The sequence below is a fragment of the Paenibacillus xylanexedens genome (genome assembly GCF_007676705.1).
Classification (GTDB): domain Bacteria; phylum Bacillota; class Bacilli; order Paenibacillales; family Paenibacillaceae; genus Paenibacillus; species Paenibacillus xylanexedens_C.
Map to the genome: position 1 here is coordinate 229,570 of NZ_VEBF01000004.1, position 115,343 is coordinate 344,912.

102 protein-coding genes, 2 tRNA genes and 1 other annotated feature (2 of these 105 only partly in view) are annotated in these 115,343 nt (G+C 48.0%); of the genes, 92 read left to right on the top strand and 12 right to left on the bottom strand.

Features of this window, described 5'->3' with window-relative positions; genetic code table 11:
- From modB to FS628_RS22440, 19 genes are all read left to right on the top strand, one after another.
- Positions 1 to 520 carry the 3' portion of a molybdate ABC transporter permease subunit gene (modB, locus tag FS628_RS22350; RefSeq protein WP_186327921.1) on the top strand. Its footprint begins 167 nt before the window's first position, so only the last 520 of its 687 coding nucleotides appear in the window; the start codon falls outside the window, past its left edge; the stop codon is at positions 518 to 520.
- Between the two features lie 273 nt (positions 521 to 793).
- On the top strand, positions 794 to 1,126 hold the full coding sequence (locus FS628_RS22355; RefSeq protein WP_145325187.1) for a hypothetical protein: 333 nt from the start codon (positions 794 to 796) through the stop codon (positions 1,124 to 1,126).
- A gap of 300 nt (positions 1,127 to 1,426) precedes the next feature.
- On the top strand, positions 1,427 to 2,266 hold the full coding sequence (locus tag FS628_RS22360; RefSeq protein WP_145325188.1) for a transporter substrate-binding domain-containing protein: 840 nt from the start codon (positions 1,427 to 1,429) through the stop codon (positions 2,264 to 2,266).
- A 23-nt stretch (positions 2,267 to 2,289) separates the two neighbouring features.
- Positions 2,290 to 3,033 carry an amino acid ABC transporter permease gene (locus FS628_RS22365; RefSeq protein WP_145325189.1) on the top strand — a complete coding sequence of 248 codons (744 nt, stop codon included), beginning with the start codon at positions 2,290 to 2,292 and terminating at the stop codon, positions 3,031 to 3,033.
- A gap of 4 nt (positions 3,034 to 3,037) precedes the next feature.
- The gene (locus FS628_RS22370) at positions 3,038 to 3,748 is read left to right on the top strand and encodes an amino acid ABC transporter permease (protein WP_145325190.1); all 711 of its coding nucleotides are present in this window, start codon (positions 3,038 to 3,040) and stop codon (positions 3,746 to 3,748) included.
- Positions 3,745 to 4,497, top strand: a complete 753-nt coding sequence (locus tag FS628_RS22375) for an amino acid ABC transporter ATP-binding protein (RefSeq protein ID WP_145325191.1) — start codon at positions 3,745 to 3,747, stop codon at positions 4,495 to 4,497. The genes FS628_RS22370 and FS628_RS22375 overlap by 4 nt, the downstream gene beginning before the upstream one ends.
- Before the next feature lie 121 nt (positions 4,498 to 4,618).
- Positions 4,619 to 4,906 carry a hypothetical protein gene (locus tag FS628_RS22380; RefSeq protein WP_017692509.1) on the top strand — a complete coding sequence of 96 codons (288 nt, stop codon included), beginning with the start codon at positions 4,619 to 4,621 and terminating at the stop codon, positions 4,904 to 4,906.
- A gap of 23 nt (positions 4,907 to 4,929) precedes the next feature.
- Positions 4,930 to 5,271 carry a restriction endonuclease subunit S gene (locus FS628_RS22385; protein WP_145325192.1) on the top strand — a complete coding sequence of 114 codons (342 nt, stop codon included), beginning with the start codon at positions 4,930 to 4,932 and terminating at the stop codon, positions 5,269 to 5,271.
- On the top strand, positions 5,268 to 5,567 hold the full coding sequence (locus tag FS628_RS22390) for a hypothetical protein (protein WP_145325193.1): 300 nt from the start codon (positions 5,268 to 5,270) through the stop codon (positions 5,565 to 5,567). The genes FS628_RS22385 and FS628_RS22390 overlap by 4 nt, the downstream gene beginning before the upstream one ends.
- Position 5,568: 1 nt before the next feature.
- On the top strand, positions 5,569 to 5,910 hold the full coding sequence (locus FS628_RS22395) for a hypothetical protein (protein WP_145325194.1): 342 nt from the start codon (positions 5,569 to 5,571) through the stop codon (positions 5,908 to 5,910).
- Positions 5,911 to 6,167: 257 nt separating this feature from the next.
- Entirely contained in the window at positions 6,168 to 7,262 is a 1,095-nt protein-coding gene (locus tag FS628_RS22400) for a CgeB family protein (protein ID WP_145325195.1), read from the top strand.
- A 59-nt stretch (positions 7,263 to 7,321) separates the two neighbouring features.
- Positions 7,322 to 8,461, top strand: a complete 1,140-nt coding sequence (locus FS628_RS22405) for a CgeB family protein (protein WP_260871143.1) — start codon at positions 7,322 to 7,324, stop codon at positions 8,459 to 8,461.
- A 67-nt stretch (positions 8,462 to 8,528) separates the two neighbouring features.
- Positions 8,529 to 10,154, top strand: a complete 1,626-nt coding sequence (locus FS628_RS22410) for a glycosyltransferase family 4 protein (RefSeq protein ID WP_145325196.1) — start codon at positions 8,529 to 8,531, stop codon at positions 10,152 to 10,154.
- A 14-nt stretch (positions 10,155 to 10,168) separates the two neighbouring features.
- On the top strand, positions 10,169 to 11,260 hold the full coding sequence (gene wecB, locus FS628_RS22415; protein WP_145325197.1) for a non-hydrolyzing UDP-N-acetylglucosamine 2-epimerase: 1,092 nt from the start codon (positions 10,169 to 10,171) through the stop codon (positions 11,258 to 11,260).
- The gene (locus FS628_RS22420) at positions 11,253 to 12,239 is read left to right on the top strand and encodes a polysaccharide biosynthesis protein (protein ID WP_145325198.1); all 987 of its coding nucleotides are present in this window, start codon (positions 11,253 to 11,255) and stop codon (positions 12,237 to 12,239) included. Before wecB ends, FS628_RS22420 begins: the two co-directional genes overlap by 8 nt.
- Entirely contained in the window at positions 12,236 to 13,063 is an 828-nt protein-coding gene (locus tag FS628_RS22425) for a dTDP-4-dehydrorhamnose reductase family protein (RefSeq protein ID WP_145325199.1), read from the top strand. Before FS628_RS22420 ends, FS628_RS22425 begins: the two co-directional genes overlap by 4 nt.
- On the top strand, positions 13,045 to 13,986 hold the full coding sequence (locus FS628_RS22430; protein WP_145325200.1) for an NAD-dependent epimerase/dehydratase family protein: 942 nt from the start codon (positions 13,045 to 13,047) through the stop codon (positions 13,984 to 13,986). The genes FS628_RS22425 and FS628_RS22430 overlap by 19 nt, the downstream gene beginning before the upstream one ends.
- Positions 13,983 to 14,699 carry a glycosyltransferase gene (locus FS628_RS22435; RefSeq protein ID WP_145325201.1) on the top strand — a complete coding sequence of 239 codons (717 nt, stop codon included), beginning with the start codon at positions 13,983 to 13,985 and terminating at the stop codon, positions 14,697 to 14,699. Before FS628_RS22430 ends, FS628_RS22435 begins: the two co-directional genes overlap by 4 nt.
- Before the next feature lie 269 nt (positions 14,700 to 14,968).
- Complete coding sequence (locus FS628_RS22440; RefSeq protein ID WP_145325202.1) at positions 14,969 to 15,685, top strand: glycosyltransferase; 717 nt, start codon at positions 14,969 to 14,971, stop codon at positions 15,683 to 15,685.
- Between the two features lie 199 nt (positions 15,686 to 15,884).
- Here the strand turns inward: FS628_RS22440 and FS628_RS22445 are convergent, their stop codons facing one another.
- Entirely contained in the window at positions 15,885 to 16,772 is an 888-nt protein-coding gene (locus FS628_RS22445) for a putative RNA methyltransferase (RefSeq protein ID WP_145325203.1), read from the bottom strand.
- 317 nt (positions 16,773 to 17,089) lie between these two features.
- On the opposite strand from FS628_RS22445, the gene FS628_RS22450 reads away from it, so the two are divergent.
- On the top strand, positions 17,090 to 17,620 hold the full coding sequence (locus FS628_RS22450) for a GNAT family N-acetyltransferase (RefSeq protein ID WP_145325204.1): 531 nt from the start codon (positions 17,090 to 17,092) through the stop codon (positions 17,618 to 17,620).
- 335 nt (positions 17,621 to 17,955) lie between these two features.
- Here FS628_RS22450 and FS628_RS31470 read toward each other — a convergent pair whose 3' ends face one another.
- The gene (locus FS628_RS31470; protein ID WP_186327923.1) at positions 17,956 to 18,126 is read right to left on the bottom strand and encodes a hypothetical protein; all 171 of its coding nucleotides are present in this window, start codon (positions 18,124 to 18,126) and stop codon (positions 17,956 to 17,958) included.
- Complete coding sequence (locus FS628_RS22455) at positions 18,123 to 19,361, bottom strand: glycosyltransferase family 4 protein (RefSeq protein ID WP_145325205.1); 1,239 nt, start codon at positions 19,359 to 19,361, stop codon at positions 18,123 to 18,125. Before FS628_RS22455 ends, FS628_RS31470 begins: the two co-directional genes overlap by 4 nt.
- 184 nt (positions 19,362 to 19,545) lie before the next feature.
- Between FS628_RS22455 and FS628_RS22460 the strand changes: the two genes are divergently transcribed.
- Positions 19,546 to 19,905 carry a hypothetical protein gene (locus tag FS628_RS22460; RefSeq protein ID WP_145325206.1) on the top strand — a complete coding sequence of 120 codons (360 nt, stop codon included), beginning with the start codon at positions 19,546 to 19,548 and terminating at the stop codon, positions 19,903 to 19,905.
- 262 nt (positions 19,906 to 20,167) lie between these two features.
- On the top strand, positions 20,168 to 21,652 hold the full coding sequence (locus FS628_RS22465; RefSeq protein WP_145325207.1) for a DHA2 family efflux MFS transporter permease subunit: 1,485 nt from the start codon (positions 20,168 to 20,170) through the stop codon (positions 21,650 to 21,652).
- 53 nt (positions 21,653 to 21,705) lie between these two features.
- Here FS628_RS22465 and FS628_RS22470 read toward each other — a convergent pair whose 3' ends face one another.
- The gene (locus FS628_RS22470) at positions 21,706 to 22,779 is read right to left on the bottom strand and encodes a glycosyltransferase family 4 protein (protein WP_260871144.1); all 1,074 of its coding nucleotides are present in this window, start codon (positions 22,777 to 22,779) and stop codon (positions 21,706 to 21,708) included.
- Positions 22,780 to 23,023: 244 nt separating this feature from the next.
- Here FS628_RS22470 and FS628_RS22475 point away from each other — a divergent pair, with 244 nt between their 5' ends.
- The 7 genes from FS628_RS22475 (at position 23,024) to FS628_RS22505 (ending at position 29,882) form a co-directional block, all read left to right on the top strand.
- A complete protein-coding gene (locus FS628_RS22475) occupies positions 23,024 to 24,151 on the top strand; it encodes an ABC transporter ATP-binding protein (protein ID WP_145325209.1) in 1,128 nt (375 codons plus the stop codon).
- Positions 24,148 to 24,864, top strand: a complete 717-nt coding sequence (locus tag FS628_RS22480) for an ABC transporter permease subunit (RefSeq protein ID WP_145325210.1) — start codon at positions 24,148 to 24,150, stop codon at positions 24,862 to 24,864. Before FS628_RS22475 ends, FS628_RS22480 begins: the two co-directional genes overlap by 4 nt.
- Positions 24,865 to 24,868: 4 nt before the next feature.
- Positions 24,869 to 26,263 (top strand): GldG family protein, encoded by a 1,395-nt coding sequence (locus tag FS628_RS22485; RefSeq protein WP_145325211.1) that lies wholly within the window; start codon positions 24,869 to 24,871, stop codon positions 26,261 to 26,263.
- A complete protein-coding gene (locus tag FS628_RS22490; RefSeq protein WP_186327924.1) occupies positions 26,260 to 27,216 on the top strand; it encodes a DUF4340 domain-containing protein in 957 nt (318 codons plus the stop codon). Before FS628_RS22485 ends, FS628_RS22490 begins: the two co-directional genes overlap by 4 nt.
- Before the next feature lie 188 nt (positions 27,217 to 27,404).
- A complete protein-coding gene (locus tag FS628_RS22495) occupies positions 27,405 to 28,394 on the top strand; it encodes a YhcN/YlaJ family sporulation lipoprotein (RefSeq protein WP_145325213.1) in 990 nt (329 codons plus the stop codon).
- Between the two features lie 247 nt (positions 28,395 to 28,641).
- Entirely contained in the window at positions 28,642 to 28,866 is a 225-nt protein-coding gene (locus FS628_RS22500) for a helix-turn-helix domain-containing protein (protein WP_017692532.1), read from the top strand.
- Positions 28,867 to 29,330: 464 nt separating this feature from the next.
- Entirely contained in the window at positions 29,331 to 29,882 is a 552-nt protein-coding gene (locus FS628_RS22505; protein WP_145325214.1) for a DUF4303 domain-containing protein, read from the top strand.
- Positions 29,883 to 30,023: 141 nt separating this feature from the next.
- On the opposite strand, the gene FS628_RS22510 is transcribed toward FS628_RS22505, so the two are convergent.
- Complete coding sequence (locus tag FS628_RS22510; RefSeq protein ID WP_145325215.1) at positions 30,024 to 30,374, bottom strand: hypothetical protein; 351 nt, start codon at positions 30,372 to 30,374, stop codon at positions 30,024 to 30,026.
- 211 nt (positions 30,375 to 30,585) lie between these two features.
- Here FS628_RS22510 and FS628_RS22515 point away from each other — a divergent pair, with 211 nt between their 5' ends.
- The 4 genes from FS628_RS22515 to FS628_RS22530 all read left to right on the top strand — a co-directional run bounded on the left by FS628_RS22515 (position 30,586) and on the right by FS628_RS22530 (position 33,893).
- Positions 30,586 to 31,449: a MurR/RpiR family transcriptional regulator gene (locus FS628_RS22515; RefSeq protein ID WP_145325216.1), complete on the top strand. Its 864-nt coding sequence runs from the start codon at positions 30,586 to 30,588 to the stop codon at positions 31,447 to 31,449.
- 9 nt (positions 31,450 to 31,458) lie between these two features.
- A complete protein-coding gene (gene nagB, locus FS628_RS22520; RefSeq protein ID WP_145325302.1) occupies positions 31,459 to 32,187 on the top strand; it encodes a glucosamine-6-phosphate deaminase in 729 nt (242 codons plus the stop codon).
- Entirely contained in the window at positions 32,184 to 33,398 is a 1,215-nt protein-coding gene (nagA, locus tag FS628_RS22525; protein WP_145325217.1) for an N-acetylglucosamine-6-phosphate deacetylase, read from the top strand. Before nagB ends, nagA begins: the two co-directional genes overlap by 4 nt.
- 123 nt (positions 33,399 to 33,521) lie before the next feature.
- The gene (locus tag FS628_RS22530; RefSeq protein WP_145325218.1) at positions 33,522 to 33,893 is read left to right on the top strand and encodes a hypothetical protein; all 372 of its coding nucleotides are present in this window, start codon (positions 33,522 to 33,524) and stop codon (positions 33,891 to 33,893) included.
- A gap of 560 nt (positions 33,894 to 34,453) precedes the next feature.
- On the opposite strand, the gene FS628_RS22535 is transcribed toward FS628_RS22530, so the two are convergent.
- Positions 34,454 to 35,809, bottom strand: a complete 1,356-nt coding sequence (locus FS628_RS22535; protein ID WP_145325219.1) for a dipeptidase — start codon at positions 35,807 to 35,809, stop codon at positions 34,454 to 34,456.
- 215 nt (positions 35,810 to 36,024) lie between these two features.
- Between FS628_RS22535 and FS628_RS22540 the strand changes: the two genes are divergently transcribed.
- From FS628_RS22540 to FS628_RS22575, 8 genes are all read left to right on the top strand, one after another.
- On the top strand, positions 36,025 to 38,430 hold the full coding sequence (locus tag FS628_RS22540) for an AraC family transcriptional regulator (RefSeq protein ID WP_145325220.1): 2,406 nt from the start codon (positions 36,025 to 36,027) through the stop codon (positions 38,428 to 38,430).
- Between the two features lie 332 nt (positions 38,431 to 38,762).
- Entirely contained in the window at positions 38,763 to 39,692 is a 930-nt protein-coding gene (locus tag FS628_RS22545) for an ABC transporter permease (RefSeq protein WP_167483788.1), read from the top strand.
- A gap of 12 nt (positions 39,693 to 39,704) precedes the next feature.
- Positions 39,705 to 40,592 (top strand): carbohydrate ABC transporter permease, encoded by an 888-nt coding sequence (locus FS628_RS22550; RefSeq protein ID WP_017692544.1) that lies wholly within the window; start codon positions 39,705 to 39,707, stop codon positions 40,590 to 40,592.
- 18 nt (positions 40,593 to 40,610) lie between these two features.
- Positions 40,611 to 42,116: an extracellular solute-binding protein gene (locus FS628_RS22555; RefSeq protein WP_145325222.1), complete on the top strand. Its 1,506-nt coding sequence runs from the start codon at positions 40,611 to 40,613 to the stop codon at positions 42,114 to 42,116.
- Positions 42,117 to 42,353: 237 nt separating this feature from the next.
- Positions 42,354 to 45,707, top strand: a complete 3,354-nt coding sequence (locus FS628_RS22560) for a glycosyl hydrolase (protein ID WP_145325223.1) — start codon at positions 42,354 to 42,356, stop codon at positions 45,705 to 45,707.
- Positions 45,708 to 45,719: 12 nt separating this feature from the next.
- A complete protein-coding gene (locus tag FS628_RS22565; RefSeq protein ID WP_145325224.1) occupies positions 45,720 to 47,336 on the top strand; it encodes a glycoside hydrolase family 43 protein in 1,617 nt (538 codons plus the stop codon).
- Between the two features lie 32 nt (positions 47,337 to 47,368).
- Positions 47,369 to 48,190 carry a polysaccharide deacetylase family protein gene (locus FS628_RS22570; RefSeq protein ID WP_145325225.1) on the top strand — a complete coding sequence of 274 codons (822 nt, stop codon included), beginning with the start codon at positions 47,369 to 47,371 and terminating at the stop codon, positions 48,188 to 48,190.
- A 57-nt stretch (positions 48,191 to 48,247) separates the two neighbouring features.
- Complete coding sequence (locus tag FS628_RS22575; protein ID WP_260871145.1) at positions 48,248 to 50,425, top strand: glycoside hydrolase family 88/105 protein; 2,178 nt, start codon at positions 48,248 to 48,250, stop codon at positions 50,423 to 50,425.
- A 185-nt stretch (positions 50,426 to 50,610) separates the two neighbouring features.
- On the opposite strand, the gene FS628_RS22580 is transcribed toward FS628_RS22575, so the two are convergent.
- Positions 50,611 to 51,486 (bottom strand): DUF72 domain-containing protein, encoded by an 876-nt coding sequence (locus FS628_RS22580; RefSeq protein WP_145325227.1) that lies wholly within the window; start codon positions 51,484 to 51,486, stop codon positions 50,611 to 50,613.
- A 447-nt stretch (positions 51,487 to 51,933) separates the two neighbouring features.
- On the opposite strand from FS628_RS22580, the gene FS628_RS22585 reads away from it, so the two are divergent.
- The 5 genes from FS628_RS22585 (at position 51,934) to FS628_RS22605 (ending at position 56,224) form a co-directional block, all read left to right on the top strand.
- Positions 51,934 to 52,677: a class I SAM-dependent methyltransferase gene (locus tag FS628_RS22585; protein ID WP_145325228.1), complete on the top strand. Its 744-nt coding sequence runs from the start codon at positions 51,934 to 51,936 to the stop codon at positions 52,675 to 52,677.
- Between the two features lie 25 nt (positions 52,678 to 52,702).
- Entirely contained in the window at positions 52,703 to 53,686 is a 984-nt protein-coding gene (locus FS628_RS22590; RefSeq protein ID WP_145325229.1) for an MBL fold metallo-hydrolase, read from the top strand.
- Positions 53,687 to 53,916: 230 nt separating this feature from the next.
- On the top strand, positions 53,917 to 54,333 hold the full coding sequence (locus tag FS628_RS22595; protein WP_145325230.1) for a hypothetical protein: 417 nt from the start codon (positions 53,917 to 53,919) through the stop codon (positions 54,331 to 54,333).
- Positions 54,330 to 55,373, top strand: coding sequence for an FAD:protein FMN transferase (locus tag FS628_RS22600; RefSeq protein WP_145325231.1), 1,044 nt, complete (start codon positions 54,330 to 54,332; stop codon positions 55,371 to 55,373). Before FS628_RS22595 ends, FS628_RS22600 begins: the two co-directional genes overlap by 4 nt.
- 197 nt (positions 55,374 to 55,570) lie before the next feature.
- The gene (locus FS628_RS22605) at positions 55,571 to 56,224 is read left to right on the top strand and encodes a ferric reductase-like transmembrane domain-containing protein (protein WP_186327925.1); all 654 of its coding nucleotides are present in this window, start codon (positions 55,571 to 55,573) and stop codon (positions 56,222 to 56,224) included.
- A gap of 164 nt (positions 56,225 to 56,388) precedes the next feature.
- On the opposite strand, the gene FS628_RS22610 is transcribed toward FS628_RS22605, so the two are convergent.
- Positions 56,389 to 56,955 (bottom strand): phosphatidylglycerophosphatase A family protein, encoded by a 567-nt coding sequence (locus FS628_RS22610; RefSeq protein ID WP_145325233.1) that lies wholly within the window; start codon positions 56,953 to 56,955, stop codon positions 56,389 to 56,391.
- 240 nt (positions 56,956 to 57,195) lie between these two features.
- Between FS628_RS22610 and FS628_RS22615 the strand changes: the two genes are divergently transcribed.
- The 8 genes from FS628_RS22615 to FS628_RS22650 all read left to right on the top strand — a co-directional run bounded on the left by FS628_RS22615 (position 57,196) and on the right by FS628_RS22650 (position 65,210).
- Positions 57,196 to 58,251 (top strand): GerMN domain-containing protein, encoded by a 1,056-nt coding sequence (locus FS628_RS22615; protein WP_145325234.1) that lies wholly within the window; start codon positions 57,196 to 57,198, stop codon positions 58,249 to 58,251.
- A gap of 118 nt (positions 58,252 to 58,369) precedes the next feature.
- The gene (gene rph / locus FS628_RS22620; protein WP_145325235.1) at positions 58,370 to 59,125 is read left to right on the top strand and encodes a ribonuclease PH; all 756 of its coding nucleotides are present in this window, start codon (positions 58,370 to 58,372) and stop codon (positions 59,123 to 59,125) included.
- 1 nt (position 59,126) lies between these two features.
- Positions 59,127 to 59,750 (top strand): XTP/dITP diphosphatase, encoded by a 624-nt coding sequence (locus tag FS628_RS22625; protein WP_145325236.1) that lies wholly within the window; start codon positions 59,127 to 59,129, stop codon positions 59,748 to 59,750.
- Positions 59,751 to 60,101: 351 nt separating this feature from the next.
- On the top strand, positions 60,102 to 60,944 hold the full coding sequence (locus FS628_RS22630; protein WP_145325237.1) for an STM4015 family protein: 843 nt from the start codon (positions 60,102 to 60,104) through the stop codon (positions 60,942 to 60,944).
- Positions 60,945 to 60,949: 5 nt separating this feature from the next.
- Complete coding sequence (locus FS628_RS22635; RefSeq protein WP_260871146.1) at positions 60,950 to 62,167, top strand: STM4014 family protein; 1,218 nt, start codon at positions 60,950 to 60,952, stop codon at positions 62,165 to 62,167.
- Positions 62,160 to 62,945 (top strand): STM4013/SEN3800 family hydrolase, encoded by a 786-nt coding sequence (locus FS628_RS22640; RefSeq protein ID WP_145325239.1) that lies wholly within the window; start codon positions 62,160 to 62,162, stop codon positions 62,943 to 62,945. The genes FS628_RS22635 and FS628_RS22640 overlap by 8 nt, the downstream gene beginning before the upstream one ends.
- 16 nt (positions 62,946 to 62,961) lie before the next feature.
- The gene (locus FS628_RS22645) at positions 62,962 to 64,350 is read left to right on the top strand and encodes an STM4012 family radical SAM protein (protein WP_145325240.1); all 1,389 of its coding nucleotides are present in this window, start codon (positions 62,962 to 62,964) and stop codon (positions 64,348 to 64,350) included.
- Complete coding sequence (locus tag FS628_RS22650; RefSeq protein WP_145325241.1) at positions 64,347 to 65,210, top strand: STM4011 family radical SAM protein; 864 nt, start codon at positions 64,347 to 64,349, stop codon at positions 65,208 to 65,210. The genes FS628_RS22645 and FS628_RS22650 overlap by 4 nt, the downstream gene beginning before the upstream one ends.
- Before the next feature lie 91 nt (positions 65,211 to 65,301).
- On the opposite strand, the gene asnB is transcribed toward FS628_RS22650, so the two are convergent.
- The gene (asnB, locus tag FS628_RS22655; protein WP_145325242.1) at positions 65,302 to 67,146 is read right to left on the bottom strand and encodes an asparagine synthase (glutamine-hydrolyzing); all 1,845 of its coding nucleotides are present in this window, start codon (positions 67,144 to 67,146) and stop codon (positions 65,302 to 65,304) included.
- Positions 67,147 to 67,339: 193 nt separating this feature from the next.
- Here asnB and FS628_RS22660 point away from each other — a divergent pair, with 193 nt between their 5' ends.
- Positions 67,340 to 67,639, top strand: a complete 300-nt coding sequence (locus FS628_RS22660) for a hypothetical protein (RefSeq protein WP_145325243.1) — start codon at positions 67,340 to 67,342, stop codon at positions 67,637 to 67,639.
- 30 nt (positions 67,640 to 67,669) lie between these two features.
- Positions 67,670 to 68,026, top strand: a complete 357-nt coding sequence (locus FS628_RS22665; protein WP_145325244.1) for a hypothetical protein — start codon at positions 67,670 to 67,672, stop codon at positions 68,024 to 68,026.
- A gap of 169 nt (positions 68,027 to 68,195) precedes the next feature.
- Here FS628_RS22665 and FS628_RS22670 read toward each other — a convergent pair whose 3' ends face one another.
- Entirely contained in the window at positions 68,196 to 68,489 is a 294-nt protein-coding gene (locus FS628_RS22670) for a DUF4870 domain-containing protein (RefSeq protein ID WP_145325245.1), read from the bottom strand.
- Between the two features lie 280 nt (positions 68,490 to 68,769).
- On the opposite strand from FS628_RS22670, the gene FS628_RS22675 reads away from it, so the two are divergent.
- From FS628_RS22675 to FS628_RS32755, 3 genes are all read left to right on the top strand, one after another.
- Positions 68,770 to 68,843 (top strand) — tRNA-Arg (locus FS628_RS22675).
- Between the two features lie 283 nt (positions 68,844 to 69,126).
- Positions 69,127 to 69,900: a class I SAM-dependent methyltransferase gene (locus tag FS628_RS22680; RefSeq protein ID WP_145325246.1), complete on the top strand. Its 774-nt coding sequence runs from the start codon at positions 69,127 to 69,129 to the stop codon at positions 69,898 to 69,900.
- Positions 69,901 to 70,278: 378 nt separating this feature from the next.
- A complete protein-coding gene (locus tag FS628_RS32755; RefSeq protein ID WP_145325247.1) occupies positions 70,279 to 74,292 on the top strand; it encodes a S8 family serine peptidase in 4,014 nt (1,337 codons plus the stop codon).
- Between the two features lie 137 nt (positions 74,293 to 74,429).
- Here the strand turns inward: FS628_RS32755 and FS628_RS22690 are convergent, their stop codons facing one another.
- Positions 74,430 to 75,659: a CynX/NimT family MFS transporter gene (locus FS628_RS22690; protein WP_145325248.1), complete on the bottom strand. Its 1,230-nt coding sequence runs from the start codon at positions 75,657 to 75,659 to the stop codon at positions 74,430 to 74,432.
- A gap of 594 nt (positions 75,660 to 76,253) precedes the next feature.
- Positions 76,254 to 76,327, bottom strand: a tRNA-Arg gene (locus FS628_RS22695).
- Between the two features lie 189 nt (positions 76,328 to 76,516).
- Here FS628_RS22695 and FS628_RS22700 point away from each other — a divergent pair.
- From FS628_RS22700 to FS628_RS22860, 33 genes are all read left to right on the top strand, one after another.
- Positions 76,517 to 77,494: a hypothetical protein gene (locus FS628_RS22700; protein ID WP_440131303.1), complete on the top strand. Its 978-nt coding sequence runs from the start codon at positions 76,517 to 76,519 to the stop codon at positions 77,492 to 77,494.
- Between the two features lie 138 nt (positions 77,495 to 77,632).
- On the top strand, positions 77,633 to 78,973 hold the full coding sequence (gene tig / locus FS628_RS22705; RefSeq protein ID WP_145325249.1) for a trigger factor: 1,341 nt from the start codon (positions 77,633 to 77,635) through the stop codon (positions 78,971 to 78,973).
- Positions 78,974 to 79,351: 378 nt separating this feature from the next.
- Positions 79,352 to 79,942 (top strand): ATP-dependent Clp endopeptidase proteolytic subunit ClpP, encoded by a 591-nt coding sequence (gene clpP / locus FS628_RS22710; protein WP_145325250.1) that lies wholly within the window; start codon positions 79,352 to 79,354, stop codon positions 79,940 to 79,942.
- A 12-nt stretch (positions 79,943 to 79,954) separates the two neighbouring features.
- Positions 79,955 to 81,208, top strand: a complete 1,254-nt coding sequence (gene clpX / locus FS628_RS22715; protein ID WP_145325251.1) for an ATP-dependent protease ATP-binding subunit ClpX — start codon at positions 79,955 to 79,957, stop codon at positions 81,206 to 81,208.
- Positions 81,209 to 81,328: 120 nt separating this feature from the next.
- Positions 81,329 to 82,426 (top strand): flavodoxin-dependent (E)-4-hydroxy-3-methylbut-2-enyl-diphosphate synthase, encoded by a 1,098-nt coding sequence (gene ispG, locus FS628_RS22720; RefSeq protein WP_145325252.1) that lies wholly within the window; start codon positions 81,329 to 81,331, stop codon positions 82,424 to 82,426.
- Positions 82,427 to 82,591: 165 nt separating this feature from the next.
- On the top strand, positions 82,592 to 84,346 hold the full coding sequence (lonB, locus tag FS628_RS22725) for an ATP-dependent protease LonB (protein ID WP_145325253.1): 1,755 nt from the start codon (positions 82,592 to 82,594) through the stop codon (positions 84,344 to 84,346).
- A gap of 86 nt (positions 84,347 to 84,432) precedes the next feature.
- Complete coding sequence (gene lon / locus FS628_RS22730) at positions 84,433 to 86,772, top strand: endopeptidase La (RefSeq protein ID WP_145325254.1); 2,340 nt, start codon at positions 84,433 to 84,435, stop codon at positions 86,770 to 86,772.
- Between the two features lie 156 nt (positions 86,773 to 86,928).
- Positions 86,929 to 87,582, top strand: coding sequence for a ribosome biogenesis GTP-binding protein YihA/YsxC (yihA, locus tag FS628_RS22735; RefSeq protein ID WP_145325255.1), 654 nt, complete (start codon positions 86,929 to 86,931; stop codon positions 87,580 to 87,582).
- A gap of 274 nt (positions 87,583 to 87,856) precedes the next feature.
- Positions 87,857 to 88,444 carry a non-ribosomal peptide synthetase module gene (locus tag FS628_RS22740; RefSeq protein WP_145325256.1) on the top strand — a complete coding sequence of 196 codons (588 nt, stop codon included), beginning with the start codon at positions 87,857 to 87,859 and terminating at the stop codon, positions 88,442 to 88,444.
- Positions 88,445 to 88,778: 334 nt separating this feature from the next.
- Positions 88,779 to 89,180 carry an adenosylmethionine decarboxylase gene (gene speD, locus FS628_RS22745; RefSeq protein ID WP_145325257.1) on the top strand — a complete coding sequence of 134 codons (402 nt, stop codon included), beginning with the start codon at positions 88,779 to 88,781 and terminating at the stop codon, positions 89,178 to 89,180.
- Between the two features lie 342 nt (positions 89,181 to 89,522).
- Positions 89,523 to 90,908 carry a glutamyl-tRNA reductase gene (hemA, locus tag FS628_RS22750; protein WP_145325258.1) on the top strand — a complete coding sequence of 462 codons (1,386 nt, stop codon included), beginning with the start codon at positions 89,523 to 89,525 and terminating at the stop codon, positions 90,906 to 90,908.
- A gap of 14 nt (positions 90,909 to 90,922) precedes the next feature.
- The gene (gene ccsA, locus FS628_RS22755; protein WP_440131304.1) at positions 90,923 to 91,750 is read left to right on the top strand and encodes a cytochrome c biogenesis protein CcsA; all 828 of its coding nucleotides are present in this window, start codon (positions 90,923 to 90,925) and stop codon (positions 91,748 to 91,750) included.
- Positions 91,751 to 91,755: 5 nt separating this feature from the next.
- Positions 91,756 to 92,406: a precorrin-2 dehydrogenase/sirohydrochlorin ferrochelatase family protein gene (locus FS628_RS22760; protein ID WP_145325259.1), complete on the top strand. Its 651-nt coding sequence runs from the start codon at positions 91,756 to 91,758 to the stop codon at positions 92,404 to 92,406.
- A gap of 2 nt (positions 92,407 to 92,408) precedes the next feature.
- Positions 92,409 to 93,365, top strand: a complete 957-nt coding sequence (hemC, locus tag FS628_RS22765) for a hydroxymethylbilane synthase (protein ID WP_076216941.1) — start codon at positions 92,409 to 92,411, stop codon at positions 93,363 to 93,365.
- A 4-nt stretch (positions 93,366 to 93,369) separates the two neighbouring features.
- Positions 93,370 to 94,932, top strand: a complete 1,563-nt coding sequence (cobA, locus tag FS628_RS22770; RefSeq protein WP_145325260.1) for a uroporphyrinogen-III C-methyltransferase — start codon at positions 93,370 to 93,372, stop codon at positions 94,930 to 94,932.
- A 101-nt stretch (positions 94,933 to 95,033) separates the two neighbouring features.
- A complete protein-coding gene (gene hemB, locus FS628_RS22775; protein ID WP_145325261.1) occupies positions 95,034 to 96,035 on the top strand; it encodes a porphobilinogen synthase in 1,002 nt (333 codons plus the stop codon).
- Between the two features lie 26 nt (positions 96,036 to 96,061).
- Positions 96,062 to 97,366, top strand: a complete 1,305-nt coding sequence (gene hemL, locus FS628_RS22780; RefSeq protein ID WP_145325262.1) for a glutamate-1-semialdehyde 2,1-aminomutase — start codon at positions 96,062 to 96,064, stop codon at positions 97,364 to 97,366.
- Positions 97,363 to 98,268 (top strand): RluA family pseudouridine synthase, encoded by a 906-nt coding sequence (locus FS628_RS22785; RefSeq protein WP_145325263.1) that lies wholly within the window; start codon positions 97,363 to 97,365, stop codon positions 98,266 to 98,268. Before hemL ends, FS628_RS22785 begins: the two co-directional genes overlap by 4 nt.
- 369 nt (positions 98,269 to 98,637) lie before the next feature.
- Positions 98,638 to 100,221, top strand: coding sequence for a LysM peptidoglycan-binding domain-containing protein (locus FS628_RS22790; protein ID WP_145325264.1), 1,584 nt, complete (start codon positions 98,638 to 98,640; stop codon positions 100,219 to 100,221).
- A 156-nt stretch (positions 100,222 to 100,377) separates the two neighbouring features.
- Positions 100,378 to 100,659, top strand: a binding site (T-box leader).
- A 60-nt stretch (positions 100,660 to 100,719) separates the two neighbouring features.
- Positions 100,720 to 103,386, top strand: a complete 2,667-nt coding sequence (locus tag FS628_RS22795) for a valine--tRNA ligase (RefSeq protein WP_145325265.1) — start codon at positions 100,720 to 100,722, stop codon at positions 103,384 to 103,386.
- 78 nt (positions 103,387 to 103,464) lie between these two features.
- Positions 103,465 to 104,841 carry a bifunctional folylpolyglutamate synthase/dihydrofolate synthase gene (locus tag FS628_RS22800; protein ID WP_145325305.1) on the top strand — a complete coding sequence of 459 codons (1,377 nt, stop codon included), beginning with the start codon at positions 103,465 to 103,467 and terminating at the stop codon, positions 104,839 to 104,841.
- A gap of 56 nt (positions 104,842 to 104,897) precedes the next feature.
- The gene (gene murC, locus FS628_RS22805; RefSeq protein ID WP_260871151.1) at positions 104,898 to 106,217 is read left to right on the top strand and encodes a UDP-N-acetylmuramate--L-alanine ligase; all 1,320 of its coding nucleotides are present in this window, start codon (positions 104,898 to 104,900) and stop codon (positions 106,215 to 106,217) included.
- A gap of 115 nt (positions 106,218 to 106,332) precedes the next feature.
- The gene (locus FS628_RS33480) at positions 106,333 to 107,556 is read left to right on the top strand and encodes an SPOR domain-containing protein (protein WP_186327926.1); all 1,224 of its coding nucleotides are present in this window, start codon (positions 106,333 to 106,335) and stop codon (positions 107,554 to 107,556) included.
- 145 nt (positions 107,557 to 107,701) lie between these two features.
- Positions 107,702 to 107,944: a DUF4321 domain-containing protein gene (locus FS628_RS22815; RefSeq protein WP_145325268.1), complete on the top strand. Its 243-nt coding sequence runs from the start codon at positions 107,702 to 107,704 to the stop codon at positions 107,942 to 107,944.
- Between the two features lie 93 nt (positions 107,945 to 108,037).
- Positions 108,038 to 108,649 (top strand): Maf family protein, encoded by a 612-nt coding sequence (locus FS628_RS22820; protein WP_145325269.1) that lies wholly within the window; start codon positions 108,038 to 108,040, stop codon positions 108,647 to 108,649.
- A 40-nt stretch (positions 108,650 to 108,689) separates the two neighbouring features.
- Entirely contained in the window at positions 108,690 to 109,379 is a 690-nt protein-coding gene (gene radC / locus FS628_RS22825) for a RadC family protein (protein ID WP_145325270.1), read from the top strand.
- Positions 109,380 to 109,562: 183 nt separating this feature from the next.
- On the top strand, positions 109,563 to 110,597 hold the full coding sequence (locus FS628_RS22830) for a rod shape-determining protein (RefSeq protein WP_145325271.1): 1,035 nt from the start codon (positions 109,563 to 109,565) through the stop codon (positions 110,595 to 110,597).
- 186 nt (positions 110,598 to 110,783) lie between these two features.
- Positions 110,784 to 111,656 carry a rod shape-determining protein MreC gene (mreC, locus tag FS628_RS22835; protein ID WP_145325272.1) on the top strand — a complete coding sequence of 291 codons (873 nt, stop codon included), beginning with the start codon at positions 110,784 to 110,786 and terminating at the stop codon, positions 111,654 to 111,656.
- Positions 111,656 to 112,189, top strand: a complete 534-nt coding sequence (gene mreD, locus FS628_RS22840) for a rod shape-determining protein MreD (RefSeq protein ID WP_145325273.1) — start codon at positions 111,656 to 111,658, stop codon at positions 112,187 to 112,189. The genes mreC and mreD overlap by 1 nt, the downstream gene beginning before the upstream one ends.
- A gap of 74 nt (positions 112,190 to 112,263) precedes the next feature.
- Positions 112,264 to 112,926, top strand: coding sequence for a septum site-determining protein MinC (gene minC, locus FS628_RS22845; protein WP_017692615.1), 663 nt, complete (start codon positions 112,264 to 112,266; stop codon positions 112,924 to 112,926).
- A gap of 3 nt (positions 112,927 to 112,929) precedes the next feature.
- The gene (gene minD, locus FS628_RS22850; RefSeq protein WP_110001376.1) at positions 112,930 to 113,724 is read left to right on the top strand and encodes a septum site-determining protein MinD; all 795 of its coding nucleotides are present in this window, start codon (positions 112,930 to 112,932) and stop codon (positions 113,722 to 113,724) included.
- Between the two features lie 149 nt (positions 113,725 to 113,873).
- Positions 113,874 to 114,722 carry a M23 family metallopeptidase gene (locus FS628_RS22855; protein ID WP_145325274.1) on the top strand — a complete coding sequence of 283 codons (849 nt, stop codon included), beginning with the start codon at positions 113,874 to 113,876 and terminating at the stop codon, positions 114,720 to 114,722.
- Positions 114,715 to 115,343, top strand: the 5' portion of a protein-coding gene (locus FS628_RS22860; RefSeq protein WP_145325275.1) for a M50 family metallopeptidase. The gene runs 232 nt beyond the window's last position; the window shows 629 of its 861 coding nt (coding positions 1-629); it begins with the start codon at positions 114,715 to 114,717; the stop codon falls past the right edge of the window. The genes FS628_RS22855 and FS628_RS22860 overlap by 8 nt, the downstream gene beginning before the upstream one ends.

A 115,343-nucleotide genomic window follows, 5' to 3' on the forward strand; every position in this document is an offset into this window, starting at 1 on the left:
GCTGCCACTGGTTCTTCCTCCGACGGTGGTCGGATTTCTGTTGCTTGTCATACTGGGACGTAAAAGTCTGTTAGGACAATGGATTGAAGCGATATTCTCTGCACCCGTTATTTTCTCCTGGTGGGCTGCAGTGATTGCTTCGGTGGTAGTTGCTTTCCCGTTGGTATATCAGACGATGAAGTCAGGATTCAGCGGTGTGGATCGTGATCTGGAAGATGCGGGCCGTTCGATTGGGGCGAATGAATGGCAGGTATTTCGTTACATTTCCCTGCCGCTCGCAGGCAGAGCATTGATGACCGCCTTCATCCTGGGCTTCGCCCGTGCACTCGGGGAATTCGGAGCGACATTGATGATTGCAGGTAATATTCCGGGCAAAACGCAAACGGTACCGACGGCGATCTATGTCGCTGTGGATTCGGGCAATCAGACCATGGCTTGGGCGTGGACGATTTCCATTATTTTCATTTCGTTTATCATGTTACTGATGACTAGGCAGCAGCGAGATGGCAAAAACGACTGATTTTGTATACGTCCATATTATATCAAACATGACGAAAAACCCGTGTTAAGGAAAGTGTTTCTTCCTTTATGCGGGTTTTTATTACCAATTTCATATGCACCAATATCAAACCGTTAACCGAATTGGCCCTAATGGAAATGTAAAGCTAATTTAACATAAAAAAATAAATTTTTTTCCAAAATTTAATCGTTCAGCACTCGCTTTCAGGGGGCTTGTTCCTGTAAGATAGAAGTAACTGATTCCAGCCAAGTACTGAAATAAGGAGAGACGACGATGAACACTAAACCTGATTGCGGCGTTTCGTTGCAAATCGATGACTATCTGGATCTTTTGCATTTTGCCATCCAAGTTCAAGATCAGGAATGGCAGCAATCCCTTATCCACCAACTCAAAATATTTCAGACGGCGACGGAGCAGCAGCGCACACCTGAAGAAGAATTATGGACACGGTTTGATTATATCAATAGCAAACTGACAGGTCTTTGCCATCAGATTCATGCCGCTCATTCCATGGATGAACGCAAGAAATTCGAGGAACGCATCGGGCTCTTGCAATTACAGCGATTGGAAGTCGCACGTAAAATTAAATGGGCAAGTCGCAGATAGACGAATCGTGTTAAACATCAAATGGTGTAACATCAAAATAGTATGATCCAAGAGATCCACACCCGAAAAAGTCATCCACCAATTCAATATTGGGGATGGCTTTTTTGTGTACTATAGAGAAGTTCTATAATCTTATCAGGATGTCCTATTAGTTTAGATATTGCCGAAGCATGACTAGTGATGATATTCTTTGTTCAACCTAATTCCGAGTATACAAGTAAGAATGGTTTGTTAAGAAATTAGAGGATGGGGAGCACACATCATATTCGCTGTGATAACAGCCTGTGGAGGAGATTGGGAATGGTTAAAAAACGGGGGATTCAAAAATTCCGGACAGCACTGCTGTTCATCACAATGCTGGCGGTACTGGCTGGATGCAGTACAGGAACTGCAAGCAATGAGTCAGAATCTGCTTCGGCAGCAGGCGACACCAAAGTGAAAAAGATCATTGTAGGAACAGGTACACAGTTTCCGAATGTCTGCTTCATTGATGAGAATGGCAAGTTAACAGGTTATGATGTGGAACTGATCCGTGAGATTGACAAACGCTTGCCTGAGTACGAATTTGAATTCAGCACCATGGATTTCAAAAACCTGTTGCTGAGTCTGGAAACGAAAAAAATTGACCTGATCGCTCACCAGATGGAAGTGAATGAAGAGAGACAGGCCAAATTCCTGTTTAATGATGAAGCCTATAATATTTTCCCTAATAAAATTGTCGTAAGTCAGAAAAATGAGGCAGTACAATCCATTGAGGATCTGAAGGGTAAAAAACTGATTGTGGGCGCTACGAGTAATGCAGCTGTACTTGCTGAGAAATGGAATGCAGCAAACGGCAACGGGATTGATATCGTCTATTCCGGAGCAGGTGAGGATACCATTACCCAAATCAAAACAGGCCGGGTGGATGCAACGATCAGCACTCAATTTGCCATTGATTATCAGAATAAGGCGGTGGATGCTCAGTTGAAAACGGTAGGAGATGCCCTATCCAACTCCAAAGTCTACTTCATTCTGAATAAAGATGAGCAGGAGCTCAAAACTAAAGTGGATGAAGCGCTCAAAGCGATCAAAGAAGATGGAACATTAGGCAAACTGAGCACAGAGTGGCTTGGAGCTGACTATACGATTGAAGAGTAGTCTGAGAAAGGTGTGCAGCGGTAATGGGAAAATCATTTGATCTGTCATTGGTTCTGGATTTCATCCCGGAACTGCTACGGTATTTGCATATAACACTGATTGTACTGGGTGGTTCCATTGTGCTCGGACTGGTGGGCGGCGTTCTCCTGGCCGTTCCCCGGCTGTACCGGATTCCGGTACTAAGCCAGCTGGCTACCCTGTACGTCTCATTCATGCGTGGCACACCGATCTTGATCAAGTTATTTCTGGTGTACTACGGACTTCCCGAACTGCTGAAACCAATTGGCATCGACCTGTCGAGAACCGACCCGTTGCTATTCGTCATTGTGACCTATGCACTTAGTGATGCGGCCTCCTTTGCCGAGATCTTTCGCGGAGCGGTACGTAGTGTGGACAAAGGTCAGACCGAAGCAGCCTACGCTGCGGGCATGACGACATTCCAGTCGTTTCGGCGGATTGTTGTTCCGCAGGCACTGATTGTTGCTTTTCCGAACATGGCCAATACGTTAATTGGTTCATTGAAGGATACGTCACTGGCGTTCTCCATCGGTGTCATGGATATGGTAGGCAGAGGGCAGACGCTAATCTCGGCTACATCACATGCGCTTGAAGTGTATATCAGTCTGTCCGTAGTCTATTATGTCATTGTCATTGTGCTTGAAAAAGGGTTCGCCGTTGCAGAACGCAGACTTCAGCGTCATGAACGTAAGAGAGTTGCACACAAACCGGCAATTCGAGCCAAACGCCTGAAACGAATAGCGGGGTGAGCATATGTCGATTGATCTCCAGTTTATCTATACATCCTTTTTTCAAATCCTGAAGGCATTGCCACTGACACTCGTCATTACGATTGTTCCGTTGATTGCAGGCTTCGGGATCGGCCTGGCTACGGCTCTGATCCGTATCTATCGCGTGCGGTGGATACACCGCATTGCTGAATTCTACGTTTCTTTCCTGCGTGGGACGCCGATGCTAATGCATCTATTCCTCATCTATTACGGCATTCCGATGATTATCGATAAATTGGCTGAACGTTATGGCTGGGCCTTCCAATCATCTTCGATCCCGATTCTCGTATTTGTGCTGATCGCCTTCTCACTCACTGCGGGCGCCTATATGTCGGAGATTATCCGTTCGGGCATCCTAGCGGTAGATATCGGACAGATGGAAGCCGCTCACGCTGTAGGCATGAGTACATTCCAAGCTTTAAGGCGCATCATCATCCCTCAAGCGCTTGGGGCGGTGTTACCCAATCTGTGCAGCATGTTTGTCGGGTTCCTGCATGGATCAACACTCGCTTTTACCGTGTCGCAGATGGACATACTCGGTAAAGCAGACGTGGTGGCATCCGTCAGTCTGAAATTTCTGGAGGCCTTTATCGCAGCAGCATTCATCTATTGGGGGCTGACCATCATAGCCGAGCGGATCACCGCTTTGCTTGAGCGTCGGGTTGCCGTGTACAGCAAAGGGGGCGTGTCATGATTACATTAACGAATATTCACAAAACATTCGGCAAACAGGAAGTACTGAAGGGGATTGATCTGACCGTGGAGCAAGGCGATGTTGTAGCGATCCTTGGGCCGAGCGGTTCAGGCAAAACGACATTGCTCCGCTGTGTTAATTTTCTGGAACGTGCTGATGAGGGCGAGGTTCAGATCAGTGGATTGACCGTCGATTGCAAGCATGCACGTAAACACGACATTGTGCAGTTGAGACGTAAAACGGCGATGGTCTTCCAGCATTATAATCTGTTCAAACACAAGACTGTGCTGGATAACGTCACCGAGGGATTGATTATTGCCCAGAAAATGTCCAAACCCGACGCTCGCGCTCGCGCCTTGCGTGTGCTTGAACAAGTCGGACTATCTGCCAAAATCAATGAGTATCCGAGTATGTTGTCCGGTGGACAACAGCAACGGGTGGGCATTGCCAGAGCACTGGCACTGAATCCCGAAGTCATTCTGTTTGATGAACCGACTTCGGCGCTGGACCCCGAGCTTGTGGGTGAGGTATTGTCTGTCATCCGCTCCATTGCTCAGGAGGGCATTACCATGATTGTGGTGACCCATGAGATGGGGTTTGCCCGTGAAGTGGCGAATCGTGTTGTTTTCATGGATGGAGGTTCCGTTGTGGAGGAAGGAACACCGGAAGAAGTATTTGTGCGTCCCAAGCAGGAACGTACTCGCCAATTCCTCAGTCGATATTCTTCCGACTGGAGTTACGTCATCTGACGATATAGGCGCAAGCTGTAGTAACTGACGATCCCGGCCCGGCATATGCTGTAACAGGCAAATGCTGATAGGCCGGGTTTTTCTTTGGGTGAAGCAGGCCGTGACGGTAAGGAGGAGGACCATGCAGAGCAAAATTGATGAAATCATCACACATATTGCACATTCTCACCAGCAGATCGCACGAGTGCTGGATGCCAAACGCCAAGTCGCTGTACGCATGTCTGAAATCATTAATCATTTGCCAGATATCGAACCGGAGCTGGATGGCGTTGACGGTCTGCTGGATAGCTCGGGGCAAATCAACAAAAGCATTATCTCTTACTTGGGAGGCCTTGCAGATCTGGAAGAGGCTGTCGCCGAAACGCTGACCCAGGTCATGCGGGAGATCGCGGTTCAAGAAGAAGAATAAGCCCGGAAGGCGGGTGAAGGAGCATGAGTAGAGAACAGAGCCTCATTCTGATGCTGGATGCAGCAGCCAAGATGCAGTGGAATATTGCCCTGATTTTGGAGGCAAAAGCGATTGAGGCCGAGAAGGTACGGAACTGGACGCTGAATCATCTGAATGGGGATACCTTTCTGACGCATGGGGATCAGGTAGGTGAGCCACTCAAAATGCATGATCAGCTGGTGGAAATGCTGGAAGGGCTGACCCGGATGGAAACCGGACTGTGCAACAATCTCAAAGCGGTGATGGTACAGAACGATAGCGAAGATGGCGGCGGTATGGACGGTGGCATGTTTGGCGGCATGGATCTGGGAGACTTGGGAAAATGAGTCTGATGCGGCGTGAGCAGGAAGCGAAACTGGCTCTCATTGAATCCATAGCACACAGTCAGCAGGCGCTGGCACGCATTCTGGACAGTGTAGCCAGCGTATCCGCTCATTCGGAGGTATCCGCCCGCAGTCTGGCCGAGAACATTCGTCTGCTGAGTCGCTATCAGGAGCAGATGTCTCGTATGGTTACGGGCATCAGGCTGGCCCGAATTCAGCATGGGGAGCCTGGCTTACCGTGGCTCAAAGACCCCGGGTGTGCGATTCGTATCGTTCGGGACATACAGGAGGAATGTTGACATGTTAAAGAAGAAGAAAATTCGACTGAGAACCAAAAGAGCTTTGGTAACCCGTGGAGCCCGTCTGCGTAAAATCCGCAAGCTGCGTGCGCTCAAAGCGAAACGTGTACTTCACAAACGCCCGATTAAAGGACGCAGTGCGTGGCTCAAAAAAAAGAAACGTACGGTACGGCGGCACCGGAGTCCGAAGCCCGTACAACCATTCGTCCCGGCTACCCCTACCGATCCGAACCCGGACAGTGCGTACAGCCAGGGCTACAACGAGGCGTACAACGAGGGATTCAACGCGGGTTTCGCCAAGGGATTCGAGGACGGACATCAGCTGGCGTACAAAGCACAGTAACCGAGTAGGCACGATTATTCCTGCATGGAATGATATCTGCTAACAGATGCAAATAGCCCGGGGGGACAGATCCCTCCGGGTTATTTGCATCGCCGCAGAAGCGGACATGCCCGTACAGGCGGATGTGGAGGGCAAGCGCCAATTTTGCGCCTTGCAGGACACCCGTCCATGATGCATCTGACCCCGAGGCATATCCTTTAGAGGGAAGACCAATCACGGGGAGAGTCTGGAAGTGAGATCTCCTGAAGGAAGACAGGGTGAAGAATGTGGCAAAACGAAGACACCGTCCGCTGACCGAAGCGGAAACGGCTTACCGCGGCGGATACGCAGAAGGCCGCAGATTTGGCGGCTGTCAGGCCATGATGGAGCGGGTGCAGATGTTTGAACCGACCCTGCGGGACATGAAGGTACTGTATATTCCACAAGGTTTCGATGCCATCGATGAAGGTGTCACCTTGGCCCTGCAGCAGTCTGTACGTGAATGCGTTGTTGGATCGCCAGCAGCGATGTTGCAGGAAGCCAGTCTGCATCGGCCGGATATCGTGCTCGTCATGAATGGTCTGCATGTATTCCCCGCAGATCATCTGGAGCAGGTGAATGGCATACGTGCACTCGGTATTCGAACAGCCGTGTGGTTTGTGGATGATCCGTATTTCACCGAAGATACAGCGACCCTCTGTCAGCACTATGATGTTGTGTTCACACATGAAGAGGCCGCTGTGCCATTCTATCTGGGACATGGAGCAGGCCGGGTCGTCTATATGCCACTGGCTGTGAATCCGGGCATGTTTCAACCGCGGCGCACGGCACCGCAGCATCAGTACGACATTTGTTTTATCGGTACAGGGTTCTGGAACCGGATTGCCTTGTTCGATGAGCTGGCCCCTTTTCTCGCAGACAAAAAAGTGTTCATCGCGGGTAGCCAGTGGAACAGGCTGGCACGCTTTGATATCCTTGGCCGGTTCATCCACGAAGGATGGATTGATCCCGGAGCAACGGTGGATTATTACAATGGCGCCAAGATCGTCATTAACATTCACCGGACTTGCGAGAATGGGGAAGACAATCGCAATACGCATCATCTGGAAGGCCGCTCCATTAATCCACGGACGTATGAGATCAGTGCCTGCGGCACGATGCAGATTACGGATGCACGCGGAGACCTGCCCCGTTATTACCAGCCGGGCTATGACATTGAGACGTTCAGCAATGCGGCAGAGCTTCAACACAAGATCCACTATTATCTGAAACATGAAGAGGAGCGTCAGGCGATGGCGTGGCGAGGACTTCTCACTACGATGAACCAGCACACGTTCACGCGCCGCATCGCTCAGTTGCTGGAACATCTGTAATCCCCATCTGAAGTACAGTACCAACGAGAACCCTATCCCAAAAATAAAGGAGTGGCGGTATGTCTCTCAAACACCGTAAAACCAAAAAGGTTTATGCACCCGTACTCAGCCTGGCAGATCAAGCGCGCAAAAATGGGCAACATGCCGGATATGATGCGGGTAAGGAAGAAGGATATTTGCGCGGTCGCGCCAACTATATTGTGAATTGTGCACAGGAGCCGTTGCCTTTCCGACAGCTGCACGTGCTGTATGTATCTTCGGGTAAAGGCTTCCCGTATTCTCCGCTGGATGAGGCTATTATGGCAACACTTCAGGGTATGGTAGCTCAGGTAACCCTCTCTGATCCGCGTCAACCGGTTTCCGAAATTGCGCTGCAGACGCGCCCTGACCTGGTGCTTGTGCTGGACGGAATGGATATTCCCATCGAGCACATCGATGCAATCCGCCAAGCGGGCATTCAGACAGCGATCTGGCTCACGGATGATCCGTACTATACGGATATGACACTGGAGATCGTGACCCACTTTGATCATATCTTCACACTGGAATTGAACTGCATCGATCTGTATCGACAGATTGGTTGCACGTCGGTTCACTACCTCCCATTTGCCGCCTTCACCAATCATTACTTCCCGATTACGACCCCATCTACGCTGAAACGTGAAGTCAGCTTTATCGGCTCAGCCTACTGGAACCGGGTATACTTCTTCAACCCGATCATGGCACAGCTGATGTCACACAATACCGTATTTAACGGCATCTGGTGGGACCGTCTGCCTGACTATACCGCTTATGGTGAGAAGATTGAACTCGGCCGCTGGATGAGTCCGCAGGAGACGAATGATGTGTACAATGGCACCAAAATTGTTATCAACCTGCATCGATCCCATGAAGATGATTCGGTCAATAACAATCACCTCAAGATTCCACCAGCCTCACCGAACCCGAGAACGTTTGAAATTGCCGCTTCCACGACGCTGCAGCTGACCGATGCACGGGATGACATTGCGCGTTTCTACACACCAGGTGTAGAGATTGAGACGTATTCCTCCCCGCAGGAACTGCTCGACAAGGTGGAATATTATCTTACGCATGAGAAGGAGCGTCGGGAGATTGCACTTCGAGGGCTCGAACGCACACTGAAAGACCACACGTATGGCAAACGGATTAATGAAATGTTAACCATCATATTCCCTTAATTTTGGCCGGGAGGAGGTGTGCACTGTACCCTGTATCGGAATATTCACATACAGGGTCCGTGCGGCCATGGCAACGAAACCAAAGCTGATGTTGTTTTCCCATGTGTGCAACACCCGCAGCATTACGGGCGCCGAGAAGTTACTGCTTCATTTTTTGAGGGAGATCGGCTCGATCTTTGATTGTGTGCTCGTAGCTCCACAGGAGGGAAAGCTTGCGGGGCTTGCACGAAGATTCGGCATTCAGGTCAAAATATGCAATCTGCCGATGCTTCACGGTGTGTACACACCTTACCGGGGCATTGCAGACGATGCGGAGCATCTTCGCCATACACCCGCGTTTCAGGAGGCGGTCTCTCTCATTCGGGAAACCGCGCCTGATATGGTGTTAACGAACACCTGCGTCAATGTGATGCCGGCTGTAGCGGCGAAATCGCTACAGATTCCGGTCATCTGGAAGATAACCGAGATCATTCACTCGAATGAACATACAACCGAGGCGATCCAGATGATTGGCCGTTATGCGGATTGGATTATCGGTATATCGGAGACAGCGGTAGCCCCATTCCATGAAGCCGGCATGGGTGACAAACTAACTGTCATTTCGCCTACTTGGGAACCCGCACTACCAGCACCGGACCGCTGGGTTCATCTGCGTGAGCGCAAGCGCAAGGAACTAGGCTTCAAGTCATCGCAGACCTGTATCGGTTATATTTCTTCCTTTATATATGATGCCAAAGGGTTGAAACCTTTTGTAGATATGGCCTTGAAGATCTGTGAGACGCATTCGCGCTGTCGTTTCTGGATCATCGGTGCCCCTTCGGATAAAAAGTATTACGACGAATGTGTATCAAGGGTGAAGAAATCCGGCTATTCGCGCCGATTTACCTTTACCACGTTCGAAGAGAACGTATCTCTGGCGTATACCGCCATGGATATTGTGGTTATTCCGAGCATGGTCAAAGAAGGATTTGGGATGACCGCTCTGGAGGGGCTCTACTTTGCCAAACCGGTCATTGCCTTTGCCCAAGGTGGGCTGAAGGAATTGATGGAATCCGTAGGCAGTGATGCATTTCTGGCTCCGCCGGGGGATACCGAAGCGCTTGTTACACTGGCGACAACCTTGCTGAATGATTCAGAGCTGGCCTCCGATACGGGGTGGCGCAATCGGACAGAAGCGGAAAGGCTCTACGGGATTGAAACCTACCGAACGAAATTGCATACGATGGTGACACAGTGGTTAATACGCTTTCCCGGATGGTTTACGTATATCCAACCTCCGAATGGACCTGTGTATGCATGGGGGGATGGAGGATTACGCACGGTATTGGCTCTGGAGCCGACTACGGTAAGGGCATTGTTATTCCCACTGAGCGTCATTCAGGCGTTACCACTTTCCTCATTACCACCGATTGCACTGGGGCACGATGCTCAGGGTGCCGCAGCGGCTCGCTACGCTGCAAAGCTTATCAAACAGGGGAGTAGAACGGGAAAACGTCGTCGCAAGTCACTTGCACCTCATTCTCGCCGAGATCGTGAGGGGATGAAACGAACTTTGGGAACTGGCAGACGCAAGGGGAAACTCCGGACAACGAAGGGACCGCGTCCGCATACTGGAAAATCGGCTAGTCGCAGACGCAAATCTGCCAAGGCGGGACGTAGCCGAGCAGGGCGCAAAGGTTCCAATACAAGATGAAGGCAGGGATTACGATGAAGATCATGACGGTGCTGGGTACGAGACCTGAGATCATACGACTCAGCCTGATCATTTCCAAGCTGGACCAGTACGCGTCCAAACATATTCTGGTACACACGGGACAGAACTTCACGGAAAGTCTCAGCGGTCTCTTTTTCAAGGAAATGGGCCTGCGTGCACCGGATTACGTTCTCCAGGATGAAGCGGCCTCCCTGGGACGGCAGCTGTCCTCGATGTTTACGCAGATGGAAGATCTGATATTGCAGGAGAAGCCCGATAAATTGTTGCTGCTCGGTGATACCAATAGCGCATTATGTGCTGTGCTGGCTGAACGCATGGGTGTCCCTGTTATTCATATGGAAGCAGGCAATCGCTGCTTCGACCTGGATGTGCCTGAGGAGAAGAATCGCAAGGTGATTGATGCCATCTCCACCATTAATATGCCTTACACGGAACAGAGCAAGAAACATCTGGTTAGCGAAGGAGTGCCCAGCAGGCGGATCGTGCTCACGGGCAATCCCATCTATGAAGTGATGCTGCATTATGATGCACAGGTAAGCTCCAGCAAAATACTCAAGAAACTCAAGCTGAAGTCCGGGAAATATTTTTTGGTTACCGCACATCGGGCCGAGAATGTGGATCACCCTCCTCATTTGCTGGAGATTATGAAAGGACTGAACCAGGTCGCTGAGGAACATGGGTTGCGTGTGATCTGCAGCATTCATCCACGAACAGCGATCCGGATTGCGGAACATTTGCAACTGGAGATGAACCCGCTGGTGGAGTTTCACGAGCCATTTGGATTCTTCGACTTCGTAATGCTTGAACGTCATGCACGCTGTGCACTCACGGATAGCGGTACCGTACAGGAGGAGTGCTGCATTATGGGTGTGCCGACCGTGACCATGCGTCGAACAACGGAGCGCCCGGAAACCGTGGATTGCGGCAGCAATGTAGTCTCCGGTCTGGATGCGGCTCGCATCGCCGATTGTGTGAAGGTCATGACTCAGATGTCTAACGATTGGGACTGCCCGCAAGGTTACAAAGCAACAGACGTATCCAGTAAAGTGGTTAAATTTCTGCTTGGAGGGAAAATGCATGTTTGAAAATAAGCGTATACTCGTGACTGGCGGTACGGGATCATGGGGTTATGAACTTGTGGCTCAACTGCTGCCCCAGCAGCCCAAAGAAATTATTGTGTATTCCCGGAACGAGTCCAGCCAAGTGGCCATGAGTCGTGATTTTGAAGACTCGCGTCTTCATTTCCGGATTGGAGATATCCGTGACAAGGACGCCTTGACGGCTGCCTGCCAGCATGTGGACTATGTATTTCATCTGGCTGCACTCAAGCATGTTCCGGTGTGTGAAGATCAGCCGTACGAAGCACTCAAAACCAATGTCATTGGGACACAGAATGTAATCGAGGCGGCCATTGAGAACAAGGTGAAAAAAGTCATCTATATCTCGACTGACAAGGCTGCCAATCCATCCAACTTTTATGGCATGACGAAGGCCATCGGCGAGAAATTGATCGTGTATGCCAACTTGTTGCACAGCGACACCAAATTTGTTACGGTGCGAGGCGGAAATGTACTGGGAACAAACGGCAGTGTGGTGCATCTGTTCAAGAATCAGATTCGCCAAAAAGGCCAGGTGTCCATCACGGACATGAGCATGACTCGATTCTTTCTTACCCTGAAGGACGCGATTACCCTGCTGTTCAAAGCTTCGGTGGAAAGTGTCGGTGGAGAGATCTTTGTCATGACGATGCCGACATGCAAAATCGTGGATCTCGCTGAAGTGCTGATTGAGGATTCCGGTGTGGAGAACGTGTCCATTGTGGAACGTGGTATTCGTCCAGGAGAGAAAATCCACGAAATACTGATGAGTGAATTCGAGAGCATGACCACCGTTGTCTACGATGAGCAGTACCTGGTCATCCTCCCAACACTCGGTATACCGGGGCTACGTGAACATTACACGAATTGTCCTCCGGTCTCCTTCAACAGCTTCAGTTCGGAACATCAACTAATGACCAAAGAGGAGATTCGTGAAATTCTGAAACGCGGAGGATTCCTGTCATGAAACTGCTGATACTTGGTGGGAACGGAATGGCCGGCCATATTCTGGTCGACTATTTCCGCCGTCAAGGTGTACACAGCGTCTTCTACACAACTCGGGATGTCACGGACCCGAATGGTCTGCTCCTGGATGTGAACGACAGCTTCATGGTCGACCGAATGGTAGAAGCGGTACACCCGGATGTGATTATTAATGCTGTAGGTGTATTGAACAGCTTCGCAGATGAGGACAAAATTACCGCATATCATATTAACGGTTTCCTGCCGCATCGTCTGCGGCGGGTTGCGGATACGGTTGGTGCACGTCTGATTCATATCAGCACAGATTGTGTGTTCAGCGGGGACCGGGGAGCATACCGGGAAGATGATGTCACAGACGGGACCTCTGCTTACGCCATCACCAAAGCACTTGGCGAAGTTCAGGATGAAGGCCATCTGACGATCCGTACGTCCATCATTGGACCCGAGATTCGAAAAGGCGGCATTGGTCTGATGCAATGGTTTATGTCCAGCACAGGTGAAGTTGGCGGGTATACCCGCGTATTCTGGAACGGTGTGACTACGCTTGAGCTGGCCAAATGGGTAGACCATTACCTGGCTTCATCCGTTAGTGGTCTCATCCATCTGGCTCATCCGGTTCCTGTGAGCAAGCATGACCTGCTTGTGTTGTTCAAGGAGACCTGGGATAAGCAGGATGTGACGATTGTGCGTGATGACAGTATGGTGCAGGACCGTACGCTGGTGTCCACTCGCGAGGATGTGAAGACAGACCTGCCGGATTATTCTACAATGCTGAAGGAGCTGGCATTATGGATGGAGCAGAGCTGACAGGCAAGAAAGTACTGATCACAGGCGCCTCCGGATTTACCGGGCGACATGCCGTGTCTTATTTTCGGGAAGCTGGTGCGGTAGTTGCAGCGATAGTCCGGAGACCGGATGTGTATTCATTCGGTAAAGGCGCCCAAGTCCATGTCTGTGATCTGAATGATAAACAGCAAGTGCGTCTTCTGATCGACAAGGTGCAGCCTGACTATGTGCTGCATCTTGCCGGCAAAAATTCCGTACCCGATTCGTGGGCAGATCCATTGTTGGTCCTGGAGACGAATGTAATGGCTGTGCTGTATTTGCTGGATGCACTTCGCAGTTGTCCGGCAGCACGTACCGTTATTGTGGGATCAAGGTTAAAATATACACCGGAACCCGGCCGAATTCCCCAGCCTCCGCACCCGTACAGTCTCAGCAAAGCCCTGGAAGAGATGGTGTCTTTGTCTTGGATGTCGCTCTTCGGACAGCAGATTATGTTGGCGGAGCCGGGCAATCTAATCGGAGCCGGTCCATCCACAGGCATCTGTTCACTGCTTGCGCGTCATGTTGTTGCCTGTGAGCAGGCGGGTAAAACCGAGGCATTCCGCCTGTCCGGGCGAGATAGTACTCGTGACTTTCTGGATGTGCGGGATGCCGTCAGGGCATATGCGACTCTCTTGGTACAAGGGACCAATGGTACGGTATATCCTGTGGTGTCCGGAGTTGAGCGCAGTCTTGGTGAAATTGCAGATCTGCTGTTGTCCATGACGGAGGCCGAAGTCCCTGTTCGCTGGGATGGAGCGTCTTCCGGTCCGGATGGTGCGGGGAAACAGGAGGAATTATCCATGCTGCGCAAGCTTGGCTGGCAGCCGCTGATTCCATTTGCCACATCGCTACAGGATATTCTGAGTGATGTTCGTGCCCAGCAAGGGAGGACGACAAATTGAGTCCAAGAGTGTCCATTGTGATTCCATTCTACAACTGCCCTTACGTGCCACAGGCGATCCAAAGTGCGTTGAACCAGACGTATTCCGATGTGGAGATCATTGTTGTGAACGACGGCTCTACCCGGCATGCAGAGTTGCTTCAGCCCTATCTTCCCTATATAAATGTACTTGGCAAAAGCAATGGTGGTACAGCTTCGGCACTTAATCATGGCATCCGCCATGCCTCAGGTGACTATGTGGTTTGGCTTAGTTCGGATGACTATCTGTACCCTGATAAAATCCGGCATCAACTTGCGTTTATGCAGCGCGAGAATGTGCTGGTGTCTCATACGAATTTTCATTACATCAATGAACATTCTGCCGTGACCAAGTTGAACGGAGGGCCTGAGCCGATGGCCGATCTGGATTGGCTGCGCGTGTTCGTTAACAGCAATCCGGTGAATGGCTGTACAGTCATGATCCGCAAAGATCTGTTCAGCGGGGTAGGCCTGTTCGATGAGCTGCTGCCTTATACGCATGATTTGGATCTCTGGCTGCGTATTCTTCTGAACGGTCATCGTTTTCCGTACTTGAACGAGCCACTTACTGCGTATCGTTGGCACGGAGGAATGGGATCAGTTCGGCATGCGGATGTCATCGGCAGAGAGGCATCCATGGTATGGTCCAGATATCGCGAACCGTTATTGCAGCGTATAGCGGCGCTTGGCGGGTAGTGTAGGAGGGCAGTTATGAGGCCGGTAGGTGGCTGATTAACGCCCTCTTTGCGCAGCAATTTTGCCGAAGATAGTGAGAGTGGAGATCGATTAACGGTTCTTAGATCACACGCCTATGTATGCAAGTTTAGCGAGCCGATATGCTGTCCATCCGTATTGAAATGTGCTTATACAGCACCACAGATGTCCGATACCGATTGAATCGTTCTTCATATAATAGAGAAAAAGCAATGGCTGTGCAGAGACAAGCGGAGGAAGGGGAGGCCCGAATGGAGCCGAAAGTATCGATCGTCATTCCTTTTTATAATTGTGCGTATATCGAGCAGGCTGTTCACAGTGCCATTCACCAGACGTATTCTCATATTGAAGTGATCGTGGTGGATGATGGGTCAACCGAGCACGTGGAGAAGCTACAACCATTCATGGATTCTATCCGCTATATTCGCAAAGAAAACGGTGGAACCGCAACAGCATTGAACGAGGGGATTAAGCAGGCGAAAGGAGAATATTTTGTTTGGCTCAGTTCAGATGATGTCATGCTGCTGGATCGGGTGGAGAAGCAACTGAAGTTTATGCGAGAGGTTAAGGCTTCATTCTGTCATGGTGCCTACCATTATGTGAATGCAGATAGTGAGTGGTTGGATACGGTACAGCCTGAAGTGGGGAGTCGTCTGGAGATGCTGCAGGTACTGCTCGAAGGTTGTCCGATCAACGGCTGTACTGTCATGCTAGAGATGGAGGCGTTTGAGCGATTCGGCTTGTTCGATACCGATTTTCGCTACACGCATGACTACGAGATGTGGATGAGACTGTTTCCGATGTATGAGCTGTTTTATTACAATGAACCGCTAATGTGCTACCGTTTGCATGAGTCGATGGGGACCAAACGCCATTTCAAAGCGCTGGTGGCCGAGATGGAGCGGGTTCAGGCGAAGCACCGGCCAACGCTGCTTAATCTGCTGCATGTGGGTGGATATTGGAAGTAAGAATATTCAACCGAGTGCAAATTCCATATTGAATACCGGCGACTTAAATTTGCCAAAATTCATGCGGAACTTATACTTTTGATATATCAATACCACGTCAATAGATCATTGAAAAAGGAGCAGCCTGCTTATAAACTGCAGACTGCTCATAGATTATAGAACTCGTTTACCGTTAGTTTAATGAATTAATCATGTGGTGTTAACTTTTCACCGATCCGATTAGAACTTTAAAGTCCATAGTGACCTGTTTCAGATTCAACTGAAGAACTTTTTCAATGCGCTCTTCAGAAGTCCCCCATGATAATGGCGTCATACCCAACAACGGTTTGATTAATTGTGTATTTAAGTTCACTTGATATTGGATGCTTTCAACATCAATTAAATTGAATTGTTTCTTGAAGTGGTTGATTGTAAGTGAATTGGAATAATTTTGCTTCTCAGACCCCATATAAAGGATTTCTCTTAACTCTTTTAGATAGTCCTGATTAGGCACGACTTTAATCACCAAACCATGATCACTTAATAACCTCTGAAATTCCCTATAATTGGCTGGCGAAAGGATGTTCAAAATGAATTCGAACTTTTGACTTTGAAAGGGGCAGTTTGCAATATCCGTGACACACCAGATAGCACTTGGATTTTCTGCTGCAGCAGAACTAATTCCCTCTTTAGAAATATCGATTCCTACAGCCAATAGATCCATAGGTTTTGTTCGATTTATTTCGGTGTGTATGTTATTTAAGTGTGACCCCTCTCCACAACCTGCATCTAGCATCCTTATCGGCTCATTGCTCAAATGGTTATTCATTATAATCTGACTTACCGCACCATATAATGGATTGAATAAACCGTCTTTACTGATTATTCTTCTGTACTCAAAAATCTTTTTATCATATTTCGTACGCATACCTCGGGACAATAAGTTTACATATCCTTGCTTTGCTATATCGAAACAGTGATGATTGCTGCATACTAAACTCTGTAAATAGATAACTTGCATTGTTTTTTTACATAACGGACATCTAAATATTTCTTGATGCTTTTCAAGTATTGCAGCACTGATTAACTTTTTACTTTTTTGGAACACAAAGAAGCACCCTCTCATTCATAATAGGTGAATGGAAAAAGGCACAGTCAAACAAACCCTAGCTATTTTGTCAAAATTGCCGGGTTATGTGATCTGCACCTTACATTACCTATAGCGAATGAATTGGATGATCATGGTCAAACTCTCCTTCATGAAATACATTTGATCCCTATTAGTTTAACATGTTTCGCTTATATAAAAATACTTGCACGAATTCCCTGTATAATGAAACATAATTGTACACAGAAGGGAATGGACTATGCGCAGATATCAATATCTTAAACCTAACTATTAATAAACTGATGGAGGTAAAAGTATTGATTACAGAGTTACACACAGAACGGTTACAATTGCGAAAAATGAAAGTATCGGATTCGGCCAGTTTGTTTAAGATTTGGTCTGATCCGGATGTTACGAAATTTATGAATGTTAGTAGTTTTACGGATGAAAATCAAGCCACAGCAATGATTAATCTTCTGGATGATCTTTCTCAGGAAAACAAGGCTATCCGGTTCTCTATCATTGTACAAGAGTCCAATGAAATCATTGGTTCCTGTGGTTATAATTCGCTGGATTTTGAAAATCTAAAAGCAGAGATTGGGTATGACATTGCCAGATCCCACTGGGGGAAAGGATACGCTACAGAAGCGATCTTTTCTTTGTTAACTCACGCATTCTCGACTTTGAAGCTGAATCGAATTGAAGCAAAGGTTGATCCCGAGAATGTGAATTCGATCAAGCTCTTACAGAAGCTTGATTTTACATTTGAAGGAACACTCAGAGCATATGAGAGGGCAGGCGAAACGTTCAACGATCTGAGTATGTATTCCAAATTGGCAGCAGATTAAAAGATCAGGATTTCCCCTAGTTCCAAGCCCTAGTTAACCTGTCACGTCTTATTAGGGTAATAACTATGAAATGCAAATTCTAAAGAATCTCAGTCACATTATCCCTTTGAAAAATGGCTTTCGAGCCGGAAAACCGACCATGATGGACGAAATAACGTCTCTGTGATTCGTAACAAGTCAGACATGCGCAAAAGGAAGTAAATAGCGCGTTCTCGGTTCGTTAGAACACAATTAAAGAAAATAAGGGGTGTCCCATGTCATTCGTATGACATATGGGATAACCCCTTATTTGATATTCCGGCATGTTATATGAAGATGCCATGTAATTGGACGACTCAATCTTCTGAATTCATGATCGCCATTGATGCAGGGTCGGGAAATACGTAACCTTTAGGCAACTTCTTCATCAGTTCATTCATTGTAGCGTAATCCACGTCAATGTGAGGTGTGGAGACAGGTGTAGAGAACCAACGATTATACAAATCACTAGGCACAAGCAGTGTCATATTGAATGCCCTCCTCTATAAATGGCTTCCTGATAGACATGTAATGTACGAAGTCCCATCTCTTCCAGTGAGCGGTTTTGTTCGGCCCAGGCTTTGGCCGCAGCACCCACTTGTTTACGGGTGACGTCATCCTCCAGAAGTGCATGCAGCAGTTCACGGAGCGAATCAACGTCCTGTGGAGGAACGACCCATCCTGTACGTCCAGGTTCAACCATCTCAGGCATGCCGGCTGTACCACTGACAATAACGGGTACACCCGCGAGTTGTGCTTCGGTCACGGAGAACGGCTGCGTATCCTGCAGACTGGGCTGGACATAGATGTCGGCATGTCGCAGGAAGGAAGGAATATTGTCCAGCTTGCCCCAGAACACAACATCGGCTGAAATACCAGCCGCCGTGGCCTGGGCCCGCAATTCATCCAACAGATTGCCTTCCCCTGCGATCCAGCAGACCCAATCGGACCGTTTACTTTTCAGACTGGCTAAGGCTTTGATTAACACATGAACGCCCTTGATATATTCAAGCCTTCCGGTAAAGGCGATGACTTTCTTGCCGGTGGGTGGTCGCTGGCGGAACTTCGTCGCTGCTAATGCACGGTAAGCCGGCAGATCCACGGCATAAGGGATTATCCGGAACTTCGATTCGGGAACGGCAAGCTCTGTAAGCGTACTCTTGATCCAGTGACTGGACACCAGAATGAGCTCAGACAGTGCTGCACTTCGTTCTTCCAATGAGAGAAAATAACGTCCGCGTTTCGATTGCAAATATGCAGAGAGGGTTAGCTGCGGATTGGAATTTTGGGCATCATAGAAGGCTTCGCGTGCAAGTGCTCCATGATAACTGGTAACAAGCGGAATATTGCGGTTCAAGATGCGTTTTATGGCGACGGCAGCTACCGGATCTTGCGCATGGATGACGTCATAGTGGTCCACCCCCAGATAAGCGGCAGCCATCTCGAAGGCATATCTGTTCAATTCATAATAAGCCAGAAGAGAATCAGCTGTGAATTGTGGCAGATCGGTCGGATTGAGCTTCGCTTGCAGCATGGGCCACACTTTATCCTTGGAGAATGCCCGGTTCAGATTCCGAATATATACTTCGTTATTGGCACCGTTCGTGCCCATGATATCAACTTCAACACCAAGTGCGATCAGCCTGTCAGCCAGCTGTTTGACATATGTCCATATTCCACCCATATGTGTAAGCTCCCAATACGTAACGAGCAGAACTCTCATGGCTACCTCCTTGTCACGGCCTGCACCGACCGAGCTTCTATCCTTTTATTCTATGAAAAAAGAGGACCGGAAGGTCGGGCATTTCCGTTTAATTGCTTGAAAATGGGTGAATGCAAATGGCAATGGACGAGAGGAAGCATATCCTATCTACAGGAAGTTTCATGCAATGAAGGAGGGATCTATAGTGGCCGCATATGTACTCGAAATTCATGAGAATCTGCTACAGACTTTTGTTCCCGTGAAATATATAGACGTGGAATTAGCCTATGCTGGCGGTGAGGAAGGGACAGATGTATTTGTTGGTGGGGCCAGTATCCACGGGGAGCTATACCGACATCTTTTTCATATCGGATCGGGTTCGGGGGGAGCGGGCGGTAACCAGGTCATTCATAATCTGGATGTGTCATCCGAGCCTTATGAAATGAGGATCATCAGCAACAGTTCAGCACCGAATCATCTGGTTATTCGAATGTATTGCAGGAGTATTCACGGTCAGACGTTGGGCATACTGTCAGAATATCAGATGATTAAACTTGCAGATTGATATGGACATAATTGAATAGGCATGATCAGCAAGTGGATGGAGCAGGGAAGTGCCTGTTCCATTTTTTTTGTGGTGTATCCATAGTAGAAAGTCCTAAAAAATAGCTTGACAGCAAAGGTATTTTCATTAGAATTAGATCAGTGTTAAACGAAAGTTTAAAACGACGGTTTAAAACGATAGTTTGAGATTGGTCGTAAATATAGGCTGAGCAAGACACAGGGATATACCTGTGATCGGCTGGCTGGAAAAGAGTGTGGAGAACGTGAAAGAACAAACAGTAGTATCCCAGGAGCCGGCAGAGTTTTCAATCAAAACGATTATACTGCCACTCCTGGCTATTATCGTCGGAATGATTATGGTCATTCTGGACAGCACGGTGGTGAACGTGGCCATCCCGAATCTGGTACAATATTTTGAAACAGATCTAAAGACCGTTCAATGGACGGTTACGGGTTATACCCTGGCTTTGTCTGCGGTTATTCCACTGGCAGGCTGGTTAACTGACCGTTTTGGTGCCAAAAGAGTATTCCTGTTTACGATTGCCATGTTTACCTTGGGTTCTGTATTATGCTCGATCGCCCAATCGCCTGAGCAATTGATCATTTACCGTGTCATTCAGGGCCTCGGTGGAGGCATGGTTGCTCCTATTGGTATGGCGATGGTCTTTCGTCTGGCTCCTCCTGAGCGAAGAGGCTCCATCATGGGTATGCTCGGAATTCCCATGCTGCTTGCCCCTGCATTGGGTCCGGTGTTGTCCGGATGGTTTATTGAATCACTGAGCTGGCACTGGATCTTCCTGATTAACTTGCCAATTGGTATTGCAGCTTTCATTCTATGTATCAAGTTCTTGCCTGATACAGATCGTGGACGCACACCTGCACTGGATCTGCTCGGCATGATTCTGGCTCCGATTGCATTCTCGATGCTCGCTTATGGTGTGAGTGAGGGTGGAACGAGCTGGACATCTGCAACAACACTGACGGGTGTAATTGTGGGTGGTGTAGCGCTCATTTTGTTCATTGTTGTAGAATTACGTCATCAAAATCCGTTGCTGGAACTCCGGGTGTTCAAATCATCTGACTTCTCGCGGGGGATTGTACTCGCATGGGTGTCACAAGTGGCGCTGTTCGGTGCGATGATTCTGATCCCGCTCTATTTGCAGCAGATCAAAGGATACACTGCGCTGGAGACAGGACTTATTTTGCTTCCACAGGCTCTGGCTTCCGGCGTGGGTATGCCGCTCGGCGGTCGATTGTTTGATAAAATTGGCGCGAGACCTCTGGCTTTCGTGGGTCTGGGCATTATCTCGGGTGCACTGTTTATTCTGTCCTCCATCACGGCAGAGACAGGTCTTGGTCTGATTATTACAGCTCTGGTTATGATGGGCCTGGGTATGGGCTTGTCCATGATGCCGCTCAATACACATGTATTGAATGCCGCACCACGTAAGTTGGTTGGACGGGTTACACCGCTCACGGCTGCAGCACAGCAAGTGGTCGTATCCTTCGCAGTTGCAGGGCTTACAGGCTTCCTTACTTCAAGAATCGCAGACGATACAACCAGCACGGAGCCGACGGCTATAGTGCAAGGTCTGGTGGGTGGTTTCAATGATACATTCTTCCTGGCCGCTTGTATTGCATTGTTCGGATGTTTACTCAGTCTGATCCTGCGCAAACCGAAACCAATGCCGAAGGAAGACCTTCAGAATGGCGACAAGCCTGATCCCGCAATGATGATGGGACACTAAAAAACCTATTAAGGCAGTTCAGAGAATTTCTCTGAGCTGCCTTTTTGCGATCCTCAATGGAAAATACGCAAGGCGGTCATCATTTCACGGAAAGATATGGCATATCGATCTGGTGAAAAAGACAAGCTCATATGCTGTCTGCCCTGAATGCGAATATATTCACGAAGCTTCTCGTTGTTCATGAGGTCCATTGCTTCGGAGACAGCTGCACTGACATTGCCAATCGGATAGAACTTTCCAGTCTTGTTATGTGTGATAAATGAACGTACACCATCCGAATCTGTACTGAGTACCGGGCAGCCACAAGAGATGGCTTCAGCGACGGCATAGCCGAATCCTTCAAGTAGGGAAGTGGATAACATGATGCCCCCTGAAGCGGCAATCATGGAATAGAAGGTAGGCATCTGAGAATGGGGAACATTGATGAAGATGCCAATTTTGTCTTCAAGCCCGTATTCTGCCAGCATATGCCGGAACATGACTTCATCCTCAGGATTAGCCAAAATGGGATCGTGGAACAACCATAGTCTGGCTTGCGGATTTTTTTTGATGATTTCACTAGATATGGTTAGATATTCACGCCAGTTTTTGTTGTGTTCGAGTCGGCCTACCCATGCGAGTACCGGATAGGGTGGGGTATCTACCAAGATCGGGGCAAAGGTTTCCGTATCCAGCATATTGGGAATCACAAACCGATGAAGCCAAGGACAGATATGAATGAACATATCCAGCAGGTGGTCTGTGGGGGGCAAAACAGCAGCATCGCAATGGGCTTGAAGGTAAGGTACAGCCATTTGGATGGTTTCCAGCGCCTGATCGCGCGTTCCGAGTCCCTGGGCTTCAAAAATAATTCGTCTGGTATAACCGAGTCCTCTCAAGCGGCCGGGCATAGCGATGTCTGACGTGGCAATGATGGCATCATAATGTTGTGTATGAATTAAATGATGAATATCCTCGTCACTGGACGCAGTGAAAATGGGTGTATCACTGTTGTTTTGTAATCCCGACCCCGTGTTGAGATACAATAAGTGCGCTTCTATGCCATGACGTTTCAGAACGGCGGTGCGCAGTCGATTTAACGTATCGACGCCACCGCTTGGAACATAAAACGTGAATAATACTTTCACACGATTCACCCTCTGACTTTTGGTCAGGAGCACATTCTCCTGTACTGTATGGTACGTTGGCTTTATGCGCAGGGTGTGGGTGTTACTGTAATTGTTCACATTTTAGACAATTATTTTTAAGCTTTCTTTCAAGTGACATTAAGCTGAGTTTAGGATAGCTCACGTAAGATACAAGGAACTTCCCGTGCCCAACATCTACTGAAATGATGGTGCACGGGTATTTTAACGGGAAAGGATGAATGATGTGCTCGAAGTGAAACAGGTCAGCAAAGTGTACGAAGGGCAGCGCGGCGTGCATCAACTGGAATTCACCATGGAACGTGGTGAGATTGTCGGGTTTCTCGGACCGAATGGTGCCGGAAAAACAACAACAATGCGTATGATTACGGGCTATCTGCATCCAACCACGGGCTCCATTATGGTGGATGGGGCATCGGTGCATGAGCAAGGCCAGCGTGTTCGTTCGAAGATTGGGTACCTGCCTGAAACACCGCCGCTCTATCCGGATATGACGGTGCAGTCCTATCTCCGATTCGTAGCGAATCTAAGAGATGTTCCAGCCCGTGAGGTCAAGCTGCGGGTCAGTGAGATGGTTAGCAGATTGGGACTTCAGGGGCGAGAAAAACAACTGGTGCGTGGATTGTCCAAGGGGTACAAACAGCGTCTTGGTCTGGCTGGAGCCATCATTCACAAGCCAGATCTGCTCGTTCTGGATGAGCCAACATCGGGACTTGATCCGAATCAGATCATCGAGATTCGGGATCTGATCCGGGAACTGGGCGAGAACCATACGGTACTGCTCAGTACGCATATTTTGCCAGAAGTGAGCACGCTCTGTAATCGAATGTTGATCATTAATCAGGGACAGCTCGTGCTGGATGGTTCACCACAGCATTTCGGCTCAGCGATGGGGGATCAGTTCAAGGTGTCGATTGAAGTGAAGGCCACTGCGGAGCAACTACATAATGTGCTGACACCATGGGAGAAGGTGCGGAGCGAAGTCATTCAGGCATCGGATGCGAATACAGCCAAAGACACTTCACTTACATCAAGTTCAGTGGATACGGTTAAAATGCTGCTCACCGGAGAGAGCGCGGAAGATTTTCGGGAAGAGCTGTTCTACCTTTTGTCCGGTGCAGGATTACCGATACTGGAGATGAAGAAGGAGAATCTAAGTCTGGAGCAAATCTTCCTGAAGCTGACCACAACCGAGACAACAGACACAGACGCGAATTCGGCAGATGTGGATAAGGTTGCTGGGGCAGAGACGGATCAGAACGTAACTTCGGACAGCGACTCGTCGAGCATATCGGGAACAAGTACATCAGCGGATTCCTCGTCCCATTCTCGCAAAGGGGAGGACTCCAAATGAGACGAATGATGGCGGTATGCAACAAAGAGCTGCAAGCTTATTTTCTGTCCCCGACTTCCTATTTTGCTTTTGCCGTATACGTACTGATGACCAGTTTGTTGTTCTATTCAAGCTTTGTATATTATCAGCCGAGCATTGTCGATTATCGACTTGTGCTAGGTGATACGTTATCTATGCTGCTTTTTGTAATCCCATTGTTGACAATGCGACTCGTTGCAGAGGAATTCAGACAAGGGACGGATGAATTGTTGCTGACCTCACCAGCACGTGTCACCGAAATTATTTTTGGCAAATATCTCGCTGCTCTCGCCATTCTGGTCGTGCTCATCCTGTGCAGTCTGGTGTACCCCTTCATCATGTCGTTCTATGGGACACTGGATATGACGACGGTATGGATGTCTGCGCTGGGTCTATTTTTCCTGGGCGGAAGCATGATGGCGATTGGACTCTTCGCTTCTACGTTATCCCAGCATCAGATGGTGTCTGCGGTAGCGGGTTTTATTATTTTGCTCGTTTTGTGGATGCTTGATTCATTCGCAGGCAATACGGGATCTGCTTTGCAACAGTGGCTGGATCCGTTTGCCCTGACCAACCGGTTCGACAGCTTCATGAAAGGCGTGCTTAGTGGACCGGATATCTTGTATTATGTCACCCTTTCGGGTGTGTTTCTGCTGTTAAGCATTCAAATTGTGGAACGGAAGCGGTGGAGGTGAGAAGATGAAAAAATGGTTAAGTCATACCAACAGTACCGTGTTGTCCGTAGCGGTGATTGGCATCTTTATTTTGCTAACACTGTTCTTGAATTCACTCGGCGGCTTCCAGCTGGATCTGACCTCGAACAAACAATATACGTTGTCTGACCAGTCCCTTACTGCGATCAAAAATGTGAAGGATGACGTCAACATTCTGGTGTTAACCGTCGAAAATGCCAACAACACCGTCCTGAACCGCGAGGTCACGGATATGGTGGAAGAATACACCAAACGCAACAGCAAGTTAAAGCTAAAACAGTATAATCTGACGCAGGAACCTGCGCTTGCATCCAAATACGGCATAACTGGCAGCTCCATTGTGCTGGAACAAGGAGATCAACACAAAGTGATTGATATCGCCAGTTTGTTCACTGCAACAGGTGACGGCAGTGATGGGTCATACCAGTTCACAGGTGAGGAGAAGTTAACGCAGGCGTTAATGAATATGTCCTCTACCGAGATGCACAAAATGGTATTCCTGACTGGGCATGAAGAGCTGAGTCTCACTCAGATGACTACACTGCAGTCCTCCCTGGAACAGAACAATGTGCAAACGGAAGAATTGCAGCTGAATCAAGCTGGCAAGGTTCCCGAAGATGCAGATGTGCTGGCCATTATTGGGCCACAACGTGATCTCAGTGATACCGAAATGAAAGCTATTCGCACGTATCTGAGTAATGGAGGCAAGTTGTTATTATCCCTCGGATTTGTGGAAGATATGAAATCCAGTTGGAAAAACATCGATGCCCTCATGGCTGACTATGGCGTTGTTAATGAGCATGCGGTCATGGTGGATAATCAGCAGGCCAGTACGATGGGTCCCCTTTGGGTGGTGCCGGAGTATGGTACACATGCAATCACGGAAAAACTTGCTGCGAGCCAATTGTATCCGATGTTGTCGCTGTCGATTGCGCTGACCAGCAAAGAACAGGATAAATATACACTTTCGCCATTGATTCATTCTTCGAATGATAGTTACGGCGAGACGAATATCGGCGGCTTATTGCAAAATGAAACGACCAATGATCCGGAAGAGGACATTCAGGGTCCAGTGGAACTGGGATACGCAGCCGATACGACGGATGGCCAACCGAAGGCGGTTATTCTGGGCTCGTCCATTTTCATGCAGGATTCGGAAATTGCAAATGGCGGTAATCGGGATTTTATTTTGAATACCGTGAACTATCTGAGTGAAAAAGAAGATGGATTGACGATTCGCCCACGGGTACAAGCCGGTTATGAAATGGCATATTTGAACGGTGAACAGGCTAGAACGATCTTCTTCGTGGCAATTGTCGCGTTCCCGCTCATCTTTGTTATAATCGGAGTACTCTTATGGTGGAGGCGCAGACGAGTATGAGAAAATGGGTCCCAACGATATTGGTGGTCATCGTACTGATTGTGGGTTGGGTGTACGCAGCCAGTCAAAATTATTTTCGGGAAGAAGAAGCGGTACAAGCAAAGTTGCTTGGCATTCAGTCCGGGGACATCCAATCCATCACGATACATGACACAACGGAGGAGACAACTGGTGCAGCATCATCGTCGACTTTGGAGCTTGAGAATAGCGTCTGGCAGATGGTTGAGCCGAAAGCCTATCCTCTGAACGGTTACAGTGTGAGCAGTTGGCTGGATGCTCTGAGTAGTGCGAATCAGGAACTGTTGGTGGAAGAAGCACCGACGGATCTGGATAAATACCGATTAGGAACAGACGCTACACGTATGGATATCAAATTAAAAGATAATCGGGAGATCAAACTGGCTATTGGCGGCCAGCTACCAGCAGATGATGCACTTTATGTGCGCGTTGATTCGGGTCCGGTGGTTGCTGTGCAGACAGAGACGATGACCAACATAGACTTGTCACGTCGTGATCTGTTGGACACAACCCCTTTTAACATGGATGAGACGAATGTCGCGTCTCTGGAGTGGGAAGGTGAAGCTGCCACCTGGATGTTGAAATCAACATCGGGGGATGGTGCGGCAGAGCAGGTCTGGACACTGAATGGAAAATCCATTGAAGCCACAGATGCCGTATCTCTCATTGGCAAAATCAAAAACCTGTCTACCGCCGATGATGTGCGCAAAGCTTCAGAGCTGAAGGGTACCATCCCCCGATTCACCTTGTCTGTTGAACAGACTGTAAATGGGCAGCAAGTTCGAGATGTGTATCGGGGACTTACACTGCCGTCCGAACCGGATCAGATCTGGGTCATTACACCGGATGGTCAGTGGGCATATGCCATGGATGCGACGAGTCTGACGGAAGCGGAGAAATTTCCGGATACGATTAAAGCATCAGAAGGGGAATGAACAAGAAAATAAGAAAAGTGAGTATGACTAACTTGAAATGAAATTCAAGTTAGAATAAAGCAGTGCCGCAATTCATGCGGCACTGTTTTTTTATAGGGAAAGGAACCATATCCTTTCAGCATATCGGTACGTACAGAAGCGCATCCTAACTTTGTGATCAAAACCAACAAACATTGGAGGATGAGTACATGCCAGCAGTCAAAAAGGCAACAGCTATTACGTTATCATTGTCTACTGCAATCTTTGTAATGGCCGGTTTGACAGGTTGTGGCACGAATCGGGATGCCAACAATATGCATACGCAAAGTGTTCGTGAGCAAGCCAACGGGATTAACCGTTATGGTGTGGAAACAAATGGCATGGATGGTATTCGTGCGCAAAGCTATCGTATGCATAATGTGACTGACCTGAAATCCAGTGAAGAACTGGCCAAACGCATTACGGAGATGAAGGAAGTTCAATCTGCCCGTGTCATGCTAACGGATCGTAATGCGTATGTCGCTGTTCGTCTGGCAGATGGTCATGCAGGTAAGTTGGATAACAAGTCGAATGGTCGTACAAGCATGCTGAGCGGAACGATGCGTAATCATGCCAGTGATACCATGCGTGGTGGAAACATGAATCATGAGATGGGTGGCATGCGTGTGAATGGCGGATCTGGAACGATGTCGCCGTACAGTACCAGTGGAATTGCTCCAGGATTGAACACAGACACAGCAACAGATCGTGGGCATATGGGCAATGATCGTGGCATCTATGGCACGATGGGCACAGGTGCGGTTGGCATGATGCGTGGTCTGACGAACAGTGGCAAAGCACGTACAACAGATGAAGGCCATTATGGCATGCAAAGTGAAGGCAGACGTACGGATAGTACGGATGACAACACTTCAGATGAGATCAAAGGTAAAATTTCAGCCAAAATCAAGCAGTTTGCACCGAACATCGAGAATGTATATGTATCAGCCAATCCGGAGTTTGTGGAGCATGTGGAGAACTATGCCACAGATATGCGTAATGGTAAACCGGTGAGTGGCATGATCGATACGTTCCAATCGATGGTAGAGCGCATTTTCCCAACGAACGGAACAGATACAAATAACCGTGATGGTATCCTTGACGGTGGCCTGATGAACCGTAATAATAACGATGGCATGATGAATCGAATGAACCGGTAGTTTAGAATCAGACAGATGAACCAATGTGCCTTTGCGGGGATGACAACATCAGCTGCAAGGGCATGTTTGGTTTAAAAAATTTTTACATAAAAAATTGGAACATGTTCTATTGGGACAATGAAACACATAATTACTGCCCATTTTTCTTATAAAACTGAACCAACGCCCTTGACCTGACATAAGATGAGTTGACTGTATCCCCTTAACCTTGTTACACCAACACAACCCGAGCAAGGAGGGGTGAACATTGAAGGGTATCGATCATAAAAGCAAATTTTTGTTGACCCACCGTGAACGCGAAGTATTCGAATTACTGGTTCAAGACAAAACAACGCGTGACATCGCAGGGCAGTTATTCATCAGCGAGAAAACGGTGCGTAACCATATTTCGAATGTGATGCAGAAACTCAATGTTAAGGGTCGTTCGCAGGCAGTTGTCGAGCTGATTAAGCTTGGAGAGCTGAAGATTTAGTTGCGAATTACAGTTAGGATTAAGTAACAGCATGAAAGCCTTTCTCTATTCTTTGTTATGAAGAATGGGGCAAGGCTTTTTTGCTGTTATGGACCATGAAATGAGAAAGGCTAAAAATTGAGGGAAGATCCGAAACGTAGCATCGCTTGTTTTCATTATTTTAGTAGACCATAATGATTACATATATGAAGATATGGCAGTAGAATTGAAACAATGGTTTGAATGGACGATTGGGTTCTTAAATCACATTTCCATCAGTTAAACTACACAGTTACATTAGAACGTAGAGGACAGAAATGACCTGAAGAAGCGGAGCGTTCGCCTTTATCCCCAGATGTTCACCTTTATAAAAGTGATTCAAAAAATCTGGGGATAACAGTGATCGGAAGGTTATTCTGTCAGCGGAGTGGCAAGTGTAACTATTCCGTATTTCAACTTATAATAATAATGAAAGGATGAACTAAATGGACCTTTTAAGTGAATTTGAAGCACAATTTAAAGCGGGGTTTCTACCCGATTTGGAACAAACGCTGGCTAAGGTGCAGCATGAGAAAGTATATGCTTGTGCATTTGGAACAGACAGTAATTGGGTTACGCTGTTTTTGGCGGTGAATACAGAGGAATCCCTGGCTAGGCATATTTCGAGTATGAAAGAGCAGGGGCTGTGTGATACTGAGGAGGACGAGATCTATTACAGATGGGGCTGCTCCGAATATCAGTATGGTGACGATACGCACTTTAACCACATCAGCCGACTGTTGTATGCAACAGAAGATGTTCAGAAGTATAAGGATGAGATCATCCGAATCATCGCCAAAGTGGTAAATGAGACAGCAGATGAAGTTTTTATCCGGTATGGACAAGCAAAAGCAGACATTACGTTCTTCGTTTCTCTCACAGATGACGATCCGGCAGAGGACATTGAGAATCAATCGGTTCATCAAATGACAGTGCCCAGCTTAGCCAGCGAGTTCTTAAAACGATATGATGGCATGAATCAGAACGAGTTGACTTGAGTTGAGACTTTAGTTGAATGGAAATGAATCAAAATGAACTGAATCGTACCACCGCGAAAGTCTTTCCTAATTCTTTGTCCAAAGAAGGGAAGAGGCTTTTTTGTTGTATCGTAAAAAAATGAAACAACCGAAAAATCCATATCAATTATGATTCCTATTCATTCGAATGAACGTCCTCCATCTTTTCTTCGAAAATGGCTGATAATAGAACTGCTCCAATTCCTCGAATTGTGTTTCGTTCAGATGAAGAAAGAGCGCTCTTTTCGCGATTTTGGCCGCAGGCTGGGAAGAGGATTTCCGTCCTCCGGCTTTTCGTTTGATGGGGATATGAACTTGCAGCAGTTCTTCAAGTTGATTCCAGCCTTCCCAACTCAGCCGACCTCCGCGTTTCCAGTCGATTGCATAGAGGGCATAATAGGCGTGTCCTTCTGTTTGTTTGGTAGCAATAATCCAGGTGGAAGGAATGAACTTTTCCCGTTGTCTTCGATTCATTAGTATTGCGCCCCTCTCTATTCTCAATATTAAGGGTATCCATCATTTGCATCAAGGAAGCAAGGTTCCGCTTCACACCGACCCTCCACTTGAAAGTTGTGTAAAAATCCTCTTGATTTGCAGGATCGTCTTGATTAAAATGAAGTTATAAAAATGATTTTCTTATTTAATTAAAAATAAATAAAAATAATTTTCATAAAGTGAGGTCCTCATGGCAGCCATATTACGTGCGTTGCAGCAAGAACTGAATAACCTTCCGTCTCAGGAGCGCCGTATTGCCGAAGTCATTATGCAATCTCCATCGGATATTCCGGGTTGGACGATTAGTCATCTGGCAGAGCAGAGTGGAACGAGTGCGGCTACGGTAACCCGCTTTTGCAAGTCGTTTCATTTCAAAGGTTTTCCCGATTTCAAAATGAAGCTTGCCGCAGAGTTATCACACGCTTCGGATGAAACGGCATATCAGGATATCGTCGCTGGCAACCCGCTCTCCAAAATTGTTGAAGCCATTGAAGCCAATCACCTTGCATCTATTGCGGATACTACTCGTTTACTGGATTTGGGCAGATTGGAGCATGCGGTTCAATTATTGTGCCAGGCTCGCCGCATCGATCTGTACGGTGTGGCTACCTCGTCGATTGTTACGCAGGATTTCTATCAGAAACTGGTGCGGATCGGCAAAAGCTGTACGGCTTTCTCCGACTCACATATGCAGATTACATCCGCATCTTCGCTCGCTGAGGGAGATGTGGCGATGGCCGTATCCTATTCAGGCGAAACACCAGAGACCATCGATGCCCTGCATTGTGCCAAAGAGGCCGGAGCTTCTACGATTTCACTGACTTCCTACGGCACTAACACGCTTGCAACTGTATCTGATATCCCACTGTTCACGTCCTCTCTGGAAGAAGGCATGAGACGTGGAGATATGGCTTCACGTATTGCACTGCTGCATGTGGTCGATATTTTGTTCACAGGTATGGTAAGTGCCGACTTTGACCGTTTTATCCCTAGACTGGAACAATCCTATCACAATGTGCAATCTTATCGAGTCCAACACAACGGAGGTGCCTGACAGATGAAGATGAATATACGCATTTTTGAAAATGAAGAAGATTTGAACGCCACGGGTGCTGGCCTTATTGCCAGCTTGTTGCAGACCAAACCACGGGCTGTATTGGGGCTCGCGACAGGAAGTTCTCCTGTAGGCATATATAAACAGCTTATCACGTTATATCAGAAGGGGCTTGTAAGCTTCTCACAGGCTTCTTCTTTTAATCTTGATGAGTATGTGGGACTTCCAACAGAGCATCGTGAAAGTTACCGCAGTTTTATGAATGAACAATTATTCAATCATATCGATATAGATCTGGCTAGAACGCAAGTGCCTGATGGTCAGGCTGGCAATCTGGAACAGGAATGTAATTCCTATGAACAGCGCTTAGACGATCGTGGACCAGTAGACCTTCAACTGCTGGGCATCGGACATAATGGTCATATTGGCTTCAATGAACCGGGAACGGAGCTGACTGGGCGGACACATGTTGTGGATCTGAAAGAAGAGACCAGGAAGGCAAATGCGCGCTTCTTCGACAGCATTGATGAAGTTCCGGCTCAGGCGATTACGATGGGCGTTGGTACTATTTTGAAAGCTAAACAGATTCTTCTCATTGCCCGTGGAGAGGGAAAAGCGGAGATTATCCGCGAAGCGTTCATGGGGCCAATCACAACCGCTTGTCCTGCATCGCTTTTACAATGTCATCCGAATGTGGTGGTATTGCTGGATCGTGCCGCAGGGAGGCTGGTGAGATGATTTCATCCAGTAACCATGTTCACGGAAGTGATCGAGAAAAAAACATATCGCTTCTTCGAGGCAAGCTGCTCCTTGCAGATGAAATGTTGGAAGACGGTGTACTAGCTTGGAGGGATGGGAAAATCCTCTATGCTGGGATAACGGAAGGTCTGTCTGAACAGATTAGGAAAGAGGCCTTGCCTATACCTGTACCCGAACGTGGTCTCATTGTGCCTGGATTCATTGATATCCATGTGCATGGTGGGAACGGTGAAGACTTTATGGACGCAAGCCCGGAGGTATTGGACAAGATCACTTCTTTCCATAGTATACAGGGAACAACAGCAATGCTTGCGACTTCCATGACCGCTCCGAAAGAGCGGCTGGATAGCGTACTTGCTGAAGTGGACCGTTATCGTTCTGGTGAAATGCCATATGCACAGCTTGAGGGCGTACATCTGGAAGGCCCGTTCTTCAGTCCGAAATGGCCTGGTGCGCAAAATCCGGAACATATCATTCTGCCTGATGTAACCTGGCTCGAGGCATGGGAAAAGCAATATCCCGGCCTGATCCGTCAAGTTACGCTGGCACCGGAACGTGAAGGTGCACTGGAGGTTATCTCGTGGCTGCGAGAACAGCGGATTACAGCGGCACTCGGTCACACGGATGCGACCTATGAAGAGGTGGAGCGGGCAGTCGAGGCAGGACTCCATCATGCGGTACATACGTTCAATGCGATGACACCGCTGCATCACCGTCTACCTGGGGCTGCGGGAGCCGTGCTGAGTGATCCACGCATCAGCGCCGAGGTAATTGCTGATGGCATTCACGTGCACCCTGCGGCGATATCGATCCTGGCTCAATTGAAGCAACATAACGATCAACTCGTGTTGATCACAGATGCCATGTCTGCTGCGGGTTTGGATGACGGGGAGTACAAAATCGGCGACCTGCCCGTGATCGTGAAGCATGGAGAGGCCAGACTGAAAGACGGCGGTGCACTGGCTGGAAGCACACTGACGATGATTCGCGGTTTCCGATATCTGGTGCAGGAAGTGGGCTTGAGCCTGAATGCTGCTTCACGGGCAGCAAGTTTAACCCCTGCACGTCTGCTCGGCATTGATCACCGGGCAGGTTCCTTGGCTCAAGGAAAACAGGCAGATATCGTTTTGCTGAATGCGGAGCTGGATATTGAGGGTGTGTGGGTGAAGGGTAGACGGATCGGTGAGTGATGTATCAGTCTTCCGAGTTAAAACTTGATTTCTATCTGTGGAGAGGCAACACCTTGCGCAATATGTTAAAATAGATCTCAAAAAGACGGGATCTGCGGATCACGCATAACGGAGGCGTGAAACATGGAACGTAACGCTATGCTCGAACCTGATCCGTTCATCACAGTGCTGGCGGAGAAGTTGCACATACACGGATACTATGCCTTTTATGGCGAGCATTACAATGAGACCGATATGGAGCAGTATCGCAGGCATCTGTTCACATCATTCAGCAACATCGTATGGGTAGAGCTGGATGCACGCAAAAAGTATATGATTGTGGATCATCGTGGACGCAACACGGTCATGAAACTGATCGAAGGTATGCTGAACACGCGCAGAACACTGCGAGCAAACCAGGCAATGGCGGGCACGGACACCTCAGGAGTCCAGCAGGAGATTGCACACTTATCCCGGCTTGTGCACATGCTGAAGTTCACAACATTTCGCACATAAGCAAAGTGTAATACATGAGAGGTAACAATATAACCACTCTAACAAAAAAATGGGTGTGACGTCATTTTCATGACATCACACCCATTTTTTATATCTACCTGTACCTATTAATTTAATAAATAGTCTCCATCCTAAAATCAGTCTGCGAGAAGCTGCAACGTAGTGAAGGGGACGAAATCGATTCTGAAGCGGAGCGTTCGCCTACAAGCTTTCTGCAAGAAAGCTACTTCGGAAGCATATGCTATCCCCGGATTTCTCCCTTTAGAAGGGAATCCAAAAAATCCGACGATAACAGCGATCAAAAGAACGATTCGGCACCGGAACGTCCACTCACGTTCCGCGATAGTTTAATAGTAATCTTATCTCTTTTGTATGAAGTTAAATAAATAATTTACACGTTAACGGAGTGGGGAGAAAAAAGCTGAAGAAGCAGAGCGTTCGCCTTTATCACCCGAATTTCTCCCTTTAAAAAAGGGAATCAAAGAAATCCGGGGGATAACAGCGATCGGAAGCTTATTCTCCCCGCGTAGTGACCTCCGTGTAAGAGTATTTTTCAACTACTACAAACTTTTCAAAAACTGAACAATCGTCAACAACCCTTTATCAAAGTTCTCCAGGTTGAAGTGCTCGTTCGGTGCATGCAGATTCTCATCCGGCAAGCCAAAGCCCATCATGACAGCAGGGATTTCGAGAACACGTGAGAGCTTCTCAACAATCGGAATGGAGCCGCCATCTTTGGTAAAGAGGGCACGTACGCCATACACATGCTCATATGCATCTGCCGCTTTTTGCAGAATTGGATTGGAAGGATCAGTATTGAAAGCAAAAGCTTTTTCAATCTGTTTCACATGCAGCGTTGCACCCGGTTGAACGTGAGCGCGCAGATGTGCTTCGATACGATCCAACACATGTTGTGGATCTTGATCCGCAACGAGGCGGCATGTAATTTTGGCATGAGCTTCCTTCGGAATAACCGTTTTGCTGCCTTCGCCCTGGAAACCGCCCCATACGCCGTTCAGTTCCAAAGTTGGACGAGCGCCAACACGTTCCACGAACGAGTAGCCTTCTTCGCCGTACAATTGCTCCAGCCCGAGGTCTTGACGAAGCTGTTCTTCATTGAATCCCTGTTTCACAAATTCTTCTCTCATCTCAGGAGACAATGGCAGAACGCCGTCGTAGAAACCGTCTACACTTACGCGGCCTTGCTCATCATGCAACGAAGCGAGCAGGGACACGAGTGCATGCAGTGCGTTGGGTACTCCGCCACCGAATGAACCGGAGTGCAAGTCGGTATTGGCTGTGTTCAGATCGACGTGAAGCGAGCATAGGCCACGCAGACCAGTGGAGATCGCCGGTTTTCCTTTTTCAAGCAAGGACGTATCCGAGATCAGTACCATGTCTGCACGCAGCTTGTCCGTATGTTCATTCAGATAGATGGGCAGGTTCGGGCTGGAGATTTCCTCTTCGCCTTCAATGCAGAACTTGACGTTAACCGGCAGTTCTTTGTTTTCGGCGAGAATAGCTTCTACTGCCTTGATATGTAGGAAGATCTGTCCTTTGTCATCCGTTGCACCACGGGCAAACAGCTTGCCATCACGAACGGTAGGTTCGAACGGAGGCGTCTCCCACAGGTTAAGCGGATCAACAGGTTGTACATCATAGTGTCCATAGATCAGAGCTGTCGGTTTGCCGGGTGCATGCAGGTGATCTGCATAGACGATCGGGTGTCCAGCCGTTTGAATGATCTCTACGTTTTCCATACCTGCACGTGTGAGTGCATCTGCTGCCCATTGTGCTGCACGATTAACATCCTCTTTATGCTCGGAAATGGCGGAAATACTCGGAATGGATAACCATTCATTCAGTTCTGCCAGGTGTTTTTCTCTATTTTGTTCAAAATAAATCTGTTCTTTCATTAAAAAGGCCTCCTTCATGTTTGCTTTATCTCATTGTAATCCATTTTGTCAGGTTAATAAAACATTGGTTAAAAAAATGATCGGTTACATATCGTTTCATTGACCTGAAGATTGTGCGTATAATACAAGAAAAGGATTTCATCCATATATTCTCAGGGGAGTTGAGGAAGTTTCCATGACAGTCAGACCCGATGCGAGCAGGCAGGTGAGTACCGATGGAACCGACTAGGAGCAATCGAATATTTGGCACGTTCAAACGGTTATCCGGATTAAAGGCAGGAAGACATAAAGGTCGATTTTATCGAAACAGCCTCATGCTTATTTTACTCATTGCCAGTATTCCCGGACTAATCACAGGCATGGTCATGTATCAACAGGTCGTTGGCCGGATGGAGACCGAATTCAATCAGATGCATCAGAACCAGATTGAGAACCGGGCACGTAATGTGGATGACCAGCTGGCTTATCTGGAGATGAACTTATCCCATTGGGCTTTTGAGCCGAGGTTTGGCAATGCACTGCGAACGCTGGATTTTGTGTATTATTTTAATGAAACGCAGGAGATTGTGACTACCTTATATGTATTGCAAGGTTCCCACCCATTGATCAAGTCAGCACAGCTGTATTTGCAGGAACCGAAGCCAATCTTGTTTAATCGGGATTATACCGAGTTGAACGATGAAGCCAAAGTACAAGCATATGATCGTTACCTCTCCATGGGCAACCACGTGTACTGGACAGACTGGGTTTCCAGCATCAACAGAGATACCGAACCTTCGATCAACGATAGTCCACTGCATACAGATGCAGGCAATGCACTGGTTCTTGTGCATAAGATCCCGGGGGAGAGCATTAATCCATTTGGTGCACTGATTATTACGTTGGATAATGAGAAAGTTGCCAGTTTATTGAAAACGCTTACCCCATACGACGAAGGGTTAACGTTTCTTATGGATCAGGAAGGAAACACACTGGTTACCGGTAATCCGGGAACGGCGGGAGAGGATTCTGCTTTTGAACAGCAGCTAAAAGAAGAAGTGGCCCTGCAAGCAGACAGCCGCTCATTTCTGTTCCGATATGAGGATCAGACCTATTCCGTCTCGTACGGCTCATTGAGTCGGATCGATTCGGACTGGACTTACGTCTCTGCGGCGCCTTTAACATCAGTCACTTCGCCAGTCAAGCTGGTATCCAAAATCATCGTCATTGCGAGTGCGGGCAGTCTAATCCTGGGATTGCTGTTATCCTGGTTTGCTTCACGCCGAATCTATTCGCCTGTAGCGCGGATGCTGCATCTGCTTACGCCTGGCAGAAGCGAAACAACACCAACGGATGCAAAGCTGGACGAGTTTGAGCTGCTGGAGCAGCAGTGGAACGAACTGACCTCCCGCAGTGTTACGGCACATCGCCAATTGCAGGAGCAGCTTCCCCATCTGCGTGACAGTTTTGTCTTACAACTTGTACAGGGGCACTTATATGCCTATAACGAGCAGGATCTCCAGCAGCGGATGCGTAATCTTGGCTTTGAACTGGAGGGCCAGCAGTTTTTGCTGGTGCAGATGTATTTTACGGGATATGAGCAGTTGGAAGGCAGGTTTGGAAGCCGGGACACAGGACTGGTTACTTTTGCAGCAGTGAATATCACTCAGGAAGTCGCCAAAAATTATTTCAGGCAGATCAGTGTCATGAATTTCCACGACCTGTCTTCGGCCATGCTTGTGATCGCTCCCCGGGATGAACCTGTGAAGTCACAGGCCCTGTCATGGGGACAGGAGCTGGTGGAGGTCATTGGACGAACGCTCAAAATGAAGGTGACTTTGATGGTCAGCCGCCCAGCGGCTTCACTACAGGAACTGCCCGGACGATTCGTCGAGATGGAACAGGCCGTGGCTTATCGCAGTGTGGAGGAAGGAAGTCAGATTCTGGACCTGGAGGATGAGCAATGTTTCCATAGAAATGAAGCGGCTTCCTATCCATTGGGGCTGGAACGTGAGTTGATCCAGGCCATGAGGCTGGGCAAGCAAGCCGAAGCGGAACGTGTGCTGGAGCAATTCATGAGTGAGATTACACAGACGGATAGTACCGAATTCCAGGTGCAACAGATGATGCTTCAATTGCTGGGGAGTGTTCAACACATGATGCTGCAAACGGGAGTAACACCTTATAAGCTGTTTGGCGGTTGCAACATGTATGAGCGATTATCCGGTATTCGTGAAGCCACGCAGATGAGGCAATGGATGGTTAATGAGGTATTCATGCCGTATGTACAAGAGATTGAGGAACGGTCCCAGGAACCGCTGAAGCTGGTGGTGGAACGTACGATGTTGTATATCGATACACATTACCAGAATGATATTTCGCTGGAAAATTGTGCTGATACAGAGCAGATGACACCTTATGCACTGAGTAAGGCATTCAAACAGGTATCGGGCATTAATTTTATTGATTATTTGACACGTGTGAGAATGGATGCGGCGAAGCAATTGCTACGTGAGACAACGATGAAGATTAATGATGTTGCGGCGGCTGTGGGATATCAGCACAGTTATTTTAATCGGATTTTCAAGAAACAGGAGGGAGTTACGCCGAGTCAGTATCGCGATCAATGGTTCGGACAATAACCGTTTGTACGGCTGTCTTTTCTGACCGGAATCCGGAATTAGCGGATACCGGTTTTTTCTTTTTTTACCGTGATACAAAGAAAGATAAACCTGCAAAAATGTACAATTATCCCTGCTATGACATGTTCAATACCATGTGAAAATGGCGTTATAGCGGGCTTTCTGGTCATAGTGCCAGAGCTATGCAAAAAATGAAGGTTGCCGGAAAAAGATCGGCTGTATAGTCTGAGTATCAGGTTGATTGATAACGCTTACATTGTTGAGGGAGGGGAGACATGATGAACGGGAAGACGGACTGGAATACCAATGCCACTGCAACTGCTCAAGCGAATATGGCAACAAGACCATTGAAACAGGAGTCCAATTGGAAAAGGCAGATTAAACGAAACAAATGGTTATATGTGCTTGTGCTTCCCGGCTTTTTGTACTTTGTGATCTTTAAATACTTGCCCATGTGGGGGATCGTCATTGCTTTTCAGGACTATCAGCCTTTCCTGGGTATCCGTGAGAGTAATTGGGTGGGGCTGGAGAATTTTACGAACTTCTTCTCCAATCCGGACTTTTTCCGACTGTTACGTAATACGCTGGTCCTTGCCCTGTACGATCTCATCTTCTTTTTCCCAGCACCGATCATTATCGCCTTATTGTTAAATGAAATCCGGGTCGCTTTCTTCAAAAGAACGATTCAAACGCTGGTCTATGTACCCCATTTTGTATCCATGGTTATTATCGCAAGTATCACGTACGTGTTCCTGACCCCGCAAGGCGGCGTGTTATACGATCTGATCGCCTGGATTACGGGCAAGCCCATTGATGTACTCTCCAGTCCAGGTTCGTTCCGTCCGCTCATTATTGTGCAGATGATGTGGAAAGAGATGGGATGGGGCACAATTATCTTCCTGGCGGCCCTCGCAGGTGTGGACACGGAGCAGTATGAAGCTTCGATTGTAGATGGCGCAGGACGATTACGGCGGATGTGGCATATTACGCTTCCAGCGATTCGTACGACCATAGTCATTTTGCTTATTCTCCGATTGGGGAACTTCCTCGATACCGGATTTGAGCAGATTTATCTGATGACCAACTCCCTCAACCGGGATGTCGCAGATGTGTTTGATACGTATGTGTACACGGTGGGGATTACGCAAGGTGCATTCAGTTACAGTACCGCTGTTGGACTATTCAAGTCTGTGGTGGGGATTATCCTGGTGCTTGGCAGTAATAAACTTGCGAAAAAATTCGGTCACCCCGGAATTTATTAAGGAGGAGCGCCCATGAACAGCCGTCTATACAACAGCCCTGCCGGCAAGGTATTTGATATCTTCAATTACGTCATGCTGGGGATTCTGGGCATATTAACCGTCCTTCCTTTCCTGTATATTATAGGGAATTCTTTCGCAACGGAAGCCGAGATCACCGAACGCAGTTTTTTCCTCATTCCGAAGGTGTTTTCCTTCAGTGCATATGAGTATATTTTCTCCTCGTCCACGATCTTTCGCAGCATTGGTGTTTCCATTTTCATCACGGTGGCAGGTACACTGGTCAATTTATTCTTCACCCTAACGATGGCTTACCCACTATCCAGAAGCGACTTCTGGGGCCGTAACGTCATGATGAACATGGTGATCTTCTCGATGTTATTCGGCGGTGGCATGATTCCAACGTATCTCGTCATTCGTGGACTGGGACTGCTCGATTCCTACTGGGCCCTTATGCTTCCTGGCGCGATCAGCGCTTTTAACTTAATTGTTGTCAAAAACTTTTTTCAGCAAATGCCGCCCGGGCTGGAGGAAGCTGCCCGTATCGACGGTTGTTCGGATCTCGGGGTGCTGTGGCGAATCGTTCTGCCTTTATCGAAGCCGGTCATTGCCACGTTTGCCTTGTTTTACGCCGTAGGACACTGGAACAACTTTTTCTCGGCACTCCTGTACATTTCCGACAGTGACAAATGGCCGCTGCAAGTCATGTTGAGACAGATCGTATTACTCTCGCAGGCCAGTGTCGGAGATATGGCGAACATGGACCCCAATTTTGTACAGCCACCAGAGCAGTCGATCAAAATGGCGGTGATCGTTGTGGGTACTATTCCGATTTTGCTGGTGTATCCGTTTTTGCAGAAGCATTTTGCCAAAGGTGTCATGTTAGGTTCAATCAAAGGCTAAAGCCAAGGGGGAGAACGTATGGGACAAAAAACGGGATTCAAAAAAGGTGCACTGCTACTCTCTGCTTCACTGGTACTAAGTACAATTCTGGGCGCATGCTCCACCGACAAAGAAGGTTCAGGAACCGCTACGGGTGGCACTGATCAGATTACAATCATGCTGCCGAACTTTGAAGCGGAGAATCCGCCGGAGAATAGCCCAGTCATCCAGAAGCTTGAAGAATTGACCAAGGTAGATGTGAACCTGCAATGGGTGCCGAGCAGCTCGTACGAAGACAAATTCAACATTACACTGGCCTCGGGAAAACTGCCTCAGATTATGGTGGTGTTAGGGAAGTCCCCAAGTTTCATTAATGCGGCACGAACCGGAGCATTCTGGGAGCTTGGTCCATATCTGAAAGACTATCCGAATCTGAGCCAGATGAATGAAATCATCACCAACAATGCGTCAATCGATGGCAAAACCTATGGGATCTACCGGGCACGCGCCCTGGGACGTAATGGGGTCACAATCCGCAAAGATTGGCTGGAGAAGTTGGGGCTGGAAGAGCCGAAGACGATTGACGAATTTTACAATGTATTGAAAGCGTTCACGAAGGATGATCCGGACGGTAACGGCAAGGATGATACGTACGGTCTGGTTGCCAGCAAATTCACGGGCCCATGGGATAACATGCAGGTATGGTTCGGTGCACCGAACAAATGGGGAGATGATGGCAGCGGAGGCCTGATCCCGGCGCATGAGACACCAGAATACATGGAAGCCCTGAAATTTTTCCGTCAAATCTATAGTGAAGGTCTGGTCAATAAAGACTTTGCCGTGATGGATGCGACCAAACTGCCTGATCCATTTGTAAACGGTCAAGCAGGTGTCATGGTGGATGTAGCAGATAATGCGCAGCGCATGGATCAGAAAATACTGGATAAAGATCCAAATGCGACAGGACGTGTGGACGTGCTGCAAGCGATGGAAGGTCCAAAGGGATTGCGTGATATGCCAACGTCCGGATACTCGGGCCTGATTGCGATTTCCAAAAGCAGTGTCAAAACGGAAGAAGACCTGAAGAAGGTACTGAGCTTTCTGGATCAGCTGAATGAACCGGAATTGCAGGCATTGTTGTACAACGGACTGGAAGGTAAGCAATACGAGAAAAAAGAAGACTACATCATACCGAGCACTGACAAGCTTGCGCTCCGCGACCTGCAGGGCTTAAATCAGATTTTGATGTTTGTGCCGGAAGACAGAACGCTTCGTGTACAACAGACACCTGTCCGTGAAAAGGTTGCACAGGTGCAGAAAGCCAACGAAGAGATTGTTATCGCCAATCCTGGCGAACCGCTGATCTCTGATGTTTATGCTCAGAAAGGACCGCAGCTGGACAATATCATTAACGATGCACGGATCAAATATATCGTAGGTCAGATTGATGAGAAAGGATTCGAAGATGCTGTTGCCCTGTGGAAGAACAACGGCGGAGACGATTATGTGAAAGAAGTCAATGAACTGTACGCAGCACTGAAGTAGTCTTATAAGCCAAAGCCCGGCAGCCGTGCTTTCAGCGTAACGGGGACAGCCGGGCTTTTTCTTATCCTGTAATGGCTTGATCCGTGAACAAAAATTTCATCCAACTTTCTGGAAATTATGACTTCCTGAATATGGTTTTTGATGTATAATCAAAGCGAAACAAACCTATTTGAACTCAAATGAACGTTATTGGTAAAGTTTAACGACCACTCTTGAACATGCAGGGAGGAAGGCAACATGTGGAACGGGGATGCATTTGAAAATCCCGAGGCGCAGTACAGGGTCCATCCCTTTTGGTTCTGGAACGGGGACATGGAAGAAGAGCAGATTAAGCGGCAGGTGGCTGAGATGGACGCGCAAGGTGTAGGCGGATTCTTCATCTGTCCGCGTCAGGGACTACAGATTCCCTATCTCTCTGAAGCATGGTTCGATAAGGTGCGGGTTGCAGTGCAGGCAGCTGCCGACCATGGCATGCAGGTATGGTTATATGACGAATATCCATATCCAAGCGGGATGGCTGGCGGAGAAGTGACCCTTGATTTCCCTGAAGCGAAGCAGCGACAGCTCATACATCACCAGCTGGTGGTTCAGGGCGGAGAAGCTGTGGATCTGGAGTTGCCGTGGGGACGAGTGTTGGTTGTCAAGGCGATTCCCAAGGATGCACAGGGCAAACGGTTGTGGCAGGAATCCATTGACTTGCGCAGTAAAATCGGCAATATCCAGACCGATCAAGTTTATCAGGAGACCGGACTCACCTCGTATAATCGTAAGCGGTTTTTCACCTACCGAACAGCGTTCCGTCTATTGTGGGATGTTCCCGCGGGTGATTGGGAGTTGGTTATATTTCAGGAAAAAGAGATCGATGATTTCAAATATTACGGTAACTTCGTTGATCCTTGCCACAAGGAAGCGATGAGTCGTTTTATTGAACTGACTCATGAGCGTTATAAGTCAGCGGTTGGAGATCGATTTGAAAGCGTAATCAAAGGCATGTTCTCGGATGAGATTGCACCGCTGGGCCGTATCCCCTGGTCACGACAGCTTCCCCGTTATTTCAATGAGCGTTGTGGTTATAGTCTGATCGATTCGCTGCCGGCCCTGCTATATGGTGATGTTCCCGACGCGCATCGAATTCGGTATGACTATTACCAGTCGCTGCACCTGCTTCTCCGGGAGTCCTATCACAAACAGGTGCATGATTGGTGTGAGGAAGCAGGAATCCAGTATGCGGCTGAAGTGCCTGGCGTACGGATGACGACCCAGTTGTTCAGCCATATGCCAGGTGGTGATTCGGCACATGAGAAAATCGGACGGTCCTTATCGTGGATTCTGGAACGATACGGCCAAAAGATGCGTGACAATCCCAAGATGGTCAGTTCGCTTGCCCGGCAGCTGGGACGAAGTCGCAATCTGATTGAATGTTTTCACAGTGTGGGCTGGTCCATGACGCTACAGGATGCGAAATGGATGATTGATCGTATGGCCGCCATGGGCACCAATTTCTATAACTTTCACGCCTTTTTCTATACGATTGGTGGGCTTGCGAAGCATGACGCACCGCCATCTCAATTTTTGCAGAATCCTTACTGGAAGCATTTCCGGCAGTTGGGGGATTACACTGGACGTTTGAGCTATCTCATGAGCACCGGAGCAGCAGACATTCGTATTGCCGTGCTTGACCCAACGACGACATTCTGGAGTCTGATGGGTAATCCGCTGCATGGATTTGAGTATAGCGGCGAAGACGAAGCAGAACGGGGACAACTGGATCGTCTAACGAAGGACTGGATGAGGATCACGACACATCTGCTCGAAAACAGACGGGACTATGATCACCTTGATCCCGAATTGTTGGATGACGCTGACTTAACGGATGGCAGCATTCAGATCGGTATAGCCCGTTATGAGGTGTTGATCCTGCCACCGATGCTGAATCTGGAGGCCGCGGCCTGGGAACAGGTGAAGCGATTCGTTCAGCAGGGAGGAACCGTCATTTCTGTTGGGATGCCTCCGTATATTGCGATCCAGCCGGGAAGTCCGGAGGGAGATGAAGCTGCCCAGTTCTTTGGTGCGGGCGAGCAGCCGCAAGAGGTGTACTGGGGCCGTGGTGGGATAACAGATCATGATAACCGTGAAACCATGTGGCATCAGGGTGAGGGGAATGCCTATTTTCTACCCGCAGGAACGGGGCAGGGAGATGACTTTTCGCTGGAGCTAATCTCTCTCCTGCTCGATCAGGTATTGCCGGAACCCATCTGCTGGATCATGGAGGAAGAAAGTGCATCCCTGCTGATGCACACCCGTCAATTGTCCGATGGGGAGCATATGGTTTTTTTGACCAATCAGGAGGGGCAGGATCTGAAGGGCCAATTAAAGCTGGTCGCCAGACAGCTGTGGGATGGAACGGAGCTCATAGAGAACACTTGTCTCGTGGCAGAACGACTCGATCTGGAGACAGGGCAGCTTCAGGTATTACCGTATACGAGCAGTGGCGGGGAATGGTGCATTTCACTAACGCTGGCGCCTTACGAAGCGCATGCTGTTCGTCTTACTTTACAAGCTGCGGGGGCAGAGGAAGTACCAACGAAGGTGGATGTAGCAGACAAAACGGGTTCGACGTTCAGAGCGGATGTATCGGCAGGAGCTAATCTGGCCCATAAGATCATGGTCCCTTCAGAAGGGCCGTGGCGACTGGAAACGGTACAGCCTAACATCTTGCGTATGGGGCAATTCCATCTTCAGGCTTCCAATGCTAACGGTGTAATTATGGAAAGCAAGCATGTAGTTGTGAAACCATTTATTGATCAGGCGGCAGAATTATCGGAGCTGCAGCATCTGCCAGTCCAGTTTAATCAGGTATTTGGCACACCGAAGAAAGCATCCGTAGCCTATCCCATCGAATGCCGATATACGACCACATTTGAGCTGAGAACGGCATTGCCTGCATGCCTGTTGTTCATGGACAGAGCGGCGATCTCGGGCAGTTGGTCCATGGAGATTAATGGTCAACCGCTTGGGAAGGAACAATTCGATCCAATTGAAATAACCGACCACAATAATATCGCTTGTGATATCACGGAGCTGCTGCATAGCGGTCTCAACGAAATGACGGTGATTGTGCATGTAACGAAAGATGAGGATGGCATCGTGGATCCCTTGTATCTACAAGGTAGATTCGGTGTGGAGTTCCATCATGGAGGCATGGCTTCGCTCGTGCGAGAGTCGGACACGGCCATTCACATCGGACCTGAACCTCAGCCGCTGTACCCCCATTTTGCCGGGGAAATGAGTTATAAACGCACGTTCTGGCTGGATGAGCCAGGGGAAGGTGTTGCCTCGTTTGAACTGGAATTTAGCGATTGGCGTGTGCAGGATGTGGTGGAAGTGCGGGTGAACGGACATAGTCTTGGTGTACGATGCTGGTCTCCATATTGCTGGAAGGGGGATACCTCCTGGTTGCGTCCGGGAGACAACGACATTGAAGTGCGTGTTACCAACACGTTAATTGGCCTGTTGGAAGGCACCTATTTTGATTCAGAACATCATCGATTACAGGATGCAGGTCATGTACCTGTTGAAGAATTCAGATGAAGGAGTGGAAGTATGAATACAGCTCAATCTGACCAACAAAGACTGGACCCGGTCTGGGTCGCAGATCAGGGTGACGGTACATACCGCAATCCGATTCTGCATGCGGATTATTCGGACCCGGATGTGATTCGTGTAGGGGATGACTTCTATATGACGGCCTCCAGTTTCTCGCATACACCGGGCCTACCTATTCTACATTCGAAGGATCTGGTGAATTGGAAACTTGTCCGATACGCCATAGAACGGCTTGATCTGCCAGGATACGATGTACCTCTTCATGGCAAAGGCGTATGGGCACCCAGCATTCGGTATCATGACGGAAAGTATTGGATTTTCTTCAGCACACCGGATGAGGGCATCTTCATGACCACGGCGGATCACCCTGAAGGCGAGTGGTCGCCGCTGCATCTGGTTCATGAAGTGAAGGGCTGGATCGACCCTTGTCCTTTATGGGATGAGGATGGGCAAGCCTATCTTGTGCATGCTTTTGCCCATAGTCGCAGTGGAATCAAGAGCAAAATCCAAGTGTGCCGGATGGCTACGAATGGCAGGAAGCTTCTGGACGAAGGCATGATCGTCTTTGATGGGACCGAACATCATCCGACCATTGAAGGGCCCAAGTTCTACAAGCGCGATGGGTATTATTATATCTTTGCTCCGGCTGGTGGTGTGAAGCCGGGGTGGCAGACGGTTTTGCGTTCCGAACAGGTATTTGGGCCATATGAGGATCGAATTGTGATGCATCAGGGATCTTCCTCTGTGAATGGGCCTCATCAGGGAGGATATGTGGAGCTGGAATCGGGTCAGTCTTGGTTTATTCATTTTCAGGATCGGGATGCCTATGGCCGCATTGTTCATCTACAGCCGATGACGTGGACGGAAGACGGCTGGCCTGTCATTGGAATTGACTCTGAGGGCACGGGAACAGGGGAACCTGTGGGTGTGCACATCAAACCAGATGTAGGAGCAGAGTATCCGATTACTGTACCTGAGGTATCCGATAATTTTCAGGCTGATCGTCTGGGGCTGCAGTGGCAATGGCAGGCGAACTCCCGTCCTGAATGGGCTGAGGCAGGTACAGAAAGAGGGATCGTATTGCCTGCTCATCCATACCCGGAGGGCGTTCAGTCTTTGTTTGGTACACCTCATCTTCTCTTGCAGAAGCTGCCTGCCTCTGAATTTGAAGCGACAACCCGGCTCACGTTCCTGCCTGAACAGGAAGGGGATCAGTCAGGTCTCATCATGTTTGGTGATTCGTATGCAAGCCTGTGCCTGTTACAGACAGAAGACGGAACCGTTCGGTTATCGCTGATTCGCGGAGCCAAACGCGCAGACAGCCATCTGCATGCAGAAGAATGGGAGGAAACGGGACTGGACTGGGAGGGCCAGGGTTCGCAGGCAACCGGCTGGACCATTCATCTTCGGCTTACCCTGACAGAACCTGCTTTGTGCCAGTTTAGCTGGAGTGAGGACGGAGGGGAGTTTCAGCCAATGGGTACACCGTTTAGCGCAACAACAGCCCTCTGGGTTGGAGCGAAGATGGGTATCTATGCTGTAAACACACGGTTTGCGAATCGTGGAGGTCAGGGTGTTTTTCGCTATTTTAATGTGAAGGAAATTCAGAAATAGGGAGCAGGAAAAGAAGCAGAAGGAGGAGCAAGATGGGACATCGTATTCAGTTTGACCGCTATCCAGGTGGTGTGATGAAAGCGTTAACGCTCAGCTATGACGATGGAGTGGTGCATGATCGCAGACTGGTGGATATCTGTAATCGGTATGGACTGCGGGGAACATTTAATCTGAATTCCGGTACCCTGGGCAATCCAGGCCGCATCGAGCCGGGGGAAGTCGCGGAACTGTACGCCGGACATGAAGTAGCTGTTCACACCGTTACTCATCCTACACTGCCTTATGTTCCGAATGAATTGCTGACCGAAGAGATTATTGAGGACCGAAAAGCGCTGGAGAAGCTTGTCGGTTATCCCGTACGAGGTATGGCTTATCCCAATGGAGGGTACGACCGTGCGTTAAGTACGAAGCTGGAGTGGCTTGGCATCGATTATGCTCGTACTGTTGAATCTCATGGCAGATACACATTGCCAGATCGGCCCCTTGAATGGCATCCGACCTGTCATCATAACCATGATCTGGCGGCTCATGCCGAACGTTTTATCCAACATTCCAAAACAGGTACGCCACTATTACTCTACGTCTGGGGTCACAGTTATGAGTTCAATGACAATGACAACTGGGAGATTATCGAACAGTTTGGTGAGCAGATTGGCGGCAGGGACGATATCTGGTATGCCACGAACATCGAAGTGATCGCCTATTGGAAAGCGGTGCAACGACTGGAGTGTTCAGCCGATCGATCCATCATCCATAATCCGTCTGCCATCCCGGTTTGGTTCACAGCAGATCAGCAGGTTGTTGAAGTGCAGGGCGGAGAGACATTGCGGCTAAGCGAACGAATCAAGGTATAAGGAAGGGAGCTGACGATCATTCGTTATTTTCATGAGAACGAGGCGATTGCAGGCAAGGTGTACGATTCAATTCCGGATATATTGACTACGGTGGCTCAGCGTTATATTGGCGATCATCCGAAACATTCATTTTTGTTCAGAGCCTATCATCAGGGAGGTTTTCGCAGGCTTGGCGATTATCGCTATGACCTGAATCTGAATGAGAAATGCGTAGAGGCGCATGCAGGGCAATACGTGTATGTATGGGGCAAGTTATGGAGCGAGCAGAGTACAACGTTAAATACGGGCCTGAACTGTTATAGTCCGGTGACGATCTATGTGAACGGCGAAGAGGTATTCAAGTCTGAGTTGTTGCAGGAATTATTTCCTGAGCGAAGAACCCAGATTCCGATTTCCGTGAACTATGGCTGGAATGATGTGTTGCTGTGTTTTGTCAAAACAGAAGTGGGATTCGGCGGTATTTACGGAACAGCCTCTTTCAAAAATTTCCCGCTGCACTTCCTCACTCCTGGGGCAGATCGTCAAGGACAGGAGGGCTGGTTATATTCGGGACCCGTCGATGAACCTGTATTATCTCTTCCTCGTGACGGTATGACGGAAGAAGAAACGGGCCTTTCCTGGTATCCGCGCAGGGGCTGGACAGACGAGGAGCGGAGCATGGGTTCTTTTGCACGAATCTTTGGTCCAGAACAGCCCGCTGTGGCCTACGCATGGTCCAAACTGGATGTAACCTTGCCAGGATCAAAGCCAGTTATTTTAAAAGGCCGTCATGATGGTGCTTTGACCTTATATGTGGATGGCACGGAAATATACTCTGCTGGAAGTAGCGGTAATTTTCACGTTGAACTCCCACGCCGTTACGGTTCCTCGGATTTGGTCGCAAAAGGTGAAATTCAAGCACTTGGTGGCTCCTGGGGATTCACTATGGAAGAGGCCGAGCGTTCGGGTTCCACAGGCTGGAGACTGAAGCCTCCTCATCCGGTTGCGGGATGCACGGACCCCTGGCTGTACACAGGTGTGTTTGCTCCCGGCGCTGAGCCATCCCACGCCGATATTGTGCGAACAGATACCGTATTTGATGATGGCGCACAAGGTGTGTATTGGCGAGTAGATCTTCCCGATACGCATGTTCGTCCCTATCTGGAGAACACACATTACGGAAAGTGGAATTATCCGCTAGGCGTCACCCTGCTTGGACTTCTCCAAACGGGACAGGAATTGGGACGTGATGATTACATTCAGTATGTGCGGCAACATATTGAACTGAGCACTTCATTTGACCGCTATGGTCTGTGGGATCGGGAAGGGTACGGTGCGGCAGGAATCAATAATCAGCTGTCTGCCATCGACAGTCTGGATGATTGCGGTTCGTTCGGATCTACGTTGCTTGCTGCGATGGAATTCGGCGATATTCGTGGGGGAAGAGATACCGCGGATCGAATTGCGGGCTACATTACGGATGAGCAGGAACGTCTGGAGGATGGCGCCTTTTACCGGGTACGAGGCAGTGGGGAGATGCGTCAGGAGACGATGTGGTGTGATGACTTGTACATGAGTACACCTTTTCTGATGCGTTATGGTCAGTTGACAGGTGATGCGACGTATTGGGATGATGCGGTCAATCAGTTCCTGATGTTCCGTAAATACCTCTACCTTCCCGATCAACAGATCATGTCCCATGTGTATGATTTTGTACGTGGTCGGGCGACAGGTATTCCGTGGGGACGGGGTAACGGCTGGGTGCTATTCTCCTTAACCGAACTGTTGTCCATTCTGCCGCATGATCATGTGAAACGGCCGGAACTGTTATGTTTCTATCGTGATTTAAGTCAGGGTTATCTGGCGCTGCAAGGGAAAAATGGACTTTGGCATCAGGTGTTAAACCGCCCGGATTCGTATGAAGAGACCTCCTGTACATCGATGTTCATCTACGCCTATGCCCGTGGAATTCGGGAAGGGTGGCTAGAACAACCGGAGCCTTATCTGGAGGCCGTACGCAAAGGATGGGAAGGCATGACTCGCTTGTCGATTGACTATAAAGGTAATATATACGGGGTATGTCGCGGTTCCGGGTACTCGTTTACCGCCTTGTATTATCGCGATGATCTGGGATGGAATCTGAACGATACCCATGGAATCGGCATTGTGCTCTTGGCTGGCATTGAAGCGCATAAGATGAATCAGCAGCTCTCCAAGGTGTCTATCGATTCTTCGGTTACGGCTGCGCAGCGCTAGTGCTTGACGTAACGGAACGGATATTTGCGGATAGCCTTCAATAGGTAGATACGAGCTGAAAAAGCGGCAAAGCCCCAAGGCTTGCCGCTTTTAGTTGATTCCAATTTCGAATCCGATCTGCATGATAGCAATAACATACACGTACCTTCACCCTACAATGTGAATAACTCCGTCGTTAACACGGGTCAAAATAATTCCAGTTGCTCTGGTCCTTCTTCCTGCTCAGGCTCAGAACGGTCAGGAAAAGGCTTCACCGGCAGGTCCAGCAGGTCCATCATCATCTGGGCATTCGCCGCTGCATCTCCACCGGAGTTGTTGTTGAAAATAACGTAGACATCCTTGCTCTGCTCCTGCAATTGCTCCAGATAACCTTTCCACTCCAACAGCTCTTCCTTGTTGTAACGGTACAGGTAACGGGTCTCGCGCCAATTGGGCGCACCATTCTGATGCCAGCCAGACACGTTTCGTCCGTGCATACGAACCAGCGTCATCTCCGAATCCGTCGCCTGTGGCACGATGGGGATAGAACCTGGACCCGCCTGAGGTTCGTCACAGACGCTGTGAATCCAGCCTTGCTCTTTCAGGAACGCAAGCGTGCGCTCTCGCATGCCACCTTCATACCAACTGCGATGACGGAATTCAAGTGCACACGGAATGCCCTCCATTCGAAGTTTCACTTCACGAAGCTCTTTCACGTTGTCTTTATTGCACTCAAACCAAGGTGGATATTGAAACAAGGCTGCCTGCATTTTGCCGGCTTCAATGACAGGCTCCAGTGATTCCCGAAAAGCCTTATACATCTCCGACGTGCTGGTGAAATATGGTTTGCCTCGCAGATGTCCGGTCATTCCCTGGTAGGCTTTGATGATAAAAGCAAAGGATTCGGGCGTCTCTGCAGCCCACCGTGCCATTCGATCCCGTGGTTGAACGGCGTAGAAGGAACTATCCACCTCCACAGTGGAGAAGTATTGACCATATAGACTGAGCTTGTCTTTGGCTTTGGTACGGTTCGGATAGAGATCTTCCTGATCCCCCCATCCGGTAAGTCCGACGCGAATCATAAGAACACCTCCTGTTGCTTATAGTACGCGTTCAAAAAGACCGGTTTTCAGTACCGAGAAGATTGGATGAAGGTAGAAATGGAGTAGCGGAGCGGAGGAAAACTACGTGAGCAACCGCAATGTTTCCGAAGGAAACATACTTCGTAAGCCACCACTTATTTCGGCTGAATTCCATATTCGATGCTGATGATGCCGATAGGCATCATTTGTAATCAAAAGCGGGCTTTTTGAACAACCTCTTATACTTAACCGATTCGCAGGGGTATGCGTATGTTAAACATTATATCGTGTGCATTTTGGCTCTTCAATGCGGATGATATGTGGGATTTTTTGAGTTTGCAGAATAAAGACGTTACAATAACTTAAAAGCTTAGGGGAAATGATCAGGCCTTTACAACAGCCGTATGACCGACAGAGGGCCAGTGACCAAGTGGAGGGCGAGAATGGATGACGGAATGGTATGAAAAGAGTTTTGGAGAAGATTATCTGCTCGTATACAAGCACCGGGATGTACAGGGTGCCTATCAGGAAGTACATAAAATGATCAAGTGGTTGAAGCTTGAGCCCAATGCTGAAGTATTGGATCTATGCTGTGGTATGGGACGGCACTCATTAGCACTTGCGGACGCAGGATTGCGAGTGACCGGAGTCGATCTTTCCGATGTGCTTTTGCGTGAAGCTCGCCTAATGGATGACGAACACCGAGTAACGTGGTGCCATGCAGACATGCGTGAACTCCCCCTGAAAGGCGGCTTCGACGCCGTAGTCAATCTGTTCACATCGTTTGGTTATTTCCTTGAGGACGGAGAACAACTGAAAGTATTACGTGCCATTCATCGCATGCTTCGGCCGGGTGGCAGCTACATTATTGATTTTATGAATACAGCTTATGTGACTCGTCATCTGGTTCCGCACTCGGTTCGAGAGGATGAAGGGCAGCGGATTGAGGAGTTTCGCAAGATTGAAGAAGGATTTGTGCAAAAGGAAATTCGCATTACGGATACCACATCCGGACATGAACCGCGGGTATATCAGGAACGTGTGAAGCTGTATACAAAGGATCAACTGAGTGAGCTGTTAAGTGAAGCTGGACTTCAGGTAGATCAGGTTCATGGCGGCTATGATGAAGAGAAGTATGACGAGCAGGCTTCTCCGCGTATGATTTTTGTGGGTCATCGTCCTGTGGAGTGAACAGACGTCTGGAAGGGGAAAACGTATGAAGCGAACAGAAGAGATGTCCATGACAGAGGGCATACATCGGGTCAAGATTACCATGTCTTTTCCTTTGCGATGGGTGAACAGTTATGTGTTGTCTGAACCGGATGGAACGATCACTATCATAGATCCGGGACCACGTAATTCGGAGACGGAACAGGAGTGGCATGAAGCACTGGCAGAACTTGGCCTGTCCTTTAGCGATATTCATCAAATTGTGCTGACCCACCATCACCCGGACCACCTTGGGTTGTCGGGATGGATACAACAGATGACGGGTGCACCCGTTCGAATGTCCACACGTTCTCGCCAAGAGGCTGATTATATGTGGGGACCTGATTCACGCATCAATACAATCTTACCTGATTATTATGGTCGTCACGGTATGCCGGAAGACAAGACCGAGCAGATACATGAACATATGAAGGCATTTACTTCGCAGATCACACCACTTCCGAATGTGACTCCCATTGAAGACGGTGAGTGGCTCGATATGGGCGGGAAACGTTGGGCTGCTGTGGAGACGGGTGGACATGCCCCAGGCCATTTATCCTTTTATGCGCCGGAGTCGATGGAGATTCTGTGCGGAGATGCCGTATTGCCACAGATTTCACCGAATATCAGTCTGCAACCGGGCAGTGACCCTCAGCCTTTATTTTCTTATATGGAAGGATTGCATCGTCTCGGGGCTCTGAATGTCAAGCAGGCGTACCCGGGACATCGAAATCCATTTGCCCAGTTCAGCGAACGCACAGCTCATTTGCTTGCTCATCACGAGGAGCGCCTTCAGAAGATGTCCGAGCGAATTTACGAGTCACCGGCGAATGCGTATGACATCTGTGTATATATGTTTGGCAATCGGCTCGGTACCCATCAACTGCGGTTTGCCATGAGTGAGACGTTGGCCCATTTGCAGGAGTTAATTCGACGCGAAGTGGCGAAGCAAGAGCAACAACCGGATGGCACGTTCTATTTTCGAATCTAACGAAATGATGAAATTAATATGAAATGATAATAAGCTCCTACATAAAGGCTTTGTACAGGAAATTCACCTGTTCAGGGTCTTTTTTAGTTTGACACGACTCCCGTGAAATAAAGCTTTAGCCTCTCTTAACCGTTCATTCATCTATTTTTAAGCCAGCGCGCCTATGATACATCTATGAACTTCGCTAGGGCGTGTCTTGAGACACACCCTAAAGAAAGCAGGGAAGAGCGATGACCAGAAGAAAACGGAATCAATGGAGAAAATGGCAAGCTTCAGCGGCAGCAACGTTGACCGTGGCTGCACTTTTTCAATATGTAAGGACCTCGGATGCCTTTGATGTGGCCTATGCAGTAGCGAATGGCACAGATACAAGCGTTACTGCTTCAAGCCAAGTGAATACACGTGATGATGTGATGGATGAATGGATCAGCAGTACAACGGACAACAACAACTGGAACACGCAGGACAACGACAATAATGATCGTCAAGATAATGGAACATCCGATAGCACAGAAGCCGCTGGATCGAATCAGAGCATGGGTAACAAGGGAAGTTATTCAGATGCTCAGCGTTTCGGGCAAAATAACCAAGATACAGACTCCGGATACAGCAGTGGCAACTATCAGTCACGCACGGGTGCATCATGAGCCGCACGGAGCAGGTTGCTCGTTCGCTCAAATTTCAATTCCGTGCAATGAACACGGATGTTGAAGTGCAATTATCCGCTGGGCGGGAAGAAGCTGAACATGCAGCGACCTTGGTGAAGAATTGGTTTGAGACGCAGGAGCAACGATTCAGCCGATTTATGGCAGAGAGTGAATTGAATCGTCTGAATGGTTCGACCGGATGGATGCCTGTCTCGGCTGCGATGGATGAAGTTTTGAGTCTGGCGTACGGTTATATTGGACTGACCGAAGGGATTTTTCAGCCGGGAATCTCGCAGGCTCTTCAGGCTTCGGGATACGATCTGTCCTTCGAGAAGGTGCAACAACGACAACCGCAACGTCCATTGCTTGAACGCATATTGCGAACGAAAACACCTGAATCATCAGCGATGATGGAAGATCGATATGACCACAGCCGTCCGAGTTGGATTCAGCGGGAAGGTAGCCGGATGGTTCATCTGGACCCCGGAGCTGAGTTGGACCTGGGAGGCATTGTTAAGGGATGGGCAGTGGAGCGCATCGCAGACTGGTTGCAGCGAACATTGCATATTCCGGCGGGTTTGATTAACGCGGGTGGAGATATCCAAGTATGGGGCACATCAGACCATCCCCAGTGGACCTTGGAAGTAGCAGATCCCTTGCATGATCAGGAGAATGTGTCAGGTGTGGTTCGCATACAGCGAGGAGCTGTTGCCACTTCAGGTGTTTCCCGCAGACAATGGCAGAATACGGACGGAAGCCTTGCACATCACCTCATTGACCCACGGACGATGGAGCCGGCAGATACGGACGTATTGCAGTGTACCGTTATGGGACAGCATGCTTCGCAATGCGAGATCATTGCCAAGACGGTCTGTATTTTGGGGAGTGCCGAAGCGGTGGGCTGGTTAAACCGACATTACGATCGGCATGACATCCTATGGATGACACGGGATGGGATTACTTATTTTAGAGGAAATACGGATACGCTCGCTGAGCACTGGCCCGGTTTTGATCCGGATCATCGCTTCAGTCTGATCTAGGACGTGTCTCAAAACTCGCTGAAGTGCATCTTTTACCGCCTTTTCGCCCCCTGCTGCGTCACTTTCCCTTGACGTGCCCCGGCACGCCTGCGGAAAACTTCCTGGCTTGGAACGAAAATTCGGCAAAATCTGCTTCCTTCGGAGTTTTCAGACACGCCCTAACTAGGACAAGTCTAACAGATATGGGGGAGCCGGTTATGGCACAATGGATTGTAGATTACCTGCCGACGTGGAATATCATTCGAATTAGTGGGATTGCTGCTTATGTGCTGCTCTTTGCTGGTGTGTTTCTGGGCATTGCTCAAGGGATGCCTATCGCTAAAGGCAAACCGAAAGCAGCCATGTTCAAATGGCATACCCGAACGACCTGGCTCGCCTTCGGACTTGGACTTGTGCATGCGTTGACTTTATATATTGATCACTACAGCCCGTTTACCTGGGGAGAACTTCTAATTCCTTTTACCGCCTCCGTGCATCCGATCGGCAGTGGTCTGGGAACGTTAGCCTTCTATGGATTAGTGATCGTCCTGTTATCCAGTGACCTGAGGAACAAGCTGGGCCGCAAATGGTGGTTCATGTTCCACATGCTGTCCTACCCGGTGTTCATTGGTCTGCTGGTTCATGGCATGGTGACGGGAACAGATTCTGGCAATATCATCATGCGGATGATGTATGTCTTCACTGGACTCAGCATCCTCGGCATCACTGTGCTGCGTGGCATGATGCGAGAGCGCAAAGGCCCGGAAATCACGATTGGACCCAAATGGACACCATCTGAGCCAGCTGCCGAAAAGAAGTGGGTTGAAGGTTATGGTTTGGCGGGAACGGTACGACCTAAACATCTGAAATAATAACATGTGGATTATCCAATATGTATCGTTACACATGCAAAAGAAGCGGCCATCAGGCCGCTTTTTTCATGAGCAGGTATTTTATTGAACATAACAGTTATTTCACCAAGCATCCACACACATGTTCAATGTTCTACCTGGCTTCAGATATGAAACGAGTTACGTTATACAGCATCATCGCTGACAGGTTTTTCTCCCAGCGCTTCTTCAAGCTCGGATTGTTTGCGATGGGCAATACGACTGCTCGCTGCCGATGCAATCGCACCGACAATATCATCTAGGAACGTGTGGACAGGCCCCAGACTCTTGTCGTTCAGTCGTTCAAGCACCCCTGGCTTCAGCTTGTCCACATAACCATAATTCGTAAATCCAATGCTGCCATATACATTGACGATAGAGAAAGCCAAAATCTCATCCACGCCATATAGTCCTTCATCGTTCTCAATCATCTCCTGCAAAGGAGATATGAGTTGACCCTGTTCTGCCAGAATATCGAGCTGAATACCGGTCAGGACAGCGTTCTGTACCTCGCGTTTACGGAGAACCTTCTCCACATTTTCAATACATTCTTCCATCGTAAGATCAGGGTAGTACTTTTTTTGCAATAACATAACCAGTTCTGCGATCTCAGGGATCGTGACGCCCCGTTTATGCAGCCATTCCCGTGTTGCTTCCGCGACCTTGCGGCTATTCAGGCTGTAAGGGATTTTTTCTTGCTCAGGATGTTCCATGGGCGATTCCTCCTCTGAAGTTAGCAATGTCCCTACTCTTGCTTCCTAATACGTATTAACCTGTTTTACGTTTCTTTAAGATATTGGATTATCGCAAGAAAAATTTCAGCTGAACACGGTCTGTCTTCTGTGAAAGTGCGTCGATAGATGTTTTTCTTATTATCTTTTAGTTATTTTTTGGACAAAGGCTCGTATACATGGTAGTACAAACTGTAAAAATGAATGAGGGGGAACGTGATCATGAGAAAGATCCATTCTTTGCGTACGGTATCGGCAGCAGCGCTGCTGAGTATTCCTATGGTATTGTCAGGCTGCGGCATGTTTGGAGCACAGTCTTCCGAAGCTGTTGATCCACCACCGCCTATCCAGGAAGCAGCCATGATTCAGGCAGCCGAAGGGAATGGTGCACTCGCAACGCTCCCATTAACGACGGTATATCTGCAAGACCAGCAGGGGCTGCTCGCTCCGGTTTCCCTGACACTTCCTTCTGGAACAGATGCCAGCAGTCCGAAGACAGCACTGGATACACTTGTTACAGGTGGGGCTTATGCAGGCATGTTGCCTGAAGGATTTCAGGGCGTTCTCCCACAGGGAACGGTTGTTCAGAATGTAACGATTCATGCGGATGACAAGCTGGCGGTCGTGGAGTTCTCGGGTAATTTTGCCAAGTATGATGCGAAGGAAGAACGGAAAATGCTAGAAGCTGTCACGTGGACATTAACGGGAACACCTGATGTGGAGAATGTGCAGATCTGGGTGGATGGCAAAAAGTTAACGCAAATGCCGGTGAACAGCACGCCGTTGCCTGAACCACTGAATCGTGCTGTGGGAATCAATCTGGATCTGGGTGATGCGTTTGTGACCAACAGCAGTCCGGTAACGGTCTATTTCTCCGCTGCTTCGCCAGCAGGCATCCAATATTATGTTCCGGTTACACGTCTGGTCACACCTGGTGAGGATCGGGTGCAGGCGGCATTGAACGAGCTGATCAAGGGACCTGACAAAGGCGGGGAATTGGAAGAGGTCATGACAGGCGGAACAGAGCTGCAATCGGTCAAAACGGCTGAGGATGGCACGGTAACGGTTGCGCTGAAAGACGATATGTTTGCCGAAGGGGATATCGTGCCAAGTGAGCTATTACAGTCCGTCGTATTAACTACTGCAGAGAATACAGCCAGCAAGGATGCCAAAGTGCAGATCCAATGGAACGGCCAAAAAACGGTCATGGGTGACGACAACAGGGATTACAGTGCGCCAGTTTCCAAGCCTGAATATATCAACGAAATTCCGATTTAATGAGCAAGGAATGCTTAAGGATGCTTTTAACCGAACTCTTTGGTAAAATATAAGGGATTAGTAAAAGTGTGAACAAGCTCAACATTACAGGATGCTTAAGTCGTAGGAGGCAGAAAAAATGAGATCAAACGGACGAACCAGCGAACAGCTGCGCCCGCTGAATTTAACAGTAAACACGAATAAATACGCCGAGGGCTCTGTACTGATTGAAGTTGGAGATACAAAGGTGATCTGTACAGCTACAGTAGAAGAACGTGTTCCTCCCTTTATGAAAGGGCAGGGTAAAGGCTGGGTAACAGCTGAATATTCCATGTTGCCACGTGCAACACATACCCGGAACCAACGTGAAGCCAATCGCGGCAAATTAACTGGACGCACCATGGAAATCCAGCGTCTGATTGGTCGGGCACTGCGCTCGGTAGTTAATCTGCAGGCTCTTGGTGAGCGTACCATTACCCTGGACTGTGATGTCATTCAAGCCGACGGAGGCACACGCACAACGTCCATTACCGGTGCGTTTGTAGCGCTGGCGCTTGCCGTGAACAAGATCTCCCAACAGCACAAACTGCAAGTGTTCCCAATTACGGATTTCATTGCAGCGGTAAGTGTGGGTGTTGTGGGTGAACATCCTGTACTGGATCTGAACTATGATGAAGATTCCAAAGCCAAGGTAGATATGAACCTGGTGATGACAGGCGGCGGTAAATACGTCGAGCTTCAGGGAACAGGTGAGGAAGCACCATTTGATCGCCGTGAGCTGAACGCGATGCTGGAACTGGGCGAGCAGGGAATTCTGGAAATGATCGAGCGTCAAAAAGAAGTGCTTGGACCGGTTGCGCTCAAGATCGGCGCACGTGGATTAGGGGAAGCCTAAGATGAGTTTGGACAGCCCAATTCTCATTGTCGCAACCCGCAATGCGGGTAAAGTCCGTGAATTCGCTCATGCTTTCGCACCGCTTGGCAAAGAGGTTAAGAGCATGTTTGATTATCCGGAGCTGCCGGATGTGGTAGAAGATGGCGTAACTTTTGCGGAGAATGCCTGGAAGAAAGCCAAGGCGGTTGGTGATGCGCTTGGTTTGCCCGTTCTGGCAGATGATTCAGGTTTATGTGTAGACCTGTTGGACGGTGAGCCAGGAGTATATTCAGCGAGATATGCAGGCGAAGGAGCAACGGATGCACAGAATAATGCGAAGTTGCTGGAGACGCTGGAATCGTTGAAATCCGGTGAGGACACCGAACAGCCGCTATTGAGTCCGGCTCGTTTCGTCTGTGCGCTGGTACTGTACGATCCGACAACAGGTGATAAGTATGAAGCAGAAGGTACTGCGGAAGGCTGGATCACGGCTGAAGCTGCAGGTGCTGGCGGATTTGGATATGACCCACTCTTCTATGTACCTGAATACGAGATGACGATGGCAGAGTTGACACTGGAGCAAAAGCAGACGATTAGTCACCGTGGTCATGCGCTGAGAGCGCTCGTATCGAGACTTGAAGGCTGAGACTTAAACGAAACATCTTGATTTAACTTCATGATATGTGAACATCAAAGCGTTAATGGAAGGACAGAAGCATTCCGATGGGGATGGTTCACCCGCCATTAACGCTTTTTGTATGAAATGAAGTGTTTGATCGGGTTTGGTGAAGGTCCATCCATATACCTAATTGAAGATAGCTATTTCTGCGACTGTATATCGAACATATGTTCTTGTGCCTACATGAGAAATGGTTTACATTGCACGATTGGGAATCTACTTGGGACTGGAGTTGGAAGAAGTTGCAAGCCTTGTGTGGTATGGGGTAACATTCAAATTAACGAATCATATATGAACCTTAAACGGAGGGAATTGCTCATGCAAGAAGTGAAGCTGGTTGTATCCTACGATGATTATGAGGACGGCATTCGTATGGAAAAATTAATTAAGGAACTGGCGGCTAAACCGGAGGCCAGCTCACTGGAAAGTCTGGTCATTGGAGATTGGGGACAGGCTTATGAAAATTCGCCTGACGAGTTCATGGATACACTCATTGAGTCGGCTCCAAGTTTTCCGTCATTGAAGAAACTGTTCATCGGAGATATGGGATTCGAAGAATGTGAAGTATCGTGGATTATTCAGACGAATCTCACCCCGCTGTTGGATGCTTTTCCAGAATTAAAATCATTCTCTGTAATGGGGAGTAGCGGCCTTAGTCTGGAACCGCTCCAGCATGCCAAGCTCGAAGAATTGATTATTATTTGTGGTGGGCTGCCGAAAGACGTGTTATCTTCAATCACCCATGCCAAGTTGCCTGAATTGCGTAAACTGGAATTATATCTGGGCGTCGATAATTATGGTTTCGATGGTTCACTTGAAGATGTGATTCCCCTTCTGGAACAAGGATTATTTCCAAAGCTCGTTTACTTGGGGCTGAAAGATAGTGAAATTCAGGATGAGATTGCCAAAGCAGCAGCTGAGGCGCCTATTCTGGACCAACTTGAAGTACTCGATTTGTCACAGGGCACGTTGTCTGATGAAGGGGCTGAAGCCCTGTTTGCCAGTGACAAGATCAAGAAGTTGAAACACCTCGATCTAAGTTACCACTACATGACCAATGAAATGATCAGTCGCTGGAAAAGCTCTGGTATATCCGTAGATGTTAGTGACCAGCAACAGAGCGATGAGGATGACTGGCGCTACCCGTCGTTAACGGAATAGTTGATGTGCATGATCCAACGGAAGATCAGCCCTTATTGTTGATTGGAAACCCAACTAATCGCCGAACCCAAGGGTTGCAAGAGGCCCGAAATAGATTGGGTTTGAAACCTGCGGTTGTACTGCCATATGCTCAATTGCTCCAGAACTGGAGACACGGCGGAACGATCGCTGATACAGTTGATTCCAGTCTGCCTGTACCCCTGATTCGGATTGATGCTCCTGGTGAGGATTGGGAAGTAGAGCGTGAATTGCTATTCCTTGGAGCTATGAACGATACGCCACCTATATTGGATGGAATGGGTGCAGAAGCAATCTCCACAGAACAGGTACTTGCATTGGAACAGGAGTGGGGAAGAATCTACGCTCCTGCCCAGTGGTTCCGTGGCTGGAAAGCATGTCTGGATCGAATGGGCCGTGAGGCTCGTGAAATATGGCCTGAAGTCCGATTCATGAATGATCCTGGTGACATCCAACTGATGTTCGACAAGAGAGCATGTCAGCAGCATCTATCTTCTCATGGGGTTCAGGTACCTCCTACGCTCCAGTCTTCACAGCCGATCCGAAGTTACACCGACTTGCGTACAGCTATGCAAAATGCCGGTATGAACCGTGTGTTTGTAAAGCTCGCAAGTGGCTCCGGAGCCTCAGGCGTTGTGGCGTACCAAGTTAACCCGCGTACGGGTGACGAAATCGCTGTAACGACGACGGGAATGGAACAGGCACAAGGCAAGGTGATTTTCTTCAATGAGGGACGTTTACGCAAGTATACCCGCAGTGAGGGGATTGCTACGCTGATGAACTGGTTATGTGCAGAAGGTGCACAGATTGAACGGTGGATGCCCAAAGCCACGCTGGATCAACGGGCATACGATATTCGCCAACTGGTTGCGGGTGGACAGGCAGGTCATGCGATTATGCGGTTGAGCCGTACGCCGATTACCAATCTGCATTTGCGTAATGAACGAATGCTGCCTGCTGAAGCAGGGCTGGATGAGCAGCAGATGTCACTAGTTCGGACGGCAGCGCAGGCAGCCATGTCTGCATTTCCCAACTCGTGGTCAGCAGGGATTGATGTGATGCTTACTAGTGGTGCGAACCCGCTTGCTTATGTACTGGACGTGAATCCATTCGGAGATTTACTGTACAGAGTCCAACATCATGGACTTGGAACCTACGAATGGGAGATGGAACTTTTACGAAAGGAGCCTATTCAACATGACTGATATGAACACCATTGTGGGCTCCCATGATCTGTTAATGATTACCTTGGATACTTTACGATATGACGTAGCCAAGCTGGAAGAGGAGAATTGTCCTAATCTGTGTGGTTCGGGTCCATGGGAGAAGCGTCATACCCCGGGCAGTTTTACATATGCAGCGCATCATGCTTTTTTTGGTGGTTTTATGCCCACTCCTGCCAATACAGACAAGGCATCTCACATAAGGCTGTTTCATTCCCGGAATACCGGACTCAAGACACATCCAAACACCTGGCTATTTGATACACCGGATATCGTCTCTGGATTCGCGGCTGAAGGTTACCGTACCATCTGCATTGGCGGCGTCATCTTTTTTACGAAAAAGAATCCGCTTGCGAAAGTATTACCCGGCTATTTCCAACAGAGCTACTGGCGAATGAACTTTGGGGTAACCAATCCCAAATCGACAGAGCATCAGGTACAGCATGCATTAAAGCTGCTTGAACAGACGCCTCCGGATGAAAAGATATTTTTGTTTTTGAACGTGTCTGCCATTCATGGCCCCAATCGGTACTTTGTAGAAGGAGCCAAGGAGGACTCGGTGGAGACTCAGCGTGCTGCACTTCGATATGTGGACGAGGCTCTGGGACCATTGTTTGAAGCGATGAGGAAACGCGCCCGTCCTGCCTTTTGTTTAGCTTTTTCCGATCATGGTACAGCTTACGGTGAAGATGGGTATCAAGGACACCGGCTTGCGCATGATGTGGTCTGGACCGTACCTTATCGAGAATTTTTATTATAGAGACAGGAGGAGACCGATGGACAAACAATTACAACATACGACAGCAGGCCATTCCACACCGTCTGGATCCAACATAACTACAGGTCTCAGTGAAGTGCTGGCATTCCCGTATCGTTCTTACTTATATTCATACCCGCACAAGACCGCATATCGGGAGCTTGACCCACCACTGCCGCTGGGGCCACTGTGGGAAAAAGAGAATACGGATACGTATTTTTTATATATGCACATTCCCTTTTGCGCTGCTCGTTGCGGATTCTGTAATCTGTTTACACTGCCGGATCGACGGGATGATACCCATGAACGCTATGTGGATGCGCTGGAACGCCAAGCGAAGCAGTGGGCACCCATTACTTCTCGCAGACCGTATTCGAGATTCGCGATTGGTGGGGGAACGCCTACATTATTGAATGAAGTTCAATTGAATCGTCTGTTTGATATTGCTGAGCATGTGATGGGGCTGGACCCCTCGCAAGCATCAATATCAGTGGAGACGTCGCCAGATACGGTTACGGAAGCCAAGCTGGCCATTATGAAGGAACGAAGTGTGGATCGTGTCAGTATGGGTATACAGAGCTTTATTGAAGCTGAAGCATCCGCCATCTATCGTCCACAAAAACCGCAGGAGGTCGAACGAGCGCTTGAGAAGCTTACTCGGTATGATTTCCCATTATTGAATCTGGATCTGATCTATGGTCTGCCAGGGCAAACGGTTGAATCGTGGATCTATTCACTGGAAAGAGTGCTAGCCTACGAACCGGGCGAGATCTTTATCTATCCCTTGTATACACGGGAAAATACGATCGTGAAGCCTGATGATATTCGCCGTCAGGGACCGGATATTCGGATGGAGCTGTACAAAGCTGCACGTGAGACATTGAAAAGCAAAGGTTATGTGCAATATTCGATGCGCAGATTTGCCAGGGAACAGTCGTCCTCGAAAGCACTTCTGCCATACAGCTGTCAGGAGGAAGGCATGGTTGGTCTGGGATGCGGGGCTCGCTCTTATACCAGTGAAGTACACTATGCTTCCAAGTATGGCGTGAGTTACAAGGCCACGCAAAGCATCATTGCCGATTATGTGGCAACTGAGCGCTACGATGTGGCGGATTATGGTATTGTGTTAAGCCGTGAGGAACAAAGACGTCGCTTTATTCTGAAAGCCTTGCTGCATCGGGAGGGATTGACGTTGTCTGACTACCATGAGCGTTTCGGTACCGATGTGATGTCCGACTATGACTGGTTAGCAGAACTGTTGACAGTGGGTATGGCCGAGCTGGAGAATGATGAGGGCAAGCAGGTATTGCGTTTGACTGAAGAGGGACTGGGTTACTCCGATGCGATTGGAGATTGGCTTATATCTGCCGAAATTCGTGAACAGATGGAAGGGTTTGTTTTCTCATGAGAGCAACTTTGTATTATCGGGGGAAGTTGTCTTCCTGTAATTACGACTGTCCATATTGCCCGTTTAGCAAAACGGTGGACTCCAAAGAGACGTTGGAAGTGGATGAACAACAATTGCGTCAATTTGTGAATTGGGTCAGGGAGCAAGAGAGTGCCGGGCATCAATTTTCGATTTTCTTCAATCCCTATGGTGAAGCTTTGGTGCGTCGTTGGTACCGTGAAGCCATGATTGAACTGTCACATATGCCACATGTGGATAAAGTTGCGATTCAAACCAACCTGTCCGTCAAGCTGGATTGGGCGAGGGAGTTAGATGCGAATAAAGCCGCCTTTTGGGCGACGTATCATCCTCGCGAGACAAAAGAGGATTCTTTTGTAAAACAATGTCTGACCTTGCGTCAGATGGGGCTTGCTTTTAGTGTTGGTACAGTGGGACTCCGCAGTGCATTCCCCGCCATCGAATCCATGAGACAGGCTTTACCGGATGATGTGTACATGTGGGTTAATGCATTTAAAGATCGGCCGAAGTATTATACGCCGGAAGAGATTCAGTTTTTACGTGGGCTTGATCCGCTTTTTGAAGGCAATCTGCAGGACTATGAGAGTTTGGGCAAGCGATGTGCTGCCGGTTCGGAAGTATTTTATGTACAAGGGTCAGGGCATGTGAAGAGGTGCTACAAGGATCGCCGGATCATTGGGCATTTGTATCGTGATGGTTTGCAGGCTTTGTCTGCGGATCGGCCATGTCGCATGAAAAAGTGTGGCTGTTACATTGGTTATATCCATATGGAGGATTCTCCTTTCAGGGATACGTTTGGCAGTGGGCTGCTTGAACGAAATCCAGTATTAATCAACCGATAAAGATTGATCGGTGTAGAAACAATAGGACGTTTGGTGAACAACAGTTACGCTGTTCACCAAACGTCTTTTTTATGAATGATAAATGGTCATTCTAACGAATGGCAACTTTATATGTCCGTAACCAAGTGTTGATCTGAGTCAGATATGCAAATAACTGCGGACCTGACATTAACTGTCCGAACCAGGGAAGATTGGAAGCTGCATCGGGCGAAGATGCAAGATTACGGATCTGAGCTTTGTCGATCAAAGGCAAAATAGGGGATGTGGGATCATCCAGGATATCAAGTACCTGTTGTTTGACCGCAGCCAGGTATTGTGGATTATGTGTTTTCGGGTATGGACTCTTTTTGCGGTATAACACATCGTCAGGCAGGACACCTTCGAGTGCTTTACGCAGAATGCCTTTTTCCCGTCCGCCCGTTATTTTCATTTCCCAAGGGATGTTAAACACATATTGGATCAGACGGTGGTCACAGTAAGGTACACGTACTTCCAATCCTGCCCCCATACTCATCCGGTCTTTGCGATCGAGAAGAGTAGGCATGAAACGTGTGATATTCAGGTAAGACATCACCCGCATTTGTGCAGCTTTGCCCGTTTCCCCATCCAAAAGAGGTACTTCAGCTACGGCATCAGAATAGCGGTCTGCGAGATAGTCGAGTGGCCGAATCCATTCCCGAATGTCCGGGGATAACAAGGCTGCTCGCATATCAGGCGCTACAGACCAAGGAAACGTACCGGAGTTCAGCATATCTTCCCGATGGAACCAAGGGTAGCCGCCAAACACTTCGTCCGCCGCTTCGCCTGAAATGGCAACCGTGGCTCCTTTTTTGATTTCCTTACAGAACAGATAGAGCGAGGAGTCCACATCCGCCATGCCGGGCAGATCCCGCACAAGCATAGCCTGTGTCAGTGCATGAACCAGTTCTCCGTTTTCGATCTCAATCCAGTGATGATCGGTCTTGAGTTCATCTACCATTCGCTTAATCCACGGTCCATCTGCTCCCGGCTGGAAGGAATGGGCCTGGAAATGCTTGGCGTTATCTACATAATCGACAGAATACGTACTGACTTGGCCTTGCCCCGTCCGGTTATAATAATCCACGGCTAATGCAGACAAGGCACTGGAATCCAGTCCTCCTGATAAAAGTGAGCAGACAGGAACGTCTGATGCCAACTGGCGCTCCAGTGTATCTTGCAAGAGGGTTCGCACTTCGGCGGCCGTCTCTTCCAGGTTATGTTCGTGATTGTGGCTTTCCAGTTTCCAGTAGGCATAGGTACGAATTCCGTTTCGGTTGTAGATTAGCGCGTGCGCAGGCTTGAGTTCGCTCAGTGAAGAATACACCCCGTGTCCGGGTGTCCGGGCGGGCCCTACAATGAAGACTTCGGCTAATCCTTCCGGGCCAACAGCAGCTTCCACATCCGGATGAATGAGCAGTGCTTTGGGCTCTGAGCCGAATACGAGGGTGTCTTTTGCATTACTGTAGAACAGAGGTTTCACGCCAAGGCGATCCCGTGCGATAAAAACCTGTTCACGTCCCCCATCCCAAATGGCAAAAGCAAAAATACCGTTAAACCGGTCAACGCATGCCGGTCCCCACTCGATATAAGAGGCGAGCAACACTTCCGTATCACATTGCGTACGGAACTGATGCCCCCGCTGGAGCAATTCCTTTTTCAACTCGGGTGCATTGTATAGTTCTCCGTTATACACGACGGTATAGGAGGTATCTCCTTGTAACGCATGCATGGGCTGTGCCCCGTTCTCGGGGTCCATCACACTAAGACGCCGATGTCCAAAGGCACAAGGATTGGAGATCCATGTACCTGAAGCGTCGGGCCCCCGGTTCGACAAGCTGTCCGTCATCCGGACCAGCAGCTCTGATTCCTGGGTCAAATCCCGATTCCACTGTATGAAGCCGGTAATACCGCACATGGTTGTTCATCCTTTCTTGGTCGAGTCATTCTTCCGTATGGCTGCTTGAATCAATGACAGCCAGCAAATGTTGTCTTTTTCGTCAGAAGTCGTAACAAATATATGCCGAAAGCAGGCATAAAATGTCTGTCCTCTTCGGAAACTAGTTCTAGGGACAACGGCCTTAACATGCCTGTGAAGGAGAGAACATGCAATGGACAGTATGAAGTATTATGTGTCTGTCATGGGCCGCTCCGTTATTCCGGATCCGTCTGTAACATCGTATGAATGGATCATTCAGGCAACACCACAGGAAGCGGAGCAATTACTGGGACTGCTCAATCTCATGCAGGAAAAGGAGGAAGAGGCCTTTCCTGGCATGGTATTCCCATGGCCGGATACACCGGAGGAGTCCGTAAACCGGGCGTATGAAACGGTATTACAACAGGTGTATCGGGAGATTTATCGATTGGGCACACCAGAGACGCGATACCAGATTGAACAAAGTACATGATAAGCACAAAGGAAAAGGAGCGCGATACGAATGTATGCCATTCAAGATGCCAAAATACGCAGATTAACTGAGGTAGATGGGTTGTCCTGTGCAGAGGTTGAAGTGCAGCCTGGAAATGCCGGAGACCCGTCATTACTTGTATACGTGGCCTCCACTCAGCCCGGAAATTCGCTGGAAGTTGTTCGAATTGTACGTAATCACTCCGATTCGGCGATCGACTGGTATAACAATAATATGCATACCGCATTTGAAGAGGCGACAGAAACCGCCTTTGAGAACAGCGAAGGCATTACTGCCGAAGAAGATAAAGCTCGGTTTCAAAGTGAACTGTTTGCCTTTGGTTTGCTTGGTCCAACACTTCAGCGCTATCTGATTGGGCAGGCTTAACAGGGAAGGCACCTGCAACAACATGTGGTGATTGCGGGATAGGAGTTAGACGTTGAACTGTACAGCGTACACATTGACCTTCTTCTATAATGCACCTGTAACTAGAAAACCCCGCCGTTGTTGAACGGCGGGGTTTGTTATGCGAGGTCAGATCCAGGTGGAGAGGTAATCAAGCATACTCCCGAAGCACTTGAATTCCTTTGACCACGTTATAAACAAAGCTTAATCCGTAGATCACAAAGAATAGGATGACAAACCCGACGGCAGAGCCCAGGCTATGCGCTGTCACGAAGAAATAAAATAGCGGAATGGCAGCGAGAAACGGGAATACATGTGAGAATAAGGCGCGTTTGGCATGTCCTTCAATGTAAGCATCCTTGGTAACAATCCATATAATGATCGGAAACAGGAACGGGGCAAAGAAAATGCTGAAATAGGATAGGGCTGATAAAAGTTGTCTCATGACGATTCTCTCCTTCAATGGAACATTGAAATGTATGTATGCAAAAGATTACCCAGCAATCCTGACATTGAAAATGTCTGATGTTAATCCTGCTCAAGTAGTACCCATCTCCTCAATATAGCCCGGTTCAAGCTATCATATTCCGAAGGGTACTGGAGTATGAAAATAACACGGAAAAGTACAGTTATAAGTGTAATTATTAATTTTTTTATAAAACTATTGAAAAATATAGAAAACAGAGTATAATAAGAACCGCGCCGAAAATTTATTATACATATTTGTCTCAGTAGCTCAGCTGGATAGAGCAACGCCCTTCTAAGGCGTCGGTCGGGGGTTCGAATCCCTCCTGGGACGTAAAAAAGAAAACTTCCTTCGGGAAGTTTTTTTGCGTTCAAGGGAAGAGAACCCCAACGGTTCGTCGAAGCATTCGCTTCGTTAGCACTACTTCGCAGTCTCGACTGGAAGGAGAGTATCCCTCCTGGGACGTAAAAAGAAAACTTCCTTCGGGAAGTTTTTTTGCGTTCAGGGGAAGCCTTCTATTGGTTTTTCCTATAAACAATATAGAATCTATATATTTAAATAATAAACAATTCTGTGTCACAATGAGGATATTAACAATGAAAGCGACGGTGGTTCCATGAAATCATTAAATCAGTGGCAGGCAGAAGAATATGACAACAAGCTGGCTTTTGTGTCCGGATACGGCAAAAACCTGATCTCCTGGCTTCAACCCCAAAAAGGGGAATACATCCTTGATCTGGGTTGCGGGACGGGGGATTTGACGTATGAAATTTCTCTGACCGAAGCTGAGGTTATTGGCATGGATGCATCGCCGGATATGATTCGCCGTGCGAGAGAGAAATTCCCTGAACTTAAGTTCGTGGAAGGAGACGGTCATCAGTTTGAGACGAATAGACCATATGATGCCGTCTTCTCCAATGCAGCCCTGCACTGGATGCGAAGTCCACGACTAGTAGTGGATAGCATATGGAAATCTTTGAAGCCCGGAGGGCGTTTTGTAGCAGAATTCGGCAGTAAAGGGAACGTGCAGATCATTGTGAATGCACTAGAGGAGGTATTGGAACGCAACACGGGGATTCGTGCATCAGAACGCAATCCGTGGTATTTTCCTTCGATCGGAGAATACAGCAATATCTTGGAACAAAGTGGATTTGTGGTGCGACAGGCCTATCACTACGACCGTCCTACCAGACTTGAAGATGGTGAGCAAGGTATAGTAGGCTGGTTGGCTCATTTTGGAGGCGACTATTTTGCAGGTTTTAGTCCTGATGAGATACAACAATTGTGTCAGGAAACCAGTCGGATTGTGATGCCTCACCTCTGGAAAGATGATGCGATATATGCTGATTACAAACGTTTGCGTATTGAAGCTGTAAAGCCAGAAAATTAAAATTTCATATTATTTAATCTCTGTTAAAGGAATTACGGTGATCTTTTATACAATAACCATCCTTCAAATTAAGACCAGGAGTCTCTTGCTAATAAAGAGGGTATGGTCTTTTTTTTGCATTATTTTAAAAATAAAATATTCAAACGACAAATAATTACAAATCGAAATTTTTATCATACTCAAGACCCATATAAGTAATTTCTATATCATATTTGTAATTATTTAGAAGGAAAATGTGGTATTTTGATAGAATAATTTACCAAGGGTCAATCATCTTGCAGATAGGCGGTGAAATTGGAGCAGGTATTGCAGTACTTGCGAACAGCAGGAACCCATCATTTGGTGAGGTACTCACATTCAAAAAGGAGGGGCATAGCCTTGAGTAAACGATTGATATCCACGTTATTAAGTGTTCTGATGGTCTTTTCCATTATCCTCCCAGCGGCTGGAGCCGCTCCCGCAGATTCAGCTATTCAACTTGAGAACATACCGAGTACGGCCGAAGCAAAACAATGGAGAGAGATTCTTGCAGGGCGAGAAGCAAAACTTGCCGCAGATCCATTTTTGGATAAAAGCTTGGAAGGCTTGGGTGGAGAAAACACCCGAGTTATCGTTGAACTTTCCAATAAACCTGTTGCAGTAGCGCAAGGCGAATCAACCCTCTCAGGCAAATCTTTTACCTCCTCTATGGAAACAAAGGCTGTGACTCAAGTTGAGCAACAACAACAGTCATTTGTACATAGCCTCACTCAGAAGAAAATCAAACATGAAGTATTGGAAGAATATGCATATGCCCTGAATGGTGTAGCGATTGAGCTTAAAGGAAACCAAGTGGGACAATTGCTTCAAATACCTGGCGTGGTCAGCGTATATCCTGACCTTGAAGTTACCATAGCGCCTGAGACAGATGAAGTGAATCCGTACATGAAAGACACAGCGCCTTTTATTGGTGCACCTGAAGTATGGGATTTGGGTTACAAAGGAAATGGCATTAAAGTCGGCGTCATTGATACAGGCATTGACTACGAACATCCTAATTTGCAAGAAGCCTACAAAGGTGGATGGGATTTTGTTGGAAACGACAATGATCCTTATGAAACAACATATCAAGAATGGAAAGGATCGGGCGAGCCTGAGCTTAACGAGCTTGGAAGCCCCTATTACACATCTCACGGTACGCACGTAGCGGGTACCGTTGCTGCTCGCGAAGCGGGGGACTACGGTATTGTTGGTGTTGCTCCTGAAGCAGATATCTATGCTTATCGTGTACTTGGACCGTATGGTAGTGGTCAAACCTCATGGGTACTCGGCGGAATTGATCGTTCTGTTCAAGATGGCATGGATGTAATCAATCTCTCGTTAGGTAACGCCGCCAACGACCCGAGTTATATCACTTCGGTTGCCCTTAACAATGCCATGCTGTCTGGCGTGACAGCGGTTGTGGCAAGTGGTAACAGTGGACCCAACCGTTATACACTCGGTTCTCCAGGTGCGTCTGCAATGGCTATTACGGTAGGTAACTCTACAGGACCTAGCCAGCTTATTACAGCTGATACTCACTTCTGGATTGGTGAGGAAGGCGAAGAGACACAACCTGAACAACAACCGGTGCCAGAGGTTGAACAATCTCCTGAACTGGGGACAGCACCTGGAACGGAAACACCAGAAGTTTCAGACCAAGGTGTACCCGCAACTGCTGATGAGGAAAGTGCAGCAGCTGTGGAGGACGCGGTTTCTGATGAAACTTTAGTTGCTGGATCAGAACAAGATGGAATTACAGCTGAAACGCCTGTCGACGCTGAAGTTCCGAATGTAGAAGAAGCTACAACGGGAGAAAATACTCCATCTGCATCACCTTCTGCACCAGTTGAAGCTTCTCCTGAAGCTACCCCTGTGGAAGAAGAGTCTGTAATTGCTCCGACTGAAGCTCCGCTGGCTATTACAGAGTCGGTCTACCGTCTGGATCTGATGGGCTGGAGCCTGTCGGCAGACCCTGAAACTGTTTTGACAGAGAAATATGAGCTTGAATATGCAGCACTGGGTAAGCCAACTGATTTCGAAGGCAAGGATTTTACGGGTAAAGTCGCATTCGTACAGCGTGGTGAACTCGCATTTGTAGAGAAAATCGCCAATGCCAAAGCGGCCGGAGCCGTAGCTGTTATTGTATATAACAACATTCCGGGTCCAATCGGTGTAAGTCTGGGCGATAACTTTGAACTCATTCCGACACTGAGTATGTCCAAGGAAGATGGAGATGTGATCAAAGCTGAGCTGGACGCAGGACAAGCCGTTGAAGTGAGCTTTAGTGATTTTGAACGTGCTCAAACTCCGGGCGATGAAATGAATTCATCCAGTTCACGTGGACCTGCAAAGGTAACGCTGGACATCAAACCGGATATTGTTGCACCAGGTACAAGCATTTTGTCTACGATTCCTGCCTACGGCAAGGATGAGCCAGATGCAGATTATGCACAAGCGTATGATCGTAAATCAGGTACAAGTATGGCTACACCTCATGTAGCAGGTTTGATTGCGTTGCTGATCGAGAAGCATCCGGACTGGACGCCATTTGATATCAAAGTTGCGCTCATGAACAATAGCAAAGTGCTGGATACGACCAAGTTTGATGTATTCGATCAGGGTGCAGGCCGTATTCAGGCTGTGAACACCATCGACCCTGCTGCTTTTGTCAAAGTGCTTGATGTTACTCAATACACGGAGAGTGGCGCAGTTGTAGAAAAGGAAAATATCACCGGAAGCATCAACTACGGTAATTTCTTGAGTACAGATGAAAAGACGATTACCAAAACGATCAAAGTTGAAGCGCTGAATGGTAGCGGTGGAGATTACACCGTAAATGTGAATCCGACTCGTAATGTCGCTGGTGTATCCGTTGCCGTAGACAAGAGTTCATTCACTTTGAATGGTGAGGAAGAACTTGCAGTGACAATCACCGTGCCCCGTGGGGTTACAGCGGTTACAGAAGCTCAGGGATACATTGAGTTGTCGAACGGAACCAACACCTCTACGGTGCCATATGTTGCTCATTTCAACGTTACGTTGACTGGCGTTAAATATATTGAGACGGTAAAAGGTACTGAAAAAAATCCATTCCACTATCCATTGAAGGCTGATGGTACATTGGATACGCTGAATGTTGCGATGGAATTCTATAATCCGATGACTTTCGCCCTGATTGAGATTTATGATGGTCTTAACCCTGAAGGTGGATACTACCAGGATGGATACATTGGCTCCATTTTTGGTAACTATTTTAATTTCAATGCAAATGCAAGATATAACCTTGCTTGGGACGGCACATATGCAGATTACACAACCGATGAAGTGACTGAGATTCCAGATGGTTTATACACGGTGGACATCACTACTATTGGTACAGACGGCAAAACCTATAAGGAAGACACTTCTCCATTTTTGGTGAAAAAGACAGCTCCGGCTGTAACTGCACCAGAAGCGTTGGAGTTCAAAGAGGATGAGTCTGCTGTCCTTAACGGTAGCGTGGAAGACTTGTACTTCCGTGTAGCTCCTGCGCTTGCCAGCGGATGGGACATCACGTTTGATCCGGCCGCTTCCCTGGAAGCAACGTATGTTGTGAAAAAAGAGGATGGTTCGGTTCAAAACGAGGGTGTTTTTGAAGTACAAGCGGATGGCAGCTTCAGCCTTCCATTGGAAGGAATCGAAGCGGGTGAATATACCGTTGAACTTACGGTGAAAGACCAACAGGGACTTTCGGGTACAGCTAATACGGTACTGAAACTGGAAGCCGTGGAGACCGAACCTGAAACTCCGGCTACCAAGGCCCCAGGCACGCCTGTACTTTCTCACAATAACTGGGTGGGCAACGGCCTACCGGAAGGCTCGTATATCGTTACCATGAACCTGTGGTGGGGCGAGAACGCAACCAGCTACAAATTATATGAAGACGGGGTTTTGGTTGATACGCAGAAGTTGACTTATAACGCGCCTTCGGCGCAGTCTGCTCAGACGAAAATCACGGGCAAAACTAACGGTACGTATACGTACGTAGCGGAGCTAACTAACGACAAGGGAACAACGCGGAGTCAGACGTTGACTGTTCGGGTTACCAACGCAACGCCAGGCAAAGCGGTTCTCTCTCAGGATAACTGGGATGGCGACGGCAATTATAAGGTGACCATGAACCTGTGGTGGGGGACGAATGCTTCTGAGTATCGTCTCTATGAAAATGATAAGTTGATCGACACGCAAGAACTCCGTGCGGTTACACCACTTGCCCAAAGTGCTGTGACGACACTGTCCGGGAAAGCTTCGGGCACGTATACGTATCGAGCTGAGTTAATTAACGCAGCCGGGGTTACCAGCACAGACACGATTACGGTAAAAGTGAAGTAAGCTTGTCCACCCAATAAGCTGATCGTTGATTAGATTATTGAAGGAACTGTTTTTCGCACAAACGGCCTCCATCCTGATTTAGCAGGATGGAGGCCGTTTCATTTTGTTTCTTTTTTGCCACATAAATGGAAGTGTGATTAACTGATTGCGCGATCTTTGCTGGCCTGGGTCCCTGCAATAAGTAACCCAATGGCAAGAATAACCTGTATCAGCAACGGAAGAGTCCATCCTTTTGTCCAGTCATGAAGCATACCGAATAGCAGAGGTCCCACGGCTGCCAGCATATATCCGTAAGACTGGGCCATACCGGACAGACTTGCAGCTTGTCTGGCATCTCTTGTGCGAAGGACGAAGAACATGGTTACCAGTCCAAACGAAGCGCCAGCGCCTATTCCTGCCAGCATGACGCCGATGGTAACGAGCGAAGGGAGTCCGCTTAACAATAAAGCATACCCGATAATTAAAGCTGAGCACGTTAACGTGGTAAGAACACGCTGGTCTCGCGTTCTGCCGGCTAAGATCGGAACGATAAAGGTAGCTGGTACGCTGACCATTTGCATCAGGGAGAGCATCCAGCCTGCAGACGTTGCGCTGAAACCTTGCTCGGCTAGAATCTCTGGTAACCAGGTGATTGTTGTATAGAATATTAAAGATTGCAGTCCCATAAACAGAGTAATGAACCAGGCCAAGGAAGAGGTCCGTAGACGTACAGGAGTCCCTTCGCTCTGAGAGGCTACAAATAACATTCGCTGTCGTCCTGCGGCGATCTGGGGGAGCCACAAGAGAAGCGCCAGTATGGACAACAGGGCCCACATGCCCAGCGAAGCGCGCCATCCCATAGATGTTGCTCCCGCTACTGGCACGCTAACCCCTGAGGCGATGGCGCCAAATATGTTCATGGATACAGAGTATAATCCGGTTACGATACCCACCCGCAATGGAAAATCACGTTTGATCAAACTTGGCAAGAGAACGTTGCTTAATGCAATGCCGCATCCCAAAATTGCGGTTCCTGCATATAAAGCCAGGACAGAAGGGGATAAACGTAAGGCCACCCCTAGAGTTACGATGATAATTGCGATCAGCAAGGCTGATTCGAGTCCTAAACGTTTGGCGAGACGTGGTGCAAAAGGAGAGACTGCTGCAAAAGCGAGCAAAGGGAGCGAGGTCAGAAGCCCTGCCATCGTATGGCCAATGCCCGTATCCGAGCGGATCATCTCCACGACGGGTCCGGTTGCCGTGATCGGTGATCTCATGGTAGCGGCAATGACCATAATGCCTGCTAATAACAGGCCGAATCTTTTGGATGCCGAAGAATGTTCTCCTTCGGCAAGAATAGATGATTGTTGCTGTATTGAAGATGGCATGATAAAATCTCCTGTTTTCTAATAAGTTGATATGTATGGATTGTTACATTATCCACTTCACAAGCATAACATTCTGTGTCAACATCGACCAATGAAATGAAAAATAAACCCCACAGAACGCAAGTGATCTGACGAAACATCGGGGTTATCATCCCCAAAACGCAAAAGAAGCTTCCCGAAGGAAGCTTTTTTAATAGGTACCGGGAGGGATGCTCTCCTTGCAGTCGAGACTGCGAAGTAGCGCTAACGAAGCGAATGCTCCGACGAACCGTTGGGGTTCTCATCCCCAGAACGCAAAAAAACTTCCCAAAGGAAGTTTTCTTTTTATACGTCCCAGGAGGGATACTCTCCTTGCAGTCGAGACTGCGAAGTAGCGCTAACGAAGCGAATGCTCCGACGAACCGTTGGGGTTCTCATCCCCAGAACGCAAAAAAAACTTCCCAAAGGAAGTTTTCTTTTTATACGTCCCAGGAGGGATACTCTCCTTGCAGTCGAGACTGCGAAGTAGTGCTAACGAAGCGAATGCTCTGACGAACCGTTGGGGTTCTCTTCCCTTGAACGCAAAAAAACTTCCCGAAGGAAGTTTTCTTTTTACGTCCCAGGAGGGATTCGAACCCCCGACCGACGCCTTAGAAGGGCGTTGCTCTATCCAGCTGAGCTACTGAGACATGAATTTTTTCAAGCAAAATTGATTTTATCATATGCAAACAGGAATATCAAGCATTTTATTTTAATATGTTTTTCATATATGATATTTGGCGGCAGTAACGTTTTTTTCATTATATTTAAGGTTATGTTAGAATATCAGGAGAACTCAGAAAATAGATCGACAATCGTTTTAATATATACATCTATTTATGTTGATTCCGACTGGAGATTCAGGATATAGAGGAGGTGCTCCCATTAAGGAATCCACGACCCCGGAGACCGAGCACAACAACAATATTGTGCTGTTTCCTAAGACGCTGGACTATTACCAGATTCAATTGACAGTGATGCTTGAAAATGAACGGTATGGTGAAGCGATGAAATTGCTTCACTTTTTGCTGCAATGTCAGGGACAGGAAGAACGCCATTATGATGAATGGCGGGCCTTGCTCGAATGGCTTCAGGCTGCGTTCCCTCATTATGAAGAGACCTCGCCAGCCGTTAATGAAGAACGGGAAGAGGAAGAGATCAGTGAGGAAGATATGGCGCGGCAGCACGCCCGTTTGAAGCTTGAACAGGATGATGGTTATGCAGATAAGATGCTTCGCACTGTTATGGAAGAACCGTTGTCTGAACAGACGATGCTGGCTTTGGAGCAGCTGGCCTATCTTGATCTGCCGAAGATTGATGAGGCACTTACGAGTTGGTTAAAAGAGAAGTCGCTTCACCCTTTGCTTCAATTTCGGGTGCTGCAAACCTTGCGTCGCCGAGGCGTTCAAGGTATGATCCTGTTTACGAGAGGCGAAGAGCAGGTTGAAGTCGAGATTGATACCGTGCCTCTTAAACCAGAGGAATTCCCGCTCCAGATCGTTCAGATTCTGGAACGAGTGGCAGATCAGACGGAGGTTCATGAACCTACGCTCTTTTATTTTGCCCAGGAGTTATGGATACAATATGTCATGGCCGTGTATGGAACTCGTGATTATGTATCCATGTTGGAAGAAAATGATTCCATGACAGATATATGGGCAGCAGCTCTACATATGACCGTTGCAGACAGTCTGGGTGGCTCGCATGATGAGGAAAATACTCGCTCAATGTATGCTGTGACAGGGGCAATGCGCTTTCGGCTGGAGCAGGCTTATCGTTCCATGAAGCAGTTTGTATCTGCCGGATTGGATGGTTAATAGAGGCCGGAAACGTTTTCCTTAAACCGTATCAAGGGATTCCCCTTGAAAAAGAATCTAATCTTGTTTATACTAAAATGGTTATTTTGTACGTGATTGCCTACGTGAACATGTGAATTTTGGAGGGGAAAGTATACAATGAAAGCAACTTGGGAAAAGATAGAGAAGAACCTTGGGGTTCTTGAGGTTGAAGTGGATGCGGATCGTGTAACTGCAGCACTCGACAAAGCTTTTAATAAAGTGGTAAAACAAGCAAACGTACCTGGATTCCGTAAAGGTAAAGTACCACGTTCAATCTTTGAAGCTCGTTTTGGTGTAGAGAGCCTTTATCAAGAAGCAATCGACATTTTGCTTCCTGAAGCCTATACAGAAGCAATCGACCAAACGGATATTTTCCCGGTTGATCGTCCTGACGTAGATGTTGAACAGTTCGCTAAAGGACAAACATTCAAGTTCAAAGCAAAAGTAACTGTGAAACCTGAAGTTACCCTGGGTGACTACAAAGGAATCGAAGTTGCTGTAGCAAAAGGTGAAGTAACTGACGTAGAAGTGACTGAAGAACTTGAGCGTCTTCAACAACGTCACGCAGAACTCGTTGTAATCGACGAAGGTTCCGCTGCAAACGGCGACGTTGCAGTAATCGACTTCGACGGTTCCGTTGATGGTGTACCTTTCGAAGGTGGACAAGCTGAGCGTTATTCCCTGGAACTGGGTTCTAACACATTCATTCCTGGTTTTGAAGAGCAAGTTGTGGGTCTTTCCACAGGCGACTTCAAAGACGTAGAAGTGACTTTCCCAGAGAGCTACCATGCAGCAGAACTTGCTGGCAAACAAGCGGTATTCAAAGTGAAAATTCACGAAATCAAACGCAAACAACTTCCTGCATTGGATGATGAGTTTGCTAAAGATGTTAGCGAATTCGACACTCTGGAAGAGTACAAAGCTGACCTGAAAACACAATTGGAAACCCGTAAAGCTGACGAAGCCAAAGCTGCTCAAGAAAATGCAGTGGTAGAAAAAGTGGCTGAGAACGCTGAAGTGGACATTCCTTCTGCAATGGTAGAGAGCGAAGTACAGAACATGATGCGTGATTTCGACAACCGTCTGCGCAACCAAGGTATGAACCTTGAAATGTTCCTGAGCTTCTCCGGCCAGACTCAAGCTGACCTGAGAGGACAAATGCAAGAAGATGCTTCCAAACGTGTTCGCAACAACCTGGTGCTTGAAGCTGTAGGTAAAGCGGAAAACATTGAAGTATCTGACGAAGAAGTGAATCAAGAACTCGAAAAAATGGCTGAATCTTACAAGCGTCCTGCTGATGAGATCCGTGGCATCCTCGAGGGTAATGGTTCCCTGGACAGCCTTCGCGATGAAGTTAAACTACGTAAAACGATTGACGTTCTTGTTGAGAACAGCACAGTTGTTGAACCGGTAGAAGCTCCAGCTGAAGAAGTTGTTGCAGAAGCTGACGGAAAATAAGACAAGCTGTCTTGAATTAGACAGTTGAATAAATGATAAGGCACGTGAGTTATTGCGTGCCTTATTTTTAAATTGTGACATCCATTTTATAGAAAATGAAGTAATAATATGGGTGGTTACTAATTTTATTGATCGGTGTACACCTTTCACATACCTATGTACTTCATGCAAATAAAAAATGACAAGACGGCATAGGATGGCTCCAATTTGCACATACATAGAAAACATGGTTAAATATGATCAGGCTAAAAAGTAAACCAACTGATGTCTGACGCCTCTTGTGAAAAATGACATTGTCACAGGAAAGTGTTAGAATGAATTTGGGTTTGCTTTACAGGTGGCCTATGTCTAATTACATGTAGAAAAGAGGTTGGTCTCATGAGTCTGGTGCCAATGGTTATAGAACAAACCAATCGAGGCGAGCGGTCTTACGATATATATTCGCGTTTGCTGAAGGATCGCATTATCTTTCTAACCAGTGCGATTGATGACGATGTAGCCAATCTTGTCATAGCACAGCTTCTGTTTTTGGCAGCCGACGATCCTGAGAAGGATATCAGCTTGTACATTAATTCACCTGGTGGTTCTGTCACCGCAGGGATGGGTATATACGATACGATGCAATTTATCAAGCCGGATGTATCTACCATTTGCGTAGGGATGGCGGCAAGCATGGGCTCTTTATTGCTGACAGCTGGTGCACCCGGCAAGAGATATGCGCTGACAAACAGCGAAGTGATGATTCATCAGCCGCTTGGCGGCATTCAAGGACAGGCTGCGGATATTAAGATACACGCAGAATGGATTATTAAAACACGTCAGAAACTGAATCAAATATACGTCGATCGTACGGGTCAGTCTCTTGAGAAAATTGAGCGGGATACAGACCGTGACTTCTTCATGAGCGCTGACGAAGCCAAGGCGTACGGTATTATTGACCAGGTGCTCAGTAGACCGATCAATTCCTAAAGGGGTGGTTTCATGTTTAAATTTAACGATGAGAAAGGGCAACTGAAATGCTCTTTTTGCGGTAAATCTCAGGAACAGGTACGTAAGCTGGTCGCTGGACCAGGCGTTTACATTTGTGATGAATGTATCGAACTTTGCACCGAAATCGTTGAGGAAGAACTCGGTCATGATGAAGAAGTAGACCTCAAAGATATTCCAAAACCGAAAGAAATTCGTAATATCCTGGATCAATATGTTATTGGACAGGAGCAAGCGAAGAAGTCATTGTCTGTTGCGGTGTACAATCACTACAAACGGATCAACACACAAAGCAAGATTGAAGATGTTGAACTGTCGAAGAGTAATATTTTGCTGTTAGGACCTACGGGTTCTGGTAAAACGTTGCTTGCGCAAACGATGGCCAAAATTCTGAATGTACCTTTTGCTATTGCTGATGCTACTTCATTAACGGAAGCGGGTTATGTTGGTGAGGATGTAGAGAACATTCTGCTCAAGCTGATCCAGGCTGCTGATTATGATGTGGAAAAAGCAGAGCGTGGCATTATTTATATCGATGAGATTGATAAAGTAGCACGTAAATCCGAGAACCCATCCATTACTCGTGATGTATCGGGTGAAGGTGTTCAACAAGCACTCTTGAAAATTCTTGAAGGAACCGTGGCTTCTGTACCACCACAAGGTGGTCGTAAACACCCTCATCAAGAATTTATTCAGATCGATACAACGAATATCCTGTTCATTTGTGGCGGTGCCTTTGATGGTCTGGAGCAAATGATCAAACGCCGGATCGGTAAAAAAGTCATTGGCTTCAATACCGTTACTGAGCAAAAAGATCTGAAACCAGGTGAATACCTGGGCATGGTATTGCCGGAGGACTTGCTGAAATTCGGTTTGATCCCGGAATTTGTAGGCCGTTTGCCAGTCATCTCCACTTTGGAGCCGCTGGATGAAGATACGTTGGTACGGATTCTTTCCGAACCGAAAAACGCGCTTACCAAACAGTACCAAAAATTGCTTGAGCTGGACAATGTCAATCTGGTATTTGAACCAGCTGCATTGCTCGCGATTGCAAAAGAAGCAATCAAACGTAACACAGGTGCACGTGGATTGCGTGCCATCATTGAAGGCATCATGCTTGAAATCATGTATGAAGTGCCTTCACGTGAAGATGTTACGAACTGTGTGATTACCGAAGAAGTGGTTGAGAAAAGAGTTGTGCCTGAACTAAGCCAATCAAAGGACGATAAGCAGGAAGAAAGCGCCTAATCAAGGCCTGAATCCCGTTGAACTCTGAAATATAGACTTGTCAGTTCTCCACTTTGGCAGAAGGCGAATTTATGTCTCTGTCAGGGTGGAGCTTTGACGTTGTGGGGAGAGAAATCACTCATGTATTTAAGACAAGATACACGTCCCGTAAAAGTCGGGAACGTAACGATTGGTGGCAGCAACGAAGTCATTATCCAGAGTATGTGTACGACCAAAACGGCAGATGTTGAGGCGACGGTTGCAGAGATTCTGCGACTGGAAGAAGCCGGCTGTCAGGTGGTACGTGTAACGGTAAATAATGAGGAAGCCGCTGCAGCCATTAAGGAAATCAAGAAACGTATTAACATACCGCTCGTAGCGGACATTCACTTTAACTATAAGCTGGCTTTGCTTGCGATTGAGAATGGCATTGATAAAGTACGGATTAATCCGGGTAATATCGGTAAACGTTCCAAAGTGGAAGAAGTCGTAAAGGCATGTAAAGAGCGTGGTATTCCAATTCGTATCGGGGTAAACGCCGGTTCCCTGGAGAACCATCTTCTTGATAAGTATGGGTATCCTACGGCGGATGCTATGGTCGAAAGTGCATTGTATCACATTGGTATTCTGGAAGAGCTTGATTTCCATGATATCATCGTGTCTCTCAAAGCATCGGATGTACCAATGGCGATTGAAGCTTATACCAAAGCAGCTCAAATTATTCCGTATCCGTTGCATCTTGGGATTACCGAAGCAGGCACATTGTTCTCCGGTACAATCAAAAGCTCCGCAGGTATGGGTGCCTTACTGTCGATGGGGATTGGTTCAACGATGCGGATCTCGCTGAGTGCGGACCCGGTGGAAGAAATCAAGGTTGCTCGTGATCTGCTCAAAACCTTTGGTCTTATTACGAATGCAGCTACATTGATCTCCTGCCCAACGTGTGGGCGTTTGGACATCGACCTGTTCTCCATTGCCAACGAAGTAGAAGAGTATATCTCCAAACTGAAGGTGCCGATTAAAGTATCAGTGCTGGGTTGTGCAGTGAATGGTCCAGGTGAGGCGAAAGAAGCGGATATCGGGATTGCCGGTGCTCGTGGAGAAGGTCTCTTGTTCCGTCACGGTAAGATGATTCGTAAAGTGCCTGAGGAAATTATGGTTGAAGAATTGAAAAAAGAGATCGACAAAATCGTCGAAACCTATGAAGAGACAGGTGTTATTCCTGGTCGTTCGCACTGATTGATTCATATCTTGTTTCTGTAACAGCCTGCCAGCAATGGTGGGCTTTTTATTTTCTCGCAGACAAATTCCGCATCGCCCGTTTACGTCGCGTTGAAAAGGCTATACTACCAAGTATTAGCATGATCTCATATGAGAATAGCGACAATAGGAGGATGTGAAGACATGGAATTTGGTATGGTCATCATGTTGATTCAGTTATTTTTTGGAGTGGTGATTGGTTTGTATTTCTGGAACCTGCTACGTGGCCAGAAAACGAACCGCAGTGCCGTTGAGCGAGAATCTCGCAAGGAACTGGAGAAGCTGCGTAAGCTGCGTTCAATCTCACTCACCAAGCCGTTGTCGGAGAAGACGCGTCCGGCTACTATTAACGATATCGTTGGGCAAAAAGATGGACTGCGTGCCCTTAAGGCTGCTTTATGCAGTGCGAATCCGCAACATGTTATCATTTATGGCCCTCCGGGAGTCGGGAAGACAGCCGCTGCAAGGGTCGTGTTGGAAGAGGCTAAGAAGAACCCATCTTCGCCATTTAAGCCAGATGCCAAATTCACAGAGCTGGATGCAACAACAGCCCGTTTTGATGAGCGTGGGATTGCGGACCCCTTAATTGGTTCGGTCCATGATCCGATATATCAGGGAGCAGGGGCCATGGGTGTTGCAGGGATTCCTCAACCCAAACCGGGCGCTGTAACAAAAGCGCATGGGGGAATGCTTTTTATTGATGAGATTGGTGAATTGCATTCCATTCAGATGAATAAGCTGTTGAAAGTGCTGGAGGATCGCAAGGTGTTTTTGGAGAGTGCGTACTATAACTCGGAAGACACGCATACTCCTGCTTATATCCACGATATTTTTCAAAATGGCCTGCCGGCCGATTTCCGCCTTGTTGGAGCAACGACACGTTCACCTCATGAGCTACCGCCAGCTTTGCGTTCGCGGTGCATGGAAGTCTATTTCCGTCCTCTATTACCTGAGGAGATCGGGCGAATTGCCGAAGACGCTGTTCAGAAAATAGGGTTCAGCCCATGTCCGGATGCCGTCGATGTGGTCAAGCGATATGCAACCAATGGACGTGAAGCAGTCAATATCATCCAACTGGCTGCGGGACTTGCGCTGACAGAGAAACGTGAGACGCTGCAGGCGTCTGATGTGGAGTGGGTGGCAGGTAGCAGCCAGATTCAGCCACGACCTGATCGTAAGGTCCCTTCGCAGCCACAGGTGGGGTTTGTTAACGGCTTGGCGGTATATGGACCGAACATGGGAACCATTTTGGAGATCGAAGTATCTGCTGTTCCGGCTCTCAAAGATCAAGGCCGAATCAACATTACAGGCGTTGTGGATGAAGAAGAGATTGGAGGCGGTTCGCGTACACTCCGGCGAAAAAGTATGGCTAAAGGCTCGGTTGAAAATGTGTTAACCGTATTAAAAGCCATGGGGATTCGTCCGAATGATTACGATTTACACGTGAATTTCCCAGGTGGGACGCCTATTGATGGTCCATCGGCAGGGATTGCCATGGCGACTGCCATTACATCAGCCATTCAGGGACGCCCTGTGGATCATGAGACAGCGATGACTGGCGAGATCAGCATCCATGGTCGGGTCAAGCCAATTGGTGGCGTACTGGCCAAGGTGGAGGCTGCATTTCAGGCAGGAGCGAAGACCGTTATTATTCCGGCGGAGAACTGGCAGTCCATTTTTGAGAATCTGGAGGGCTTGCGCGTGATTCCGGTAGATACGGTACAGGATGTATTCCGTGAAGTGTTTGCCTGGGTTCCAGAGTCGCAAAAGGTGGAACAAACGAAGCTTGCAGAGGAGACAATTGCACCTGCACCGGAGATTTTTCCACCGGCATCTGCTTCCTATTTACGTGCTGACGTGCCTCGCCCAGGACAGGTTACAGATTCGGGAAGCTGCTAAGCGCTTCCCTTCATTGGTTTTTTATGTGAACATTTGATAGAATAATGAATGACTACAACCTGAGAGCCATTGGAGGTGCGAAAGCGATGGGACCGAGCAAAGCGAAAGGTCGTCGTTTTCCTTTACTGCCTTTAAGAGGACTTCTCGTCTACCCGAGTATGGTACTGCATCTCGATGTGGGCCGAGAGAAATCGGTCAAGGCTTTAGAAAAAGCGATGGTAGAAGAACATTTGATTCTCCTATGTTCCCAAGCTGAAGTAAATATTGAAGAACCAACACAAGAGGACATTTTCAGAATCGGAACCGTGGCCAAGGTCAGACAGATGCTGAAGCTTCCGAACGGTACGATTCGTGTACTCGTGGAAGGCTTGGAACGGGCTGAAATTATTGAATATACGGACAACGAGGAATATTACGAAGTACTGGCACAAGAACTGCCTGAAGAGGAGAATACTCATCCGGAGACGGATGCCTTGATGCGTACCGTTCTGAACCAGTTCGAGAATTATATTAATCTGTCCAAAAAAGTTACACCAGAGACACTTGCGGCTGTGTCTGATATTGAAGAACCGGGACGCCTGGCTGATGTCATCACGAGTCACCTTTCCCTGAAGATCAAGGATAAACAGGAAATTCTGGAGACCATTGATGTTCGGGAACGTCTGGAGAAATTGCTGGATATTCTGAATAACGAACGCGAAGTGCTGGAGCTTGAACGCAAGATCAGCCAACGTGTGAAGAAACAGATGGAGAAAACGCAAAAGGAATATTATCTGCGCGAGCAGATGAAAGCGATCCAGAAAGAACTGGGTGAAAAAGAAGGCCGTGCAGGCGAGGTTGAGGAACTTCGTAATCAGATGGAAGAACTCGGCTTGCCGGACAAGGTGAAGGAGAAGGTCGAGAAAGAAATTGATCGACTGGAGAAAATGCCAGCAAGTTCAGCTGAGGGTGGAGTCATTCGCAACTACGTGGATTGGCTGCTCGCCCTTCCTTGGAGCCAGATGACAGCAGATGATCTGGATATTCAAAAAGCCGAGGATGTACTCAATGCAGATCACTACGGGCTCGAAAAGCCCAAAGAGCGTGTGCTTGAATATCTGGCTGTTCAGAAGCTCGTCAAGAAGCTCAAAGGGCCGATTCTCTGTCTGGTTGGACCTCCAGGGGTTGGTAAAACATCACTTGCCCGTTCGATCGCGAGATCGCTGGGCCGGGAGTTTGTAAGAATCTCTCTTGGCGGCGTGCGTGATGAAGCCGAGATTCGTGGGCACCGACGCACCTATGTGGGAGCCATGCCTGGTCGTATCATCCAGGGGATGAAAACGGCAGGTTCACTCAATCCGGTATTCCTGCTGGACGAGATAGATAAGATGGCTTCAGACTTCCGCGGAGATCCCTCTGCAGCGCTACTTGAAGTGCTGGATCCTGAACAAAATAATACGTTTAGTGATCACTTTGTCGAATTGCCGTTTGACTTATCCAACGTTATGTTTGTAACCACTGCCAATACAGTGCACAACATTCCGCGTCCATTACTGGATCGGATGGAAATGCTCAACATCCCAGGTTACACGGAGCTGGAGAAGCTGCAAATTGCGAAAAATTATTTGCTGCCCAAGCAGAAGCAGGACCATGGTCTGGAAGAAGAGCAACTGGAAATTCCGGATGATGCGCTCTTGCGTGTCATTCGTGAATATACACGGGAGTCAGGTGTGCGTAACTTGGAACAGCAGATGGCTTCGTTGTGCCGGAAAGCAGCCAAGAACATCGTATCTGGTGTGGAAGGTCAGATCAACATCACATCAGATGAGGTCAAAGACTACCTTGGACCTGGTAAATTCCGTTATGGCATGGCCGAACTGGAAGATCAGATTGGTACCGTAACGGGTCTTGCGTGGACTGAAGTGGGTGGAGATACCCTTGTCATTGAAGTGACTGTTGTACCAGGAACAGGGAAGTTGACCCTGACAGGTAAACTGGGTGATGTCATGAAGGAATCGGCTCAAGCCGCATTCAGCTACACCCGTTCCAAAGCTACACAGCTCGGGATTTCGCCTGACTTCCATGAGAAAAACGACATTCACATCCACGTTCCGGAAGGAGCCATTCCGAAGGATGGTCCATCCGCTGGGATTACGATGGCAACAGCGTTAATCTCAGCACTGACGAACAAACATGTGTCCAAGGATATCGCCATGACCGGTGAAATAACGTTGCGTGGACGTGTACTGCCGATTGGTGGTCTGAAAGAGAAATCACTGGCAGCCCATCGTGCCGGCTATAAAAAAATATTATTGCCCAAGGATAACGAACGTGACCTGCGTGACATTCCAGACAGCATCAAGGAAGATGTGGAATTTGTCCCTGTAGCCCATATGGATCAGGTATTGCAGCATGCACTTGTTGAGCAGGCAGGCATTAACCTGTAATCCACGTATCCGAAAGGTTCGTATGAAGAGTAGACCGTTCTGCGGAGGCTTCGGCGTCCGCTGGAACGGTTTTTTTGGTATGATAGAACAATCCATGGCATAATACCATCAACAGGTTATGCATAGCACAAGCGTTCAAGAGAGGAAAGATACAATATGAAAGTAAATCAATCTGAATTTATTATCAGTGCCGTTCGGCCTGAACAATATCCTGAGGATGGTCTGCCAGAGATTGCTTTGGCGGGGCGCTCCAATGTGGGAAAATCATCCCTGATCAACCGTTTGATTAATCGTAAAAATCTGGCTCGGACAAGTTCAACACCGGGTAAGACACAGCAACTGAACTACTATAAGATTAATCAGGATCTCTACTTTGTCGATTTTCCGGGATATGGCTACGCCAAAGTTTCTAAAGAACAGCGCTTTGCCTGGGGCAAAATGATGGAGAAATACTTGTTGGGACGCGAAGAATTGAAACTGGTTATGCAGATGGTGGATATGAGACATGAGCCATCGAAGGATGACAAGATGATGAATGAATGGCTTCGTCATAACGGATTGCCTTTGGTTGTTGTTGCCACCAAGATGGACAAGATTCCAAAAACACGCAGAGCCAAACATATCAAAGTCATTAAGGAATCACTGGGTCTTCGTTCAGGGGATCTGTTTGTACCCTTCTCATCGGAAGAAGGATTGGGCAAGGAAGAGTTATGGGACATCATTACCCGTCATGCACGCATAGATAAGTATGCACCAGAAGTACTGGAAGCAGAGGGCGCAGCGGATGAGGAAGAAAATAACGAAAATTAACGGATGACCGAGATAGTATACCGTTTTAGTGCGGGAAAGTGAGCATGCTAAGTGAATCTTTGATGAGATCAAGGATTAGTCCGGTTTTTATGGGATTTCGTGAGAATTCATCATGTGGGCCCGGAGCAAAATAGCGTTATGGTAGTGTATAATGAGCATAGGCGCATGTTGCCAACAGTACCAAAATACCGGCGTCGCCGGCCTGAAGAATTTTGAGATGACTGCTACATGTGCAGGAAGGCAAAACAATCGGGAAAGAATTGAGGAGATTTGTATGGCTCAGCGGTTAGCCACAGAGTATGTGAAGGCCACTATGAAATTGTCAGAACCCCAAATGCATCAGTTTTTGCGCATGACAGAAGACGGCAGGCTTCATCATCGGGTTAAGGTGTTGGATAATGGCTGTCAGGAAGTTGTGTTGGGGGATGTGAGTGGAGAAGAAGTTCATTTCCCTTTTGACCGCATAGAAGGGTTTTATATCTGTGAGTTATCTTGCCGCCTGGTGAATCTGCATCTGACCAACGTTGTCCGGAAGCTCTTTATGACTTTTAAGGGTGACGGGGTCGTTCATCGGATCTATGAAGGGTTCACCATGACGTATGTTTATGCTCAAGGCACTGTCCGTAAAATTGTGGAGAAGACCGGGGAGAACACCCGAGTGATCTATGAATACAAAAATACGTTGCTTGAATTGCAACATCTGTTCCAGGCCCGGGATGTAGAACGCGAAATCAAACGTGTGTATGCCGAGATTGATTCCCTGCTGGATACTAGAAAAGATGCGACTGCTGATCAGCTCCATCAGATTGATGGGACCCTTGCACGTTATCAAAAACGGTTGTTTGAGCTTGAAGCTTATTGACCTGAAAGTGTATGTTTATACACGTATATGAATGTTATGAATTCCCTTGTTTCTTCCGTGCAGTGGCAATTGCCAATGCGGAGGTTGCAGGGGATTTTTTGATGCAAGATAGAATATTCCATAATGAAATTATTTATTTTACAATCTTCTGGAAAAGGGTTGCTTTCACTCTGATTCAATGTTATTTTTAATCTCGTTGAAAAGAATATAGGAACCAGGATTCACTCAGGACATTATATGTTGCGAGAGGTTTTTCCCTCGGGAAGTGAATGACGTAGGTCCTAGCGGATGAAATTTTTCAAACATTTTATTCCTAGGAAGGGGGAACCGAAGGATGGAATATTCAACTTTCGGAAGACACGTTGCTGTTGACACTTGGGGTGTTGACTTTGATCTACTGAACAATGCGGAGTATTTGCAAGCCCAAATGGTTGAAGCAGCGGAGGCATGTGGTGCGACAGTGATGTCCGTACAGTCCAAGCAGTTTGATCCACAGGGGGCGACAGTACTCGTACTATTGTCTGAGAGCCATCTCTCCATTCATACGTATCCTGAGAGAGGTTTTGCAGCAATTGATTGTTACACTTGTGGGGAGACCGTAGACCCGCAGCTCGCTATTGACTACCTGGTATCCGTATTAAAACCTGAAAAAACGTATGCCAAGAAGTTGGTACGTGGATTGGGCGAATTGCAAGTTGAAACACCAGAGATGAACAACAAGATCGAACTGGTGTAAAAAAGAAGCACATCACATGAACAATGTTCACATATCGGGATGGACGCATAACCTCCCTAATCCTAATAGTCATGGAATAATTCCATGGCTATTTGTTTTAATATCCGGATCGTTATGAATATTCATGATCAGCACATTTTAACGCATAACGGTGAACTTTGGTGAGACACTACAATAAATGACAGTGCATATGATGATGAACATGGTGATTTCATAAACATTTCATAAAAATGACCCGGTCACGGCTATGATGTGTGATATAATTAACCATGTCAATCATAAATGGATAGACATATGCAGTAAGCACTTTGATTGGAAATTTATTAGGCAGGTGAACTTGCAATGCACATCGTTGTCGTTGGTTTGAATTATCGCACGGCGCCTGTAGAGGTTAGGGAACGATTCACATTTGCAGAAAAGGATTTGTCTGAAGCGCTGCAGCAGCTCAAGCTGACCAAGAGTGTATTGGAAGGTGTAATCGTAGCCACATGTAACCGTACCGAGTTGTATGTTGTGGTGGACCGTCTTCACATGTGTGGTTATTTTATTCGAACATTCATGGAACAATGGTTCAATGTACCACGGGAAGAATTTACGCAACACTTATATATATATGAAGATGACCAAGCCATGCGCCATTTGTTCCGTGTCATCTGCGGACTAGACTCCATGGTTATTGGTGAGACTCAGATTCTTGGACAGGTGAAACAGGCTTTTCTGAAAGCTCAGGAAGAGAAATCAACAGGAACCTGGTTTAATAAGTTATTTAAACAGGCCGTTACGCTGGGCAAACGGGCACATTCGGAGACTTCCATCGGGGAGAGCGCCGTATCTGTCAGTTATGCTGCTGTTGAGCTCGGTAAGAGGATCTTTGGCATGTTCACAGACAAGAAGGTACTGATTCTGGGTGCCGGCAAGATGAGTGAACTGACCGTGAAACATCTCTATGCCAACGGAGCATCGGAAGTCATTGTGGCGAATCGTACGCTCGCAAGAGCCGAGGAACTGGCAGCCAAGTTCCGGGGAACCCCTTGTACGATGGAACAGGCAATCGCAAGGCTGAATGAAGTCGACATTGTGATTAGTTCCACTGGGGCCGAACGTTATGTTTTGGATGCTGGTGTAGTTCGGGAGAGCATGAAGCGTCGGCAATCTCGCCCGCTGTTCCTGATTGATATTGCGGTTCCACGTGATATTGATCCGGCCATTGGTGAATTATCCAACGTATTTCTCTATGATATTGATGATCTGGAAGGAATCGTGGAGAGTAACTTGGAGATGCGTAAGGTTGAAGCTGCCAAGATTGAAAGAATGATTGAGCTTGAGATGGAGGACTATTATCATTGGCTCAAAACATTGGGCGTTCGTCCTGTCATTCGCGCTTTGCAGGAAAAAGGTGTCTCCATTCATGAAGAAACGATGGATAGCCTGTTCAATAAACTGCCTGAGCTCGATGAACACCAACGTAAAGTCATTCGTCGTTTGACCAAGAGTATTGTGAATCAAATGACGACAGATCCGATTAACCGGATCAAAGAAATGGCAGGTACGAAGCAAGGTGATGAAGCTCTGCGTATGTTTACTCAGATTTTTGCTCTGGAAGATGCAGTAGACATGGCTGCTGAAAAAGTAAATCAGAGTGATGCCACGGCTCTGGGCAAACCAGCCGCTCACCTTAACGAAAACCGGCAAGACCCCGTGCCGGCTTATGCTCCGGCAGGCGTATAAGGCGGGTGGGCAGCTTGACCCTTGCTGAACAAGTCTATGAAGCTCTAATCTATATGTATGCCCTGAGCCTACTGTTCTATTTCTCGGACTGCATTCGACGCAATGCGGGGGCGAAGCGGACAGGCACAGGGTTTCTTGTTGTTGTTTGGGGGCTACAGGTAACGCATGTTATTTTGCGGATGTGGACCGAAGGACATTTCCCTATCTACACCACCTTTGACTTTTTGTTTATATTTTCATTCAGTATTGTGTTGATGTCGCTCGCCATGACACGAATCCAGCGTTCTGAATTTGTCATTCTGTTGCTGAATGTTGTTGGTTTTTCCGTTACCGTATTGAACCGACTCTGGTTCACGGCTGGTGAGATATCACTGCACAACTGGCAAACCGTTCATGGATTACTTATTATGCATATCACCTTGGCAAATCTTGGTTTTGCAGCGTTAACCGTTGGTACGGTATTTGCCTTGTTATATCTGTTCTTGCATTACAAGCTGAAGAAAAAAAAGTGGAATGATACGATGCGACGGCTGCCCAGCCTGGAAGTGATCGGGAAGTACATGGATGGTGCTACTTTGATCGGGACACCGCTCCTTGGTGTCTCTGTGATGCTTGCCGTATTATCCATTGTGGCGGAAACGCGCTGGAATCTGCTTTTGGATCTCAAAGTCATATCGACAGGTCTTGCCATAGCCATCTATGTCGGTTACTTCGTATCCAAGAGAAGGAAACAGTTTTCTACGATTATTATGGCAAGATGGACACTGATCGGATATGGATTTGTCATTATGAGTTTTTTATCCAATGCATATTCAGCGTTTCATCGTTGGACGGGAGAGTGAAGGGTATGGACCGCTACACGCCGATATTTGTGAATACTTCAGGCAAGAATTGCTGCGTGGTCGGTGGTGGACGCGTAGCCGAGCGTAAAATAAAGGGATTGCTGCATGCCGAGGCACAGATAACGGTCATTAGTCCGGAGCTTACTCCCGTGTTACAACAACTGCATCATGAATCCCGAATTCAATGGATAGCCCGGTCCTACCGCAATGGAGATTTGCGGGGGGCCTTTCTCGTATATGCAGCGACTGACCGTTCAGAGGTCAATTCAACGGTGGTTCAGGATGCGGAGACCGCGGGCATACTGGTGAATGACGCGATGTCTTCCGAGCACAGCAGCTTTATCACGCCAAGCGTGGTCAGGCGAGGGAGATTAAGCATTGCCATCTCGACAGCTGGAGCGGGTCCAGCAGCTGCAGCGGAGATTCGTGCCACACTTGAACGACAATTTGGGGATGAGTATGAGACGTACCTTGAATTTTTGCACCAGATGAGGACTGAGGTGAAGTCACGTGTAACTTCTCCGAGTCTCAGAAGCACGTTGCTCCGGCAGTTAACTGAAATGCACATATTAGAAGATATTCGTACAGGCCATTTCCGTTGGTGGACCGAAGAAGAAATCGGGGACTGGATATCCCGTAATCAGGAGGAAGTGTAGATATGCGTACAATTAAAGTGGGAAGTAGACAGAGCGCGCTTGCGCTAACCCAGACAGGCCATGTTATTCAGGATTTGCGCGATATTTGTGAGCGCGAAGGATTAGCTTTTGACTTTGAAGTACATAAGATTGTTACCAAAGGAGATCTCATTCTGGATGTAACGTTGTCAAAAGTGGGAGGCAAAGGATTGTTTGTCAAAGAGATTGAACAGGCGATGATTGATCGTACGATTGATATGGCTGTTCATAGTATGAAAGATATGCCTTCCGAGTTACCCGAAGGATTAACGAATGGGGCTATACCTCGTCGTGCAGATCCACGGGATGCGCTGATCTCCAATGGTGGACTTACTCTGGACCAACTGCCAGAAGGAGCTAGAGTTGGAACAAGCAGTCTGCGCCGGTCCAGTCAATTGAAGGCCTATCGTCCAGATTTGCAATTGGAATCGATTCGCGGCAATATTGATTCCCGTCTGCGGAAGCTGGAGACCGAAGGATTCGATGCGATTATTCTGGCAGCTGCAGGATTGTACCGTATGGGCTGGGAAGACCGGATCACAGAGTACCTGACGGAAACAGCTTGCCTTCCGGCGGTGGGTCAAGGCGCGCTCGGTATCGAATGTCGTGAAGACGATGAGGAACTGTTGCACTTGCTGCAGCTGTATAACGATCCAGAGACAGCATTTCCTGTACAGGCGGAACGCCGTTTTCTCAGTGTATTGAATGGGGGTTGCCAGGTTCCGATCGGTGCTCATGCGGTATGGGTACCTCAGCAAGATGCAGATTCCCTGAATGGTGAAAACACGTTACAATTAACAGGTATGGTCGGCACGCCGGATGGTGGACTGATTCTTAAGGAAGCTCTGATCGGCAAGGACCCGGTTCGTCTGGGTGAAGAAGTGGCTTGGAGATTGATTGAACGGGGAGCAGAGCAGATACTGGCAGAAGTTAGGGGATGAAGACATGGTGGGAAAGGTCTTTTTGGTAGGAGCAGGTCCTGGGGATGCGAAGCTGATTACGGTAAAAGGGTGGGAATCCATCGGTAAAGCCGATGCTGTAGTCTACGATCGTTTGGCAAGTCCGAGATTGTTGAAACAAATGAAACCCGGTGCGGTCAAGATTTACGTGGGCAAACGCCCGGATCGACATACGATGAAGCAGGAAGAGATCAATCAACTGTTGGTTGATCTGGCTCTGGAAGGTAAGGTTGTAGTTCGACTTAAGGGTGGCGACCCGACCATCTTTGGACGTGTAGGCGAAGAGGCGGATTTGTTGCACAAAAACGGAATTCCGTTTGAGATTGTACCTGGGGTAACCGCTGCAATAAGTGTACCTGCGTATGCCGGAATTCCTGTCACTCACCGTGACTATGCATCTTCCATCTCTATTATTACGGGGCATGAGAGTCCGGACAAGCTTGATCGCAGTATCCATTGGGATAAAGTGACGAATGCTACGGGCACACTTGTATTTATGATGGGGGTTGCCAAAATTGGATATATCAGCGAACAATTGATTCGTCATGGTCGTCCAGCGCAGACACCTGTGGCTCTGATTCGTTGGGGAACACGAGCGGAACAGGATACCATTACAGGTACCCTTGAAGATATAGAAGCGAAAGTGATCGCAGCCAATTTCCAACCGCCTGCAGTTATTGTGGTGGGGGATGTCGTCAATCAGCGGGAACAGTTGAAATGGGCAGAAGCGCTGCCGCTGTTTGGCAAACGAATTCTGGTGACCCGTGCTCGCAGTCAGGCGAGTGAACTGGTGAATCGCATTGAGGAACTCGGCGGGGAGCCGTATGAATTTCCGGTCATTGAGACGGTCATGCCGTCCAGTGAATCTGCCAAGCAAAGTGTCAAAGACGCCTTCAGTGCTTTAAATACCTTTGACTGGGTATTTTTCACAAGTGTGAACGGTGTTGAGTTTTTCTTCCGCCATCTGGAACAGGAAGGCAAGGACATACGCTCGATTCATCAAGCGAGAATTGCAGCCGTAGGGCCTTCCACCGCAGACGCGTTGCGCAAACATGGCATCGTAGCTGAAGTTGTCAAAGGCCCTTTCCAGGCCGAAGGCATGCTTGAGACTTTTGAAAGTGAACTGAAGGAAGGTCAGAGAGTGCTGCTTCCGCACGGTGATCTTGCACGTACGTGGTTGCGTGACCAGTTGAGAGAACGAGGACTTCATGTCACCGAAGCCATCATCTACGATACGATCCTCGCTGGTGAGGATGATGACGAATTGCTTAAGTTGCTTGAAGAAGGTGGCATTCATGCGGTGACCTTCACAAGTTCATCGACGGTTACCAACTTCATGAGTATGTTGAAACGTATGGGATTGCAAGATCCATTGCCTTTATTGAAAGATGTGGAGGTCGCGTGTATCGGACCTGTTACAGCGAAGACGGCAGAGGCCGCTGGACTAAAGGTTACACTGATGGCAGAGGAAGCAACGATGGATAGCTTGATCACAGTGCTCTGCGACTGGAAACGTACAGGCACCAAAGAAGGCGCACTTCGAAATTAATACACATGTAATCATGTCAACATATGAAGCGTGCTGAATTCGATAGGATACCAGCGCGCTTCCCTTTTTGCTCTATTTAATTTTCAAGGAGGTTTACACATATGAGTTTTCCAATTGTACGGCATCGCCGTTTACGCCAATCCACAGGTATCCGCAATATGGTCAGAGAGACCCATCTAACCGTGGATGACTTTATTCAACCGATCTATGTGACATATGGACATAATGTAAAATCCGAAATCAAATCCATGCCTGGCGTGTTCCGCTTCTCGTTGGACCGTCTTCAAGAGGAAGTAACGGAAATAGCCGAGTTGGGGATACCAGCCGTGCTATTATTCGGTATTCCGGAGACGAAGGACAGTGTAGGTTCATCTGGTTTTGCTGAAGATGGCATTGTGCAGGAAGCGACGAGATTGATCAAATCGTGGTACCCAGAGCTGCTGGTTGTTGCAGATACTTGTCTGTGTGAATTCACGGATCACGGTCACTGCGGTATGGTACACACCGTGGAGATTGACGGCCACATCTGCGGAGATGTGTTAAATGACGAATCACTGGATCTACTCGTGCAAACGGCAGTGTCCCAAGCGAAAGCAGGAGCGGACATTATTGCACCATCCAACATGATGGATGGATTTGTACAAGCAATCCGTGCCGGGCTGGATGAGAATGGCTTCAGTCACATTCCGATCATGTCCTACTCTGTAAAATACGCGTCGGCATTCTATGGTCCATTCCGTGAAGCTGCGGATTCCACACCACAATTCGGAGACCGCAAGTCGTATCAGATGGACCCGGCGAACGCGCGTGAAGCCTTGCGTGAAGCAGAGACGGATGTGCTCGAAGGAGCGGATATGCTAATGGTTAAACCTTCCCTGTCCTATCTTGATGTCATGCGTACGATTAAGGATCAATTTGATCTTCCGCTTGTGGCCTATAATGTAAGTGGCGAGTATGCCATGGTGAAGGCAGCGGCGATGCAAGGCTGGATTGATGAGAAAAAAGTCGCCATGGAAATCCTGCTCAGCATGAAACGCGCAGGCGCAGATATGATTATTACCTATTACGGAAAAGACGCTTCACGCTGGCTGGCTGAGAAATAAAATAAATTACATTAAGGAGGATATTCATGACTGCACAACAAAGCAATCGTCGCAATGATGAGCGATCACGTAGCGCATTTGAAGAAGCAAAGCAGTACATACCTGGGGGTGTGAACAGCCCTGTACGCGCATTCAAATCGGTGGGGCTTACCCCGATCTATGCAGAGCGTGGAGAAGGGTCCAAAATCTACGATATTGATGGCAATGTTTTTATTGACTATGTGGGATCGTGGGGACCACTCATTATGGGACATGCTCATCCTGCCGTAGTAGAAGCTTTGCGTGAGACAGCTTTGAAAGGAACAAGCTTTGGTGCACCGACTTTGCTGGAGACCGAGATGGCGAAACTGGTATGTGAGCGTGTACCTTCCATCGATATCGTTCGGATGGTAAACTCCGGTACGGAAGCAACGATGAGTGCCATTCGACTGGCACGCGGGGTAACCGGACGCAGTAAAATTCTGAAGTTTGAAGGATCATATCATGGACATGCGGACAGCTTGCTGATTAAGGCTGGATCGGGTGTTGCAACACTGGGGCTGCCAGATAGTCCGGGAGTACCTGAAGGGGTAGCTGTGAATACAATTACGGTGCCTTATAACGATCTGGAGTCCGTGACGCTTGCTTTTGAACGTTATGGGGAAGAACTGGCCGCTGTGATTGTGGAACCTGTGGCGGGTAATATGGGCGTTGTACCTCCGGCTTCCGGTTTCCTTGAAGGCTTGCGCAGTTTGACGACGCAGTATGGCAGCTTGCTCATTTTTGACGAAGTCATGACCGGTTTCCGCGTAGGGTTGAACTGTGCCCAGGGACGCTTTGGGGTTACACCTGACCTGACTTGTCTTGGTAAAGTAATTGGTGGCGGACTTCCGGTTGGCGCTTATGGTGGTCGTCGAGATCTGATGGAACAGATTGCGCCTACAGGGCCGATCTATCAGGCAGGTACATTGAGCGGGAATCCGCTGGCTATGGCAGCAGGATATACCACACTGAAACTGTTGACACCGGAGGTCTATGACCGCCTGGAGACACTATCCGCACGCCTGCAAGCCGGATTTGAAAAAAATGCAGCGGAGACGGGTGTTGCAATAACCATTAACCGTGTTGGTTCGATGGTATGTCCGTTCTTCAGTACCGTTCCGGTAACCAACTATGATATTGCCAAAGAAAGTAATCTGGATCAATTCCGTCGTTATTTTGCGGCCATGATTGATCAAGGTGTGAGTGTTGCACCTTCGCAATACGAAGGCATGTTTGTCTCTGGTGTTCACACGGAGCAGGATATTGATGATACGATCGAGGCGAATCGTAAGGCTCTTCAATCGCTATGACCATCAAAAGTTGGAAACGCCGCGGGGAATGGCTTGAGCTGATGCCAGGGAAAGCCGTAACAGGCAGTTCGGACAAACCGATGGCTGCGGAGCAGTGGCTATTGTCTGAGCTTCAGTTTCCGGAGAAAATGCTTCGTCAGCTGAAAGCAAACCGAGGAATACAACTTGCAGGGGACCGGCTTCGGCTGGCCCTTTTTGCGTCCCAGCCGATTGATGTCGAGCCACGCTGGGCTGAGGTGGATGTATTGTATGAGGATGACTTCTGTCTGGTTGTGCATAAACCGGCAGGCATGAAACTGCATCCGGATGGAAGCCGTGCTGATCAGGCCATTACGCTGGATCATGCGGTTGCCTCCTATTATGAAATGAATGGAATTCAGGCGAGCGTACGCCATGTTCATCGACTGGATGAGGATACAACCGGACCTGTCTTATATGCCAAAAATGCTTTTGCTCTCGCCAAACTGGATGAAGCGATGCGGCGCAAAGAGATTGGCCGCCATTATGTAGCCATTGCAGGTGGACAATTATCCCCTGAACTCCACAAAATTGATGCTCCGATTGGCAAGGACAGACATCACAAGCAGCGCCGACGTGTCTCGGAAGGTGGACAGGAAGCCGTTACCCATGTGGAGATCGTCGAAGTATGGGAACGAGCAACCCTTGTTCGATTAAAGCTGGATACAGGTCGCACACACCAAATTCGTGTACACCTGAGTTATGCTGGACACCCGCTTATTGGTGATGCGTTGTATGGAGGTAGAGCGGATGCCATTGGACGGCAAGCACTTCACGGAGAGATGCTGAAGTTTAGTCATCCTTTAACCGGAGCGATGATTGAAGTGAATGACCCTTGGCCATCCGATTTCACACAACTGGCGGAGCGTGAAAAGGTGTATTAATAAATGATATAAAGCGAACTTTAATAGTTAAACGAGAACGGAGAGGACAGAAATAACGTGAAGAAGCGGAGCGTTCGCCTAAAAGCTTTCTGAAAGAAAGCTACTTCGGAAGCATAAGTCTATCCCCGGATTTTCCCTTTGAAGAAGGGAATCAAAAAAATCTGGGGATAACAGTGATCGGAAGGTTATTCTGTCATCGAAGTGGCTAGGTGCAACATTCTCTATTTAGCTTTATATAGCAAGGTTTTTCAAAAGGTGGCATGCCCATCCCATTTAAGGCATATAGATGGGGTAACGAAGGATTTGGACCATGGATCAGTCCCATGAGAAGGATCATGGTGAACATATGCCGAAAGGAGGACGCCACCTTTGTTGAATCAACCTTATGGTTTGCGGTTCGATATTTATGAGCGCGTTCATTTGTCTGAGGGAGTCCCTGCGATTGAGGAATTGGAGGAAATTGAACTATACCCGCGCATTCAAGTCATAGGGCAGGATGATCATGCCACGTTAAGAGGGCATCTGTTACTTACAGGTGCGTACAGAGGAGAAAACGAGTCTTCAGAGGAGCTCAAACACTTCATTCCTGTGGAGATCACGGTGCCTCTGAACCGGGTCAGATCGATTGAGGATATTTCCATCGAAATCGAAAATTTTGACGTGGATCTGTTATCCAATCGAAGTCTGAACATTACAGGCGTGTTGTCGCTGCGAGGCATCGAGGGCTTTCCTGTTGAGGAGCCACAAGTGTGGTCAGCAGATGAGTTCACTGTTGTTCACTCACCCGACTCTCAGCAACTCAACCGTTCCGATGAAGCAGAACAGTCAGGCAACGATCCTAATGCATTTGCACAAGAGTATCTGCTCCAGCGGAGTGAGGAAGAGAGACTTGCGAATGCAGCAGAACTCGCATATGGTGCCCCGGAATTCGCTGATCTGTCCACAAGAGAAGAGACCTTAAGAAATAGCGAAGAATGGCAGCAGGAATATGTGCCTCCGTCTTCGACCGAGTCAATTCAGTCGGAAGAGCAGAGTGCAGAGGATGCTAACGATCCCAGACAACCTGATGCAAACGAAGATCTCGCATCTCTGACAGCAGATGGAGATGAACTGGCATCCCATGAGCAATACAGTGAACCTACTCCCATCTCGTCATTTATGGCTGAGACCGCTGACCGGCTAGCTTCTTATCCGGAATCAGATCCGTTGCTGCCTCTCGAGGAAGAGTCTTCTGTGTGGTCCGAGCCTTCCGTGGATGCATTGCCTGCGAACCCGAGAAGTTCAGATCAAGAAACCTCTGAGCTGGCTGCACAATCATCTGATGAGTTGGTACCACCGAGTGTACCGGATGCACCGGATGTATGGCACTTCGAATCAGCAAGATCTGTACCCCAGCAGGAGAACCCCGCCGTTGCCGATGTTCCGGTGGAATCACAGGCTGAGAACTGGCAGGGTGTATTTGCTTCGTCCGCACCAGACAATGCGGAGGAAGACCTGCCGTCCTTTGAAGCGAATGGGGTAGACGAGTTTGTGCAGAACGAAGCATTTGTTCCTGAACCTGTAGGTGAGACGGAAGACAAGCCGGAGCTGAAGGTTGCTTTTGGGAGCAAGAAACAATCCGCACCAAGGCAAGAGGAGGGTGTAGGTATCTCTTCCTTGTTATCCTCTGGCAGAGCAACGCGCGATGCCGAAGTGGAGCGAGGCGAGGAGATCCCTGCTGGTGTGTCACAGGAAGAAACGTATCCAGCTGATGATGTGGAGTGGAAGAATCTGTTCCTGGGGACGATCGTGGATCAGACCCCATTCCGCAAGGTGAAACTGTGTATCGTTCAGCGAGAAGATACACTTGATGCCATTGCAGATCGATACCAATTGAGCACGAGGGAACTTCAGTTGTATAACCGATTATCTGAACAGGTTGTGGAAGAAGGTCAGATATTGTACATTCCTTAATCCGTAGTTAAAAGCCTTCGTTAGGACCCGTGATCCCCTTGAGGATTGCGGGTTTTTGCATGATTCGTCCTAAACCTGCATTCCAGCGCTCTTTTTCCGCTGTTGTCAGGTTGACTATCGCGCAAGAGCAAGGTATGATGTGTGTAGGTTTTTTGAAGAACAACGTGGAACGGGAGTAGTAGACAGTATGACCTATCAGAGAGTGGAATTGTAGCGCTGTGAGATTCCGCAGGAACCAACTGATCGAAGTCGCCCGGGAGTTGCCTGTTTGAATACAAGGGATGAATGAGATTTATCGTCATTTATTTCTGAGGTAGGATGGGCCGGTCGCAGCCGTTATCTGCTTGAAGTGTCACGTCATGTACAGAGGGTGAAGTCTATCTCGCTGTCTGCGTGAAACAAAGGTGGTACCGCGAAAGCTAACCTTTCGTCCTTTGATGGATGAAAGGTTTTTTTTGTTTTTTTTGGCGAAGATGATAAGTAACGGAGGAATGACACATGTCTGAGGAAAAAAAATCAGCTGCAACAGAAATGCCGACCACTTACGATCCAAAGGCGGCAGAAGATAAATGGTACTCTACCTGGATGGAACGTGGATATTTCAAAGCCGGTCAACGTAAAGATGCCGAGCCGTATACGATTGTTATCCCCCCCCCGAATGTGACGGGGATGCTGCACATCGGGCATGCGCTCGATTTTACACTGCAGGATATACTGATCCGTACGAAACGGATGCAGGGCTATGATGCACTGTGGCTTCCGGGTTCCGACCATGCAGGCATTGCTACCCAGACCAAAGTGGAGCAGAAACTGCGTGAAGAAGGTCTGACACGTTATGATCTGGGACGCGAGAAGTTTTTGGAGAAAGTATGGGACTGGAAAGATCAATATGCCACTACCATTCGTCAGCAATGGGGCAAAATGGGCTTGTCGCTTGACTACTCACGTGAACGTTTTACGCTGGATGAAGGTCTGTCCCAAGCGGTTCGCAAAGTATTTGTTCAATTGTATGAAAAAGGCCTTATTTACCGAGGCAAACGGATTATTAACTGGGACCCGGTGAACCGGACAGCTCTGTCCGACATTGAGGTTGAATATAAAGAGGTTCAAGGTCACTTGTACCATCTGCGTTACCCGCTCAAAGACGGAAGTGGCTACGTTACCGTGGCAACAACGCGTCCTGAAACGATGCTGGGCGATACAGCGGTTGCTGTTCATCCGAAGGATGAGCGCTATGCAGATATGATTGGTAAAGTACTTGTACTGCCTATCATTGGACGCGAAATTCCAATTATCGCTGATGATTATGTGGATAAAGAGTTCGGAAGTGGTGCAGTTAAAATCACGCCTGCGCATGATCCGAATGACTTTGAAGTAGGTCTTCGTCATGATCTGCCTCAAATTACGGTAATGGATGAGAGCGGCACAATGAATGCAGAGGCAGGCAAGTATCAGGGACTGGATCGCAGTGACTGCCGCAAGCAGATTGTTGCTGACTTGCAAGAGCAAGGCGTATTGATCAATATTGAAGATCACACGCACCAGGTTGGACACAGTGAGCGTACTGGAGCTGTTGTTGAGCCGTATCTGTCTACACAGTGGTTCGTTGAGATGAAGCCACTTGCAGAGAGAGCGATTAAGAAACAACAGAGCGGCGAAGGGGTTAATTTTGTTCCGGATCGTTTTGAGAAAACCTATCTGAACTGGATTGAAAACGTTCGTGACTGGTGTATTTCACGTCAACTGTGGTGGGGACATCGTATTCCTGCCTGGTATGATGAGGAAACGGGTGAAATCATCGTATCTGCTGAAGATCCGACGACGCTGCCAGAGAATGCTGGACGCAAGCTCAGACAGGATGAAGACGTTCTGGATACATGGTTTAGCTCCGGATTATGGCCTTTCTCCACATTGGGCTGGCCGGAAGATACGGAAGATCTGCAACGTTATTATCCGACAAGTGTACTTGTGACAGGGTATGACATCATATATTTCTGGGTTGCACGTATGATTTTCACTGCATTGGAATTCACTGATGAGATTCCGTTCAAGGATGTGCTGATGCATGGTCTTGTTCGTGACGCAGATGGACGCAAAATGTCCAAATCATTGGGCAACGGTGTAGACCCGCTCGATGTGATTGAGAAATATGGCGCAGATGCAATGCGTTACATGATCTCAACGAGCAGCACGCCAGGTCAGGATCTGCGTTTCCGTTGGGAACGGGTGGAGCAGGCGCGTAACTTTGCCAACAAGATCTGGAATGCTTCGCGCTTTGCATTGATGAATCTGGAAGGATTCACCTATCAGGAACGTGACATTAGCGGAGAGCTTGGCACAGCGGATTATTGGATTTTACACCGTCTGAACGAAACTTCTCGTGATATTACGCGTCTAATCGAAGCGTATGAATTTGGGGAAACAGGCCGTGTGCTGTATAACTTTATCTGGGATGACCTGTGTGACTGGTACATTGAGTTTGCGAAACTGTCCTTCTACGGAGAAGATCCGATTGCCAAGAAGAAAACACAATCCGTGTTGGCTTATGTGCTGGATCAGACGATGCGCCTGATTCATCCGTTTATGCCATATATCTCCGAAGAGATCTGGCAGCATCTGCCTCATGAGGGAGAGACCATTACGCTGGCTTCCTGGCCGGTATATGATCCTGCACTCGAGAATCCAGAGGCTGTTGCCGAGATGAACCTGCTCATGGATACCATTCGTGCAGTTCGGAACATTCGTGCAGAAGTGAACGTGCCGATGAGCAAAAAGATCGAGTTGATGGTCAAAGCAAACAGTGCTGAGACATCCAGTATCATTGCGCGTAACAGTCACTACATCAAACGTTTCTGTAATACGTCCGAGTTCGATAGTGGGCTGGAGCTAAGCTCGCCGGATAAGGCAATGACTGCGATCATTACGGGGGCAGAGCTATACTTGCCACTGGCAGGTCTTATTGATATCGAGCAGGAAGTGGCTCGCCTGGAGAAAGAGTTGCAGAACCTTGAGGGCGAAGTACTCCGTGTGGAGAAAAAGCTGGCGAATGAAGGCTTTGTAGCCAAAGCTCCTGCCAAGGTTATTGAGGAAGAGCGCGCCAAGCAAGCAGATTATTCCGATAAACGGGATAAAGTGATTGCACGAATCAAGGAACTGAAAGGTTAATATATCTGGGTCGGATGGAGAGCTATTATGCCATCCGGCCGCTTTTTTCAATCAAACTCGGGACCGAAGGTGAATCAGATGACGCAATTAGACGGGACAGATGCAGCAGCTCCTTTACTTACGTATAACGAGGCCGTGGACTGGATCAATGGCCTTATTCCTTTTGGCATTCGACCTGGATTGGAACGAATCGAGAGTCTGATGTCCATGTTGGGCAATCCACACCAACGTCTCAAATTTATTCACGTCGCGGGAACGAACGGCAAAGGTTCGACTTGCGCTTTTTTGACGTCAGTGCTTCTACAGGCTGGATATGATGTGGGCACCTTTACGTCCCCTTATATCACCAAGTTTACAAACCGTTTTCAATACAACGGTGAGGATATTCCCGAAGAAATCCTGCTTAAGCTCTCGAATCGGTTGCGCCCGCTGGTCATGGAAATGGCATCGACCCCACTTGGATCACCAACGATGTTTGAGGTGTCCACGGCTCTCGCGCTTCTGTATTATGCAGAAGAGTGCTACCCTGACGTTGTGGTATGGGAGACGGGGCTAGGGGGAAGGATGGACGTAACGAATATTGTTGCACCTGTTGTGTCCGTCATCACCAACATTGGTATGGATCACACGGATGTGCTTGGAGACACGATTGAGCAGATTGCCTGGGAAAAGGCAGGGATTATCAAGCCGGGAGTACCCGTTGTGACCTGCGCGACTCAACCCGAAGCTGTGAAGGTAATTCAGGAGAAAGCACAGCAGTCTCAATCAACCTTGTATTTGGCTGGAGATCAATTCTCTTATCATAGAATGGATAGCAATGAGAGCGGACAATCTTTTCATTTTACAGGCCCGTTTCGCGACCTGGACGTTCGCATAAGCATGCAGGGTTCACATCAATGTGACAATGCTGCGGCCGCACTAATGGTGCTTGAATTGCTCAGACAATACATGGCATTTATGCTGGATGACAACGATATTGCACTTGGACTGAAGAATGCCTTCTGGGCAGGGAGATTCGAAAAAGTCGTCGATGAACCTCGAATTGTGCTCGATGGAGCACATAATCCGGAGGGGGCAGAGTCACTGGCCAAGAGTATTATGGAGGTATATCCTCACAATAAGTTAATTTTGATGATGGGTATGTTGGCGAATAAGCATCACGAAGCGTATTTGCAGCATATACTGCCACTAGTGGATACGCTGATCCTGACCGAGCCAGATTTCCGACGCAAAATGGATGCAGCCGAATTGCTGCAGATTGTCGAACGGGTACGTCCCGCCATTGCGAAGCAGGAACTGGAAATCATCGTCGAGCCCGAATGGGCAAAGGCACTTGATCTATTGAAGTCACGGACGGAAGCGGAAGATCTGGGGGTGGTCTCCGGCACACTGTACCTGATTGCGGATGTGCGGGCAGCCCTTTTGCATCAAACCGATTCTGAAAAAGGTTGGTGAAAGTTTTGTTAAATACATCGGAACACGTTCATTTTATAGGGATTGGCGGATATGGCATGAGTGCCATCGCAAGAGTTATGCTGGAAATGGGATATACCGTTACCGGATCGGATGTCGCTTCGCAGGAGTTGACCGAGAAGTTGGCAGCCAAGGGAGCGAAAATATATATCGGACATACGGCAGAGCATGTCACTGGAGCAGACCTGGTTGTCTACTCTACGGCAGCGCCTGCAGATAATGTGGAACGGGTAGCAGCTGCTGAGCTGAACATTCCGATTCTGCATCGTTCCCAGATGCTTGCACGTTTGTTGAACGAACGTAAGGGTGTGGCTGTGGCCGGTGCCCATGGTAAAACAACCACCTCATCCATGATTGCACTTGTTATGGATAAATGTGATACAGACCCGACATATATTATTGGCGGAGAAATCATGAATGTGGGTACCAACGCGAAGGCCGGTCAAGGTGACTGGGTTGTCGCTGAGGCGGACGAGAGTGATGGTTCATTTTTGCAGTACCATCCATGGCTCGGTATTGTAACGAATATTGAGGCAGATCACCTGGAGAATTATAACAGTGATTTTGAGGAACTCAAAAAGGCTTATGTGCAGTTCCTGAGCCAGATTCGTCCGGAAGGAACAGCCATTGTGTGTTCTGACGATGAGAATGTTCAAGCGATTTTGCCAGAACTCAAGTCACGGATCACAACTTATGGTATCGACCGTGCTGCGGATTATACAGCTACGGATATTGTATTGGGCGATCGCCGGATCTCCTTTACGATGAATCACCAGGGTGTTGCTATGGGCACGGTGGAGTTATCGGTTCCAGGTAAACATAACGTTTATAATGCGATGGCTACCGTGATTACCTGTCTGGAAGCAGGTATTCCGTTTGAGAAGATTGTGGCGGCCATCATCCAGTTCCACGGAGCGAAACGCAGATTCCAGGTATTGGGCGAGGCACGTGATATGCTGATCATCGATGATTATGCTCATCACCCTACCGAGATTGAAGCAACCATTAGTGCGGCCAAAGCAACGGGCAAGCGCATTATTGCGGTATTCCAGCCACAGCGTTATACGCGGACGTTCTTCCTGCTGGATGCATTCAGTCGTGCTTTTGCGGAAGCGGATGAAGTGCTTATTACCGATATCTATTCTCCTGCGGGCGAAAAACAGATCGAAGGGGTAACCTCAGCGAGACTGGTTGAACTGATCGTTCAAAACAGTAATGCTTCTGCGCGTTATCTGCCAACGAAAGAGGAAGTTGTAGCTGATTTGCAGCATCGTCTGCAGCCAGGAGATCTTGTGATCACGATGGGCGCAGGTGATATTTGGAAAGTCGGCGATACCCTTGCCAAAGGATTGAAATAAATCAATCAGAAAACGCCTGTCTTCGATAAGAAGCAGGCGTTTTTTGCGTTAAATGGAATGTCTTCTCCCATCTCTGCATATAGCTGATATAAATGGGACAAAGGAGAGGGTACGGGTGAGCAATGCTAGAATGACGTTTCGCTTCGGGGATCATGAGTCGGACAAGCCTGAAAATAAGAGGATTTCCGCGTCCAGTCCATTGGTGACGTTGAGTGAAGAATTACCGCGCAATCATACGCGAACGCCTGAGAAACTGGATACAACCCCGTCTTGGACACCAGAAGATATCCCCGGAGACTGGGGAGAGACGGTGCTGACAAGCTCTACTGTACCTGACCCTGAACAACGGATGAGCCCTGATTCGAACTTGGATGAGGCCCATGATCTTGGGGACAGATCAGGTTACGGTTATCATAATCACATAGCAGATCCGGAGGAAGATCGTCGCGATCTGTCCAATACGCATGATGATCAAGGACACGACTGGCTAGTAGATTCCGAGAACTATTCCTATAAGCGTAATCGCCCTCCAAGGGGCTGGAAAATGATTGGCTCTGTTACCGGGGCACTCGTTACGGGAGCACTATTCGGCATGGTTATTCTTTCATTTTTTAATAAAGAAGGAGCCGCGAAGCCAGGTGATCTTCTGCCCGTTAATCAGGCAGTTTCCTCCGTGACAGGTCAGGAGGGCGTTGCAGGAACAGAGCAGCAGCTTCAGGCAGCTGCGACTGGCACCACGTATTATGCACTTCAATACGGCGTCTTTAGTTCACCCGAACGAGCCGAACAGGCCAAGCTAGAATTGGCTCAAGCAGGTATAGCCGCAGGTACGGATCCTGAAGATGGTAATCGGGTATATGCAGGTATTTCAGCTGATCGTGAAGAGGCCAAGCTACTTAGCACCAGACTTAAAGCTCAGGGAGTCGAACTGTACGTCAAGGAGATCGTGAACCCTGAGATCAATCCGGCCATATTTGGTGGCAAGCAAGAGGATGTACAGCTTTTCTTTACAAACAGTTCTGCACTAATCGAACAACTATCTACCTTGTCCATTCAGCAACTGGGACAATCTACCCCGGTAGCAGTCCCTACAGAAACGATGACCGCAATTCAGAATAAGCACGAGTCATGGTTGACCGGTTTGAATAGTCTTTCACCCGGCCTAACCGCAGAGGTACAACCTATGATTGGCGGAATGGAGAAATCGATGAATCGTGCAATTACGGCTATCGCTGAGTACAACAAAAACCCGGATGATGTGCACATGTGGTCTGTACAGTCCGATCTGATGGAATACGTACTGCAACAGAAAAAATGGCTTGAAGCGATAAAGCAGTAACATGCTCTTTCCCATAACAACGCTTGGAAATACCTGTCCGGCAAGGAACTGGAAATAGTTCCCCTTGCCGGATTTGTGTTTGTATTGATGTACAAAACCCCGTATAATAATGTGGGTGTCAAAAAATGGCGAGGGAAGATTACCGATGAAAAAAAACTTCGGCATGTTATTGCTGTTTCTACTGCTCGGCTGGATGGTCGGAGCGTGGATCGCCAAGGCACTGCAGTCTGTTAAGGCAGTAGCCTTTCTTACAAAAGCCACGACCATACGTTGGTCGCCACAGGCTGATCTGGATATTATCAGTTATGATATTTCACTTCAATTTCAAATGAGCCTTCTGAGTCTGATCGGTATGATTGCCGCTGTGTGGCTGTATCGCAGGCTGTAGGAGAATGACGAGTTATGACGAAAAAAATAAACCAGTGACATCTATTATCGTGATAAGGACAGGATGTTGCCGTAGCATAAGGAGCCGTTCATGATGAATAACACTCAGCAGCGCCCTATTATTCTGGCCTCCACATCGCCTCGGCGCAAAGAACTGATCGCATCACTCCACCTAGCGTTTGATGTAATACCAAGTCATGCCGATGAAGATACGCCACCAGAATGGACACCTGAACAGACGGTACAGGAGCTTGCTTTGCGCAAGGCGCTTGCTGTGTATCGCGGGCTTGAAGGCCGTGAGCAGGAAGCCATTATTGTTGGTAGTGATACCGTTGTTGTCCTGGATAAAGAAATTCTGGGCAAACCCGTAGACGAAGCCGATGCTGAACGTATGTTATCCCGGCTACAGGGCCGCGTACATCGGGTGTTTACCGGTGTCGCTTGTATTGATGCGGGGAATGGTCAGTCTGTAGTTCATTATCGCCAGACCGATGTAACGATGAAAGAACTTTCGGATGCGACGATCCGTGCCTATGTGCAGACTGGAGAGCCTTCGGACAAGGCAGGATCTTATGCCATTCAGGGCATTGGCGCTTCACTGATCGACCGTATTGAAGGATGCTATTTTAATGTGGTTGGCCTTCCCCTATCCTTGCTGAGTGATATGTTGGATGGGTTTGGCGTCCATGTGTTGCCGCGAACATGAATGAAGCCAATAGACGTTTTGAACTGAAAAGAGGGAACATATGGAGTCGCCTCAATACATGATGCGCGACATCCCCCAGGAAGAACGCCCGAGAGAACGCATGATGGAATACGGGGCGGGCGCCTTAAGCCATGCTGAATTGCTGGCGATTTTACTTCGAACAGGCACAAGACAGGAATCCGCGGTGCATATGGCACAGCGGATTCTGGCTGAAGCGGGCGGCATTCGCTCGTTGATGGATCTGAGTCTGGAAGAATTGACTGCAATGAAAGGGATCGGCAATGCCAAGGCTGTGCAATTGAAAGCCGGTATTGAGCTTGGGCATCGAATTGCGAAGAGCAGACTCATACAGTCGACTTCAATTCGTACACCGCGTGATGCAGCCGACATCCTAATGGAACAATTGCGTTACTTGCAGAAAGAGCATTTTGTGTGTCTCTTTTTGAATAGCAAAAATCATATTATTGCCCAGGAAACACTCTCCATGGGCAGCCTTAACGCTTCGATTGTACATCCACGTGAAGTGTTCAGGGCTGCCATCAAATGCAGCAGCGCATCGATTGTGTGCGCACACAACCATCCGAGTGGTGATCCTACGCCTAGTCCGGAGGATATCCAAATAACCAAGAGACTGATTGAAGCAGGTGCTATTGTCGGCATTGACGTGCTTGATCATATTATTATCGGAGATGGAACGTACGTAAGTTTGAAGGAGAAGGGCTTAGTATAATATAATGGTTGGCGTTGATGTTTTCCTATGAATGTTAACGGCGTTGTCCGTAAAAGATAGGTTCACTTTACAAATGCAAAAAAACAAATGCGAATATTAGCTCCACGTGCTGCGTGGGAATGAAATTGTTACGCTCTGGATCAGCATAGAGCGGCTATATGAGGCAGAAAAGGAGATTATGTTATGTTTGGTGGTTTTACGAAAGATTTGGGTATTGACTTGGGGACAGCAAATACGTTGGTTTATGTGCGAGGAAAAGGAATTGTGGTGCGGGAACCTTCGGTTGTCGCTATACGGACAGATACTAAAACCATCGAGGCAGTAGGTGAAGCCGCCAAAAAAATGATTGGACGTACACCAGGTAACATTCGTGCCATTCGTCCGATGAAAGATGGCGTTATTGCCGATTTCGATACAACGGCAACGATGATCAAATATTTCATCCGTGAGGCGCAGAAACAACGCTCCATATTCCAACGTCATCCGAACGTGATGGTATGTGTACCATCCGGGATTACTGCAGTAGAACAACGTGCGGTTGAAGATGCAACAAAGCAGGCTGGAGCACGTGAAGCCTATACGATTGAAGAGCCTTTTGCAGCTGCAATTGGTGCAGATCTGCCTGTATGGGAACCGACGGGTAGTATGGTAGTCGATATTGGTGGCGGTACTACGGAAGTGGCTGTTATTTCTCTTGGCGGTATCGTAACGAGCCGTTCGGTTCGTGTAGCAGGTGACGAGATGGATGAATCCGTGATCCAGTACATCAAACGTCAATACAATCTGATGATCGGTGAGCGTACATCGGAGCAATTGAAGATGGACATTGGATCAGCAATGCCATTGGAGCAAGTAGAAACGATGGAAATTCGTGGACGCGACCTCGTAACAGGTCTGCCGAAGACGATTACGATTACTTCGGACGAGATCAGCGAAGCGCTGGCTGATACAGTGAATGCGATTGTTGAAGCAGTAAAAGTAACACTGGAAAAATGCCCGCCTGAACTTGCTGCCGATATCATGGATCGGGGTATCGTTCTTACAGGTGGTGGGGCATTGCTTCGCAACTTGGACAAGCTTCTGGCTGGTGAGACAGGAATGCCTGTCATTGTGGCTGAGAACCCGCTGGATTGTGTAGCGATCGGAACAGGTAAAGCGCTAGAGAATATTCATTTGTTCAAAAGCAGAAGCAGTTCGGCAGTTCGTTCCAAACGTTAATTGGTATTTGCCTAACTTGGCATTGCGACCAAGTGGCAAGGTATCGTTATAGAGTACCCGGTTAACCCCGGGGATGAGCTATTACCCGCTTAACAGGGGAGGGTCAGCTGATATTCTCGCAGGGACTACAGGTCTGACAGTCTCCCCGCCGGGCATGGCTCGGAAGAGAATAATGGATGTTAGAGGGTGTTCGAACTGTTTAAACTGCTAGGCAACAAAAGACTTTTTGTTTTGCTGGTGGGCCTTGTTACATTTATCGCGTTAATGGGCTTTACGCTCAGTCCGCGAACCACTCTATCCTGGCCGGAGAAATTCCTGAAGGATTCAGTTGGATTTGTACAATACGTATTTTACAAGCCCGCTTCTTATGTAGCGGGCTTTTTCAAAGATGTAGCGAACATGCGTACGGTATATGAAGAGAATGAAGAGCTTCGCATCGCGATGGGGCACTATACCCGGGATCGCCTGAAGTACAATGATATGGAACAGGTGAACGAGCAGCTTCAAAAAGCACTGAATTTCACGGAAGAACAGAAAAATCGGTATAATTATGGTTCACGAATTGCGCAAGTTATCAGTGCCAATTCGGATCCAAACAGCAGAACCATTAACATTGATATCGGTGAGAACGCGGGAATCAAGCCGGGTATGGCTGTTACCTCACAGGAAGGGCTGGTCGGCGTGATCAGTCATGTCAGCTCATATACATCAACGGTTAATCTGTTAACGTCCATGGACGCCAATGATCCAACATCCAATGCCATTGCAGCAACGGCAGTAGGTAAGGAAAAAGTGTTTGGTATGATTGAGAGTTATGATCCGAAGACAGGCATGCTCAAGATGACCAAGATTTCAGAGGATTCTGATATCCAAGAGGATGATGAGATCATCTCTTCCGGAATTATTAACAATTTTCCGAAGTACATGCGGATTGGGAAAGTGGAGAAGGTCGAAGTTGGGGAGTACGGTTTAACAAGGACTGCGATTATCGAACCATATGCTAGCTTCCTTGACTGGAAAGAACTGATTGTCATTATTCCGCCTGAGGTAAAAGAGTAATGGTGACGCGCAAGCAAGTCTTGTTCCTGTTACTATTCGTTTTGTTCATTGCGGAAGGCACGATTCTGCCGCTGCTTATTCCTTCCGGCTGGCACATGCGTATTTCTGCCAATCTGGTTTATATCGCAATTTTGTTTATCGCTGTATATCACCATCGACACACGGCTTTAGTGCTTGGTATATTATTTGGACTATTACATGACGTCGTTTTCTATGGCGAGATGATTGGGCCTTACGGATTTTCAATGGGTTTATCGGCATACATGATGGGACTCATTTTTCAAGCACCGCGTGCACCACTGCCGGTGATGGTGTCGGTTGTCATTTTGGGGAGTCTGCTTAATGACACCATGCTATTCTTCCTGTACAAGCTCTTCCAACTTAACCACGTGACCTTTGACTGGGCGTTGCTTGAATACATGATTCCTAATTTGTTCATTCATTTTGTGTTTGCCTTGATCATTTATGTCCCGCTTCGGAAACAACTGGAACGGATTGGCAAGAGACGGAGCAAGACAGAAGAAGCTTCTTAAATACATTTATGGAGCGCAAAGCAGGAACTTGGGGCCCCGGGCACGAAATGTAATGAGATGGGAGGGACAGGCTTATGACGGTAAAATCGAATCACGTAACGATTAAAGGCATCCGAGACGGCCTGGTTTTCCTGTTGGACGATCAATGTGAATTCGAGGAATTGCTCTATGAGCTCCGCTATAAGCTGGAACACAGCCATCAAAATATTTTGACCGGACCAATTGTTCATGTGGATATCAAGTTGGGTGCCCGCGAAGTGACAGAGGACCAGAAAGAAGCAATCCTCGATATATTGAAGCAAAAAGGGAATCTGCTTATTCGATCCATCGACTCACCTGCACTCCAACCGGAGGTTAAAGGACCGCCGCCGATTGTGACCATGTGTGGTATGGTGCGTTCAGGTCAGGTGCTTCATCATGAAGGAAATCTCCTGTTTCTTGGGGATATCAATCCGGGGGGCACAGTGACGTGTACCGGAGATATATATGTGTTGGGTTCACTCAGAGGTATGGCTCATGCCGGAATTGGCGGGGACGAAGAAGCCATCATTGCCGCTTCGGTATTTGCACCGACGCAGTTGCGGATTGCGGATATCATCAGTCGTCCTCCTGATGAATGGGAGAGCCGAGAGACCGGAATGGAATTTGCTTACTTACAGGACAATCAGATGCAGATAGACAAAATGAGCAATATCGTTCGGTTACGCCGAGATTTTAATGTGTTTAAAGGAGTGTAGCTCATGGGAGAGGCGATCGTGATCACTTCGGGTAAAGGCGGCGTGGGTAAAACAACCACCTCGGCAAACATCGGGACAGCGCTGGCGCTGCTCGGCAAAAAGGTTTGTCTGGTAGATACCGATATCGGCCTTCGTAATTTGGATGTCGTGATGGGACTCGAAAACCGTATTATTTACGATCTGTGCGACGTTGCGGACGGCCGCTGCCGTCTGAATCAGGCTTTGGTCAAAGACAAGCGTTTCGAAGAATTATACATGTTGCCTGCGGCGCAGACGAGAGACAAGAACTCAGTATCGCCAGAACAGGTAAGGGATATTATCCTTGAATTAAAAAAAGATTTTGAATACGTCATTATTGATTGCCCAGCCGGCATAGAGCAGGGCTTCAAAAATGCGGTAGCAGGAGCAGATCAGGCCATCGTGGTCACTACACCGGAAAATGCTGCAGTACGTGATGCGGATCGTGTCATCGGCCTGCTGGAGAGTTCGCACATTCAATCACCGAAGCTGGTGGTGAATCGAATTCGCAATAATATGGTTAAATCGGGTGACATGCTGGATATCGATGGTATTTTACAAGTACTTAATATTGACCTGATTGGCATTGTACCTGATGATGAACTGGTCATCAAAGCGGCCAATTCAGGAGAACCTACGGTCATGAATCCGGATTCACTTGCGGCGATTGCCTATCGCAACATTGCAAGACGCATTTTGGGAGATACGGTTCCATTGATGCAGCTGGAGCAGAAAAAGGGAGCTTTCACTCGTTTCAAAAAGTTCTTCGGAATGGGTTAATTCATTTAAATGGACTTATGCATTATCTGATTACATGACAGCCGTGGCTTATAGCCCGGCTTTTTTTGTTACCTGCCGACAGGCTTGTTCATATTATCAAGCGCCTCTTCATAGGATGTAGTAAACAAGCCTCGGCGGGAGGACATTCCATGAACACGAAACTCAGAATCAAGCAGAGAAGAGAAGAACGCATCCGGCGACTGATGGATGGTGCGACTGTTGAAGTCTTACAGGAGCAAAAAGTAGGTTCGCTATTGGACAAGAATGAGATCATACAACGGAAGCCGTTTGCGTCTGGTGAGGGGACACAAGAAAGAGATCCGGAATGGCTGTGGAAAAAAGAGAATGGTCATTTTGTTCCAGGGAGTCATTCGAGATTCAACTTATTCAAGTCATTTCTAAGACGGACAGTCATCAGCGCTTTGATATTTGGTGGAGTATGGGGGCTGTTTCAATTAGATACATCATGGAGTGCTTCAACTAAAACGGTCATTGCTGATGTACTCCATCGGGATATGGATTTTGCCTCTGCATCTGCTTGGTATGAACGGCATTTTGGAGGCACGCCTTCGTTTCTTCCGGTTCTTGGACATACGACGGATGTTGTCAATGGTTTAGGCATTCGGCAGTTGCTGGATAAACCGATCTCAGGAACAGTGGTTCAGCCATTTGCACTGAGCATGAAAGGAATTGAGATCGTTCCAGATGATGCAGGTGCTGAACTTATACAGGTTGCCAGTTCGGATGCAGGGCGTGTCATGGAGGTTATCGGAGATTCAACAAGCGGGTTCACGGTGGTCATTAAGCATACAGGTAATGTCACGGCAATATACGGTCGGCTGAACGAAAGTGAAGTGAACGTCAATGATTGGGTGGAAGCGGGGAGTCCAGTAGGGAGTCTCAAGGCTACAGGTGGTGAACAACCGGCCACGCTCTATTTTGCAGTCAAAGAGGGTGAGGAGTACGTAGACCCGGCGGAAGTCGTTGCCCTTGATTAGGGTGTGGGGAGTACGTATTACGTTTCATCCGTTTTTTGTAATCATCATGATGGCCTCACTGCTGACTGGACATTTTATTGAGCTTATTACGTTGTTTGCCATCGTATTCATTCATGAATGTGGACATGCTGCGGCTGCGGCCCTTCTGGGCTATCGTGTCTTGTCGATCCAGATGCTCCCATTTGGAGGAGTAGCGGTTATCGAAGATGGAGGTACTATCACGGCCTACCGGGAAATTATCATTGCTCTGGCAGGTCCATTGCAAAACATGCTGATGGTTGGCGTTGTTTTGCTGTTGCAGTATGGCAATCTGGGCGATCCTGTTTTTCTGAGCTATATCATTCAGGGGAACCTGCTCATTGCCCTCTTTAATCTTCTTCCTGTACTTCCTCTGGACGGAGGTAAGATTGTTCAGGCACTTGTCAGTCTGTGGGCACCCTACTATACAACATTAATGTGGACTTACAGAATTAGCATCCTGTGCAGCGCAGGAGTTATTTTGTATGCCATCAGCAGATGGCTAACCGGAGACTATGGCCTGCCGCTAAACATTCTGTTAATCGGCCTTTTTTTGTTCTATTCCAACCTGACCGATTACCGAAATGTTCCCTACCGCTTTAT

Coding starts and splice junctions, on each gene's coding strand:
- FS628_RS22355 (WP_145325187.1), top strand. CDS start 794: ATGAACACTAAACCTGATTGCGGCGTTTCGTTGCAAATCGATGACTAT.
- FS628_RS22360 (WP_145325188.1), top strand. CDS start 1,427: ATGGTTAAAAAACGGGGGATTCAAAAATTCCGGACAGCACTGCTGTTC.
- FS628_RS22365 (WP_145325189.1), top strand. CDS start 2,290: ATGGGAAAATCATTTGATCTGTCATTGGTTCTGGATTTCATCCCGGAA.
- FS628_RS22370 (WP_145325190.1), top strand. CDS start 3,038: ATGTCGATTGATCTCCAGTTTATCTATACATCCTTTTTTCAAATCCTG.
- FS628_RS22375 (WP_145325191.1), top strand. CDS start 3,745: ATGATTACATTAACGAATATTCACAAAACATTCGGCAAACAGGAAGTA.
- FS628_RS22380 (WP_017692509.1), top strand. CDS start 4,619: ATGCAGAGCAAAATTGATGAAATCATCACACATATTGCACATTCTCAC.
- FS628_RS22385 (WP_145325192.1), top strand. CDS start 4,930: ATGAGTAGAGAACAGAGCCTCATTCTGATGCTGGATGCAGCAGCCAAG.
- FS628_RS22390 (WP_145325193.1), top strand. CDS start 5,268: ATGAGTCTGATGCGGCGTGAGCAGGAAGCGAAACTGGCTCTCATTGAA.
- FS628_RS22395 (WP_145325194.1), top strand. CDS start 5,569: ATGTTAAAGAAGAAGAAAATTCGACTGAGAACCAAAAGAGCTTTGGTA.
- FS628_RS22405 (WP_260871143.1), top strand. CDS start 7,322: ATGTCTCTCAAACACCGTAAAACCAAAAAGGTTTATGCACCCGTACTC.
- FS628_RS22410 (WP_145325196.1), top strand. CDS start 8,529: ATGGCAACGAAACCAAAGCTGATGTTGTTTTCCCATGTGTGCAACACC.
- wecB (WP_145325197.1), top strand. CDS start 10,169: ATGAAGATCATGACGGTGCTGGGTACGAGACCTGAGATCATACGACTC.
- FS628_RS22420 (WP_145325198.1), top strand. CDS start 11,253: ATGTTTGAAAATAAGCGTATACTCGTGACTGGCGGTACGGGATCATGG.
- FS628_RS22425 (WP_145325199.1), top strand. CDS start 12,236: ATGAAACTGCTGATACTTGGTGGGAACGGAATGGCCGGCCATATTCTG.
- FS628_RS22430 (WP_145325200.1), top strand. CDS start 13,045: ATGGATGGAGCAGAGCTGACAGGCAAGAAAGTACTGATCACAGGCGCC.
- FS628_RS22440 (WP_145325202.1), top strand. CDS start 14,969: ATGGAGCCGAAAGTATCGATCGTCATTCCTTTTTATAATTGTGCGTAT.
- FS628_RS31470 (WP_186327923.1), bottom strand. CDS start 18,126: ATGACACTGCTTGTGCCTAGTGATTTGTATAATCGTTGGTTCTCTACA.
- FS628_RS22455 (WP_145325205.1), bottom strand. CDS start 19,361: ATGAGAGTTCTGCTCGTTACGTATTGGGAGCTTACACATATGGGTGGA.
- FS628_RS22480 (WP_145325210.1), top strand. CDS start 24,148: ATGAGACGAATGATGGCGGTATGCAACAAAGAGCTGCAAGCTTATTTT.
- FS628_RS22485 (WP_145325211.1), top strand. CDS start 24,869: ATGAAAAAATGGTTAAGTCATACCAACAGTACCGTGTTGTCCGTAGCG.
- FS628_RS22490 (WP_186327924.1), top strand. CDS start 26,260: ATGAGAAAATGGGTCCCAACGATATTGGTGGTCATCGTACTGATTGTG.
- FS628_RS22495 (WP_145325213.1), top strand. CDS start 27,405: ATGCCAGCAGTCAAAAAGGCAACAGCTATTACGTTATCATTGTCTACT.
- FS628_RS22505 (WP_145325214.1), top strand. CDS start 29,331: ATGGACCTTTTAAGTGAATTTGAAGCACAATTTAAAGCGGGGTTTCTA.
- FS628_RS22510 (WP_145325215.1), bottom strand. CDS start 30,374: ATGAATCGAAGACAACGGGAAAAGTTCATTCCTTCCACCTGGATTATT.
- FS628_RS22515 (WP_145325216.1), top strand. CDS start 30,586: ATGGCAGCCATATTACGTGCGTTGCAGCAAGAACTGAATAACCTTCCG.
- nagB (WP_145325302.1), top strand. CDS start 31,459: ATGAATATACGCATTTTTGAAAATGAAGAAGATTTGAACGCCACGGGT.
- nagA (WP_145325217.1), top strand. CDS start 32,184: ATGATTTCATCCAGTAACCATGTTCACGGAAGTGATCGAGAAAAAAAC.
- FS628_RS22530 (WP_145325218.1), top strand. CDS start 33,522: ATGGAACGTAACGCTATGCTCGAACCTGATCCGTTCATCACAGTGCTG.
- FS628_RS22535 (WP_145325219.1), bottom strand. CDS start 35,809: ATGAAAGAACAGATTTATTTTGAACAAAATAGAGAAAAACACCTGGCA.
- FS628_RS22540 (WP_145325220.1), top strand. CDS start 36,025: ATGGAACCGACTAGGAGCAATCGAATATTTGGCACGTTCAAACGGTTA.
- FS628_RS22545 (WP_167483788.1), top strand. CDS start 38,763: ATGGCAACAAGACCATTGAAACAGGAGTCCAATTGGAAAAGGCAGATT.
- FS628_RS22550 (WP_017692544.1), top strand. CDS start 39,705: ATGAACAGCCGTCTATACAACAGCCCTGCCGGCAAGGTATTTGATATC.
- FS628_RS22555 (WP_145325222.1), top strand. CDS start 40,611: ATGGGACAAAAAACGGGATTCAAAAAAGGTGCACTGCTACTCTCTGCT.
- FS628_RS22560 (WP_145325223.1), top strand. CDS start 42,354: ATGTGGAACGGGGATGCATTTGAAAATCCCGAGGCGCAGTACAGGGTC.
- FS628_RS22565 (WP_145325224.1), top strand. CDS start 45,720: ATGAATACAGCTCAATCTGACCAACAAAGACTGGACCCGGTCTGGGTC.
- FS628_RS22570 (WP_145325225.1), top strand. CDS start 47,369: ATGGGACATCGTATTCAGTTTGACCGCTATCCAGGTGGTGTGATGAAA.
- FS628_RS22580 (WP_145325227.1), bottom strand. CDS start 51,486: ATGATTCGCGTCGGACTTACCGGATGGGGGGATCAGGAAGATCTCTAT.
- FS628_RS22585 (WP_145325228.1), top strand. CDS start 51,934: ATGACGGAATGGTATGAAAAGAGTTTTGGAGAAGATTATCTGCTCGTA.
- FS628_RS22590 (WP_145325229.1), top strand. CDS start 52,703: ATGAAGCGAACAGAAGAGATGTCCATGACAGAGGGCATACATCGGGTC.
- FS628_RS22595 (WP_145325230.1), top strand. CDS start 53,917: ATGACCAGAAGAAAACGGAATCAATGGAGAAAATGGCAAGCTTCAGCG.
- FS628_RS22600 (WP_145325231.1), top strand. CDS start 54,330: ATGAGCCGCACGGAGCAGGTTGCTCGTTCGCTCAAATTTCAATTCCGT.
- FS628_RS22605 (WP_186327925.1), top strand. CDS start 55,571: ATGGCACAATGGATTGTAGATTACCTGCCGACGTGGAATATCATTCGA.
- FS628_RS22610 (WP_145325233.1), bottom strand. CDS start 56,955: ATGGAACATCCTGAGCAAGAAAAAATCCCTTACAGCCTGAATAGCCGC.
- FS628_RS22615 (WP_145325234.1), top strand. CDS start 57,196: ATGAGAAAGATCCATTCTTTGCGTACGGTATCGGCAGCAGCGCTGCTG.
- rph (WP_145325235.1), top strand. CDS start 58,370: ATGAGATCAAACGGACGAACCAGCGAACAGCTGCGCCCGCTGAATTTA.
- FS628_RS22625 (WP_145325236.1), top strand. CDS start 59,127: ATGAGTTTGGACAGCCCAATTCTCATTGTCGCAACCCGCAATGCGGGT.
- FS628_RS22630 (WP_145325237.1), top strand. CDS start 60,102: ATGCAAGAAGTGAAGCTGGTTGTATCCTACGATGATTATGAGGACGGC.
- FS628_RS22640 (WP_145325239.1), top strand. CDS start 62,160: ATGACTGATATGAACACCATTGTGGGCTCCCATGATCTGTTAATGATT.
- FS628_RS22645 (WP_145325240.1), top strand. CDS start 62,962: ATGGACAAACAATTACAACATACGACAGCAGGCCATTCCACACCGTCT.
- FS628_RS22650 (WP_145325241.1), top strand. CDS start 64,347: ATGAGAGCAACTTTGTATTATCGGGGGAAGTTGTCTTCCTGTAATTAC.
- asnB (WP_145325242.1), bottom strand. CDS start 67,146: ATGTGCGGTATTACCGGCTTCATACAGTGGAATCGGGATTTGACCCAG.
- FS628_RS22660 (WP_145325243.1), top strand. CDS start 67,340: ATGGACAGTATGAAGTATTATGTGTCTGTCATGGGCCGCTCCGTTATT.
- FS628_RS22665 (WP_145325244.1), top strand. CDS start 67,670: ATGTATGCCATTCAAGATGCCAAAATACGCAGATTAACTGAGGTAGAT.
- FS628_RS22670 (WP_145325245.1), bottom strand. CDS start 68,489: ATGAGACAACTTTTATCAGCCCTATCCTATTTCAGCATTTTCTTTGCC.
- FS628_RS22680 (WP_145325246.1), top strand. CDS start 69,127: ATGAAATCATTAAATCAGTGGCAGGCAGAAGAATATGACAACAAGCTG.
- FS628_RS22690 (WP_145325248.1), bottom strand. CDS start 75,659: ATGCCATCTTCAATACAGCAACAATCATCTATTCTTGCCGAAGGAGAA.
- FS628_RS22700 (WP_440131303.1), top strand. CDS start 76,517: ATGTTGATTCCGACTGGAGATTCAGGATATAGAGGAGGTGCTCCCATT.
- tig (WP_145325249.1), top strand. CDS start 77,633: ATGAAAGCAACTTGGGAAAAGATAGAGAAGAACCTTGGGGTTCTTGAG.
- clpP (WP_145325250.1), top strand. CDS start 79,352: ATGAGTCTGGTGCCAATGGTTATAGAACAAACCAATCGAGGCGAGCGG.
- clpX (WP_145325251.1), top strand. CDS start 79,955: ATGTTTAAATTTAACGATGAGAAAGGGCAACTGAAATGCTCTTTTTGC.
- ispG (WP_145325252.1), top strand. CDS start 81,329: ATGTATTTAAGACAAGATACACGTCCCGTAAAAGTCGGGAACGTAACG.
- lonB (WP_145325253.1), top strand. CDS start 82,592: ATGGAATTTGGTATGGTCATCATGTTGATTCAGTTATTTTTTGGAGTG.
- lon (WP_145325254.1), top strand. CDS start 84,433: ATGGGACCGAGCAAAGCGAAAGGTCGTCGTTTTCCTTTACTGCCTTTA.
- yihA (WP_145325255.1), top strand. CDS start 86,929: ATGAAAGTAAATCAATCTGAATTTATTATCAGTGCCGTTCGGCCTGAA.
- FS628_RS22740 (WP_145325256.1), top strand. CDS start 87,857: ATGGCTCAGCGGTTAGCCACAGAGTATGTGAAGGCCACTATGAAATTG.
- speD (WP_145325257.1), top strand. CDS start 88,779: ATGGAATATTCAACTTTCGGAAGACACGTTGCTGTTGACACTTGGGGT.
- hemA (WP_145325258.1), top strand. CDS start 89,523: ATGCACATCGTTGTCGTTGGTTTGAATTATCGCACGGCGCCTGTAGAG.
- FS628_RS22760 (WP_145325259.1), top strand. CDS start 91,756: ATGGACCGCTACACGCCGATATTTGTGAATACTTCAGGCAAGAATTGC.
- hemC (WP_076216941.1), top strand. CDS start 92,409: ATGCGTACAATTAAAGTGGGAAGTAGACAGAGCGCGCTTGCGCTAACC.
- cobA (WP_145325260.1), top strand. CDS start 93,370: ATGGTGGGAAAGGTCTTTTTGGTAGGAGCAGGTCCTGGGGATGCGAAG.
- hemB (WP_145325261.1), top strand. CDS start 95,034: ATGAGTTTTCCAATTGTACGGCATCGCCGTTTACGCCAATCCACAGGT.
- hemL (WP_145325262.1), top strand. CDS start 96,062: ATGACTGCACAACAAAGCAATCGTCGCAATGATGAGCGATCACGTAGC.
- FS628_RS22785 (WP_145325263.1), top strand. CDS start 97,363: ATGACCATCAAAAGTTGGAAACGCCGCGGGGAATGGCTTGAGCTGATG.
- FS628_RS22795 (WP_145325265.1), top strand. CDS start 100,720: ATGTCTGAGGAAAAAAAATCAGCTGCAACAGAAATGCCGACCACTTAC.
- FS628_RS22800 (WP_145325305.1), top strand. CDS start 103,465: ATGACGCAATTAGACGGGACAGATGCAGCAGCTCCTTTACTTACGTAT.
- murC (WP_260871151.1), top strand. CDS start 104,898: ATGAGTGCCATCGCAAGAGTTATGCTGGAAATGGGATATACCGTTACC.
- FS628_RS22815 (WP_145325268.1), top strand. CDS start 107,702: ATGAAAAAAAACTTCGGCATGTTATTGCTGTTTCTACTGCTCGGCTGG.
- FS628_RS22820 (WP_145325269.1), top strand. CDS start 108,038: ATGAATAACACTCAGCAGCGCCCTATTATTCTGGCCTCCACATCGCCT.
- radC (WP_145325270.1), top strand. CDS start 108,690: ATGGAGTCGCCTCAATACATGATGCGCGACATCCCCCAGGAAGAACGC.
- FS628_RS22830 (WP_145325271.1), top strand. CDS start 109,563: ATGTTTGGTGGTTTTACGAAAGATTTGGGTATTGACTTGGGGACAGCA.
- mreD (WP_145325273.1), top strand. CDS start 111,656: ATGGTGACGCGCAAGCAAGTCTTGTTCCTGTTACTATTCGTTTTGTTC.
- minC (WP_017692615.1), top strand. CDS start 112,264: ATGACGGTAAAATCGAATCACGTAACGATTAAAGGCATCCGAGACGGC.
- minD (WP_110001376.1), top strand. CDS start 112,930: ATGGGAGAGGCGATCGTGATCACTTCGGGTAAAGGCGGCGTGGGTAAA.
- FS628_RS22855 (WP_145325274.1), top strand. CDS start 113,874: ATGAACACGAAACTCAGAATCAAGCAGAGAAGAGAAGAACGCATCCGG.